Consider the following 106,644-nt stretch of genomic DNA (forward strand, 5'->3'; position numbering starts at 1 on the left):
TCTGCTGGGTCACCAAAACCTCCGTCCCTCGACTGAATCCAAGCATTATGTTTATCGGCAGTTTCCATAAATGCTTCACTCGGCTAAAGAATTACTCAAAATCAAATTCCGCGGTCATTCGGGATTTTCCCATCACCAGCCCGTTGCTGCACACAACCCGGAACGCATACGGGTGAATCGACACCCCTGTGTCCGAGGCTCGAAACGCAACCCCTCCAAAAAAGGTGTCACGATCTCGAATTTCCCGCGCTCGCGGACTCGTCGCACGCGCGTACACAATTCCGCGACTTTCGGCGGAGTCGACAATTTTTCCCTGCTTATCGCGCATAGTCTTATCAAACACATCAAGCGCGACGTACTTGGCGGCGCTGCTGCAGGAAGACATGGGCCAGCCTCCTCAAAGCGATGGACAGACCGAGTGGATCAATCCTATGCTCAACGTGGAGGTGCGTCAAGAGAAAGATCCGCATGTACGGACACCACGCCAACTATCGCGCGGTTGTCACCGGATTACCGGTGGACCACTATCGTGGCTTGAAACCAACGGCGCGCCGTGGTTTTTCCGGCGGAGTGATGAGTTGTCGAACGGTGGCGACAAGTGCGCGTATCGATTCGTCGTGTCCATCCAGCCGACGCTCGACCGCTTCAAGCCGTTTCGACAATTCCGCACTGGTCTGCAACGTACGGCGCATCGGAACAAACGCCCGAACCACGTAAACGCTCATCTCGACCGCCTTCGCCGAGTTGAGAACATTCGCAGCCATTATGGCGCCATGCTCGGTAAACGCCGTCGGAAAGTAGCGCCTTCCGCCTCGGTTTGAGATCGCAATTTGCGATCTCAAATTCGTAACCTATTGATATGTAAGGACAAGCGCAAAGTCTGCCGGGAACCGTTCGGCATTGCGCTTGACCTGTTCCTTGAGGCGACTCGTGACGCCATACAGTCTCGCAGGGTCAGAATCAAGTATAACCTTGTTGCCGCGAACTTCCTGGATCAATTCCTCGATTGGAATCCCACTTGATACTGCAGTGCCCTTCCCGGCCATTCGACACTCCGCTACATCTTCTGCATCATCGCCAGGAACTCGGAATTCGTCTTTGTCTTCTTCAACTTTTCGACCAGCAATTCCGTTGCCTCGGTGACGCTCAAGGGGCTCAGCACCTTCAGCAGCAGCCAGATGCGCTGCAACTCTTCGTCCGGCACCAGCAGCTCTTCCTTACGCGTGCGCGACTTGAGCACGTCGATCGCCGGGAACACACGCTTCTCCATGAGGCGGCGGTCCAGGTGGATTTCCATGTTGCCCGTGCCCTTGAACTCTTCGAAAATGACATCGTCCATCCGACTGCCCGTTTCGATGAGGGCCGTCGCAAGGATCGTGAGGCTCCCGCCTTCTTCGATGTTGCGCGCCGCGCCGAAGAAACGCTTCGGGCGTTGCAACGCGTTCGCGTCGACACCGCCGGAGAGCACCTTGCCGCTCGCGGGGACGATGACGTTGTACGCGCGCGCCAGCCGCGTGATCGAGTCGAGCAGAATGACCACGTCCTTCTTGTGCTCGACGAGGCGCCGCGCTTTTTCGAGGACCATGTCCGCCACCTGCACGTGGCGCTCGGGCGCTTCGTCGAAGGTGGACGCAATGACCTCGCCCTTGACCGAGCGGGCCATGTCCGTGACTTCTTCGGGGCGCTCGTCGATGAGCAACACGATGACGTGCGCTTCGGGATGATTGTTGGTGATGCTGTTCGCGATCTTTTGCAGCAGCACGGTCTTGCCCGTGAACGGAGCGGCGACAATGAGGCCGCGCTGACCCTTACCGATCGGCGAGATGAGATCCATGATCCGCATGGCCACTTCTTTTTGTTCGGTTTCGAGCTTGAGGCGCTCGTTCGGGTGCAGCGGCGTCAAGTTGTCGAAGAGGATGCGTTCGCGCGCGTGCTCGGGGCTTTCGTAGTTGACGGCTTCGACCTTGAGCAGCGCGAAGTAGCGCTCGCCTTCTTTCGGCGGGCGGACGTGCCCCTGGATCGTGTCGCCGGTGCGCAGGCCGAACTTGCGAATCTGCGACGGCGACACGTAGATGTCGTCGGGCCCGGGTAGGTACGAGTATTGGCCCGAGCGCAGGAAGCCGAAACCGTCCGGCAGGATTTCGAGCGTGCCTTCGCCGTAAACCGATCCCGCGTTGACGATGTTCGTCTGCAGAATCTTGAAGATCAGGTCCTGCTTCTTGAGACCGCCATAGTTCTCGATCTCGAGCTTGCGGGCCATGTCCATCAGTTCTTCCATCGGCATCTTCTTCATGTCGCCGATGGCGATTTCGGGACCTCCGGGGGCAGGGAGATCGCCGTTTTCGATTTCGTCGTTCGCTACATCGACGATGTTGGGATTGTGGCGCGGGCCGCGGTGGCGATCGCGGTCACCGTGCATGGGGCGCCGGTCGCGGCCGCCCCCGCCCATGCGTTTGCCGCCGCCCATTTTGCCCCGGTTGCGCCCTTTGTCGTTTTGATATTCTCTCACTGTGTTTCTTCCGTTGGTTTTTGGTTTCGTTTCTTCCGCTCGGTGTTATGAAAAGGACCTAAAGGGCCAAAGGGACCTAAAGGACTCGTTTGTTTTCGGCGTATCCTCGAAGGGTGGCCTAGCCCTCAGTGAATTTCCGCCCAGTGGTTGCCTATGGCCACGTCGACTTTGAGCGGGACCGTAAGCGTGAATGCTTCCTCCATGGTTTGTTGCATCAGTTCTGCAATGCGCCCGGCGTCTTTTTCCGGCGTTTCGACCACCAATTCGTCGTGGACCTGCAAGAGCAGGCGCGCGTCCGTTTTCTCCAATGCCTTATCGAGGCGAATCATCGCGACCTTGATGATGTCCGCCGCGCTGCCTTGCACCGGCGTATTGATCGCGACGCGCTCGGCCGCTTTCCTCACGGTTTGGTTCGGCGTATTCAGGTCGGCCACGTAGCGCCGCCGGTTCAGCAGCGTGGTGACGTAGCCGTCCTTCGCGGCCTGCGCGAGGGTCGCGTCGATCCACCGTCTTACGCCCGGATACTTTTGAAAGTACTGCTCGATGAAGCGCGCGGCCTCCTGCGTCGAGATGCCGAGATTGCGCGACAGCCCGAACGCGCTGATGCCGTACACGACCCCGAAGTTCACCGCTTTGGCCTGGCGCCTCATTTCGGGCGTGACCGTTCCGGGCATCACGTCGAACACGCGCGCGGCGGTCTCTTCGTGGATGTCGGCGTCATGCTCGAAAGCTTCGCGCAGGTGCTCGTCGTCCGAGAGGTGGGCGAGAATGCGTAATTCAATTTGCGAGTAATCGGCGGAAATCAGCTTGTGGCCAGCCTTGCCCGGCACGAACCCTTCCCGGATGCGCCTGCCGATTTCCGTGCGCACCGGAATGTTTTGCAGGTTTGGGTCGCTGCTCGATAATCTCCCCGTCGCGGCGACCGCCTGATTGAACGATGTATGTATCCGCCCCGTTTCCGGGTTGACCAGTCTTGGAAGCGCCTCGATGTACGTGCCGCGAAGCTTTTCCAGGACGCGGTATTCCAGGATCTTTTCGGGAAGCGGGTGCGCGTGGGCCAGTTCTTCGAGCACCTCGACGTCCGTCGAATACCCGGTCTTTGTTTTTCGGACGGGCTTCAGCCCCAGCTTGCCAAACAGAATCTCCTGAAGCTGCTTGGGCGAGTTGATCTGAAACGGTTCCCCGGCCGTCTCATATATGTCTGTTTCCAGTTCGCGGAGCCGCTTTTCGACTTCTCCGCGCAACCCCTCGAACACCGCGGTATCGATTGCGATTCCGGCCTGCTCCATGCGGGCCAGCACGCGAATCAGCGGAAGTTCCACTTCGTCATAGAGGGCTTGTAGGCCCCGTTCCCGGAGGAGCGGCTGGAAGACTGCTGCCAGCCGCCACGTTATGTCAGCGTCTTCGCTCGCGTAGGTGCAGGCGCTGTCGACGGGAACGCTGTCGAAGGTTACCGCTTTAGACCCCTTACCAATCAGATCGGAAATGGGGATCAGCTTGCGGCTGAGGTAGTGCAGACTAACTTCGTCGAGATTATGCCTCAACCGGCTCGCATCTGTCAAATACGAAGCCACCATCGTATCGAGGGTTATCCCCTCCAGCCGGACCCCCGACCGCTCCAGCACCAGCAGGTCATACTTGATGTTGTGCCCTACCTTGCCCACCTTGGGGTCTTCCAGCAAGGGCCGAAGCAGGTCGATCACCCTCTGCTTATCCAGCCGCTTCTCGGGCAGGTTTACCCCCAACACCGACATGGCCTCCGGCGCATGACCGACGGGAATGTAGTAGCCCGTGTTCGCATTACAGCTCATCGACACGCCGACGAGTTCGGCCCGCATGGGGTCGGTCGAGGTGGTTTCGGTGTCAACGGCCATCGCGCCGCTCGCGCGCATTTCGGCGATGGCCTTCTTCAACTCATCCTCCGTGAGGATGAGCCGGTAGTCGTTCTCTTCCACTTCCGACGCGTCCGGCGTGAACTCTTCGAGCAGCGATTGAAACTCGAGCTTGGCGAAGGTGTCCGCCATCTTCTTGCGATCGAATTCTCGGCGCCTGCAATCGTCCACGGTCACGGGCAATTCGAGATCGGTGCGAATAGTGACAAGTTCGCGGCTGAGAAACGCGAGGTCCTTGTCCTGTTCGAGCCGCTCGCGCTGTTTGCCTTTCGTATCGTCGATGTGTGCGTACAGATTTTCCAAGGTCGTGTATTTTTCGAGCAATGCCTTTGCGGTCTTCGGGCCGATGCCTTTCACTCCGGGGACGTTGTCCGCGGTGTCCCCCATGAGGCCGAGCGCATCGATCACGTTCTCAGGCCCGACGCCGAATCGTTCGCGCACGTCCGCTTCGGTGAGCCACTTGCCGTCGTCGCCCTTGCCGGGATCGAACACGCGCACACGATCGGAGACGAGTTGGAGCATGTCCTTGTCACCCGTCACCAGCACGGCCTCCATCCCGCGCATCGCCGCCTGCCGCGCGAGCGTGCCCATTACGTCGTCCGCCTCGACGCCGGGTTGCACGATCAATTTCACGTTAAACGCTTCGACGAGCTCGTGCATGAGCGGAAACTGCGACGCCAAATCGTCCGGCGTCGCTTCGCGCGTCGCCTTGTACTCCGCGTACATGTCGTCTCGAAAGGTCTTTCCGGGTGCGTCGAAGATGACGGCGATGTGCGACGGATCGTGTTCGCGCAATAGTTTCAGCAGCACGCGCGCGAACCCGAAGACCGCGTTGGTTGGCTGGCCTTTCGAATTGGTGAGACCGCGGATGGCAAAAAACGCGCGGTACGCGAAGGCGCTGCCATCGATCAGGAAGATGCGATCAGCCATGGGCTTCGGCCCTCATAACGGCGAGCACCTGCTCCGCCGCGCGTTTGCTGGCGCCGGGGCCGCCGATTTTGTCGCGCACCGCATGCAGGTCCGCGAGCATTTGATCGCGGCGCGGACCGTCGGCAATGAGTTCGAGCGCTTCGGGGAGAATACGATTCACGGTCGCCTCGCTCTGAATAAACTCGGGAACGATGCGTTTGCCGGCGAGGAGATTGACCATGCCGATGTGCGGGACCCTTACGAGCAATCGTGCAAGGAGATACGTGAGCGGCGATGTCTTGTACATGACGATCATGGGCACGTTGAACAGCGTCGTCTCGACGGTTGCAGTACCGGAAGCAACGAGACAGAAGCGTGCGGCATTGAGCAATTCGTACGTATTGCCGGTCGTGGTTTCGAGAGCGAAACCGCCCGCGAGTTCCTTCACCTGCGCTTCGCGCTCCTCGTCTACGCAGGGCGTGACGAACCGGGCGTCCGGATACTTCTCGCGGATGCCGCGCGCGACATCGATCATCGTCTGCATGTGCCGTGCGATCTCCTGGGCGCGGCTGCCGGGCATCAATACGATGACCATACTCCCCGCGAACATACCCCTAATCTCGGTAGATTCGATTTGGTCGAGGAGCGGGTGGCCGACGTAGGTGCAGTCCACTCCGAATCGTTTGTAGATGGGTTCTTCAAACGGCAGAATTACGAGCACCTTTCTCGCGTTGCGCGCAATGACAAAGATGCGGCCTTTCTTCCACGCCCAGACCTGCGGGCTGATATACCAGACCACGGGAATTCCGAGCAGGTTGGCGCGTTTCATAATCTGCATGTTGAAACCGGGATAGTCGATTACCACAAGACAATCCGGAGATTGGTACTCGAATTCCGTTACGGTGCGCCGATACAGTTCGCGAAAGTAACTCAAATGCTTCACGACTTCCGCGAACCCCATGATTGCCTGGCTTGCGAGGTCCTGGTGCAGCGTCATGCCCGCGGCGGCCATGCGCGGCCCGCCATAACCTATGCACTCGATGTTTGGATCGAGTTCGCGCAGCGCGCGGATCAGGTTCGCACCGTGCATGTCGCCGGACGATTCGCCCGCGGATAGGAAGATGCGAGGCACGCTCACATCCCCCTAAATCCCCCTTCAAAGGGGGACTTTAAGAATTGCACGTTCACGGGGGACTTAAAGAACTGCACGTCCACGGAGGACTTTAAGAATTGCACGTTCACGGGGGACTTTAAGAATTGCACGTTCACGGGGGACTTAAAGAACTGCACGTTCACGGGGGACTTAAAGAACTGCACGTCCACGGGGGACTTAAAGAACTGCACGTCCACAAACTTGGCCGGTATTGAGTCCCCCTTTGAAGGGGGATTTAGGGGGATGTTCGTCCCGCCCAGATTGTATGAATTCATGTTCACGAAGAGTTTCCGCCCCGAATCGCATCCGTCACCCGCTGCGCCAGGCGCAACGCGGACAGCGCGTCATCGCCCGAAACCAACGGGCGAGTGCGGTCGCGCACGCACGCGACAAAAGATTCCAGTTCACGCTTCAGCGGCTCTTCCTTATGCACATCCAAGGGCTCGATATCGATCATTTCCATCGGCGTGATGTCCGGCGTAAGCTCGCCCGGTTTCTTGCGGTAGACAATCACTTCCTGCGCGCTGTAGTCCGTCGATACGTACGCATCGCTCGCGAAGATTCGGATCTTCCGCATCTTCTCCATCGACACGCGGCTCGCGGTGATGTTCGCGACGCACCCGGAATCGAAACGGATTCGTGCGTTCGCGATGTCCTCGAACTTCGAGAACACGGGCACGCCGATCGCGTCCACCTGCGCGACGCCGCAGCCGGCGAGCGCCTGCACGATTTCGAGATCGTGGATCATGAGGTCGAGCACCACGCTCACATCGTCGCCCCGGTTTGGATACGGACTCAACCGGTGGCACTCGATGAAGCGCGGATCCCTCACCGCTTCCATTAGCGCAACGACCGCGCCGTTGAACCGTTCGATGTGGCCGACCTGCACGAGGCGTCCGTGCCGGCGCGCGGCCTCGACAATGGATTCGGCTTCTTGGATGGTCGCCGCGATCGGTTTCTCGACCAGCACGTCCGCGCCCGCTTCGAGACATTGTAGCGCCACGTCGCGGTGTGCGCTGGTGGGCACGACAACAGACACGGCGTCCACGCCCTCGGCCAACAGTTCCTCGACCGCAGTGAACATCGGCGCTCCGAATTCGGTCGATGCTTTGACTGCGCGACTAACGTCGCTGTCGACGACACCTGCAAGCTGTATCCCTTCGAGCGTGGAATACACGCGTGCGTGGTGAAAGCCGAGGTGGCCGACGCCTATGACGCCTACACGGGTTTTGTTCATTCGGGAGACTCTATTCAGTCAATCAATATTTGGAAGTGCAGCTTTGGAAGCGGACGTGTCAATTCCGGTGTTTGGGTCACCATCATCCTTGTCATTTTGGAAGGGCTGTCAGTTGCTCGAGCTTTTCGACGATTCTCTCATGCGCCCGCATTGCCCGCCACGCGCACGCCATCCAAAACACCGTTACCACGAACCCCCACGTAACGGAAATGAACATAAGCAGAGCGGGGCTTAAGCCGAAAGGACCGTTCATTGCAGATCCCCTTCTAACCGTGATGAAGCCTGCGCAGAACGCAACCCAGGTCTTGCTATCGAGTAATGCCTCTTGTGCTGGCCCGCACAAACTCGACAAATTTCTTTCGTTCCGGCGAGTCTTCGACTTCGTTTTCGATGCGTTCGAGCGCTTGCGACGTGTTCATGTGCGAGCGCCACATGATCTTGTACATGTTCTTGATGCGTTTGCGCGCGGCCTCGTCGTAGCCGTTGCGTTGCAGGCCGACCTTGTTCGGTCCGCCGCACTTGGCGGGGTTGCCGTCGGTAATCATGAACGGCGCGGCGTCGTTCCACACGCGCGTGGTGCCGCCGACCATGGCGAGTTCGCCGATCCGGCAGAACTGATGTACCGCGACGAGACCCCCGACTATCGCTCGGTCTTCGACGGTGACATGCCCCGCCAGGGCGACATAGTTTGCGAGGATGACGTGGCTGCCCACGCGCGAGTCATGGCCGACGTGGGCGCAGGTCATGATGAGGCAGCCGCTGCCAATGGTCGTGACGCGGTGCTCGTCGGCCTCGGTTGAATGCGTGCTCGCGCTGATGGACGCGTGCTCGCGCACAACGTTGTCGTCGCCCATGATCAGGCGGCCCACCAACCCCTTGGTGTGTTTGAGGTCCTGCGAAATGACCCCGATTTGCGCACCGGAGAAAAACTGGTTGCGCTCGCCGATAACCGTGCGCCCTTCGATGACGCAGTGCGGTCCGACGATCGTGCCCGCGCCGATCTTCACGTGCGGGCCGATGATGCTATAGGCCTGCACCTGGACCCCCGGCGCAAGATCGGCGTTCGGGTCGATGATTGCTGTTGGGTGAATACTCATGTGCGAACCGCGGGAATTGAAATCTCCGCGCGGCGTTCGGAATTCCTTACGCGTGTAGCGCGCGCTCCATGCGGCGCCTGTGCCAAAGCGAGACGTGCGGTTGGCGACCCCTTGCTTACCCGGAACCATCGGCCCATGCTGCCCGCGCGGGCGGCGAATTCGGGATGGAATGGCGGGACACTGCCCACACGGATACCACACTCTACCCGCCAAATCAAGACCTGAGCCCCGGGGAGTGGCCCTAGTCTAACCGATACGGCGTACCGTTTTACATTCCGCGGGCGTTGCGCGAACGGCTCCGCAATTTCTACACTATCGATTTCCACGACAGGTGCAGTTTGAGTGTAATTGTTTGGGACAGCCACCCGCCCCGGGCGGGTGACAGTCCCCGCGAGGGGGGCAGTTTCCGTGAGCGTGTTGGATCGATGCGAGAAGTTTCTGCAGGAGGTACAGGACCACCTGCGCGACGAGTTGCTGCCATTTTGGCTGACGCACGGCGTGGACAAGGAATACGGCGGGTTCCTGACCTACCTGGACCGCAACGGCAATCCGACCGGCGAAACGGTAAAGACGCACCTGTGCCAGACCCGGTGCATATATACGTATTCCTCCGTACATCGCGCGCACATCGGGCAGGGCGAGTTCTTGAGGATTGCGAAGCAGGGCGTCGATTTTGTGCTCGATAAGTTCTGGGACGATAAACACGGCGGCTGGTACTGGACGGCGCAGCAGGATGGCGCGCCGCTCAACGTAAGCAAGCTGACCTATGGGCATTCGTTCGCAATTTATGCGCTGAGCGAATACGGCATGGCCTCCGGCGATCCGCGCGGTGTCGAGTGGGCCGTGAAGACCTACGAGGTGTTGCAGACGCTTGCCGCGGACAACTGCCACGGCGGGTACTACGAATTCCTCGAACAGGACTGGTCGAAGAAAAAGCCGGGCAAATACGGCGGCGACCGCAAATCGTTCGACGTACACATGCACCTGATGGAGGCATTCACCAACCTGTACGAGGCGACCGGCGCGCGCATCTACCGCGAGAAGACAATCGAGATTATCGACCTTATCTTCAAACGCATCATGCACCCCGAGTACAGTCTCGGTATCGCGCAGTTCGCAATCGACTGGACGCCGCTGCGGCAGATTCTGTTCGCCGACGTCTGGGGCTCCGACCGCGACGTGGACGACGAAGCGAGGCCGATGAACAACACGAGCTACGGCCATAACGTCGAATTCGCGTGGCTGCTGCTCCACAGCATTCGCATCCTCGATCTCGATGTCGAGAAATACAAGCCTGCGCTCAAGAAGATATTCGACCATGGCGCGGCGTACGGTGTCGATTGGAAGAACGGCGGCGTCTACTGCGAAGGCCCCTTCGACGGGCCCGCCCGCGAACGGAACAAAGAGTTCTGGCAACAGGCCGAATGCCTCGTGGGCATGCTTGACGCCTACCTTGTATTCAGAGACGAGAAGTACCTCGACGCCTACGAAAACGTCCACCGCTTCGTGATGGACAAGGTGATCAACCACAAGGTCGGCGAGTGGTTCCCGTTGTTCGACGAGAACAACAACCTTCTGTGGGACTACATGGGCCACGCCTGGAAAATTAACTACCATACGGTTAGATCGATGATTCAGAGTGAAGCCCGGTTGCTGAGGATATTGACGTAATGTTACGCGGTGGCGCTCACATGATGAGAGACCTGCTGCGCCTTCAGCGCTCCAGCACAGGGATGAGGACAATACCTCCCGATGCGAAGGCCTGAAGGGCTCACACCGCCGCGTTCGAGGTTGGATTTCAAAAGAGCGTATCGTATCTGAGTAGTTAGGGTTGAGTACGGAGTGCACACTGGTGTTTTTTCTCGAGATCGTGTAGGCATCGTGAGGTCTTTGGTACATGCGTATCCGCAGTAGTGTGGCCGAATACAGGTGGATAGTTTGCAGCACGATCTTCGTGCTTATTTCGTTTGCGCTGTTGGCAGCAGTATATCGCTCGGATTTTCACGCGTTGTACGCAGCGGGCCGTGCCGAAGGTGAATCAGCATTGGCATGTATTTGGGCCTTTCTCGAAACGGATTTCGCCGCAGATTTTGATGAGAGAATATTCACAACTATAGCGGTGGGCGATGCCAAAGAGACGGTCATCAGCAAACTAGGTCAACCGCGCTACTCGATGCCCAATCCGGAATGGTGGCGTCGCAAAGGCGAATTGCTGGTCTACGCGAACACGCCATATGACAAAGAAGGAATTGCCTTCTTCATTCGATGTGTGGAGGTTGACCCATCGGGGAAGGTGGCGAATTTAAAATCCGAAGTGTACTGGGATTAGGGATATTCGAGAGAAACTGTGCCGACGAAAAAGCGATCGAATTGAGAACTGAGCGTCGGCGATACCAAACAAGGCCTAGGCCGCGCGGGTGAACAAAATGGCAGACATGCCCAATTCGGATCGGCGCCAATGGCGTGTAACGGTTCCCAGCTTGGGCTGTAAGGCCTGGGACATCTGGTAACGCGCCTAAATGTTGAGCGCTGAAAGCGCGGCACGTTCTGAGTGCGCACGTGCGCGGGATACGGTACCATTGGGGGAGTGACGGGTAATGGTTATGGCTCGGCGCGAGCGGAGAGAACGTCGCCAGCTTGACCATGATGCGGCGTTAGTAAGAATGAGGTGTTCGGCTGTGAAGAAGCACATCGGCTGGTTTGAATTCTGCAGCGTGACCGTCGCTGCGTTTGCGGCGGTTTTATTCGCCGTGAATGGCGCCTTCGCGCAGAAGGACGGCGCGGAGATTAAGGGTGCGCCGATCGACGCGCCGGCGGAGGCGCCGAAGGACGGCGCGGCCGCGCAGCAGGGCGGCGTTGCGCCGCAGGGGAAAACGCTGGGGACCGCGCTGCCGCAGGCGTCGCTCGACTTGCTCGAGAAGGCGGAAGGGGACGCAGCGAAGGACCCGCTGAAGTTCGAGAAGACAAAAGATGGCAAGTACCTGAAGGTGACGTTCAATGCGCTGGGCAGTTACCCCTACGAAGTTCCGGACCCGGATGCGATCCTCGCCAGCCCTACGCCGAACAAGCCGTTGAAGGAACAAATCCCCGCGAAGATAAAGGACTTGAATGCGCAGCCCGCTGTCGTGGTCGGCTTCATGGTTCCCGTCGAAGTGGACAACAAAGGCGGGGTGAAGTCGTTCGCGCTGACGCAGAACCAGATGTACTGCTGTTTCGGCGTGCCGCCGTCGATGAACGAGTGGGTGATGGTGACGATGGATGGCGGTCCCGCGAAATACTATTCGGACATGCCGATCGCCGCGTTCGGAAAACTCGAAGTCGGCGAGGAATTCGAAGACGGGTACGTCATGAGCGTGTACCGCATCAAGTGCGAGAAGGTCATCGATGTGCGCGAGTTGTTGGCGCAGACGAAGGGCTGACGTGCGGTGACGGCGGCAGGACGGCGGCGGGACGAATTTTGGATTTTGGATTTTGGATTTTGGATTGCCGCGCGGGACAGTAGCTCTCGGCAAACTCAAGGCATGTTCCCGCGGCCCTGTCACCGTGCTGCGCGTTCTCCCAATCGAGTTTCGCCGGTCACGCTGAATACCGGCCTGGACGCACGCGCTTTCCAGCGCACTGCCTCGCCCCCAGCGTGGTTGAGGCGCAGCCTTTCCGCCTGCCTTCAATCGAAAATCGAAAATCCAAAATCCAAAATCGTCTTTCCGCTACGTGGGCGTCCGCCGCATGGGCGTTGACATTGTCATCGTGAGCTTCAATACGCGCGATCTGTTGCGCGCGTGTCTCGCCAGCGTGATGACGGCGGCCGAAGAGGTGGCAGACGTTCGCGCGATCGTGGTGGACAATGCAAGCGGGGACGGCTCACCCGACATGGTGCTCGGTGAGTTTCCATCCGCGACGTTGATTGCGCTCGACGAGAACATCGGCTTCGGCCCCGCGAACAATCGCGGCGTGCGCGCGGGTAACGGCGCGTACTTGCTGTTCCTGAATTCCGATGCTGAGCTGGGAGCCGGCGCCTTGCGCGCGCTCGTCGCCTTCCTCGATGATCACCCGACGTGCGTTGCCGTAGGGCCGCGCCTCGAATATCCCGACGGCCGGTTCCAATTGTCGTGCCGGCGTTTCCCGAACCTGATCCGCGGGTTCTGGAACACCGCGGGCCTGCAACGTCGCTTCCCCCGGTTTCGCGCGATGCAGACTTGGCTGGCGGAAGACGAGCACACCCCCGGCGCGAAGGTGGACATGGTGTCCGGCGCGTGCTTCCTGATACGGCGTGACTACCTCGATGCAATCGGCGGGTTCGACGAACACCTGTTCCTCTACGAAGAGGAAATGGACGTGATGCTCCCTGCGCGGCGCCGCGGGCTGGACGTGTGCTTTTGCCCCGAGGCGCGGGTCATTCACCATCACGGGGCCAGCAGTGGCGAACGGCAGGCGAGCGACACCTCCTTATTTCACCTCTACCGGAGCAAGTACTACACCTTCCGAAAGCACTACGGCGGGGCTGTCGCGTGGTTGGCGTTCGCGTCCGACTACGCAGTCTTCGCATTGAGCGCGATGATCAACCGGCTTCGCGGTACCAGCGCCCCTGCTACGCGAAACGCAACATTTTGTGCGCGAGGGTACCGTGCGTCGCGGACCCGCGGCGGCCGGTAAATACTTGACGAAACGGCGGTCGCGAAGTAGAGTATATGTAGGTGAGGTTGCGTGGCATTCCGATTGCGGCGCATTTCAATTCTCCACAAGTGCGGTGGCCGTAAATGGTTTGGGAAGGTCTCTCCAGCGTCGGCGTATCAACCCAAATAGATGCCATTCTGACTATTTTTTAACATATATAGACTACTTTAACGCGTAATAGATTCTGCTCAAATAGTTGTCACGGCTGACAATGGGTTGCGTGTATCGTTTGCGAATACTAGGCTTCGGTCAATAATATATCAACGTATGTTATTTAGCCTTAAAGGCTTAGCTCGCTTAGGCGGGAGTGGCATGGCACTTGAAACTACGTGCGGACGTTTCATCATGGTCGGTCTCGTGGGGGTAGATGAGTAGTCCTGTTAAATACCGCTTGCTGTACTCGCGGGTAGCGTGGGGAGTCGCGTCTTTGGCGTGGGTTTTCGCCCAGTTTTGCGGCACGCCTGCGCCCGCGCACGAGGGCCCTTTCCCCGAAGGCTTTCAGAAGACCGTGCTCTACAGCGGGTTTTACCTCCCCACGGCAGTCCGCTTCTCGCCCGACGGCAGCAAAGTCTTCATTATCGAAAAGTATGGGAAGCTGTATGCGTTCGACGGCCTGAATGACACGACGGCGACCGTCGTGAAGGACTTCGAGTCGCAGCTTTGGTCGCATCATGACCACGGTCTGTTGGGTTTGGCGGTCGATCCCCAGTGGCCGACACGACCCTACGTGTACGTCTTCTACGCGATGCGCGGATCACCCGGGGGTAGGATTTCCCGGATCGAGATTGACCCGGCGACCAACCAGATGGTGGGAAACGAAGTCGTTCTCGTCGAGGGCTGGTGCCAGATTTACCCGAGTCATGGCGTGGGCGACCTTCAGTTCGGGCCGGACGGCGCGCTGTACGCGTCGGCGGGCGACGGGGCGAGCTTCAACAACGTGGACTGGGGCCAGGACGAGCCGTATAACGCCGACAACAGTCCCCTCGGCCCGTGCACGTGCAACGATCCGCCGCTGGAAGGCGGCGCGTTGCGCAGTCAAGACCTGAGGACGTCCGGCGATCCGGCCGGGTACAACGGCACGTTGATCCGAATCGATCCCGACACCGGCGAGGCGATGCCCGACAATCCGCTAATTGGGGGCGACCCCGGTGACGACCGAATCATCGCGTACGGGCTGCGAAATCCGTTCCGATTCACGATCGACCCGGCAAATGGCTCGATTTTCGTCTGCGACGTGGGTTGGAACACGTGGGAGGAGATCAACTACATCCCGGATCCGCTGGCGACGCCGATTCGGAATTTCGGTTGGCCGTGTTACGAAGGCCCCGAGATCATGCCGCAGTACTATTATTCCGACCTGCCGATCTGCAACAACCTCGTGAACGAGGGGACAGTGACCGCGCCGTTCTACGCATACCCGCACATTGGCGGCGCGTCGGCGACCGGCGCCGCGATTTACCAGGGCGGGAACTATCCGTCACAGTATGTCGGCGCGCTGTTTCTGGCCGATTACACCGACCACAAGATTCGCGTGATGTACCCGGACGCGCAGGGTGTGCCTGACCCATCAACCGTCGAGGACTTTTCGTTGCCGGAACTGAATCCGGTCGACTTGCAGGTGGGACCCGGCGGCGACCTTTTCTACATCGACATTTCGATTGGGTCGCTGCGTCGAATCGAGTACGTCGGCGGTGAGCCGCCCGTCGCCGTAGCGGAAGCGGACGTCGTTTCTGGACCCTCGCCGTTGACTGTGCAGTTCAGCGGCCTCAATTCCACGAACGAGGCCGGCGGCGTGCTGACGTACGAATGGGATTTCGATAACGACGGCGATTTCAGCGACTCGACCGATCCCCAGCCAATGTACACATTCCAGACCTCCGGGAATTATCCGGTCAACCTGAAAGTCACCAACGAAGACCTGCTTTCCAATATCGACACCATCATTATTTCGGTGGACAACGGGCCGCCCGTGGCGCAGATCACGTTGCCGGACCCCTCGTACGTGTGGCGCGTCGGCGACGAGGTCGATTTTGCGGGCAGCGGTGTCGATCCCGATACCGGCCCGATGGACCCGAGCGCGCTTACGTGGGAATTCATCCTGAACCACTGTGTGAGCATAAACCCGCCGGATTGCCACGAGCACCACATGGACACGGTGAGTGGGGTCGACAGCGGGTCCTTTGCCGCGATCGACCATGAGTACCCCTGCTACATCGCGGTGAAGTTAACCGCGACCGAGCCGGGCGCAAATGGTCTGTCGGATACCGTCACCGTCGATCTGCTGCCCGAGATCGTGACGCTGACGATGGAGACCCAGCCCACGGGTCTGAACGTGGGGATTTTTGCCACGCTCGCCCCATCTCCGTTTGTCAAGCAGGCCATCGTAAACGGCTCGACGACCATCACGGCGGCAACGCCGCAGATCGTTGGCGATACGAAATACAGGTTTGCGTCATGGTCGGATGGCGGGTCGGCCGCGCACAACATTTCTATTCCGGCGACAGACACGACGTACACGGCCACGTTCACCGCAAATGCACGACCGGTGCTTGGCGCGGTCGGCGATCAAACGGTCGACGAAGGCTCGCAACTTCAGTTCGGAGTGACGGCGGCCGATCCGGACTTGACGGTGCCGGTATTGACGGCGACGAACCTGCCGGCGGGCGCGTCGTTCGTGGACAACGGCGACGGCACCGGCACGTTTACGTGGACGCCGACCTATCTGCAGTCGGGCGCGTACCCAAACGTGAATTTTAAGGCGACGGACTCGGCGGACTCGCAGTGGTTTGACGTCGAAGCGATCACGATCACGGTGAACGATTACAACCCCGCACCGGTCTTGGACCCGATCGGCAACAAAACGGTGGACGAAAACGAACTGTTGCAGTTCAGCGTAAGCGCGTCGGACCCCGATGGCGCGACTCCTGCCCTGTCCGCGTCCAGTCTGCCGTCCGGCGCATCGTTTGTGGACAACGGCAACGGCACGGGCACGTTCACGTGGACGCCGAACTTCTTCCAGGCAGGGACGTATCAGGATGTGAAGTTCACCGCGACCGACAACGGCTCGCCCGCAAAGAGCGATAGCCGGTTCATAGACATCACCGTCAACAACGTGAACCGTCCGCCGGTGCTGGACCCGATCGGTAACAAGTCGGTCGATGAGAACGCGCCGCTGCAGTTTGTCGTTTCCGCGACGGATCCGGACGGAACGGCGCTCGCGATGGAAGCGTCAAACCTGCCGGCGGGCGCTTCGTTTGTAGACAACGGGAACGGTACGGGCACGTTTAGCTGGACGCCGGACTACAATGCGGCGGGCGTATACCCCAACGTTACATTCAGCGCGCGCGATTACAATAGTCCACCGTTGAATGATTCCGAATCGATCGCCATTACGGTGAACGACATAAACCGCGCGCCGCAGCTTGCTGTGATTGGCGATCAATCGGTGAACGAAGGACAAATCCTTCAGTTCACTGTTTCCGCGATGGACCCGGACGGGACCACCCCGACGCTGAGCGCGTCGAATGTGCCGCCGGGCGCGTCGTTTGTGGACAACGGGAATGGAACAGGAACGTTTGCGTGGGCTCCGGACTACAACGCGGCGGGCGTGTATCCGAACGTCGAATTCGGCGCCGTCGACACCGGCGATCCGCCGTTGCACGATTCCGAATCCATCGCGATCACCGTGAACGACGTGAACCGGGCGCCGCAGGTTGCCGTGATCGGCAATCAAACCGTCAACGAAGGGCAAATCCTTCAGGTCAACGCTTCCGCGACGGACCCGGACGGGACGACGCCATCGTTAGGCGCGACGAATATGCCGCAGGGCGCAACGTTTACGGACCACGGGAACGGGACGGGTACATTTGTCTGGTCGACGGACTTCTTTGACGCGGGCACGTATCCGGATATTGCGATCGTCGCGACGGACGCGGAAGACGCGAACGTCACGGGCCAGACGACGTTCATGGCGACCGTCATTGACATGAACCGAAAACCCGTGATGAATCCGGTGGCCAACGTGAACGCGAACGAAGGAGATACAATCAACTTCACCGTGTCGGGATCGGACCCGGACGTGACTATTCCCGCGTTGAGCGCGGCGGACCTGCCTCCGGGCGCGACATTCACCGACCACGGCGACGGCACCGGCACGTTCGAGTGGACCGTCGATTACTTCGCGTCAAACGGATCGCCGTACACGGTGCAATTCACCGCGTCGGACGGCGACAAGTCCGACTCGGAGTCGTGCACAATTGCAGTCGCGAACGTGAACCGGCCGGTGACCCTCGAACCGATCGGGGACAAATTCGTTGCCGAAGGCGAATCGCTGGTCTTTGGCGTGGCCGCATCGGACCCGGATGGCGATCCGAGCGTATTCGCGACTGGGCTGCCGCAGGGCGCGCAGTTCGCAGACAGCGGGACGGGTAGTTACACTTTCTTCTGGACGCCGGATTACCACGCTGCGGACGGGTCGCCGTACGCGGTGACGTTCACGGTGACCGATGGCGAGTTCCTCCAGTCGGAGACGATTGAAGTCGTGGTGACGGATGCAGCGGCACCCGGCACGATCGCCGTGACGCGGCCGATCGCGGGGTCGAGTTTCGCGCGAAACGGCACGAAGAAGACCAAGATAAAGTGGGAATCGTCGGGTGCTACCGGCAACAAGATCGCGATCGAACTGTGGCGCAACGGCCAGTTCGTTATGAAGATCAAGGGTTCGTCCAACAACGACGGCGTATACGGTTGGGACATTCCAAGCAAGCTTCCCGCGGGCGGGGGGTACGTGGTGCGCGTGTTGTCGAGGGACAACCCGTTGATCTACGGTGACAGCGGATCGTTTACAATTCTCAAGGGCAAGGATTCGCCGTAATCGATTGCGCCGCCCCCGGCGCTGTTGCGGCGCTCGAGGTGTCAACCATGGTGCTGGCTGGCGAAGGCATCGCCGATATTACTCCCGCGAACGGGACCGTGCTCGCCGGGTTCCATTATCCGCCGGACAAAGAGCGCACGGTCAGCGCGATCCGGCAGGCGCCAAAAGTGCGCGCGCTCGCGCTGCGCGTGAACGACACCTCCGCGATTATCCTTTCCATCGACGCCGCATCGCTCTCGCGCGACTTCTCCGCCGAGCTGCAGCGGCGCGTCGAGAAAGCCACCGGCGTTCCCGCGGCGCACGTGCGCGCATGCGCGACGCACACACACAGCATGCCCGCGTTGCGCCCGTTCCTTCAGTGGGGATCGGTGTCGGACGTGTTTCGCGATCTCGTGTACGCGCGCGCGGCCGAGGCCGCAGCGGCCGCGGTGAACGATTTGTCGGAAGCGGACTGTTATATCGGCGCGCAGCGAGTCGAAGGAGGCAATTTTAACCGCACGACCAAGACATGGAAGAACGACGATGCGTTCACCGCGCAAAGCACGGACGACGAGCGCTGGCTCGACACGCTGCTGCAGGCGCTTTACTTCCAGCGGGCCGAAAACAAGAAGCCGCTGTTGTGGTACCACTTCTGCGCGCATCCGGTATGCTACCAGGACACGCAGGCTGGGCCGGACTGGCCGGGCATTGTCGCGGAACACGTGATACCGGAGCCGGGCTTCTTGCAGGGGCACATCGGCGACGTGAACCCCGGGGATGGCACGAAATGGATTGGCGATCCGATGCAGACAGCGCAGGCGATTGGCCCCGCGCTGCACCACGCGATGGGACATGGCGACATCGTCGAGGTCGACGAACTACGAATTGTGAATGGCACGGTCGATCTGCCCTTCGACATGGAACGGTTCCGCGCGGACATCGAGACGTACAAAGCGCAACCGGAGAAGTGTGTCGACGGCGTGTGGGTTGACGCCGGGTTTGCGACGGCGTGGAGCGAACTCGCGGCGAAGTGGGACACGAACAAAACGTCGTACGAGGCCCCAGTCAGCGCGATGCGGTTGGGCAACGTCGCGTTTCTCTTTCATCCCGCCGAGTTGTACAGCTTCTATGGATTGCAGTTACGCGCCACCGCGCCGTTTCCGAACGTGCTTGCGGTAGGGTATTGCGACGATTTCGTGGGCTATCTCACCGATCTGAAGGCGTATGAAGCGAATGAATACGCGGCGGTAGTCGTGCCAAAAATCATGGGGTGGCCGCCGTTCACAACGGACTGCGCGCGGAGATTCACGGCGCGCTGCGCCGCGTTGCTGAAGGCGTTGGCTTAACGCGGTCGCCCCGTCGTATCAGGATCGTAAAAAGAGGGGTGCACGCTTGCGGCGGTGTTTGGGGGTACCTTTTGTGGGGACCCGCAAGCGTGCACGTGTCAGGGAATGGAGAGGGGCTAGCTTAGTCGAAACACGTTAACACCGTACATTCCCTCCCGCGATAGGGAAAACGATAAGGTCAGCCAGCGCCGTCCGCAGCGCGCTTCCGCTATAGAACCGCCGTGGCAACGGTGGATCGCAAGTTAACATGCCTTCATCCCAATCGCAGTTCCGGGTGCCGGGACTGAATTCAGGAACGCCGCAACGTCCAGCAGTTCCGCCGTCACATCCTCGGGCGCGTCTTCGCGACTGAGGTTAAACGCGACGATGCGCGCTTCGATCTGCGAGCACAAATCCGCGACCTGGTGCGAGCCCGCGCAGCGGCTTTGATCCCGGATTACGCGCAGGTGCCAGAGCGGCACCACCGGCGAGCATACTTTTCCGCGCCGCACGGCCCTGACGTACTCCTCGACCTGGGTCACGCGATCAATCAGTCCGATTTCGTTGGGATATACAGGGGCCGTGTTTGTTTGCATCGTCTGTTCTCCCATGCGTAACTCGCAACCACCGCACTGTGCACCTAGACACTACGAATACATATCGTTTGCCGCCACGCCTGCCGGCGCTGTATGCGAAACGCGACCTGCCCCTGCGCCTGAAACTGGGGTCATATGTAAAGTCTAACGCCGGTCCGGGCGCCGCGCTATCGGTCATCAAGCGAAAGTCAGGTCGGTCAACGACATATGCGCCGCGTAGGAATTTTCCTACACACGACGATTGTTTTGAGGGGTATAATTACCGCAAACCTGGTTTCAGCGGGCCGACTGATCGGCGGCCCAAGCATGGAGTCCGAGGAAGTTGTTCGCGTCGTCTTCAGCGGCGGCGCGGCCTGGTGCAAGGCTCGGGGCGGCGTGTATGAACCAGCATAAATCAGCCGCAGTCGCGCGGGGACGAGCGGCCAAACGGCCGATCTGGCAGTGGCGTATCGCGATCCTCGTCATTATGTCCGGCGCGTTCAGCCTCGAACTGATGGCGCGCTACATGAACACGAGCGGCCTCGTCAGCCACGCGACGCCGAAATTCATCAGTATGGGAGCGTTACTGCTGCTCTCGGTCGCGGCGTGGCGTCTTATCCTTATGCTCGAAGGCAAGACCGCGCTGAAGGCTGCGGTCGTGCTGGCTACCGGCGTTTTGGTGCTCGCGCAGACGCTGAGCATACTCCGCGAGTTTTCGTTTTGGCGGACGGGTCATGAGCTTATCGTCGCGTGGAGCATAAAGTCAGAATCGAACCTCTTTCTGGCGGGCACAGTGCTCCTGCTATCGACGTATTACTTTGCGCTTCTCGAGTCGATCTGGACGGAGGCGGAGTTTCGGCGCAGCCAGGGAAAGTTGGAGAGCGAGATTTCCGAACGACGGCGGGCCCAGGCCGAACTTCGTGAATCGCACGACGAGTTGCGGCGGCTCACCGCGCACGTCGAAACGCTTCGGGAGGACGAGCGCGCGCGCGTCGCCCGCGAGCTTCACGACCAATTGGGACAAGACCTGGTTTGCCTGCGGATGGACCTCTGCAATGTGCAGCGGTGCTTGCAGGACGGGCAGGACGGCGCAGCGTCGAGTCTGGAACTGATCCGTTCGATGCTGGAGCATACGGACCGGATGACGACTACGACGCGTCGGCTCATCTCGGAATTGCGTCCTACGGTACTTGACGATCTCGAGTTGCCGGCGGCCATCGCGTGGCTCGCGGCCGACTTCGAAACGCGAACACAAATACCGTGCGCCGTTGATGTCAGCCCGGGAAGCGCGCGGTTCAATCGGGACGTCACATCCGCGTTGTTTCGGATCGTGCAAGAGTGCCTGACGAACGTGATTCGCCATTCCGGAGCAAGCCAGGTGAATGTCCGGTTGAACGCGAACAACGGGCATACGCGGCTGGAAGTCGAGGACAACGGTTGTGGCTTCCCGGCAACGCAGGGACGCGCGGGACAGAAGTCGTTTGGGATATTGGGAATTCGCGAACGTGTCGCATTGCTCGGCGGTACGTTCCGGATACAGTCCCAATCCGGCGCCGGCACATGCGTGTCGGTAACGGTCCCGTGCAGTAGCGGGACGGGTGAGGCCATCGACGCGCGAGCGTAGACACGAGGTGCAGTCATGGAGATGCGGAAATTCCGAATACTTGTAGCCGACGATCACGAAATCGTTCGGAAAGGAATCGCCCTTATCCTGAACGAAACGCCCGACATGGAAGTATGCGGTGAGGCAGCCACCGGCATGGAAGTCGTCGAGTCGGTCCAGCATCAGGAGTGGGACGCGGTCGTCATGGACTTGCGCATGCCGGGCCTGCACGGGCTGGAATTGGTCAAGCAGGTGCACGCGCTGCGGCCGAGACTGCCTATTCTGATACTCACGATCGAGCCGGAGGGAATCTACGCGCGGCGCCTCTTGCACGCGGGCGCGGCGGGATACCTCACCAAGGACAGTCTTTGCACGGAGCTTGTGCAGGCAGTACGAAAAATCTGCACGGGAGGCCGATACGTTTCTTCAGGACTCGTCGAGCAGATCGCATTCAATCTGGATTCGGACGTCGATCGCCCGCTTCACGAGCAGCTATCGGACCGGGAACTCGAGGTCATGCGAATGCTCGCGGCGGGCATGATGCCGTCCGCGATCGCGGCGAGTCTTTGCATCAGCGTGAAGACCGTCAGCACATATCGGGCGCGCATTTTAAGCAAGATGAGTTTGAAAACGAACGCCGATCTCGTAAAGTACGGCATAAGAGAAGGGCTTGTCAGTTGATCCGGGTTGGCGGTATTCATACGGGCGCCCGCGGTTACCGCTCGGTGCCGGCGCGCGCAGCAACCACGAAAGGGATTGGAACGGCATGGTGGCAGTGACACCTATCCGGTTGCTGGTCGTGGATGACCATCGCGCCGTGCGGGAAAGCATTGCGCGGCTGATCGCGCAATGCGACGACATGGAGGTTTCGGGCGAACTGTTCGACGGTTCCGGGGTCTTGGAGAAGGTGCAGTCGGAAACTTTCGACGTAGTCCTGCTGGACATTTCGATGCCCCGGAAGAATGGATTTGAAGTGCTCCGGGAATTGAGGAGCGAATTGCCCGGCCTCCCCGTCATTGTATTGAGTATTCACTCGCCTTCGGAGTACGGGGCGCACGCCCTCGCGCTTGGCGCGAGCGGGTACGTCTGCAAGTCCCGCGCGGCGGACGAACTCATCGCGGAAGTGCGCCGCGTTGCGGGTCGACCTTAACCGCCGCACACGACAGTGCCGCGCCACGAGTGTGGGGCGCGGCACCGGTCTCGCTCCCGATTACGAGAAATAATAGAGGAGAATCCCGTAGATCAGCCAGACCACAAGCAGAGCCATATCCGCCTCCTTTCGTTAAACGCGCACGCCGGTTAGGGAGAGGGCGCGCAGTACGCCGTCGTCGCTTTCCAACCCAAGGTTACGTTGGCGGGTACAGAGACGGGTATAGGTGGAGTCTGAAGGCGCTGTAGGAAGACCGAAACGCGGCGCGTACGCGATCGAACTACAGGTCCGCCAATCGGCGCGGAGTGTACGAAGCGGAAGTCGCGCCGACTATTTCGCCACCGGTTCGGAGATTGAGGCGGCGGCGGGTTTGCGCGCAAACGTTTCGGACAGGTTGACGGCGTAGGTGTAGAGCGTCGGCACGACGACGAGCGTCAGTACCGTCGCGAACGTGAGGCCGAAGATGACCGCAACGGCCATCGAACCCCACCATTGCGCGGTTTCGCCGCCGCTCGTCCATTGGAGGCTTTTGAAATCGAAGCTGATGCCGAGCGCCATCGGCACGAGGCCGAGCGTGGTTGTGCCGGCGGTAAGCATCACGGGGCGGAAGCGGATGATGCCCGCGTGGACGACAGCGTCTTCGAGGGATTCGCCCCGCGATCGCAATTGGTTGATGAAGTCGAGCAGCACAATTGCGTTGTTTACCACGACGCCCGCCAGGCTGATGCAGCCGATGCCCGTCATCAGAATGCCGAAGGGCATATCGCAGATCCAAAGCCCGAGAAATACACCACCGAGCGACAGAACTACGGACGTCATGATGACCAGGGTCTGCAGGACCGAATTGAATTGCGCGACGATCACGAGCGCAATAAGCAGCAACGCAATCACAAACGCGCGGCCGAGGAATGACTGCGTCTCTTCCAGGTCGTCGTTCTCGCCGGTGTACGCCATCGTGTATCCGGCGGGAAGCGCGAAGTCTTCGAGCTTTGCGCGCACGTCTTTGAGCACTTCCGGTGGTTGGCGGTCGCCCTGCACTTCGGCGGAGACTGTCACCGTGCGTTTACGATCGATTCGCGTGATTCTACCCAGTCCGGCGCCGGGTTCGATGCGGGCCACCGCGGAGAAGGGTACGGTCTCGCCGGCGAGGTTGGTGAAGCGCATGTTCTCGATGTTCGAGATGTCCTCGCGAAACGATTTCGGGAAGCGCACCATGACGTCGTATTCGTCGTCGCCTTCGCGGTACTCGCCGGCCTTGCGCCCGTCAATCGCGGCTTGGACCGTGAGGCCGATGAACTGCGTATTCAGGCCCATTTTCCATGCCTTTTCGCGGTCGATGATGACCCGGATTTCGGGCTTGCCCTTGCGATAGTCGTCGCGAATATCGGTGAGTTCCGGCATGTCCTTGATCAATTGCTGTACTTCGCCTGCGAGCGCGGCGAGCGTTTCGTAATCGTCGCCGCTGATCTCGATGTTGATGGGTGGGCCTGTGGGCGGGCCCATCTGCATCTGATCCACGCGCACTTGCGCGCCGGTGATCCCCTTGACGGAACTGCGCACCTCCTCGATGATTCTGCTGGGCATTACTTTGGCCTGCGCGAGTTTCGGGAAGTCCAGCGTGACGCGGCTAAGGTGCGTGCTGTTTCCGCCGCCGCGCATTCCCGCGCCGCCGAGGTCGACGCCCTGCGATCCGACATTTGCGATGACGTTTTCGAGGTTCGGGAGGTTTGGCTCGAGGAGACGCTCGACGGATTTTACGTATTCGTCCGAGGTTGCGAGGTTGCTGCCTTCCGGGAGTTCGATGTCGATGTCGGCCTGCGGCGGTTCCGAATCCGGCATGAACTGGACCTGCGCGGTGGCGAAGAATTCGGCGGTGATGGCGATCAGCCCCGTGAATGCCAGCGTGAGCGTTACGCCGCGCCAGCGCAGCGCCAGGCGCAGGAAGCGTTCGTAGCGTTTGATGATGGGATGCCGTGCGGTGTCCTTGACCTCGAACGGCAGTGGCTTCACACGCATGAACTGACCGGCAAGCGCGGGGTTAACTACGAGTCCCACGAAAATCGAGCCCAACAGCGTCGCTATCACGGTGATCGGCAGATAGACCATGAAGTCGCCGAAGATGCCGGGCCAGAAGAACATGGGGACGAACGCGACGATGGTCGTGGCGGTCGAGCCGATAATCGGCCACGCGACTTCCGCCGTTGCGCGTTTGGAGGCGGTAATGGAATCCATGCCCTGCTGCATGTGGCGGTAGATGTTTTCGATGACGACAATGCCGTTGTCGACGAGCATGCCGAGGGCGAGCGTGAGGCTGAACAGGACGACCATGTTCAGCGTGATGCCGGAGAGGTAGAAGTACGTAAACGCGATGAACATCGAGAGGGGAATCGCGAGGCCGATAAAGAACGAATTCACGAGGCCAAGAAAAATCATGATGATGGCGATGACGAGGACCAGGCCACTCAGCATGCTGTTCTCGAGATCGTTGACCATATCGCGAATGAAGTCCGATTCATCCCACGTTACGGCGACGTCGATCCCCTTCGGAAGGCGCGCGCGCTCGTCATCGAGTACGACCTTGACGTCATCCACGATGCGGATAATGTTCTCGCCGGTGCGTTTCGACACGGCTAGCGTAATGGACGGATTGCCATTCACGCGGGAGATCGAGTCGACCTCCTTGAAGCCATCTTTCACAACGGCGACGTCGCGCAGATAGACGGTGCCGCCAGGCCCCTGCTTGACGACAAGTCCGGTCAATTCTTCCGGCGTGCGGAATTCGCCGGGCGTGCGCATGAGGAATTTCGCCTCGCCGAGGTCCATGGCGCCGCCCGGAGTGTTGACGTTCTCGAGCACCGTTACTTGGATGAGGTCCGCGGCGGATATGCCGTATTCGGCGACGCGTTCGGGGTCGACCTCGATCTGGATTTCGCGCTCGACGCCGCCTACCTTCTCGACATCAAGTACGCCCTTGATCGCTTCGATGCGGTCCTCGAAATCGTCGGCGAGTTCGTTGAGCACCGACAAGTCCGTGTTGCCCGTGAGCGAAATGACGAGAATCGGGAGCTCGCTCAAATTGATTTCGCTCACGACCGGGTCGTCGGCGTCCTCTGGAAGGTCCTCCTTGGACTGATCGACTTTGTCCTTGACCCGGCGTAGCGCATCGTCGATCTCCATGTCGGGCACGAACTCGATGACGACCGACGACACGCTTTCGAGGCTTTGTGACTTGATCTGTTTGACACCCTTGAGGCCGGCAAGCTTGCGCTCGATGGGAACTGTCACCAGCGCCTCGATATCCTCGGGCGAAACGCCTTCGTATCGCGTGGAGACGACGATGAAAGGGACGATGACCTCGGGGTTCGACTCGCGCGGCAGCGTGATGTAGGCGTACAGCCCCGTCACGGTCAATATGAGCACCATTACGTAGATAGAGACGCGGCGGTCTACCGCGAAATCGACGATTCTCACTGGAGGGTCTCGGTGACGTTGACCGGTTCGCCGGGGCGCGCGTCGCGTTGGCCGACGACGATGAGGCGGTCACCCGGTTTCAGACCGGACGTCACGTGCACATTGCTGCCCTGAATGACGCCGACTTCGACCTCGCGCAGTACCGCCTTGCCGTCTTCCTCGACAAACGCAAACCGCTTGTCGTCGATCAACGCCGTCGAGAAGATGGGAACCGCAATCGCGTCAGGATAGGCCTTGCGCACCAGGTGGGCGCGGGCGATCATACCTGGCTTCAGGCAATTGTCCGTATTGTCGATCGCGATCTCCGCCTCGAACGTGTGGGTCACGAGGTCGGCGGCAGGCGCGATCAGGTGAATCGTCCCGTCGAACATGCGATCCGGGATGGCGTCGAGTTGCACGTGTACAACGTCGCCGACCTTGAAATACGGGATGTCGCGCTCCGGGATGCCGATGCGCACCTTCACCTTGTGAAGTTGCACAATGTTCACCAGCGGCTTGCCCACGTCGGTGAATTCGTCCTGCTCGGAGAATACGTGCGCGACCACGCCGTCCATGGGCGACTTTGCCACGCTCTTGCGCAACTGAATTTCCATGGCGCGCAGGTCCGCCTCGGCCACGTCGCGATTGGCCACGGCGCTGTCCTGGTCGCGCGCGGCGCTCACGCCCTTGTTGGTAAGGTTCTTGACGCGGTCGAATTCCTGCGCCGCCAGGCGCGCCTGGGCCTTGGCTTGCTCGTAGCGCGTCTGCATGGCCTCGGTGTCGATGCGGAAAAGCTCCTGATCCTTCTTGACCGAATCGCCGGTATCGATGCCTTTCCACTCGACCTTGCCGGCGACCTCCGCGCTGATGGTGACGTTTTCCCAACCGTCCACGGTCCCGGTTACCGTGAACTTGTCCTCGAGCAGACCCGTGGCGATGACCTGGACCTTAACATTGGGAACGCGCTGATCGTGGTTGTTGTTGGCGCGGTTGGCCTCGCGCTCCGCATATTTTGCGGAGGCGCCATAAACGACGAGGCCGCCCAACAATACTATGACCCCGCACAGGGCGGCGGTAACGACGAACTTCTTCATACGGTCCCCTTACTGCGGTACCGAGAGCGCGCTTCCCCGCGTGCAGGGCGGTTTGGCGCGAATTGGGCCATTCGCGGTCTTGACGATGCAACTCGTAACCCGCCGCAAATTGCGGCGGCTAGGCACTCCTGACACTAGGATAGTAAAGTTGCGCGCCGATGCGCAACCGGCCCGAACACAACAAATCCAAGTTTGTGGCGACGAGACGCTCCGCACGCATGTGTCGGGCCTGCGACGTTGACGCCCGAATCCTCGCGGAGTATGCTCCTTCGTTATGCGTCCCGCGCCGAATCTGGTGGTTTGCCGTGTATCAACGGCCCGCCGGTGCGGGCCGGGGGTCTTTGGGTGATGGCGCGGCCGCGGGGCCGGCATGGGAGAACCACATAATGGACAACAAGAAGTTAACCCGGCGCTCGTTCCTTGCCGGGACAGCGGCGATGACGATTGCCGCCGGGTGTACAACGACGAAGGGCAAGGCGCCGGCGAAGGTCAGCGTGAAGTCGCCGAGCGAAATGGTGAACTTCGCGGGCATCGGATGCGGCGGCAAGGGCTCGAGCGACGTGCAGGGCGCGTTAGACGCGGGCTGCAACCTCGTGGCGATGTGCGACGTGGACGAGAAGAACGCGGCGAAATTCTACAGCACCAAGGCGGGCGTCCCGACCTACCGCGACTACCGCGTCATGCTCGACAAACACAAGGACATCGACGCGGTCAACGTGTCCACGCCGGACCACATGCACGCGATGATCGCAATTCACGCGATGAAGATGGGCAAGCACGTGTACGTGCAGAAGCCGCTTGCGCACTCGATCCACGAATGCCGCGAGATGCAGCGCGTCGCCAACGAGATGAAGGTTGCCACGCAAATGGGCAACCAGGGCCATTGCGGCGACGGTGTCCGCGAGGTGTGCGAACTCATCTGGGCGGGCGCGATCGGCGACGTGAAGAAAGTCGTCACGTGGACCAACCGGCCCATCTGGCCCCAATCCATCCCTGAACCGCTTCCAGAGGAACCTGTCCCCGAAACGCTCGATTGGGACCTGTGGCTCGGCGGCGCGCCGTTCCGCGAGTACAACCACGGTTACTGCCCCTTTAACTGGCGGGGCTGGTGGGACTTCGGCTGCGGCGCGTTGGGCGATATGGCCTGCCACATCATGGACCCCGCGAACTGGGCGCTCACGCTCGGCGTTCCAACGAGCGTCGAAGTCGCCATGCAGGAAGGCAACAACGCGCAGACCGGACCCGACAAGTCCATTCTCAAATACGAATTCCCCGAGCGCAAAGGCGAACACGGCAAGATGTTCCCGGCCGTGACCCTCGAATGGTGGGACGGCCGCGATGGCAACAACACGCCGCCGCATCCCCCCGAGATTCCGGCGGAAATCGGCATCGGCGACAAGGGCAGTGGCAAGAACGGCACGTTGTTCTACGGGAGCAAAGGGTTCCTCACTTGCGAGACGTATGGCGGAAGCCCGCGCCTGTTGCCGGAGGCCGACTTCGCCAGTTATAAGAAGCCGGAACCGTCGATTCCGCGCCTCGAGAAAGGCGACCCCTACATCGATTGGGTGAAGTCGATCAAGAGCGGCAAGCCCTCCGCCTCGAACTTCAACTACGCCGCGCCGTTCACCGAGATCATCCTGCTCGGAAACCTCGCGCTCCGCGCCAGTACCAACATCCAATGGGACATCCAAAACATGCGAGTCACCAACAGCGAAGAAGCCAACAAACTGGTGACCAAGCAGTACCGCGAGGGCTGGAGCCTGTAATCGTCGCCTACGATGCATCTTTGGAGCGCGCCCCGTCGAAAGGCGGGGCGCGCTCGCTTTTGTAGTAAGATCACGGAATGTCGCGGTCCGTGAAATCCCGCGTCGTCGAAGTCGTGCGCGGGTCCCGAAACGAAGTTGCGGTCTACCAATCCGTCATTGCTGACCCACGCTGTCCGCGCGCCGCGCGGTGGTTGCTCATTGCCGCTGTGGCCTACGCGTTGTCGCCCATCGATTTTATCCCCGACTTCGTCCCCGTGTTGGGCCATCTCGACGATATTCTGGTCTTGCCGCCGCTGATTTGGCTGTCGCTGCGGATGATCTCGGCCGAACTCGTCGCAGAACACCGCGCGAAGATAATGGGAAGAGATACAACGAGTGTGAATAGTACACGCGCCAATAGTGGGGCGCTTTAGTATGCAGGCTATTGGCGCGTTAATGCGCCTGCAACAAACATCCCCCCAGCTTTCGCAGGGGGAATTTATTTACTTGTGCCCAAAGAGGCGGCCTGCCTTCGACAACACCTGCTCGGTTTTGACGCGAACGTTTTCCTTTGTGCGCGCGCCGAGGTACTTCATGCGGGCGCGCGGGTCGTGGCACGCTTTATAGCTATCCACGAACTTCTTCACGGGCTGGCCGTTCTCGCAGGCGATGAAGTACGGCGGCCGAATGTGCGGATCGTAGTAGTCGCACGACATGTACTCGATCACCCACGCCCATCGTTCATTCTCGGAGTAGTTGCGCGTCGTATAGTGGAGCGTCAGCGACGAAAAAATCAGCACGTCGCCGGGCTGCGACTCGATAAACTCTTCCTTGCACGGCTTCACGTCGCAGGAGAGGTGGTTGTCCACCTTGCTGTGCGGCAACAGGCCGAACTTGTGGCTTCCAGGCTGGAGCCATACACCGCCGTTCTGCTTGTTCATTGGCGTGAGGCCAATCCAGAACTGGAAGTGCATGTCTTTGAGTTTGTTGTACGCGTTGTCCTGATGCCAGGGGAAATCGGACCCTCCCGGGTACTTGCCCACGGCTTGGTCCCAACGAATCCAGAATTCCGGTCCGGCAAGTTCCTTCATCACCTCGATGATGCGCGGCTGCGTGGCAAAGTCTTTGAGGTACTCGGTCTCTCTCGCGATGTTACCGAAGAAGACCATGTTGTCTTTGTTCAGGCAGTGTTCACGCCCCTGCTGCGCGCCTGCCTTCTTGATTTCGGCGAGCAGTTCGGTCATCTCGTGCGGATCGAAGAAGCTGCGGAGAATCACGAAACCACGTTCGTCGAATTCCTGCTTCAACCCTGTCTTCGGTTCGGCAAGCACGTGTAAAGCCATAGCAATACCTTTTTCCAGCGGAATTGCTCCGCGACCGTGAAGGGCAGCCCCCCTCCAGCCTCGAACGCCACGTTCGATAATAAACTATATCGCGGTCTGCTGACAATGCGCTTGTCGAACAGGCCGACAAGTGAATGAGCAAAGGTTATGCCACAACGGCAAACCCCGGCCAACTTGTCTGGCGGGAACGGTTTAACGGGGCCATGCTGAACGGCCGCAGACAAGAATTGCTCAAAACTGACAACTAATTAGTCTAGCTAGATAAATTTGTCGTCAGTCTTAACCACGCGACGCGATCATTAACTATACAGTGTGCCGTGCGCGAGCGTTACTTAGTGACAATTTCCGTCACGGCTTCTTCGATGCACCGGGTCAGGGCTGCATTCATTGCCTGTGGCAGGGATTCGATACCCGAGGTGGCGAGCGGCTCGGAGGCGGCGATAGTCTTCGCCCAGACCAGTGAGCGGCCAGCCCCCTCGCGCAGTTCGAGCCGCACCTCGCAGGCCGCCGTCCACGGGGCGGTGTCACGCACCAGGTCGAATTTCCTCAACTGGCCGGTCAGAATCCGATCCGGAATGCCGAGGTCGACCGCTCGGGCCACGTCTGTGAACCGGCCGCTTGCGATGAGCGCGTCGATGAGCGCGCGTGTGGCCGCGTCGCTTGGAAGCTCGGCCCACTCGACGAGGGTGTAGATGCCCAGTTCCGCGCCCTCGCGGTAGACGATGTTCTGCTTGTACGGGCGGGCGGGTTCGAGGGGGCGCACGGCCAGCGACCTGCCCGAGTTTTCCGCTGCCGCAATCTGCGGTTTCGGTTCGATCGCGTAGCGCAACGGCGGAGACGGCTTGTTCAGGCCAACGCATCCCGCGCACGCCAAGCCCATCGCAAGCACAGCGAGTAATCGTCGAGTCATTGCGCTATTCCTTTGGCGCGGCGGCCCCGCGCACGTAGGGGTTCTGGTTCAGGGTCTCCGCCAACTGCCGGAACGATTCCATCGTTTCGTTCAACTTCTGCGTCGTCTCGTACAGGGCGTGTTGGACGTTGTCCACGGTGTGCGGAATCGAAGACGTCATGTCATTGATCTTCTTTGTCGTCTGCTCCAACTGGTCCGCGAGCGCCAACAGTTTTGTCTGCATCTTCTCGATGTCGACAGGGTCGATCTTCGCGCGAAGATCAGCAAGGGTATCGTTCGCGGTAGTACTCAACTTAGACGCGTTGTCCGCGAGCTCGCTGAACTTTTTGATTCCCGGTTTCGCGTCTTCGACGACGCCGTGCAAGTCTTCCTGTACGGTCTTGAGCGTATCGCGCGCATCGGTAATGAACGCCCGGGCGTCATCGATGAATGGTTTGATCTGATCGATGACTTCCGTGATTTTGCCTTCCGGCATGTCCTTCAGGCCGTCGTCGATTTTCTTGGCGATTTCGTTGAACGTGTTCATGAGGTCGCCGGCCTGCCCGCTGAACGATTCGATGAGCGATTCGCCGGTGGGAATAATCGCGCCGGGCGGCAACAGTTCGCCGGATGGATCTTCGTTCTGCAACGCTACGCACATCGTGCCCGTGGCGAAACTGTAGTATTCGAGGCTTGCCTCGACTCCCTGGCGCAGCTTCACCTTGTCCGGCTCGATCAGAATATCGACATACGCCTTGCCGTCGTCGCCGACGTAGATGTTGTCGACAATGCCCACGGGCACGCCGAGGTACTGCACCATCCCGCCCTTGTAGAGGCCGAGGACCGACTTGTCGAACACGATCGAATAGTGGAGCTTGCTGCCCTGGCGGAACCCGGCCACGAGCATCAGCCCGCCGGCAATGATTGCGGCGCTCAACAGGAGGAAGACGCCGACCTTCGTTTTTTGTGCGCGTGTCGCCACTGGTCCCCTCTGCCTTCAGCCCGCCAAGGCCGTACGCTGCGCGATATAGTCGTCGGGACGCCGCTCGAAGAACTGCTTCACGCGCGCAACGTCCGAATGTTCCGCTTCGTCCAACGAACCCAGAAAGATCGCTTTGCCCTGGTCGAGCATGAGTATGCGGTGCGCGATTTTCCGGATCGATTCCAGTTCGTGCGTCACGATAATGAACGTAATCCCCAAGAGTGCGTTCAGTTTCGCAATCAGGTCGTCGAGGCCCGAAGCCATGATCGGATCGAGGCCCGCGGACGGTTCGTCGAAGTAAATAACGGGTGGATCGAGCGCGATCGCCCGAGCAAGCCCGGCGCGTTTGCGCATGCCGCCGGACAGCTCGCTCGGCATGAGTTCCTCGGCGTCGGCCAAGCCCACGAGGCTGAGCTTCAGTTTGACGATCGCGTTGATCAATTCAGCGTCTGCGTTTCCGTACTCGCGCAATGGCAGGGCCACATTGTCGCCCACGGTCATCGAGTTGAACAGGCCGCCCGACTGGAACGCGATGCCGATTCCGCGTTGGACCTTCGCAAGTTCGTCTTCGTCCATCCGGGCGATCTCGGTGCCGTCGTGCCTGACGGAACCGGAGGTCGGATGGAGCAGTCCGGTCATGTGTTTCAGCAAGGTCGTCTTTCCGCACCCGCTGCCGCCGATGATCACAAACACTTCGCCGCGGCGCACGGTAAACGACACGTCCGACAGCACAAGGGTCTCGCCGTAGTGCGTCACGAGATTGCGGACTTCGATGATATCGTCGTTTTTCTCAGGCATCAGTCCAGCACATAGTAGAACAGTGTGGCGAACAGCATGTCGATTACGATAATGGCAAAGATGTCCATGACGACGGCGCGCGTGGTCATGAGGCCCACGCCGCGGGAGCCGCCCTGCACGCGCAGGCCATTGTGACAACCAATCAATACAATCACAATCGCAAACGCAAGGCTCTTGAACATGCCCTGCGAAATGTCGTTCAGGGTCGCGGCGCCGAGCGTCTGGCTCAGCCACGCGTCCCAGCGAATTTCCAGCGCGATTGTGCCCCACACCATGCCGCCCGCGATGCCGGACAGCATGCCAATCGCCGTAAGGCAGGGCATTGCGATGAGCAGCGCGAGCAGTTTGGGCGCGACGAGAAACTGCGTCACGTTGAGGCCCATGCCGCGCAGGGCGTCGATTTCCTCCTGCACCTTCATCGTCGCGAGTTCCGCGGCAATGGCCGCGCCGGTCCGCGCAGAAATTACGACTGCGGTCATGACCGCGGCGAGCTCGCGCGCAAACCCGATCATGACGAGATTGGCGACGTAGATTTGCAGGCCGAACGTGCGCAACTGCGCCGCGGACATCATTGCGATTGTCAAACCCAGCAGAAAATTCATCAGGAAATTGATGCGCACCGCGCGGACGCCCATCTCGTACAACTCGTCCGCCCACAGGCCCCACCGGAACCCGCGCCCCTCGAAGGGGCCTATCGCCGTCCAGTACACGGCATCGACAATGAGGCCCAGGAACTCGCGCACTTCCGCCGCGACCTTGATTCCGGTTTCACCGGTCTGCTCGACAAACCCCGCCGGTGCGCGGCGCTTCTTGATCTCCGCGCGCAATCCGGGCTCGATGAGCGAAACGAAGTCTGCGACTTCGCCTTGCTGCCCTTCCCAACGAAACTCAGCGTGGTTCGCGCGCGCATGGTTCGCCAGCGCGACGATCCACGCGCCGCCGCGCGCGTCCATCGCGGTCGTCTTCGCGAAATCGAGCAGCAATTCTTCGCCGTGACCGATGCCTTGCTTCTTTGCCGCTTCGAACAGGCCACGCCCGGTCTCCTGGTCGATGATTTGCGGGCACTCCAGTCGTTTCGAGGTCATTGCGCGTCGCCCGCCAGTTGCTCGAATTCGTCTTCGGACAAGACCTTGACGCCGAGTTGCCGGGCCTTATTCAGTTTGGAACCGGCTTTTTCGCCTGCAACGAGATAGTCCGTGTTACCGCTGATGTTCGACGCGGCGCGACCCCCGAGCGCCTTGATGCGATCATGGATACCGTCACGCGTGTACTTTTGCAGCGTGCCGGTGACGACAAACGTCTTGCCGTCGAACGGACGAGGGCCGGCTGTTGCCGCGCGGGCCGTTTCGCGCATCGCAAGTCCGCATTCCTTAAGCCGCGCAATTAGATCGCGGTTCTCTTCCGTGTGGAAGAAATCGTGCACGCTAGCGGCGACCACGCTGCCGATCTCGTGGATGTCGCTCAGGCCGGCCACGGGAGCGTCCATCAGTTTATCGATCGAGCCATAGTGGGATGCCAGCACCTCGCCGGTGTGCTCGCCGACGTGGCGAATGCCAAGGCCGGTTAACAATCTGCTCAGGGGGCGCCGCTTACTCGCTTCGATCGCTTCGATCAGGTTTTGCGCCGATTTCTTGCCCATGCGTTCGAGGTTCTCAAGCTGCCCCTGCGTCAGCGAATACAGGTCCGCGGGCCCTCGCACGAGCCGCGCCTCCACCAACTGGTCGATCAACGCAGGCCCAAGCCCTTCGATGTCCATTGCGTCGCGCGACGCGAAGTAGCGCAGCTTCTCTTTGACCTGCGCGGGGCACGACAGGTTTAGACAGCGCAGGTATACGCCTTCCGGGTCCTTGTGCACTTCGCCGCCGCACTCCGGACATTTCGAAGGGACCGGATACGGCTTAGAACCTTTTGGCCGCAACTCCGGAATCGAGCGAAGCACCTGTGGAATGATCTCGCCGGCCTTCTGAATCTCGACCGAATCGCCGACGCGCACGTCTTTGCGCGCGAGTTCCTCGAAGTTGTGCAGGGTCGCTCGTTTCACCGTCGTGCCCGCGAGAACAACCGGCTCCATTTCCGCGACGGGCGTCAACGTGCCCGTCTTGCCGACTTGAACCGCAATGTTGAGCAGCTTTGTGCGCGCGACTTGCGCCGGGTATTTGTAGGCGATGACCCAGCGCGGCGATTTCGACGTCGCGCCGAGCCGCGTGCGGTGCGCGGCGGAATCGACTTTGATTACAAGCCCGTCGATCTCGAAATCGAGCTCGTGCCGCTTGTCCGCCCATTTGTCCACGACGCGCAATACAGCATCGATATCGCGGCAGCGTTCGCTGTATTTGCTTGTTGGAAGTCCAAACGAGCGCAACGCCTCGAGCGTTTTCCAATGCGAATCGAACGCGTCGCCGTCCCGCGAGGCGACGTCGTAGAACACAATCTCGAGCCGGCGTTGCGCGACGGCCTTTGGATCGAGCAATTTCAGCGTGCCCGCGGTGGTGTTGCGCGGGTTCGCCAGGGGCGGTTCGCCCGACTCCTCGCGCAGCGCGTTCAGCCGCTCGAGTTCCTGCCGCCGCATGTACACCTCGCCGCGCGCTTCCAATGCTGCCGGCGGTCTGCCTTCCAGGCGCAACGGTACGGCGCGAATCGTTTTCACGTTCGCCGTAACGTTGTCGCCGCGCTCGCCGTCGCCGCGTGTCGCCGCGCGGACCAATGTGCCCTTTTCGTAACGCACCGAGACGGCGACACCGTCTACCTTTAGCTCGGCGACATACGTTGGCGCGTCGCCGCCAAGTCCGCGCTGGACGCGCTCGTCAAATGCGCGCAATTCGTCCGCGTTGTAGGTGTTGTCAATCGAGAGCATCGGCACGTCGTGCTCGACCGTCTCGAACCCGTCGAGCGGCGCGCCGCCGACGCGTTGCGTCGGGCTGTCCGGCGTGATTAACTCGGGAAACTGCGCCTCGATCTCCTGCAATTCCTTCAGAAGATGGTCAAACGCTTGATCCGAGATTTCCGGGGCTGCGTCAACGAAGTACAACCGGTTGTGCCGCTCGATTTCCGAACGCAATTTGGCGCAGCGCTTGCCCGCGTCGTCGAACGTTTTTGCAGCTTTCCCACCCATTGTCGCGATTATACTTATCCCTATTTGGGGCCGCACGTTCCCAACGATATACCGCGAGGCGGCCATGGGGCAGGTTATCTGGTCAGAAGCGCCCGAACGACCGGGTCAGATCTGGAAATCAGTCGAGCGCGACGCCTCGACCGGGGCGGGACGCTGAAAGATGCGGCTAACGAGCGCGACCAGTTCCCGCGCGCGGTACGGCTTCTGTAGGAAGTCCTCGATCTGGTCCGAGTCAAACCGAAGCGCCGCGTCGGCGCGGCTGTATCCGCTTGAGACCACGACGCGCACGTCGTCACGGACTGCCTTCAATGCGCGAAACGTTTCTTCGCCGCTCATGCGCGGCATCGTCATATCGAGGATGACAAGGCCGACCTCATCGGCGTGGGCGCCGAAAAGATCGATGGCTTCTTTCCCGCTGGACGCCGTGAATACGGTGTACCCGGCACGTTCGAGTCCATGCTTGCTGACGTTGATTACGGCTTCTTCGTCGTCCACGACGAGCACGGCGCCGTCCGCCGATGGCGCCGATTTGCGCGGCGCTGTGGCGGCTTCGACGGCCTTTGAAACGGCTGCGGGCAGATAGACCCGGAACGTGCTGCCCTTGCCCACGGCCGAACTGACGGATATTGCGCCGCGGTGGCCGCGCACGATGCCTATTACGGCGGCAAGGCCCAGGCCTCGCCCGGTGAATTTGGTTGTGAAGAACGGATCGAAGATGCGCTCGATGAGCCGCTCGTCCATGCCGCAGCCGGAATCGGATACTTCGATCACGGCATGGGTCCCGTCGGTCAACGTGCCGACGATGTGGCGCGCGGCGAGCATATCGTGGTCAATGTGCTCGACGCGGAGCGAAACCGTTATTACGCCTTCGTTATCGCCGTAGGCTTCCGACGCGTTTGCAACAAGCCCGGACAGCACCTGGCGCAACTGCGATTCGTCCGCGTGGATCGATGCGTCGCCGTCCAGGCGGTACTCGATCCGGTGGTGTTTGCCGATGGACGCGGCGAGCGAGGGCGCCGCCTTTTGCACGAGGTGGCGTAAATCGAGCCGCTTAAAGGTAAACGTCGCGCGCCCGGAGTAGGCGAGCATCTGCTGCGACAGGTTCGCAGCGCGCTGCGCCGCCGACTCGATTTGTTCGAGGCAGCGCTTCACGCGCGAATCTTCGGGCACGTCAAGCATCGCGATGCTCGCGTTCCCGAGCACGCCCATCAGGAGGTTGTTGAAATCGTGCGCGATACCGCCGGCCATCACACCGAGGCTCTCGAGTTTCTCCGCCTGGAGCACGCGCGTGCGCAGCGTTTCCCGTTCGGTCTCCGCGCGTTTGCGATCCGTGATATCGCGCATGACCGCGAGGACCGCCGGCTGGCCGAGGAAGTCGATCATCGTGGTGTGGATATCGACGTGGATCGGCGTGCCGTCCTTCGCGAGATGTACGCCCTCGCAACGATACCGCTTCTTCGCGAGTTGCTCGCTCAACCGTTCCTGAAAGCCTGCCGCAAATTCCGGCGCGTCGAAATCGTGCGTGCGCATCCTCAGCAGTTCTTCGCGCGTATACCCCATGCGCGCGCACGCGGCGTTGTTGCACTCGAGTATCCGGCCGTCGAGGTCGTGAACGAACAGCGCGTCTTCCATGCTGTGCAGCAGCGTGCGCAGCCACGCCAACTCTGAGTGCGACTCGTCCATGCGCTAACGTGCAACTCCCGGCTGCCGCCCGAACTCCGCGGCGCCCCGATATCGAACCGCGCAAGGGAATGCTAGTTCCCTATTCACGGACAAACAGCAATCAGCCTACTTGCGCGTCGTGGCTTTGTCAACGCCAAACAACCCAAATTCCGGTTTTTCGCAGCTTCGCGACGCCGTTCCGCTTTTTGGACGCGCGACGCCCGGAGTCGTATTATCCATACCGTGACGCTTGGGTTGCGTTTCGCGGTGTTCCGAGCGTCCGCGTTTTTTGGGGGAACATGCTATGCGGTTGTTGTTGACGATGGTGTGCCTGACCGGATTGTCATTCACTGCCACGGGCCAGGACGAATCGGCGAAGTTCTACGTTGCATCGAACGGAAACGATTCGTGGTCGGGGCGTATTCCGGAGCCGAACGCCGACAAGACGGACGGGCCTTTCGCCACTGTTCAGGGCGCGAAAGCCGCGATGCGCGCCAATTTCGAGGACTGGAGCCGCAGGCTTGGCACTGTGCGGCCGGTAGAGATTCTGCTCCGCGAGGGGACGTATCGCATCGCCGAACCGCTGCATTTCACGTTCAAGGACTCCCAGTGGTTTGTCATGCCGCGGCAAAACGTTACCTACGCCGCGTATCCCGGCGAGCGCGCGGTGATTAGCGGCGGCGTGCCGATCACGAATTGGCAGCAGGAAGGCAAACTCTGGGTGGCGACGCTGCCGGAGGTTGCGGCAGGCACGTGGAACTTCACCGCGCTGTGGGTGAATGGCGAGTACCGCTGGCGCGCACGCACGCCGAACGAGGGCTACCTGCGCACGGCGGGCAAAGCGCCCGCGATCAAGGACGCAGAAGGGAAGGAGAAACCGTCGAACGTCGCGTTCAAGTTCGCGCCGGGCGACATTCAACATTGGAACAATATCGAGGACGCGATGATCGTCGCGATGCATTCGTGGGACACGTCGCACAACCACATTGCCGCGATCGACGACGCGAACCAGATTGTCACGCTCGTCGGTGGGAGCGGCGCGTGGCCATTCGAGAACTGGGGACCGAAGCAACGCTACTACGTCGAGGGATTTCGCGAGGCGCTCGATGCGCCGGGCGAGTGGTATCTTGACCGCAAGAAGGGCTTGCTCTACTACTGGCCGAAGGATGGCGAAGACCCTGCTAAGACCGAAGTCATCGCACCAAGGGCCGATCGGCTTGTCGTAATCGAAGGAGCGGAAAACCTCGTCTTTCGCGGTCTTTCGTTCCACCACACCAATCATGTGTTGCCGCCCGAGGGTTTGCCTTGCCAGCAGGCGGCCTGGTCGGTTTCGGGCGCGATCGACGCCAGCGGCGCGCGGAACTGCGTGATTGAAGATTGCGAGATTGCGCACATCGCGAACTACGGCATCTGGCTGCGCGAGGGCTGCACGGACAACGCCATCCGCAAGAACCACATTCACGACATGGGCGCGGGCGGCGTGCGCATCGGCGTGAGCAGCGATCCGAAGACAGAGGCGGACGCGACGTTGCGCAACGTTGTGGACAACAACTGGATTCACGACGGGGGCAAGAAGTATCCCGCGGGCGTCGGCGTGATCATTCAGCGCAGTTCGTACAACACCGTTTCGCACAACGATATCAGCGACATCTATTACACCGGTGTCTCCGTCGGATGGTCATGGGGCTATGCGCCAAGCAGCGCGAACCACAATGTTATCGAGTACAACCATATTCACAACATCGGCAAGTACGTACTGAGCGATATGGGGGGCATCTACTCGCTCGGCATCTCGCCCGGCACCGTCGAACGATACAACCACATTCACGACGTTTATTCCTACAGCTACGGCGGTTGGGGCCTCTACACCGACGAGGGCAGTTCGGAGATCGTGCTCGAGAACAACGTCGTGTACAACTGCAAGACAGGCGGGTTCCACCAGCATTACGGCAAGGAGAACCGCGTGCGGAACAACATCTTCGGCTTCGCCACCGAAGGCAACATCATCCGCTCGCGCGAGGAGGACCACATTTCGTTCTTCTTTGAGCGCAACATCGTCATCTTCGACAATGGCAGGCCGCTCGGCAGCACGTGGAAAAACGGGAACTACAAACTCGATTTCAACTGCTGGTGGGACACGGCAAACCCGGACTTCACATTCGCCATCGGCGGCGATCAGAAGAAGACTTTTGCCGAGTGGCAGGCGATGGGTAACGACACGCACTCGATCGTCGCCGACCCGCTCTTCGAGAACGCCGCGGCCCGCGACTTCCGCTTGAAACCCGAATCGCCCGCGATCACGAAACTTGGCTTCCAACCCATCGACATCTCGACGGCGGGCCTCTACGGCGACGCGGCATGGGTCGAAGGGCCGAAGAAGATCACGCGCGAGCCGGTGAGCCAGCCGAAGGACTGAGGGTCAATCCATCGACCGCAGTCTCGCTTCAAGGTTTGACACAGGCGAGAAGTACTGCGTGCGGCGCACCTTCTCCACGTTAAGCAGTCCACGTGACACCAAGTCGAGTAGATCGGTACGTCCCGTTTGACGAACAACATTAACACAAGAGCTAATTTTGTACAAATTAGCATTAAATTAGCATATCGCAACTCACTGTTTAACAATGACTTATGCGACATCGTTGGGAAATGGGAGAATCGCGATGCACAACTACGCTTGCCACGTTCCGGTATACACCTCGGTGGCGGGGCCTTCCTGGTAGACGTAGCCGTCGTCGGCCCATTCGATGGTGAGGGTGCCGTAGACGAGGTGGACGTTGACGCGGCGGTCGGTACGGTTGGTGATCATGCAGGCGAGGGCGGAGCCGCAGGAGCCGCTGCCACTGGCCATGGTGATGCCGCTGCCGCGTTCCCAGATGCGCATGACGACGTTGTTGCGGTCCTGGACAGTGACGAATTCGACGTTGGTGCGCTGCGGGAAGGCGGGATGGTGTTCGACCTTGGGGCCGATTTCCGCGAGGGGGACCTTTGTCGCGTCCTCCACGAAGAACACGGCATGCGGGTTGCCGATGTTCGCGCAGGTGACGTGCATGGTCGCGCCGCCGACGTCGATGGGTTCTTCGAGCACTTTTCCCGGCGCGCCGATCATGGGGATTTCCGCGCGATCGAACTTCGGTTTGCCCATGTTCGAGCGGACGCGGTTTACGACGCCGTGATCGACCGTCAACGTCACGCGGTTTGGACCGGCGAGGGTGTCGATGACGAAGTCCGTTTTCTGCGTCATGCCGCGCTCGTACACGTACTTCGCGAAACAGCGGATGCCGTTGCCGCAGGTCTCCGCCTCGCTGCCGTCGGCGTTGAAGATGCGCATCGAGAAGTCAGCGCCGTTCCGGCCGGGTTCGATGAGAATGATACCGTCCGCGCCCGCGCCGAGGTGGCGGTGGCTCATCACCCGCGACAATGCCGGCGGGTCCGCGACGGAGTACTTCGCCGTATCGATGAACAGGTAGTCGTTGCCGAGGCCGTGCAGTTTTGTAAACTCGATCGTCATCTGATACCTCAGGGATTCTCGCGACAAGAACACTTCTGCCACAATCTTCCTAATTATGCCTATCGAAAAGCTCAGTTGGCGAACAGGCGCTGCTCGACGAAACGGCGGGGCCGTACCCATCTTCACTGCACATGCGGAAGGCCGGGCCAGGAATGCGTGTTGCGCCGGGCCTCCCTGCCACGCACCAGTCGCCGAGAGGTTACCCCCTTCAGATTGAAGGTGTGCCGTCCGTGCGCAGGGCATGCTCCTATCTCTATGCCCACGGCGTTGCACTCCGGAGTTAGGGAGGCTTGACCACGGAACGTGCGAAGGGGATCTCGGGAAGACGAATTCGATTGGCCGCAACGGAACGCAGGGGGGAATTGGTGGGGAACGAGGGTAACACTCTTGACAGATAATGTTACGAGGTTGTTCGCCCTGCGAAACGACCCCTGTTTGTTTGACAAAATAACGGTGATTAATAATAAAATTGATTTTATTGTGCACCGAAAGATACGGAATGTGTGCGGGCAGGGGTTAAAGAGGGAGAGTCAGAAAGCGAGCAAGATGGGAAGCTAGACGACGACACCAGAGGTCCGCAAGTGGTCTCGGCGAGATGATGCACCCGGTTCCCTAAGATTCAACCGGTCTATTAAGATGGGGGCCGCGCAACCGGCGCGACGTCCTCCTGAGCACCGCCGCAGAACCAAACACCGCCCAGCGCCCACTCCTCCCTGACGGCCGGAAACCCGCTGGCGTGAGAGTAATCCCTTCAGAGTGGCGCGCGACCTGTACTTCACTGGGCGCTTATTACATTCTGGCCGCGATTAGGGCGTTAATGAAGCGTTCGCTTGCCGGGAACGGTCCGGGGTACAGGATTCGCTCGACATGGAAGTCGAGGAAGACAACCCACACGTAGCCGCCTTTGGGTTTCTGGATAACTACAGGAAAGCGTGAGGGCCCTGTGGACTCTGCAACGACGTTATCGCGCGCAAGCTCCGCGGGCAAATCGTTACGCAGGCGGTAGAAGTTTGAGGAACCTGCGGTGCCCTTCCCCGCTGCCGCCGCGATGTCTTGGCTGCGATCTGGTTCGTGCTCCAAGGTGTCGATGAGGGCGATTCCCTGGTCTTCCGAGTCCACGGCGTATCCGAGGTAGAAATAATCGTCAGGGGAGAGTACAGGTTCAAGCCTCCTTATACGCTCCTGGTTGAGGTTTCCGAGGACGTATCCCTTTAGCGAATCGTCGACCGGACCTTCCGCCTTGCCGCCGAGAGCAAAGCTTTCGGGTTGCGTATCCGGCGCGTATGCAAAAAGCTTCGTGGAATGCATTTCGGGCCAAGCCCCGCCGTGTCGCTGCGCGTACGCCCATCCGGACAGGGCGACGACCGATATGCGGCTGGCGTCCTTGGCGTCCGCTTCGAGGTGACGGCGTTGGTCGATTCCGAGTTGGAGAGCGGCAAGATAGGCCATGGTTGCCAGTCCAACAAGCGCGAGGGCACGGGCTGATATTCTGGTTTTCATGCGCGCACGATGATGCCGAGTTTATCGAGAAGCACAGCGACGCACGATAATGCTGTAAGAGGCAGAATCCCTACCAGCAAGAGCGCAGCGACGGGCCATCGAACGAGAAAGTCTTTGGGAACCCAATCCAAGTACATTTCAAGGAAGACGCTGCCGAGGACAAACATGACGAGCAGGTTCTTCCCCATGGCGCTTAACAATGGAAGCCTGAGCTTGCTCTGGCCTGCCGTAAAGGATGCCACGAGCATGAGGCCAGCCATACCAACGGCCAGCAACTGATGCGCGGCGGTGGCGTCGTGCGGTTCCGCAGGCTGGACCCAGTCCATAGAGTATGCGGCGACCAAGGCTGCAGCCGTGGCGGGGACGATGCGCTTTTGGAAGCCGACGGTCAGGTCTTCGGGATCCATGTGAAGCCACTGCCCGAAGCTGGTTCCCGCGATCGCCACTGCACACAACCCCAGCACGTTGAATGGGAAGAATGTTAGATGAAAGATGTTGTCGTCGCCGGTGTAGCGATCAAAATACGGACCCGCATAAAGAAGCGAGTGGATCATGGTGACGACGAGGGCAAAACGGATTCGCCGGTCCGCATTGGGCCAGATGACGATACTTGTGAACCCGGCCAACGAACCCAGAGCAAGCATTGTGAATGTACTGTCTATCAGGAAGTCGCGCCAGAGCGTTTCCCCGAACATCAAATGGTGCAACACGATACATTCGAAGAACGCCAACGCATAAAGAGCGCCTACGCGCCGTGCGGCATACAAGATGGCAGACCGGGCGCCATGCAATTGAAGTCGTTTCGTGAAGGCGTTATAGCCCACGAAGCCCATGAGGAACACGAATACTCCCTGTCCTGCGTCAATGGGCGTGATCAGGGGAGGCACCCCGCGAAAATACTGGTAGCCATGATTGAGCATGGTCGGACCGAGGGGGTGGTCTTCGCTCAAGACATCGCCCGAGTAGTAGTAGGTTGACATTGAGACAATCAACATGATTACGACTACGCCGCGGGCTTGGTCCAGCCAGTCGTAACGTTCACGCGCGGGACTCCCAGGAATAGAAGTGTGCATTGAGACCCTCTGTCCGTAAAGGGGAGGCGCGTGCAGAATGATACGTCTGTCGCTCTGAACCGTCAACAGCCACCCCTAGGTCAATGTCACCCTTGATCGTAGGGAATCATACGGTCTGAGGAGAGATGGCCCTTGTCCGGATGCATAATGAAGCTTTAGTGTCCTTCTTCCCTCCCCGCTTGCGATTGACGTAGCACATCGCCGCGATGGCGTGTCCATCGTCCACAACGCAGTACTGATATCGACGTGTGCTTCGCCGGACGAATGCGAAGTTCGCGTGGCAATCGGTCCTGACGAGATGGATCGGGAGAAAAAGTACCGTTGCGCCTCGACGAACGCGGGGATGCGGCACTCATCGAGACGCCGCGTTGCGTCGGCCACGCGCAAATTCGATTGGAATGAACAAGTAGAGCGGTTCACGTTTGCCTGCACACGCAAAGCACACACCGTCTTGAATTGCTCTGAAGACCAAGTGGACATTGAACGACGAGCGCAGGCGGAGCTTTTCAAACGGCGTTCGAAGACGGGCCGCCGTTGGAGTGCGTTACCAACTGGAAAGTTTGTAACGAGTAAACGTTGGTAACGAGTTAATGGGGGCGACGCGTAATCTTCGCGGCTTCGCGGTGAGTCAGGGTTTCACCACCGCCACTTCCGGCGTCCAGATTTTTCCTTCGCGGGCGAAGCGGACTTGTTCGAGATGGTGTTCGGTGTGGTAGACGAGGTAGTTCAGAATGCGCGTGACGGGGACTGTGCCGGCTTCGGAGTGATTCACGGTGTTTTCGAAGGACGATTCCGGTTGGGTTTCGACGTACCAGATGATTTGGTTGCGAATCCCCACAAACATATCGCGGCACACATCCAATGGCCGTTCGTTGTAGCGCAGGGCCGTTACCCAACCTTCGTGGTCGAACGCGTATACGGGACTGCCTGGTTCCGCCCACGCCCGGCTCAACCGCCACAGGTGCACCAGCTCCACGTCGGCCATGTGCACGAGAATTTGGCGGGTGGTCCATTTGCCGGGGGCGTAGGATTTGGCCCAATCGGATTGCGGACCGTTGAACTCGCCGATGGCTGCGTCGCGGGATTGGGCGAGCTTCTGCTGGATGGAGCCGTCCTTCATTTCACCATACCTCCAATGCGTTCGCGGAATATGTGCACGCTACAAGAGTTCCGGATGTGTTGTTGCGAGCCACCGGCTGACCGTCGTTTGCAGTTGCTCACCGAACCGGATCAATTCGTCTGCATCGGCATTCGAGGCGCACCCGACGCGGTCGTACTCGACCACATTGCGCTTCCGCCGGCACGTTTCCAAGTAATCGGCATCATCCGAGTGCATATCGCCGAGGATGAGCGGCATTGCAGCGAGTGTGCGGTAATGCGCGGACGATTGGACTGTTCTGCATCCTTCGGCGCGAAGCAGGATCGTGCACAATTCAGGCACGCATTGTAGGCGATGCCAAGACGCCAGTCAGCCGAGATACCGGTGTCGTGCGCATCGCGCAAATCGCGCTCGACGATTGCCTTAAGGTCGTCGATCTCCTGGCGGCTGGTTGCCTGCGCCTTGAGCCACCCGTTACGCTCCCAGTCGGGCAAGCTCATCTTCGGAACCCTTGATTATGATCTTCGGGCTGGCCAGCACGGCGCGCACGAAGTGCTCCTTCTGCGAAACGCGCTTACGAAATTCCACCTGCGTGAGTATATAGGGGTTTATTGTCCGTCCCACCTCGTCGGCCGTGCCTTTCAGCAGACGGGTGAGTTCGCGCATGCCCAATTTGCCAATGACCATCAGGTCGATGTCGCTGTCCGGCCGCGCCGTCCCGTTCGCAATCGAACCGAAAACGAACGCAAGCCGAATATCGTCCGACTGCAGCCGCTCCCGGAGCAAGTCGGTCAAGCCCGACAACTTCAGCGCAAGCCCCCGAATCTCCGGGTAGACGGGATGCGACGTAGACGCGCGGTAGTAACGGCGGTTGCCGTCGGTGCGCGACTCGACGAGCCCCAAGCGACTCAACTTGGCCAGCTCTTGCCGAACCGCGCGGTCATTGAACCCCGTCCGCCGCTGAATCTCACGGACATGCAGTTCCGGGCACCCCACCCCAAACAACAATCGGAAGATTTCCGCGCGCACGCGCGAACTCAGGATTTCGGCCAAGGCATTCATAATGCGTACTTATACCACGCAATTGCGTGGTTTTACCACTCAATCAGTACGGCTCATACCCACACCCTGGCCGAACCTCGCGGCGGCGACATCCATTACGCTATTCACCCACTGACTAGGTTCACACCCCCTGCGCATGGAACATATACTGCGAAAATCCGAAATGGCCCGGGCTCTGAATTGTCGAACAGACCCTTCTCAAGCGCGTGCTTTGCCTCCTCGAACGTGTTGAACAGACAATGCTTATTCACCGAGACTTCCTTCGCCAGACCGTTGCAGGAAAGAGGCGAACATTCCGGCATGGTCTTGACGCTGAACGTCACTACGTCAAATCCCTTGATTTTCTTCTCCCTTGGAACGACCACATTCGTTGAGAACGCTTCATCCGGCACCAATGGCGTCCACCGGCGGGAATGTTCGTCGAATTCCTCCTCGTACACGTCGTAGTAGAACAAAGTCATGGCGAAGAGATCGATATGATGTTCCTCGGCCAATTCCTCAATGATTCGGGGCGCATCGAAAAACCAATATCCGTTGTATCTGCAAAATTCGACGTAATCGGCGAAGTCTTCCGAAATGCATCCGCTGACCGAGTAGATTTCCTTCACTGCCGGGCCGTAGAAATCGAGGTTGCCAGTCGCGACGCGCTTGCGCATGTAACCTGCGGGGATCACATTTATGCCCTCGACTTGAAAAGCTCAGCGTTCAATGCAATTCGCGTTCCGGATTGCTGGCTCGATTTTCATTGCGTGAGATCAAAGCAGAGCTTTTCAAGAGTGCATTCCCAAATGGAAATTTGGGAACGAGTTGAATGCTACGCGTGGCGTGATGTCCAGCACAAGAAAAACAAGTGCGGACACGTGGAACACGTGCCCGCACTTATTCAAACTCTTGGTGTACTATTTCGCCGCTAACTCCACCGCGTCGTACCCGTGCGTGTACGCGCCGGGCAGGTCCGAATGCCCCATCAACGTAATGTCGATTGCGCGGGCGGCTTCGCGGCCTTCGTGGATGGCCCAGACGACGAGCGACTGACCGCGGCGGGCGTCGCCGGCGGCGAAGACGTTTTTCCGGCTGGTCGAGTACTTGCCGTACTCTGCCTTGATGTTGCCGCGGGCGTCGAGTTCAAGGCCGAGCTGCGTGGGTAGCGCGTGTTCGGGATGGACGAAGCCGAGCGCGAGAAGGACGAGGTCAGCATCGAGCGTGAACTCGGAGCCGGGGACTTCTTTCATCTGCATCTTGCCGGTGGCGTCGGTCTCCCATTCGAGGCGGACGCACTTGATGCCTTTCACCTTGCCGCTTTCGCCGATGAACTCCTTTGTGAGGATGCTCCAGTCGCGGTCGCCGCCTTCTTCGTGGCTCGACGACGTGCGCAGGATCACGGGCCATAGCGGCCACGGCGTGCGTTCGTTGAAGCTCTCGGGCGGTTTCGGCAGGAGTTCCATGGACCATACGTGCTTCGCGCCCTGGCGGATGCTGGTGCCGTGGCAGTCGGAGCCGGTGTCGCCGCCGCCGAGGATGACGACGTTCTTGCCCTTCGCTGTCAGTTCCTTGCCCTCGACGTTCTTGCCGGACACGCGCCGGTTCTGCTGCGTGAGGAAGTCCATGGCGAAATGAATGCCGTCGAGATCGCGTCCGGGAATCGGCAGGTCGCGCGGCTGCGTCGAGCCGGTCGTGATGAGCAGCGCGTCGTATTCGTTCGCGAGGTCGTTGGCATCGACCGTCTTGCCGACTTCGACGCCACACGTGAACGTGACGCCTTCCTGCTCCATCTGGCGCAGGCGGCGTCGCACGATTTCCTTGTTCAACTTAAAATCTGGAATGCCGTACAGCAGCAAGCCGCCCGGTTCGTCCGCGCGCTCGTACACGGTCACGTCGTGGCCCGCGCGGCACAACTGCTGCGCCGCGGCAAGACCCGCAGGGCCGGAACCGATCACGGCAACTTTCTTGCCCGTCTTTTTCTGCGGGGGCTGCGGCGCGATGCGGCCGTCGTCAAACCCATGGTCGGCGATGCTGCGTTCGATCAGCTTGATGGTGACCGGCGGCTCGTTGATGCCCAGCACGCAGGACGCTTCGCACGGCGCGGGGCACACGCGGCCGGTGAACTCCGGGAAGTTGTTCGTCGAGTGCAGGCGGTCGAGCGCCTCGCCCCACTTCTGGTCTTTCACCAGATCGTTGAAGTCGGGGATGATGTTTCCGAGCGGACACCCCGACTGACAGAACGGCACGCCGCAGTTCATGCAGCGGTAACCCTGCTCGGCCATCTTGCGATCGTCGAAATCGGTCAGGAACTCGTCCCAATGCTTGACGCGTTCGCGCTTGTCCTTGTACGAGGGCGTCTCGCGCTCGTAGACCATGAAGCCCTTTTCCTTGGGCGGGAAATGGTTCGATTTAGGCATGCTGCAACTCCCGGGACTCGCGCAACACACGCGCGTAATCCCGCGGCATGACACGCACAAACTTCGTGATTTCGTTTTCCCAATTGTCGAGGATGCGACGCGCGACGGTGCTGCCGGTGAATTCGACGTGGCGTTCGAGCATGCCGCGCAAGTCGGCGATGCCTTCCTCGTTCATTGGTTTTAGATCGCAGGTGCTCTTGTTGCAATGCGAATCGAAGGCGCCGTCGGCGTCGTACACATAGGCGATGCCGCCGCTCATGCCCGCAGCGAAATTGCGGCCGGTCTTACCGAGAATCGCCGCGCGCCCGCCGGTCATGTATTCGCAGCCGTGGTCGCCCACGCCCTCGACGACGGCCCACGCGCCGCTGTTGCGCACGCAGAAGCGTTCGCCCGCGATGCCGCGGAAGTACGCCTCGCCGCCGGTTGCGCCGTACAGCGCCACATTGCCGACGACGATGTTTTCCTCCGGCACGAAAGAAATGTTCTCCGGCGGGCGCACGATCAGCGTCGCGCCGGAAAGGCCCTTGCCGCAGTAGTCGTTCGCTTCGCCCGTCACGCGGAAGACCATGCCTTTGATTGTGAACGCGGCGAAGCTTTGTCCCGCCTGGCCCTTGCATTCGAGCCACACCGTATCGTCCGGCAGCGTGCCGGTTTCGAGGCCGACCTTGTGCATGCGCGTGAGTTCGCTGGCGAGCATTGTGCCGACGGTGCGGTTCGTGTTGTGGATGTCGATCTCGATCCGCGTCTTCGCGATGTCCGCGCGGTCTTTCTTGGGTTGCAGCGAGGCTTTCGCCATCTCGATGAGGCGGTTGTCGAGCGCTTTGTCGATGCCGTGGTCCTGCGTCTTGCTGTGGTAGAGCGTTTCGCCTTCCCACGGTTTCGCGACGGCGAGCACGCGCGACAGATCGAGTTTCTTCGCTTTCCAGTGCTCCGGCAGCGGATCGTATTCGAGCATGTCCGCGCGGCCGATCATTTCGTTCACGGTGCGGAAGCCGAGTTCCGCCATAATCTCGCGCACTTCCTCGGCAACGAAGAAGCACAGATTCACGACGTATTCCGGTTTGCCCGCGAACTTCTTGCGGAGTTCCGCGTCCTGTGTCGCGATACCGACGGGGCACGTGTTCAAATGGCACTTGCGCATCATGATGCAGCCGAGCGCGATGAGCGGGAGGGTGGCCATGCCCACTTCGTCCGCGCCGAGCAGGAACGCGATGGCGACGTCGCGGCCGGTCTTGATCTGGCCGTCGGTCTGCACGCGAATGCGGCTGCGCAGGTTGTTGTCAACGAGCACCTGGTGCGTTTCGGACAGGCCCAATTCCCACGGCAGGCCCGCGTATTTGATTGAGCTCAATGGCGACGCGCCCGTGCCGCCGGTATCGCCGCTGATGAGCACAAGGTCGGACTTGCCTTTCGCGACGCCCGCCGCGACCGTGCCCACGCCGACTTCCGACACGAGCTTCACGCTGACGTTCGCGTGCACGTTCCCGTTCTTCAGGTCGTGGATGAGCTGCGCCAAATCCTCGATCGAATAGATGTCGTGGTGCGGCGGCGGCGAAATGAGCTCGACGCCCGGCGTCGAGTAGCGGATGCGCGCGATCTCCTTGAACACCTTGTGTCCCGGCAATTCGCCGCCTTCGCCCGGCTTCGCGCCCTGCGCCATCTTGATCTGCAATTCGTCCGCGTTCACGAGGTACTCGTTCGTCACGCCGAAGCGGCCGGACGCCACCTGCTTAATCGCGCTGCGGCGCAGATCGCCGTTCGCGTCGCGCTCGAACCGTTTTGGGTCTTCGCCGCCTTCGCCTGTGTTGCTGCGTCCGCCGATGCGGTTCATCGCGATGGCGAGGGTCTCGTGCGCTTCGCGGCTGATCGATCCGTAGGACATAGCGCCGGTGCAGAACCGCTTCACGATTTCCTTCGCGGGCTCGACTTGATCGATTGGGATCGGATTGCCCTTCTTAAACTTCATCAGCCCGCGCAACGCCGAAAGGTTGCGGTTGCGATCGTTGATAAACGCGGCGAATTCCTTGTACTTCTGCACATCGTTCGTGCGCGTTGCGTGTTGAATGCGCGCAAGCGTGTCCGGATTGTATTGGTGGTGCTCGCCGCGCTTGCGCCAACGGTACGAACCGCCCGGATCGAGTTCGCGCGGGCGCGCGTGCGTCTTCGGATAGGCCACGGCGTGGCGCAGCAGCGATTCCTTCGCCACGTCCTCGACGTCGATGCCCTCGACGCGCGACGCCGTGCCGGTAAAGCAGCGCTCGATGAGTTTCGTGCTCAGGCCGACCGCTTCGAATATCTGCGCGTTGCGGTAGCTGTGCTGCGTCGAGATGCCGATCTTCGACATCGTCTTCAGCATCGCGTTTTCGATCGCCTTGAGGAAATTCTTCTGCGCCTGGCCGGGATATTCTTCGACAAGTTCTTCTTTCTCGATCAGGTCCTGCAGCGTCTCAAACGCGAGATACGGGTTCACCGCGCCCGCGCCGTACCCCGTCAACAGGCAGAAATGCATCACCTCGCGCGGCTCGCCCGTTTCGATGATGAGCCCGCATTCCGTGCGCTTCTGTTCCCGCACGAGGAACTGGTGCACCGCGCCGACGGCGAGGAGACTCGGGATGGGGCACATTGTTTCGTTGACGCCGCGGTCGGTCAGTACGAGGAGCGTGAACCCGTCCTCGATCGCCTTCATCGCCTCCGCGCAAATGCGGTCGAGTGCTTTGTCCAGCGCGCCCGGGCCGTCCGGTGCCTTGAACAGCGTTGAGATGGTTTTCGTTTTCAGGCCCGGTTTGTCGATGTGCTTGATGTATTCGAGCTGGTCGTCCGTCAGAATTGGCGACATCAGGTGCAGTTGCTCGCAGTGCTCCGGCGTTTCGCCAAGCAGGTTGCGCTCGCGCCCGATGTCCGTTTCCATCGACATCACGATCTCTTCGCGGATCGGATCGATGGGCGGGTTCGTGACCTGCGCGAACAGTTGTTTGAAGTAGTTGAAGAGCAACTGTGGGCGGTTCGACAGCACCGCCAGCGGCGCGTCGTTGCCCATCGAACCCAGCGGTTGCTTGCCGGTCTTCGACATCGGGATTAGCAGGATTTCGAGGTCTTCAAGTGTGTAGCCGAACACCTGCTGGCGTTCGAGCAGCGACACTTCCTGGGGCGCGGGCTTGCCGTTTGTGGGTTTGCAGTCCTTCGGCAGCACGTGGCGGTGCGTGTTGAGCCAATCGCGGTACGGTTGCCGCGAGCAGATCGAGTCCTTGATTTCCTCGTCGCCGATGATGCGGTGCTCTTCGGTATCGATCAAGAACATGCGGCCCGGTTCGAGGCGGCCTTTCCTGATAATGTTTTCCTGCGGCACGTCGAGCACGCCGACTTCCGACGCCATCACCACGAAGCCGTCCTTCGTCACCCAATAGCGCGAGGGGCGCAGTCCGTTGCGGTCGAGCACCGCGCCGATGCGGATGCCGTCGCAGAACGAAATCGACGCCGGGCCGTCCCACGGCTCCTGCATCGTGGCGTGGTATTCGTAGAACGCCTTCTTGTGGTCCGGCATGGACTCGTGGCCGCTCCACGGCTCGGGAATGAGCATCATCATCGCGTGCGCGGCGCTGCGCCCGCCGAGGTAGAGCAACTCGAATGTGTTGTCGAAAATCGCGGAGTCGCTTGCGCCCAGTGTGTGGATCGGCGCGAGTTTCTTCACGTCCGCGCCGAACGCAGGGGATTCCAGATGCGTTTCGCGCGACGCCATCATGTTGATGTTGCCGCGGAGCGTGTTGATTTCGCCGTTGTGCGCGAGGTAGCGGAACGGGTGTGCGAGCGGCCACGAAGGAAACGTGTTGGTGCTGTAGCGTTGGTGGACCATCGCCAGCGCACTCGATGTGTCTTTATCGGACAGGTCGAGGAAGTACTTGTCCATCTGCGGGGCGAGCATGAGGCCCTTATAGACGATTGTGCGGCACGACATGCTCGTCACGTAGAACTGTTTCTTGTTCTTCATGTCAGAGCCGAAGATTGCGCGCTCGATAACGCGGCGGATCGCGTAGAGCTTGCGTTCGAACTGGATTTCGTCCAGCCCCTTTGCGCGGCCGATGAACACCTGCATCATCACCGGTTCGCTCTCTCGCGCGATGAACCCGAGGCATGCCGAATTCCGCGGCACCTCGCGCCAGCCAAGAACAGCCTGACCGTCGTCCGCGATGGTCTTTTCGATAATGGCGACGCAGCGCCTGCGGTCCTCGGCGTCGGTGGGGAGGAACATCATGCCTGCGGCGTACTCGCCCTTTTTGGGCAGGCTGAACTTCAACGACTCGGCTTCGCGCGCGAACAATGCGTGGGGCAACTGCAAGAGCATGCCCGCGCCGTCGCCCGTCTCCGGGTCACAGCCGCAGGCGCCACGGTGTTCGAGGTTTTCGAGCACCTGAATACCTTGGCGGATGATCGTGTGCGTGGCGTCGCCGCTCAGGTTTGCGACGAAGCCGACGCCGCACGCGTCATGCTCGTAAAATGGCTCGTACAAACCATTTCGTGATGGTTGGCGTATGGACAATGCAACCGTCCCTTCCTCGACACGAATCGAGTTTGCGGCCCAACGGGGCCACATTCAGCATGGGAGGGCGACAGGCCCGCGCAGATACAGTTCTCCTGCGCCTCCCCAATCATTACTTGAACGAATAATTTACAAAAAGCGCGCGAGGCCTGTCAAACAATTTAGGCATTTTTCATGCTCCCGAACCGTCCAGGGGCCTGTGGCCCGCTTACCCGTCACTCGGGCTATGCTCACCGCGAACACCGGTTCGGCGCATGTCTGCCATTGCTCCCGCGGCATTGGTCTTCCAACGCTTTCGCATCCGCTGCCGGATTTACTAAGATGCACTGTCGATATCTGCAACCGAAGGGACCCCGAATGACCACCCAACGCATCGGCATCATCATGAACGGCGTCACGGGACGCATGGGCACCAACCAGCATCTGGTACGGTCGATCCTGGCGATTCGTGCGCAAGGCGGCGTCGCCGGGCCCGGCGGGGTGACCGTCATGCCCGAACCCGTCCTCGTTGGACGTAACGAAGCCAAACTGTCCGGACTCGCTGAGGCGCACGGCGGCTTGGCATACACGACGGACCTCGCCGAACTCTGGAAAGACGACCGGTACCCCGTCTATTTCGATGCGCAGACGACGCTCCGCCGTTACGAGGACGTCAAGACTGCGATTGCGCACGGCAAACACGTGTACTGCGAAAAGCCCGTCGCCACCACGTCCGCGGATGGTTTCGACCTGTACAGCCGCGCGGTCAAAGCGGGTGTCAAACACGGGGTCGTCCAGGACAAACTCTGGCTGCCCGGCCTGCGCAAGCTGCAATACCTTATAGACACGAATTTTTTTGGCGAGATACTTAACGTCCGCGGTGACTTCGGGTACTGGGTGTTCCCCGGCGAGCACCAACCGCTGCAGCGCCCGTCGTGGAACTACCGCGCCAAGGAAGGCGGTGGCATTATCCTCGACATGTTCTGCCACTGGCGCTATGTCATCGACAACCTTTTCGGCAACGTAACGGCCGTCTCCGCGCTCGGGGCGACGCACGTCAAACGGCGCTGGGACGAACAGGGCAAGCCTTACGATTGCGATACCGACGACGCCGCGTATGCGACCTTCACCACCGACCGCGGCGTCATCTGCCAGTTCAATTCGAGCTGGTGCACAAGGGTCCGCCGCGACGATCTCCTCACGATTCATGTGGACGGCACCCACGGTTCCGCTGTCGCGGGCCTGCGCCAATGCTGGGTCCAACACGACGCCACCACGCCGCGCCCCGTCTGGAACCCCGACATCGATTCGCCCATCGACTACCGGGCCGGGTGGGAATTGATGCCCACGGGCATTGCCTATGACAATGCCTTCAAGGCCCAGTGGGAGCTGTTCCTCAGACATATCGCGTTCGATACCCCCTTCCGCTGGGACCTTAAAGAAGGCGCCAAGGGTGTACAGTTGGCAGAGCTTGGGTTGCAGTCATGGAAAGAGCGGAAGTGGGTTGACGTGCCAGCGACGTAGATAGCCTGTCCATCGAAGCGTCAGGGAATAAGGATGGATACGGAGGCAGCGGACACATCGCTCATTTTTCGCAGTACGCCGCGCCGGGTGGCTTTCGGCGCGGTTGGCCGGGGTAAAACATTGACAACCCCTTGGGGCTGTGTTAGACTCCGAATAAGAGAAAGACGCAATTTGGGCTCGATTTTTCGACCAGGTGAGGGAGGGGTTCCTCGTGCGAAAGGCCAGCAAATCTTGGGTGAAAGTCCTGGCAGTGGCGGTGATCCTCGGCGTGCTTGCGCCGACGTATGTCGCGATTGCGGAAAGTTATGACCCCGACCAGATGATTGTGCCGCCAACGGGTTTCGAGAAGCGGCTGACCAAGCTGGGCCGTGGGTTGTCGAACGTGTTGTTGGGCTGGGCGGAAATTCCGGTCACGTTCGATAAGAAACTGAAGGAAGGCAAGCCGCTGGGTTACCTTGTCGGCGTGGTGCCGGTGCTGGGCACGACGCGCGCCGTCCTTCGTACGAGCACGGGCGTGTTCGAGATGTTCACGTTCCCTGTGACGGATCCCGAAGTGAATTTCGAGGCGGTCCTCGAACCCGCTTACATTTTCTAACAGCGATCGATTTCTGAAGTGCACCAAGCGTTCGCCGCTTGGTGCCTTCTTTTTTGGGGCGCGTCCGTATCCGCGAATAGACGCGCGCCGGCGGTTGGTGTACCATTTGCGCGGACGTGTAGTACTTGGGGGGAACGTATGGACTGGACGAAGCAGGGCGCTGCGGTCGTGTCGTCCGTAGAGTTTACGACGGGGCAGCGCGGAAAGGTCGTTATCGTAGGCCCGCGCGAGAATCCCAAGGGCGCGGTCATTGTAATTGCCGGCCCCGCGGGCGTGGAGACCCGCTCTGTCGGAGAATACCTGGACCGGTTGAATCCGGCGGCGGTTGCGGAAATCCTGTGCATGCAGGAACGGGCTTTTGGCGCGTCCGGTCTGCCCAAGGTGCAATTGCCGTGAGCGGCAACTATACGATCGAGAAGCTGCTGGACGAGGTCGTCACGTTGCCGAGTCTGCCGACGACGGTTTCGCGGGTGACGGAACTTATCAACGATCCCGCCTCTAATCTCTCCGACGTAGCCCATGTGATTCAGACGGATCCGGCCCTTGCGCTGAAGACGTTGCGGCTGGTGAATTCGGCGTACTACGGCGTCGGTCAGCGGGTGGACACGGTCGATCACGCGGTGACGATGCTCGGCATCAAGGTCATCCGCAACCTGGCGTACACGGCGGCAGTGTTCGAGACATTTCAGCGCGGTTCGAGCGAGCTGCTTCACCATAGTGTGACGACGGGCATCGCGATGCGGTCGCTGATTGAACACTCCGCGTGCCGGGGTATGATCGATCCGGACGAGGCGTTCGTATACGGGTTGTTGCACGACGTTGGGAAAATCCTCATCTTCGAGTTTCTGCCGAAGCAGGCGGAAAGCGCGACCCTGATGAGTCACGCGCGCAAGCTGCCGGTGTACGAGGCGGAGCGCGCGGTGATTGGCGTCGATCATGCGGAACTCGGGAGCAGGCTGATTGAGAAGTGGGGCCTTTCGCCGCAGCTTGCGGGGGCCATTGCCGGCCACCACGATTTGAGCCGGTGCGAGGAGCCCGCCCATCGCAAGCTGGCGGCCGCGTTGGGCGTGGCGGACTACATCTGCGGGGTGGCGGGTGTGCCCGCGGGGGCGCGCGCGGTGCTGCACATCGACGCGGATCACTGGGCCGCCGCGGGAATCAACAGCCGGACGGTGCCGATCATTCTGGATCGGTTCTTTGCGTCGCTCGGGTTCGTCGACGAACTGATGCGGTTGGCGTCGTAGCCCGGGCCTTTCACGCGAACAGCGAAAACGTGTACCATCCGTTGCGTCACATGAAGTTCCATAGCTTCCCGTCTATACTGGCCGTTCGCGTGAAAGGTCCTCTCGCCATGCGCTCAAGGTCTTACTCGTGAGCATTTCTCACCGCACCGAAGGATTTTGCATCCACTGCGGCGTCGTGGGGCGGTGAGAAATGCGGGGTAGGCGGCGCCCGGCCGCGCATCTACGCGAAGCATGCGCCTGATTGAACTTACCTGCGACCACTTCCGATGCCTGCATGGACTGCGCTTCGCGCCGGGGCCGGAAGTAAATGTCATTCGGGGAGACAACGCGCAGGGGAAGACGTCCATCCTTGAAGCGATGCTGTACGCGGCGACGAGCAAGAGTCACCGCACGAGCGCGGAGTCCGATCTGGTTCAGCGGGGCGAACCGGTGTTCCGGGTGGGGGCGCGGGTGCAGCGTGCGGCGCGCGAGGTGTCGACGGAGATTGCGTGGTCGCACGGGGCGAAGCGAATCAGGGTGAACGGCGTCAACCAGACGCGCGTGAGCGATCTGCTCGGCACGATAAACGTCGTAATCTTCTCGCCGGAGGACTCGGACCTTGTGCGCGGATCGGCGTCGAACCGGCGCACGTTTCTGGACATGGAGCTGTCGCAATTGCACGCGAGCTACCTGCACGCGCTGCAGCGCTACCGCCACGCGATGCGGCAGCGGAACGAACTCCTTCGGCTGCCGAATTCGGACCCGTCGTTGCTCGAGCCATGGGACGCGCAGTTGGCCGAGCACGGTTCCGTGATCGTACGCGAGCGGCGGCGGTTCATCGACCAGCTTGCGCCGCTGGCGAAGAGCGCGTACCGCGCACTAGCGGACGGCGAAGAAATGAGTGTGACATATCGTCCCGACGTGAAGGAAGACGTGCCGCTACTCGACGCGATCGTGGCGTCGCGAAAGTCCGATGTGCGGCAGGGGGTGACCACGCGCGGGCCGCACCGCGACGACCTCGAGTTTGTCGTGGACGAGAAGGCGGCGCGGCAGTTCGCGTCGCAGGGTCAACAGAAGACGGCGGGGCTTGCGGTGAAGCTCGCGGAACTCGAATTGATGCGCGAACGCACGGGCGAGTATCCGATCCTGCTGTTGGACGACGTGTTCGCCGAGTTGGACGCGAACCGGTCGCGTGAAGTGTTGTCGACTATCCCTGCTGAGGTCCAGTGCTTCATTACGACGACGGAGTTTGGGCTGGGCCGGGAACTCGAGTCGCGCCGGCCGCGGGTGTTCACCGTGGAGAAGGGTGAACTGCGGGACGGGTAGGGTGTTTCCCAGTTGTCGGTCGCGCGCGCTTGAGCTTGTGCTGGTCATCGCACTCGATTCTTTCGAGTATCGTGTGCGAGTGCGATGACGATGCACGAGCGCGAGACTGGCGGGGCATCCGATCTCAAAGCGCTGTAGGGCGCAGACTCAGAACAAGTAGCCAGTGTGCGTGAACATCCACCATGCCGCCGGAACTGTACACAACACGGCGACGACGGCATACGAGACGATGGTGCGCCGCCACCGGTGCGAGGCCCACGCGGCAGGCCGAATGCCGAGCGCCAACAGGGGCCATAGTAACAGCCCGGTCAGGCCGACCCACACGGGAATCATCGCCGGAGAGAGTTCGCCGCCGTCGTAGAACCACCCGTCGAAGCAGATCGCGAGATACAGGGGTATTGCGCGGACGGTCGTGTCAACGAACCAGAGCAGCGCAAGCCATTTCACGCCAAGCGACAGGATTGTCAAGAGTGGCAACGTGAGGAGTAAGAATAGGCCTAGCGAGGTCCAGCGGACCGTTCTTGGAGAGGTTGTCATAATACGGCCCTCCTTCCACCCAGTATAGCATGCGTTTTGCCGCCCCGAGATTATTCTATGGTATTCTCGGCGCGGGCATGCGAATGGGAGGGCACGGGGTATGGCGCGATACGGCGGCGAGTATTCCGAAACGTTTACCGTAGATGTCCCTATCGCGGAAGCGAAGGCGCACTTCAGTAATCTCGACAATATTGCGCAGTGTTACGGCGACGTGAAATCGGCGAAGAAGCTGGCCAAACCGGGTACGCTAAAGCTCACGCTGAATCCGAAGACGGAACTGGGGGTGACGTTCAACGGCGAGCACACGTGCCACTGGGAGTTCGACAACGAGTCCACGCTGAAATGGGTGTCAAACGGCAAGGGCAACATGGTCTCGAAGGGCAAGGCAATCTTTACGCCTTCGGGGAAGAAGAAGACCAAGATTGAGTATACCGAGCGAATGGAACTGGACATGGAGGTCGCGTTTTTATTGCGGGCGCTCATTGGTCCGATCGTGTCGAAACAGATACGCGACGGGGTGAGAGACTACCTTGAACGCATGCGGGAATTGCTGTCCGAAAAATGACCAAACCATTCGAGTTGCTTCGGGAAATCGTAATCGTACCCTTCGACGCATCTTGGGCGGACGAGTACCGCACTATCGCCTCGGCGCTTTCGGGCGTATTCGGCGATGAACTGTTTGCCACGCATCATGTCGGCAGCACCGCGATCGCAGGTATGCGCGCAAAGCCGATCATCGATGTCCTGATCGAAGTGCGCGACATTGAGCGCGTGGACGGGTTCGACGATCGCATGATCGCGCTTGGCTACGAGCCGCGGGGCGAATTCGGCATCGCGGGCCGTCGTTTTTTTGTGAAGTACGAAAACGGTGTTCGCAAGCAGCACGTCCACACGTTTCAGCGGGGACACGAAGCGGTCGGATCGCATTTGGATTTCCGGGACTACTTGATGGCGCACCCGGATGTCGCCGGCGCCTACGCACGCCTGAAGGATGCGCTGGCCGAAGAGTTCAGGGACGACATCGTTGGATACTCCGATGGAAAAGCCGGGTTCATCGCCGATGTAATCGAGCGCGCGAGAGAGGAACGTGCATCCGTGACGCGGTGGGAATCATGACGCCGTTTTCAGACGGCCCCATTTCACCACAGTTCCGGCCATTGCGATTGCGGGGAAACGCTGTACTACGTTCGCTCCAAACGCGTGGCATATCGGAAACAATGGCAAATGCCGTTCCGCATGCCCCGCGCGGCGCCTGCGTGTGCTGGGGCGTCCCCTTTCATGTGTCGCGGCCGATTCATGCGAGGGACAATCCGGTTCGCGTCGCGCTCGATCCGTTCAAGGCGCGTTGGCTTGTATTCATGCACACGAGCGACGTCGAGCCGCTCGACTGGAACGCGCACGGGTTCATCTCGCCGATGCGCGGGAATGGGCGGCTGGGCGAGCACGTTGCGACGTACGTGTTGCGCTACGCAGACGGGTCGGAGGCGCGGCACGCGATTCGGCGTCGGCGGCAAATCGGGATGGTGCAGCGCATGTCGTGGGGGGAAAATTGCACAGAGTGCGTCGTGCACCGCAAGCCGTGTTCGATTCCGTTGGTAAGCGAGCAAGCGTACGACGCGCCGCGCGGCGACCGCGGATCGTTCTACGGCGTCAGCACGACGCGTGTACAGCAGCCGGATTTTCCGCTGTGGGCGAACTATCTCTGGGCGTGGGAGAACCCGCACCCGGAGAAGGAGGTCGTGGGGCTGACGGTCGAACCGTGCGGATTCAACGTGATCCTGTCCGGGATTTCGGCTGGGGTGGTTTCATCGAATCCGCTGCGCTGGGAGGCGCGCAAGAAGTGTGTGCTTCGATTGCCCAAGGGCGTCACGTTTGACCCGAAGATGGACGCCCATGGACTGTATGGACAAGTACAGATCGACCTCGGACAGGTAATCTCCGCGCAACCACGGTTTATCTATCCGAACGATTCATGGGCGAAATCGTACGACAATCAAGTGCCCGCGATTTCGGAACGAGACGTTCTTGTCGAGTACACGGCGCATCCCGACGCGCATTTCCATGTGCTCGGCAAGACCGTGCCCGTGCAAGCGGCGGCCGCGGGAAGAGTGCCGACATTGTTGACGCCGATCGTGCCGGCGACGAAGCGCGTGACGTTGCGCGTTGTCGAGCGCGCCAGTAAGAGGCCGGTGCCGGTGAAGCTGCACGTGCACGGCGAGGCGGGGGAATATCTTGCGCCGATCGATCGCCATCGCAATCCGAATACGGGATGGATCGAAGACTACAGCGCGGACTTCGTGAACCAGAACCTGCACCGGTGCGCGTATATCTCGGGCGAGACGGCGATCGATCTGCCCTTGGGCCGGGTGTACGTCGAGGTGAGCAAGGGGTTCGAGATTGCGCCCGTACGCATGGTGTTCACGGTCGCTCCGTCAACAAACACCATCACACTCGCAATCGACAAAGTGCTCGACTGGCGCGAGCGCGGGTGGGTGACGGCGGACACGCACGTACACTTCCTCTCGCCGACAACGGCATTGCTCGAAGGCGAGGCGGAAGGTGTCAACGTCGTCAATCTACTTGCGAGCCAGTGGGGCGAGTTGATGACAAACGTCGGCGACTTCGACGGCAGGATGACGTGGGGATCAAGGGAAGCCGGCGGCGATGGCGAGTACCTCGTGCGCGTGGGCACGGAGAACCGGCAGCACGTGCTGGGGCACATTTCGCTGCTGGGATACACGGGCAACATGATCGTGCCGCTGTGCGTGGGCGGGCCGGACGAATCGGCGTTGGGCGATCCGGTGAGTGTGTTGATGTCGGAATGGGCGCGGCAGTGCAAGAAACAGGGCGGCCTTGTAATCATGCCGCACTTTCCGAACCCGCGTCTCGAGAACGCAGCGAACTTGATCAGTGGTGAGATCGACGCCGTCGAGATGACGTCGTGGGGCAACCTCTACGGCGGTATCGATCCCTATTCGTTGTCGGACTGGTATCGCTATCTGAATTGTGGATATTTCATCCCCGCGGTGGGCGGAACGGACAAGATGACCGCGCTGACGCCGGTCGGCGCAATCCGCACGTACGCGCGCATCCCGCGCAACCGTGGGTTCACGTACGCGAACTGGATGGAGGCAATACGCGCGGGTAACACGTTCGTGACGTACGGTCCGTTAATCGAGTTTAGCGTCGAGGGCAAACCCGCCGGCGCGCGAATCAAGATGAAGCGCAACGGCGGCGCCGTCGATGTCGAGTGGAATGCGGCGAGCGTGACGGCGCCGATGTCGCGCGTAGACCTCGTCGTGAACGGCGAGATTCGCGAGAGCAAGGCCGTTAATCCGCGGCAGGCGCGCGGCGCGTGGCGTGTGAAGGTCGATCGGTGCTCATGGATCGCGCTGCTCGTGCGCGGGCATTATCCCGACAAACCGGAGATCGTCGCCGCGCACACATCGCCGGTGATGGTCGAGGTCGCGGGTACGGAATTTTTCTCCGCGGTCGACGCCGAGACGATGCTCGATCAAATCGAGGGCGCGCTCGCGTATCTCGACACCATCGGCACGCGTGTGGAGACGGCCACGTACAAGCGCATGCGCATGATCCTCACCGCCGCGCACCGGAAACTCCACAACGAAATGCACCGGCGCGGCCATGGCCATCACCACACCCACGCGCACGATCACCACAACAAGTGAAACCGGTACGTTGTGGTAGGGTATGAATTGGTTGGCGGACAATTTTGGATTTTTGATTTTGGATTTCGGATTGAAAAGCGGAGACCCTGTAACGGGCGGCGAGACGAATAGCGCCGTTCGGCATAGCGCCTTGGCGCCTCCAAAGCGCATTCATCTGCTCGTTGGGATGCGCAGCGCCTGGCGCGAGAGGTGCGGTTGTATTCAATCCAGAGTCGTGGTTCCGGAATTCAAGATGCATTCCACGCCGTTCTGTCGCAAATGGGCCCAAAGTGTTGCCCTCGTTGCCGCTGTCCTGTTGCTTGTTGGGTGCGACAGCGCCGTCATTCAAGGCAAGGTATATGACTCGCGCGGCGAGGCGCTCCCGGGGGTTTCGGTGTTGACCGTGGACACGCCGTACGAGGCGTTGACGAACGGGCGCGGCGAGTATGCCGTGCGGTTCGTGCCGAAAAGGGAATTTCACATCAAGTTTTTCAAGACCGGTTACACGACCGGCGATCTACTGATACGCGATGTATTGGATGCACGCCCGGTCACGGCGACGCCGATCAGTCTCATTTCGTTGCCGGAAGGGCCGGGCGTATACCTCAGTGACGAGCGCTATACGAAGTACGAGCGCGCGGCGCCCGACAAACCGGTCGAGTTGCGCCGCGTGGCCGACGAGAGCACTGTGTTCGGCACGCACCGGCAACCGTACGAGACGCTCGACCGCAGTCCGTTCATCGTGGTGTATCGCGGATTCACGATTCCGCGGTACGGCATCAAGATGAACCGGCTCGAAGAGGCGGAGGTGAAGCGGCCTGACGGCATCTCCGGCAAGGAAGGGTTGAAAGCGTGGGTGCGGTCCGGCGAGGTGCCAATCGACGTTTCGGTCGTCGACGTTGGGCAGGCGCAACTGCTTCGCATCAGTTACGCCGGCGAGTTGGGGCTCGGCGCATACGCCGTGCAATGGGGCGCGCTGGACGGCGATCTAACCGCGGAAGAACCGCGCATTTTTTGTTTTCGCGTCGTTGAGACGTTGACACCGCCGCCGGACCTTGCAAAGCCAGCGACCGACGACGCTGCACCGGGCGACGCGCCGAAGACGAAGCCCGCACCGGACGATGTGCCGGAGATAAATGAGGCGCCATCCGGTCCCGCGGAGGATGCCGAACTGTAGCGGGCGAGTTCGCCGCGCGCGGCTTGCATACGTCGTCGCGCAGCCGATACCCTACGTCACATCATTCATGAACAACGGAACGCGTTATGACTGTCGGCGGCGCAGCCGATACGAATGACGTTCCAACCTCGGCGCGCCAACGTGTCTTAGCAAGGAAGTGCAATTTTGATCGGAATTATCGTATGAAGCGGCAGTATGTCGAGTCGTTGCAGGAAGGCGACACGGTTAACGACTATTTCATCGCAACCCGCAAGGACCTGCGTGAGCAGCAGAAGGGCGGCAAGTTCCTCGGGATGGTGTTCAAGGACCGGACGGGTGAGATCGGCGGCATCCTCTGGACGAACGCGGTCGCTGTTGCGCGAAACTTCGAGTTGGGCGACGTCGTCAACGTGCGCGGCACGGTCACGAGCTATCAGGACCGGTTGCAGGTGCGGGTGGATCAGGTGCTTCCGCTGCGGCAGGAGGAATACAACCTCGAGGACTTGGTCTACAAACCCGGCAACACCGAGGAATTGTCGACCAAATTCCGCGACATCATGGACACCATCGACAACGAATGGTTGCGGAAACTGGTGTTTTCGTTTTTGGACGACGCGGCGTTCATGGCGCGCTTTTCGTCGGCCGCCGCAGGGAAGAAATGGCACCACGCGTTTCCAGGCGGGTTGCTGCAGCACTGCTACGAACTCGCGCAACTTGCAGGCGCCGTGAGCGGCATCATCCCGCGCATCGATCGCGACGTGCTGTTGACCGGCGTGCTCGTACACGATGTCGGGAAGATCGACGAAATGACGCACGATCTCTACATCGACTACACGACGTCCGGAAAACTGCTCGGACATCTTGCAATCGGGGCGGACATGGTGCAGCGGCGTATCGACGCGCTGCCGGGGTTTCCGGAGATGCTGCGCCTTCAGGTGCTGCATTGCGTGTGGTCTCACCACGGGGAACTGGTGAACGGATCGCCCGTCGTACCGAAGACGCTCGAAGCGCTCGTGTTGTACCACATCGACAATCTCGACGCGCAGGCAGACGCGTTTATGCGGATTATGGATGAAACTCGGGACAAGGGTCAGATTTGGTCCGAGTACGTTCAGATGATCAATCGTCAGGTGTGGACGAAAGAACGTTTGTAGGCGAAAGACCTGGCGAAGTGTACGCGGCCGCGCGCCGGTACTTGCAGTCCACGGTATACGGCCGCGTTACGGGTCGTTCGTTTGGTCCGCCCCATCGATAGTTCGCCTCGACCGGACCGGCAATCCCGTTCGTGACGGTCTGCAATCGAGTGTGCCCACGGCAGGAATTCGATTACGATTGCGAAGACGATTACGATTACGAGTCAAATTTCGTGAACAGAGAATAGGCGATGTGGGATGCAAAATCCCGAACGCAGATACAGCATTGGCGAAGTGAGCGAGATGCTCGGGGTTACCGTCCGCACCCTGCGCGTTTGGGAGGGGCAGTTCAAGCAACTCAAGCCGAAGCGCGATCGGGTAAAGCGGCGCTACTATCTCCATGACGACATCGAGATCGCGCGGCGCATCAAGCAGTTGCTGAAGACGGAGAAGTTGTCGTCGGAAGGCGCGCGCATTCGGTTGACGCAGGAATTGCACATCGAGGGGCGGCCGCGTACGAAGAAGGAGTTGCTCGATCTCGTCGACGCGATCGAGAACGATATCCGCGATTTGATTGATCGCATGGACAAAACCGACGATCTGCTGCGCCGCGACGAAAAATAGTCTGGCCAACGTGGAAATGTCCAATGAGTAACCTATCGGGAAGTTGAGTTATGTTCAATCGTTCGCGCATTCGACCGGCCGCGGTCTTGTTTCTGGTGTTTTCGTTCGTCCCGCGCGCGGACGAGCGTCTGGACGCTGCAATGGACGCGATTGTGACGCGCCTGTACGCGGAGAAGTCGCTGGACCAATTACGCAGCCTGACACCGGAGCAGGTCGAGCCGTACCTTACGCCGGATATTCGCGATGCGCTTGCGACGGCGTATTGGCAGTTCGACGTAAACGTTCCGGCAGTCGTGTCGGTGATGCGCCACGTGAAGCAGCAGACCGCGCCGTCGTGGCTGGCGGAAGCGGGGTTCACGAAGACAGATTTGGTCGTGAGGAACGAGTCGTGCGACTACGAAGTGTGGCAGAAGAGGTTCGAGGCTGGGCGCGTCGCGCTAGGGATTAACGGATTCGATGGGCACCGCTTCTGCTATTTCGTGTGCGTCGGATCGCAAACTCCCGGGGCGGAGGTGAGGGTATCGAACGTTTTGCCCGCCGATCCGCCTATCGGCAGGATGGACGCGGGCGCGACGACATACACAGATTGGACGGAACTTGTGCTGACCGAGGTGCCGGATGCGCTGCGCGGTCACGTGCTGCTGACAACGTATCGCGGGCGAGCGCGCGAATGCCACCTGTTCGGAGGGTTTCGGGAGACGCCGTTTCCCTCGTCGGACAACCCGGATCAAATCACGTTGACATGGAGCGAGAACCCGAAGACGACGCAGGCGGTCTTGTGGCGGACCAATACGTCCGTGGCGAACGGCACAGTGCGGTATCGGGAAAAAGCCGCGCCGAACGTGCGGGCGATCGACGTACGGGCTTCGCTTGAACCGATCGACGACCGCATGCTGACGAACGATCGCACGTCGCACCGGCACACCGCGGTGATGCGGAATCTGAAGCCCGGCACGACGTACGCGTACAAGGTGGGAGAGTCCGAGCGGAACGTGTGGAGCGAGGAATACGAATTTACGACCGCGCCGGCAAGCGGGGACGCATTCTCATTTGTCCATTTGACGGACACGCACAACCGGGAAGTCGCGGGGAAACTGCTCGCGGCGGCGTACGCGCGCGAGTCACGGCCGTCGCTTGTCACTATTTCAGGCGACCTCGTCGATTACGGCCTTCACCGCGACTGCTGGGACAAACTGTTCGCGTATCTCGGCGAACCCATCGCGCGGATACCTGTTATTCCGTCAATTGGAAATCACGACGATCAGGACGGCCTCGGCCCCGGTACGTTTCTGAAGCAGTTTGCGTTGCCCTCGCCAAATTTCGAAGGGCTTCCGGCGGAACGCGCGTGCGCGATTCGCTACGCGAACGCTCTGTTTCTGGTGATTCCCATCGGGCTTTCGGTTGAAACGATTGGCGCGTGGCTCGAGCAAGAACTCGCCGCAACCGACGCGACGTGGAAGTTTGGCATCTACCATTTTCCAATGTACTCGACAGATCCGGAGTACGCAGGCTATTACGACAAGCAGGAATCGATCTGGGCGCGCGTGTTCGACAAGTATCATCTCGATTTCATGCTGACGGGGCACACGCACAATTACGAACGGCACAAGCCAATTTACGGAGGCAAGGAGGTCGATTCCCCAAACGATGGAACTGTCTACCTCGTCTCGGCGCCGGGGCATTACAGCACGTTCGATATTCGCGGAAGGGAGCTCGACTTTAAGACAATCGACGCGAAGGGAAATGTGACGGACACATTGACCATCAAGAAGTAATCGGCTCGCCTATCGCGACACCTACTTAAATTGCCTTGTCGATCATCCTCAGTATCAGCGCGTCGCGCCAGCGATCGGGCAGGTGGGTGAGGAGCATTTGGATGCGGGCGTCTTTGCCGACGAGGTAGCGGGTCTTGGGTTTCGTTGCGGTGAGGGCCTGGGCGACGACGTGAGCGACGTGTTGCGCGGGGACGGCGCCTTTGGCAGAGTTTTTCGCGCCCTCTTTCACTCGGTCGACAAGCGGGCCGTAGAGTTGCATCATGCGCGCCGGGAGGGAGGCTAATAAATCATTGGCGGCGCTCATCGATTTTTCCCAGATGGGCGTGTCAATGGCGCCGGGTTGGACGAGGGCGACCTCGATGCGCCAGGGGCGCAATTCCATGCGTAATGAGTCGGCGAGGGCTTCCATCGCGAATTTGGATGCGCAGTAGGGGCCGCCCATGGGTATGGAGAGCCTGCCGCTGGTAGACCCAATGATGACGATGCGTCCGCGCGCGGAGCGCAGCATGTCCATGAAGGCTTGCGTGACGGCGATCTGGCCGGTGACATTGACCTCAAACTGTTTGCGCAATAGATCGAGCGGCACAAACTCGAGCGGCGCGTTGACGCTGATTCCCGCGTTGTTTACGAGTCCGGCGAGGCCCGCATCGCCGACTGCTTCGGCGATGACGACTTTGGCGGTATCGATGGCAACGGCGTCCGTCACATCAAGGAGAACGGTCGAAAAGCGATCGGACGCCTTCGCCTTCAGCGCGTCGGCGTCGGCTTCCTTGCGGACTCCGGCAAAGACGCGGAAGCCGAGCGTGTCGAGATGGAGCGCGCAGGCCGCGCCAATGCCGGTGGATGCGCCGGTGACGAGTACGGCGCCACGATTTTCGAGAGGCATGATAGAGTCCTTTGCGGGTTTAGTTGGTGCATTGTAGCAGGTGGGCGAAAGGGTAGTCTGAAGATTGGGAGCAATGGAAGTCATGGGACCAATGGGACAAATGGGAACTGGATTTGCAGCGCGTTGCACGGAATGAGAGCAGCGAGATGATCGACAGGCAATCGGACTGCGCGGTACACAACGCAGCGCTGGCACAACGCATGCATGCGTTGAAGCCGCACCTGGATCGGCTGTACGGGACGTGGAACCGCGCGGAGTTTGTTTCGCCGGACCCGCTCGAGGCCGTGCGCGTGTTCGACGATCCGGGCGATTGCGAGGTAGCGGGACTGATCGCGTCGAGCCTTGCGTTTGGAAACGTGAAACAGATTTTGGCGAGCATCGATCTCGTGCTAACGACGATGAAGCGGCCTGCAGCGTGGCTCGATCGCGCGACGGAGCGCACCATACGGTCTGCGTTTGAAGGGTTCCGTCACCGTTACTCGACCGGCACGGAACTGAGCGACATGTTAGTCGGTGCGAAGCTCCTACGGGAGCGATTCGGTTCGCTGGGCGTCGCGTTCGCGGCGTGTATGCCGGTGGATGACGACGACATTTCGAACGGCCTCGAATCGTTTGTCGCACTCTTGAGGAGCGACGGGCGCGAGAACTATTTGCTGCCGAACCCCGCGCGCGGAAGCGCGTGTAAGCGGCTGCACTTGTATCTGCGCTGGATGGTCCGAAGTGACGCTGTCGATCTTGGATGTTGGGGCGGCGTCGCTGCGTCGAAGTTGTTGGTGCCGGTCGATACGCACATGCACCGGATCGCGATGCGGCTCGGGCTTACCGCGCGCAACGCGGCGGACCTGCGCACATCGCGCGAGATCACCGCGGCGTTTCGGGTCATCGCGCCGGAGGACCCGGTCCGGTATGACTTCGCCTTGACACGGCTGGGTATCCGGAAGGATACTAATGCAGAGCCTTTCTTGGCCGAATGCAGCGGGCATTTGCTTCGGTAAACGCCCTGCTGCATGGGGGTGGCATCCGGGGGGATGTGCCGAAGCGCGACCCTGTACCAAGCCTGAAAAGGGACCGGTGTGCCGCACCGGCGAGAATTCGAGTAAATGCGGGCGGCCGAATAGCGTTGGCCGAAGGTCCCGCAGGAAGGAGTGGAAGTATGTCGATGTTGGTAACGAAACCCGCGCCGGAGTTCAAGGCGCAGACTGTGTTGGCAGACAATACGATCGCGGAAAAGACGCTGTCGGAACTGCGTGGTAACAAGTACGCGGTGGTGTTTTTCTATCCGCTCGATTTTACGTTCGTGTGCCCGTCGGAGATCATCGCTTTCGATCGGAAGCTGGACGAGTTCAAGAGGCGGAATTGCGAGGTGATCGGTATTTCGGTGGATTCGCAGTTCACGCACCTCGCGTGGAAGAACACACCGCTCGATAAAGGCGGCATCGGGAACGTGCGGTTTCCGCTTGTTGCGGACCTGACGAAACAGATCGCGGAACAGTACGGCGTATTGTTCAATAATGCGGTCGCATTGCGCGGGTTGTTCCTGATCGACAAGGCGGGCGTGGTGCGGCACGCGGTAATCAACGACTTGCCGCTGGGCCGCAATATTGACGAGGCGCTGCGCATGCTTGACGCCCTGCAGTATCACGAAACGCACGGCGAGGTGTGCCCCGCGAATTGGAAAGAGGGACAGGCTGCGATGAAGCCGACGGCCGCGGGCGTCGCGGAGTATCTTGCGAAGCAGAATTAGCGGAATCGCGAATTCAAGGTCTGAAATTCCCGATATGGAATTCAATCTCTGAGATTACAGCGATTTTGAACATACCTCGCATGTCGCCGCGGCCACGCTTCTGGAGGAGGGGGCGTGGCCGTGTTCGATTCTCGCGGTGCGGCGCTGTGCGCCAAGCGTGTCCGGCAATCGTTACGTGTCTATTCCAATCGCGTCACGGACAACATAGAGCGGGCGGCGCTGGATTTCGATGTACGTGCGGCCGACATACTCGCCGAGGATGCCGATGAGGATGCACTGAAGGCCGCCGAGCAGCCAGAGTCCGGCGATGGCGAGTGCGCCAAGACTTACTCCGTTGCGCGCGCCCGAGAATCCAATCCATAAGCACGCGATCAGCGAGCAGACAGATACGAATGCGCCAAGTGGAAGCGCAATCCGCAATGGCGCGAGGGAAAAGCCGGTAATGCTGGTGACGGCCAGGCGCAGACTGCTGCGGTAGGTGTATTTCGTCTTGCCGGCGTGACGCGCGCCGTGTTCGTAATCCACGGTGGTTTGCCGAAAACCGGGCCACGACGTGAGCGTGCGGACGAGGCGGTGGCGTTGCGGGCACGCGCGAAACACGTCCGCAACGGCACGATCGATAATGCGGAATTCGCCGGTGTCCATGGGCAGGTCCCAGCCGACGAGCAAGCGCATCACGCGATACCAAAGGTACGCGAGCGCGCGTTTGAGGATAGGTTCGCCGCGGCGCGAGATGCGTCGTCCGCCGACTACGTCGTATCCTTCCTTCCACTTTGCGATCAACGCGGGCACGAGTTCCGGCGGGTCCTGGCCGTCGGCGTCCATCACGATGATCGCGTCTCCCTTTGCCGCGTCGATGCCCGCGGTAAGCGCGGCGGACTGGCCAAAGTTGCGCGAGAGAAAGATTGCCTTCACGCGCGGATCGTGCGCGTGGAGTTGTGACAAGACGAAGCGCGAGTTGTCGGAGCTGCCGTCATCCACGAAGATGAACTCAGCGGAATCGTCCGCAACGTCGAACACTTCGTGGAGCAGTTCGTAGATGTACCGGAGATTGGGCTCCTCGTTGTACGCGGGGACCACGACCGAAATGAGCTTCGGATCGGGTTTGGTCGCGCGTTTGCGCGTTCGTTTCTCGGCCCGCTTACGGGGCCGTTTCGCTTTTGCGCTTGCCAACGATGTGAAAACTCCAATAGCGGTCGCGGCCGTCGTTATAGTCGACGATGTCCATATCGCACGATTGCAGGAACGGAACGAGCACCTGCCACGTGGGGGACCATTTGTGCGCGCCGCCGACCCACGGCGCCCCGGGCCGCCACAGCGCGCAGGATTCGTGCGGCAGATACAGAAACAGTATACCGCCCGGCCTCAGTTTGCGAATCCAGAGCCGGAGCGCGTCCTGCCACTGTGCAAGGTGTTCGAGGCAGTGGGAACTGAACACGTAATCGAGGCTTGCGTCAGGAAACCGGTCGAGAGAATGGGCGTTCTCGGCGGCCGAATCGTCGATGGGTGTTGCGCCGGGGAACGGCCATTGGTTCGCGCCGATATCGATGCCGGCGCCGGCGCAATATTCTTGCGCAATGCCGAGAACATTCGCCGCCGCGTTACCGTGGGTGAGGTAGTCGGGATACAGCTCGCCGCCGTATTCGTGAAACACTTCGCCGTCGCGCTCGACGCGCTTCACGTGACGGCGTGTATAGAGACAAACGATTCCGGGAATAATCTCATCGGGATGACGGACGGCGCGGCGAATGATCTCGGCGATGCGCACGGCGCCTACGCGAAGATCGGCGGGCCGACAAAATCGATGCCGTGTTTCCCGCCGACGGCGATGAGCGCATCCAGCGACGGTTTACCCGCGCGGCAGAGGGAGTCGATGCCGCGGAAGAAGTGCTCGAACCCGCCGGGCGTTGTGATGACCAACAGCTTGCCGGGCGTCGTCCCGGCATTGCCGTACGTATGCGGGACGCCGCGTGGAATAAACGCAATTTGTCCCTGCTTCAATGCCAACTCCTCGCCACCGACGCGCGCGCGGTAGTCGCCTTCTATGACATAAAAAGTTTCATCTTCCTTGTGGTGCACGTGCAGCGGCGGACCCATGCGCGGCGGGTCGTTGGTGACGAAGATCGACATCGCGCCGCCTGACTCGTCGGAGGTCAGTTTCACGCGGACGGGAACGCCGAGGATATCGAGTAATTCGCCTTCGTCGTCCTGGCGAACAATGGGCCTTAGACCGTCCGGCTGATTGCACGGAAACGACGCGAGGTCGGCGTTCGGTGGAACAAACTCGATGCCGAATTCAGCGCCGCGAGCGAGAAGGGCTGGAATATCCGGCGGACCCGAAGGCAGGGGCGGTTCGTCGAGATGAGTGGCGCGTTCGCTGAATGGCGCCAAATACCGATCGAACCCCGCAGGCGTGACGATGACGAGAAACTGGCCCCACGGCTGTTGAACAGCGAAGCGGTGCGGAATACCGCTGGGCAGGAATGCGACGGCGCCGGGCCGGCCTGTGAAGCGGTCGGCGGAGGCCTGAAATTCAACGTCTGCATCCAGGAGCACGAAGACTTCGTGTTCGCGATGGTGCACATGCGGGGGAGGTTCGGTGCCTTTCCGTTTGCAGATGTCCACAATTGCGAGCGTGTCGTTCGTATGCTCCCCGCGCAGGGGATAGCTGTAACGTGAGCCCTGGTACCACGTCGCATTGGTGAGGTCGACTTCACGAACGTTCGATAATGGTGTCGCCATGCTCATCGCGTTTCTTCTTCTAACCTTTGTGGTCTGTTAATGCGTAGCAACTGGCCACGCAAATCTTCGACCAATGAAATAGCATCGTTGATGCGCGCGGCAAGCGACTCGAAATCGGTGTCCGATGAACACACGATAATTCCGAAATGCAGACCCGATTCCGCATGCAGCCGAATGAAATGCCTTCGATCGAGCGTTACGACCGCAGGCGCGTCCGTCGATGCGTGATTAAGAATCGCGCGGTCAGAACACCCTGCGATTGCGCTTACTGATTCGTGTGCAGTTCGAATATCGTGACCAAGCAGGCGAAGGGCGGTGACGACGAGAATCGGTAAGTTTTCGTCCGCGAACAGCCTCGCCAATCAGTCGTCCTCTTGCCCGCGAATTTGGCGATCGATGTCGGCAGCGTGCGTTGCGACATACGCCCACGCGTTGTGAAGGTCGTCGCTGCGGAGGGACGGGTACATCCCCAACAACTCCGCATCGCTCTTGCCAAGCCTACGCCATTTCTCGAGAAGCCAAACCGGGATTCGTGTGCGTACGACACAGGGGCTTCCCCCGCACACGTCGGGTATCGTCTCTATACCGGGCACACGATTGCCGGTCTCGCCGACCACAACGCGTAAGAGATGTGCCTTCTCCGCCTCGGACATCCTCGGCAACAATTCCCGTATCTTCTCAAGCGCATTCATTGGATTTCTGCCTTAACAGGCTTCCATGGTGTCACATTGCTTCTGCTGTACGCAATACCTTGACTTGCCCTTCATCCGTCCGTATCGTTTGGATTTTCCGGGGGGAAACGGGTCGAGGGAGCGATGGGTCGCGCGTGCCGCGCGCGGTCGCGTGGGAGAGTCGATGAGCACCTTGGGCAGCGCGGAACGGCCGCTGCGCGTGGCGATTGTGGGGAGTGGGCCTAGCGGGTTTTATTCCACGGAAGCGCTCTTTAAGTCGGACCTCTCGATACACGTCGACATGTTCGACCGACTGCCGACTCCTTTCGGACTGGTGCGCGGCGGCGTCGCGCCGGACCATCCAAAGATCAAGAGCGTCACGAAAATATACGACAAGATTGCAGCGCACGACGGCTTCACATTTTTTGGCAACGTGACTGTGGGACGGGACATCTCGGTCGAGGAACTGCGGCAGTTCTACGACGCGATTCTGTTTGCGTGCGGCGCGGAGACAGATAACCGTCTCGGCGTTCCCGGCGAGGACCTGCCGGGCAGTCACACGGCGACAGAGTTTGTGGGCTGGTACAACGGCCATCCGGATTACCGCGATCGCGAGTTCGATCTGTCGCGGGAGGTGGCCGTCGTAATTGGCCAGGGCAACGTCGCGATGGACGTGAGCCGAATTCTGGCGAAGACAGCGGACGAACTGCGCCACACCGACATTGCCGAGTATGCGCTCGACGCGCTCGCGGAGAGCAAGGTGCGCGAAATTCATCTCATCGGAAGGCGCGGCCCGGCACAGGCGAAATTCACGACGCCGGAGTTGCGCGAGATTGGCGAGTTGGCGGAGTGCGATGTGATCGTGCGCCATGAGGATCTAGCCGTCGACGCCGCGAGCCAGGCGGAATTGGACGACACCGAAAACCACACGGCGCGGAAAAACATGGCCGAACTTCGGGCAATCGCCGAGCGCACCACGGCGGGCAAGAAGCGGCGTTACGTGATGCACTTCTTGAAAAGTCCCGTCGAACTCGTTGGCGCGGCGCGGGTCGAATCGATTCGGCTCGAGCACAACCGGCTCGAAGGCAAGCCGTTCCAAACGCGCGCGGCGGGCACGGGTACGTTCGAGGAATTGGCATGCGGGCTGGTGTTTCGTAGCGTGGGCTATCGCGGCGTTCCGGTGCCGGGCGTTCCGTTCGACGCTGCGCGGGGACTGATTCCGAACGCGGCGGGCCGCGTACTCGACGGCGCGTCGGCCGTCTCCGGATTGTACGTTGCGGGATGGATTAAGCGCGGGCCCAGCGGCGTCATCGGCACGAATAAGCCCGACAGCCAGGAAACCGTCGCGTCATTGATCGCTGATTCCGCAACGCTTGCGCCGTGTGCGATTCCCGACACCGGGGCATTGCGAGGACTCCTCGGCCAACGCGGTATTCGCTCCGTTTCCTATGCCGACTGGAAACGAATCGACGCCGCCGAAATCGAACGCGGCCAGGCTAAGGGAAAGCCGCGGGAGAAGTTCGCGCGAATCGGCGAAATGTTGGAAGTTTTCTAGTGGTCTGCGTCATTTGAATTTGGCGGTCCCAGTCACGTGGAATACCGCCCGGCACGGAGACCGGGCGCTACAATCGTCAACAAAATCGATTGACGGGAACCACTAATGGTTCATACCATTTGTCTTTGACGGTGCATTCGGCGCTGCTTTTGGAACTGGAATCTCAAGTCTCAGATTTGAAATCTCAAACGGAAGAGGAGATCGGGAGTCAGGAGTCCAATGGAGTAGCGACATGTTTCCGCACGTAATGGACGCAAGGCATATCAGAGGTTATACCGTCTGGGTTCGATTCGATGACGGATCGGAAGGTGAAATTGACCTCTTGGACGCCCTTGACGGAACGGTGTTCGAGCCATTGCGTGACGTGCGCTTTTTCCGGCAGTTCTTAATCGATGGCAATACGCTTGCATGGCCAAACGGTGTGGACTTTGCGCCCGAGTTTCTGTATGAGCGGCTGAAAAACCGAGTGCATGAATGAATCGCACGCTGTCGAAGACACTACTAATAGCGTCTTGCACACCTGCCCTACACGCTTTTCCGAAGGAGCTTGGACGGGTCATGCTCCGGTCGAAGCTCGTCGGACGTTCAATCGCTATATCGCTCCTTCACACGATCCGTTCCATCCTCTCACCACGTCAGCCATTCGATTCCATTCGCCGATGCTTTGAACTTGCGTGCGCGGATGGAGGAACCTTCGCCTTCTTCGTAGTAGACGATGAGTATTGATCCGTCATTGAGCGTGACCATGCTGGGGTAGGCGCCGCCGACGGAATCGACGGACACGTTCTGGCTCCAGGTGGCGCAGTCGTCGAGCGAGTAGTGCAGGCTGGTGTTTGGGATGCGGTGTGCGATGAGCACGATGCCGTCCGGCGTTCGGTGCAAGTATGGGCAGTGGCCGGGGAATCCCATCGGTACGGACACGCTCCACGTCTTTCCGCCGTCGGTGGATTTTGAAAAGCGCATGCTCTCCTTTTCGGTTCGCTGCGCCGCGTAGAGAGCACCGTCTTTCAATTCGATGATGTCGGTTTCGGCGTCGAGCCGCAGTCCGCCGTTGGGAATGTCATAGGGGTGTGACCAGGTTTGGCCTTTGTCGGTGGAGATCGTCACAGCACCCCATGCGTCGCCGCTGTCTTCGAGGTAGAGTCCGAGAATCAGATTTCCATTCGAGAGCTCGCGGATCGGCGCGCTGCAATAGTAGGTGCTGACGAGACGCGGCGCGGACCACGTCTTGCCCGCGTCCGCGGATTCGACGATGTACGATCCGAGTCCGCGATATCCGCCGTCGGCCTTTTTGCGCAGCGAAAAGAAACTGCAGAGGATGCGTCCGTCGCTCAGTTGCACGACGGAGGGATCGCGGTCATCGTCCTCGGTATCGACGACGGTTTCCGCGGCGCTCCACGTGCGGCCTTCGTCGGACGAGTAGCATGCCGACGCGCGCCCTCCCTTCGGCAGGGCGTCGTTTGGCAACGACACGTGACCGTAGCCGGCGTAGAAGATCGCCATGAGGCGGCCGTCCTTGAGGCGGCACACGTCGGGAAACGCTTCGTACGCACCGGCCCCTGCGTCGCGGCAGACATAGACGAATTCCTTGTCCGCGACGAGTGGTGGAGTGTCTTGAGCAGCCGCCGACAAATTTGCCGCAAGCGCGACAACAATAGCCGCGGATACGGTATATGACAGGATATTCATTCGATAGCGCCCCCTATTGTTTACTCTGGTGCTGTGAGTACTTTTCAAATGTATGTTCGCGAGCCAGGAGCAAATTGAGAAGCTTCGTATGCTGGAACAGTTTGGTCCGCCCCTTCTTACGTTCCGCCAGTACACCCGCAGCAGCAAGTTTCCGCAGGTACGAAGAGGCGGTGTCGCGTGCCGCGATCCCGGAATCGATGAGGTTGCCGATTCGAATATACGGTTGGCTGAACATGAGTTCCAGTAATTCGTGCGTGTAGATGCCCGGGAGTATCGCTTTAAGATGTTCGCGGGTATGGTCCAGCAGTTCCTGAACCGCAAGGATACGGCGCGACGTCCACGTCGCGGTCACCTCGATAGCGTCCAACATATAAAGTATCCACGGTTCCCATGCACCGCGTTCGGTGACGGCACGAATGTGGCGGTAATAGGCTTGGCGGTTTTCCAGGATGTACCGGCTGAGATAGAGCACAGGAAGGGCGAGCAGGCCGTGTTGAACAAGGTAAAGGATGTTTAGAATTCGTCCCGTGCGGCCATTTCCATCGGTAAACGGATGAATCGCCTCGAACTGGTAGTGCATAACCGCCATCTTGATCAAGTGATCGGCGCCGCCCGGTTCATTCACGTATTGCTCCCAGTTTCGCAGCAACGCCTTTAGCCGTTCGGGATCGGAAGGGGGCGTGTATATTGCCTTCCGCGTTGATGGGTCGGCTATGATGGTGCCCGGCATCTTGCGGACCTGAATTTCCGCCCCGCGAAGTGTTTGACAGATCAGCGTGGCGGTTGCAACCGAGAGTGGGCGGGCGTTGAGCGCGGCAAATCCGCCCTTCAGGGCAACGCTGTAGCGATAGGCTTCCTTCGTCGCGGGAAGGGCGTCGGCGTGTTCGTCTGCTGCGAACTGGAAGAGGTCGTCCGATGTAGTGACGATGTTCTCAATTTCCGAACTGACCTTGGCTTCAAGCAGCGGAATCGACCCCACCAAGAGCAACGGGTTCGGAATGCTGGCGCTGACAGATTTAAGTTCGCTGAGGGCCCGCGCGGCAGCCGTCGTTTTTTTGAGAATGCTCTTTGTCTCAATATCCGCCGCAGGAGGCAGGAGAGGCAGGTTATCGAATGGTTTGTCCGGGTTGAATGTGGTCACGGTTTGCGCGTTACCAATGGCGATGTTTCGTTTCCCTTGTACACACAGTAACACGGTGTCCGAATATACACAATATTTTTGATATTTTAGGCATATCGCGTCGATATGCCCAAGAACTCGGTATATCTAACTGCGGTCTATAATTGATATATATTATTTTGTAGCAATATGTTACGCCTCCTTCATGAGAAAAAGACAAGACCGTGCGGATTCCTCCTGACTGCGGTACTGTGCACAGGTTGCCTAACCCCAGTTACATTGAAGCAAGTGCAGCCGGACGCGGTGTTCCGCAAGATGCAGAGCAATGCGATCACTGCGGACGCGATGAGTTCGCATACGGCGCAAGTGCTTCGCCTGTATAATCTTACCGAAGTGTTCAAGGCCAACCCGGACCAGACCATGCGTGATTTGCGGGAGCGGGCCTGTGAGGGGCCCGATCGATACCTGCTATTCAGCATGGCGGAATTAAGCTACCTGGTTGCGCGGGACCACGAGGCCAAGTCGCCCACCGAGGCGATTGGATACTTCATTTCCTCGGCGCGCTTCGCGTACGCGTTTCTGTTCGATTCCAATCTCGGGGAGCGTCCGAACATCTACGATCCCCGTTTTCGCCTGGGGTGCGAGTTGTACAACCACTCGCTCGCGCGCGCGCTCCGGCTGATGGAAGCGAACCCGCCTGCCGAAGAGGCTGACGGAGCGATCCTTGTTCAGACGTGGGACGGCGCATTACGGATGCGGGTGGCGATGCACGGGTTCCCGGAAGGCTACTCGGATTTCGCTGAGCTGATCCTCGCGGCGGATTACGAGGTTGAAGGCATCAACAACCAGTACCGCACCTACGGATTGGGCATTCCGCTGATTGCCGTTGCGCGTACGGATCCCGACGATCCGAACCAGCCGCCGCGCGCAAGTTATCCGGCGACGGCCGTACTGCGGTTCAACCGGCTCGCCTGCGTGGACTATGACCAAACCCTCGAAGCCTCGCTCGATCTGTTCGACCCGCTGCACATCGACGACGTCGAGATCGACGGGACACACGCGCGACTCGAATCCGATATGACGACGCCTCTGGGATACGTGCTTTCCGATCCCGACCTGCGGACCGATGCGTTTCTCGGGTTTCTGCGCGCGGAGCGTGCCGACGACCGCACCGGGTTGTACATGATCGATCCGTACGATTCCGACAAGATACCGGTGGTATTGGTGCATGGCTTGGTGTCGAGTCCGCTGACTTGGGCGGAGATGCTGAACGATCTGCGCGGCGACCCCGCGATCCGGGAAAAGTACCAGTTCTGGTTCTACCAGTATCCCACCGGGTACCCCTTCATCTACTCGGCGAGCCGGTTTCGCAAGGCGCTCGACGACGCGCGCGCGCAGTACGATCCGGCGGGGACCAGCGCGGCGTTCAACCAGATGGTGTTGATTGGTCACAGCATGGGCGGCCTGCTGTCGAAACTGATGGTGCAAGACAGCGGCGACGCCGTATGGAGCGCGTTCAGCAGGAAGCCGTTCGACGAACTCAGGATTTCCGAATCGGAGAAGTCGATGCTTGCCAACGTGTTCTTTTTCACGCCGCGGCCGTACGTGAAGCGCGTTGTGTTCATCGCGACGCCCCACGGCGGCAGCAACCTCAGCGACCTTGCGGTTGCATCGCTCATTTCGCGTCTTGTCGCGGTACCGAAATTCTTGATATCCACCACGTTCGACGTGATGACGCTCGATCTCGATACGCCGGGCGACAAAATTACCAAGCGCGACTTTACGAGCGTGAAGAACCTCTCGCCCCAAAACCGGTTCATCCGCGCGACACGGCAGATTTCGATCGATCCCGCGGTGTCGTACCATTCGATCATCGGCAACTTTCATGGCAAAGACATCGAGCACAGCAGCGACGGAGTTGTCCCATATTGGAGTTCGCACCTCGATGGCGCGGCCTCGGAGAAAGTGGTGGATTCGGGGCACTCGGCGCACTACCATCCGCTCGCCATATTGGAGGTGCGTCGGATACTCGAGGAGCACTTGGAGTCGACGCCGGTGTCCGAGTAACGGCCGGCCGGGATCATTGCTGACAACCGCGCGAAACGTGCGATCTCAACGCGGCATTTGCGGGCCATTCGTTGACACCATTCGGCGGGCTTGCTATCCTCGTCAACTAACATTTCAGCGGTGAATTGCGCGACCCCGCGCCCGACGAGGACCCCGATGTACGAAGCGTATTACGGACTGCGAGAGAAGCCGTTTAATCTCACGCCAGACCCGAAATACCTGTATCTGAGCGAGAAGCACAAGGAAGCGTTTGCGCACCTGCTTTTCGGAATCAAGAACCGCAGCGGGTTCGTCATGGTTACGGGCGAAATAGGGACGGGCAAGACGACGATCTGCCGCACGCTGCTCGGCCAACTTGACGAAAACACCGAAGTCGCGTTCATTTTCAATCCGTATCTTTCGCCGGAGGAGCTGCTGCGCAAGATTAACGAAGACTTCGGCATTGCCACGACGGCGAGCACCACGCGCGGATTGATCGACGAGTTGAACGAGTATCTGCTCGAGCGCAACGCGCGCGGGAAGAATTGCGTGCTGGTGATCGACGAGGCGCAAAACCTCGCGCCGCCCGTGCTCGAACAAATCCGCCTGCTCTCGAACCTCGAGACGGAAACGCAAAAACTGCTGCAAATCGTGCTGATTGGGCAGCCCGAGTTGATGCAGGTGCTCGGACTTCACGAGCTGCGGCAACTCAACCAGCGCATTACGGCGCGGTACCACCTGCACCCGCTCAGCGCGGACGAGACGAAACAGTACATCGCGTACAGGATGCGCGTGGCAGGCGCGCGTCGGCGGATCTATTTCACCGCTTCCGCCATCAAGCGAATCTTCAAGATATCGGGCGGCACGCCGCGCGTTATCAACGCGCTGTGCGACCGTTCGCTACTCATCGGTTACACGAAAGAAATCCGCGACATCGGCCCGGCCATCGCGCGGCAGGCGTGGAAGGAAGTCCGCGGCGAACAGCCCCGGCGCAGCATCTGGCCTCAGGTCCGCGCGTGGTTGCCGAACCCGGCCGTAATTACGGCGGGCATTGCGGTGCTGCTGTTGGCGGTCTTCCTGCGCGATCGCAGCGTGTTCGAGCCTGCACCGCCGCCGGCAGCGGCTGTACAGCCTACGGCCGCGGCGCAGACCAAGAATTCGAACATCGCGCGCGAGGTCGCGTTCGCGGCGCAGGTGCCTGTCGAGAAGGCCGTTCAGGCGGAGCCGCCTCCCGTGCCCCTGCCGACGGACACGACGTTCGCGGGGTTGGTCGATCGGCAGGACCCGACGGCAAGCCGTACCGCAGCGGTTCAAGCGATTCTGCGCGCGTGGAACCTAGCACTGTTGACGAACCTCCCCGCGAACGATTCGGTGGATGCGCTGACCGAATTTGCCGGCGCAAACCGGCTGACGACGGAAGTGATGAAACTTACGCTCGACCAGATCGAGGCGATTAACCTGCCGGCACTCATCAAGCTGCACGGGCGCAGCCGTTCGATCTGGGTCGCGGTGATCGGCGCGGAAGGGAACGATTTCAAGATCACGACGGCATCGAACGAGACCACGCTCGCGCCGCGAGACCTTATCAACGACTGCTACCTGAACGAAGCCATCATACTGTGGCGCGATCCGTATCCGGACACCGTCATTCTGAAAAACGGAATGAGTGGTGAAGACGTTCGCGTGCTGCAAGTGCAGTTGCGCACGCTGGGCCGGCTCGAACGCGCGCCGACCGGCACGTTCGACGAGGCGACCGCGGAAGCGATCCGGTCAATCCAGAAGGACGCGGGCCTGCGCGTCGACGGCGCGGCGGGGCGTCATACGCGCATGGTGCTGAGCAGTTGGCTGCCAGGGTTCAACACGCCGGGCTTGCGCGGGATGCCGTCGGTGCTTTTGCAGGACGCCGCGCGCGATGAGGCGCAGGCTGTTGCTCGGCCCGAGGCGGACACCGAGCAGAAGCCTGCCAAAGCGGAAAGCAAAAAGCCGGCGGAGAAAAAGCCTGAGGCGAAGGTTGCCAAGGTGCCTGGCACGTCGGGACCGTTGGACGCCGCGCCGAAACCCCAGGAATCGCCGGCCGGTCCGCCGGATGTGAAAGCGGAAGAGTTACCGAAGCCGTCGGAACAATCGCCGCCGCCACCTGCCGAAGCGCCAGTCGCGCCTCCGGCACCGGCCCAGCCGACGGCTGAACCCGCGCCCGCCGAAAGTGCGCCCGCGAATCAGCCGAGCGCGCCCCCGGTGTCGACGCCGCCGACGGATGGCCAACCACCGGCTAACAATGCGGCCCCGGCATGGCCGGGCGGATTACCCCTCGTGCCCGCCGAACCGGATGCGGCGTCGCCATGAGCTCGATACTCGATGCGCTGCGCAAGCTCGAGCAGGAGAAAGCGGTCCGGGAACAAGCCGCGCCGACTACGCCTCTGCAGGAGTTGACGCTCGAACCCGAACTTGAGTTGGGCCGGGAGCGCGCGGGTGCGTCGTCGATTGTCCGAATGGGATTCCTCGTCGTGGTTGGTGTGGCGGTATTGGGTGGAATCGGCGCAGGGTTGTTCGCCGGAGCGTCGATATTCCTGCGGCGCGAAGCGCCCGTCGGGCAGGTAGCGGCCAAGGCGCCGGTCGAGGCGGCGGCAGTGACCACGACGGTCAAACCGGTAGACGTCGCGCCGGTCGCAGACGACGCGGAGCCTGAGAAGCAGGTACCCGTGAAGGTCGCGAGCGCTGCCGTGCCGAAGCCCACGCCTACAAAGAAAGCGGATGTTGCCCCGAAGCCCGCCGCGCCCGCACCGGCGCCGGCCAAACCCGCGCCGCCGGTGCAACCGGCGCAAACGACCGTCGCCGCGACCGTGACGCCGTCCAACGCGGAAGGAACCGCTAAGGCCGACATCGAAACGGACGTCGAGAAGCTTCCGATTCTCTCGGAATCCGTGCGCGTGCGCCTCGGCCTGCCCGCGCTGAAGATCAACATAGTGGGGATTCCCAATAATCGCAATCCGCGCGCGTCTGCGCTGATCAACATGCAAAAGGTTTACGTCGGCGAGAACATTCCGGGGACTAGCGCGCGGCTAATGGACGTTAGCCTGCGTGGCGTGGCCTTGGATATCAACGGCCAGCGCTACTTTCTGTCGCGCCGGTAACCCTCCCCCACCAGCAAGGAGCCGGTTATGCCGATCTGGAACGCGAAGCATTCCCTGGCGCAGTTGAACGCGATGGCCGTGGACACGATTCACGAGCCGCTTGGCATTCAGTTCATCGAGATCGGCGATGACTACGTGCGCGCGACGATGCCCGTTGACAAGCGAACGTATCAGCCCGCGGGGTTGCTGCACGGTGGTGCGAGCGTCGTACTGGCGGAATCCTTGGGCAGTATGGCGTCGTACATGGTGGTCGACGCGACGAAGGTGCGCTGTGTGGGGATCGAGGTGAATGCGAACCACATTCGGTCCGCCACGAGCGGGACCGTGACCGGCACGGTGCGGCCGATCCATATCGGCAAATCCACGCACGTGTGGGAGATTCGCATTGCGGACGAGGCGGAAAAACTGGTGTGCGTGTGCCGGTTGACAACGGCGGTCTTGCCGGTTGCGGCAGGGTGAAGGATGAAAAAGACCCAAGCGACGTAAACGCGCTATGGCTTTGGCACAAACTTCTGCAGCCGCTTGCCGATGATGTCGCCGAGGTAAACGTTGCCCTTCGCGTCTACGGCGATGCAGTGGACCCAGTTCAACTCGCCCGGTTTCTCTTTGCCGTCCTCGGCCTTCGGAAACGAAAACAACTGCAACAGTTTTCCTTCGGTGTTGAACTTCATGATGAGCTGATCGCGAGGCGGACACCCCAATGGCGCGGTGGGATACTTTTTGTCGCGCTCTCTCCACGACATGGGCGACGAGCCGCAGACCCACAACTCGTCGTTCGGTGTAACCCAGAATCCCCACGGCACGACGATATTCTTCCACGAATCGACGAGTTCGCCGCTCGTATTGAAAACTTGCACGCGGACGTTGTTGCGATCGGCGACGTAGATGCGGTCTTTCGAGTCGATGGCGATCGCGTGCGGGATGCTGAACATCCCGTCTTCGCTGCCCATCGATCCCCACGCCTTGACGAACTTGCCGCCTTTCGTCAGATGCACGATGCGTTGGTTGCCGTAGCCGTCTGACACGAAGATGTCGCCATTCGACGCGAACGCCATATCAGTGGGCATGTAGAAGTGTTGGCCGTCTTCAGCGGCTTCGTTCGGCGTGCCGAGCGTCATGAGCAGCGCGCCGGCCGGTGTGTATTTGCGGATCGTGTGCTCCTTAATGTCGGAGGTCCACACATTGCCGTCGCGGTCGATTTTGATATGGTGCGCGCCCGTGTTGACGCCCCAACTGCGCAGTAGTTTTCCGTCCGGTGCATAGACCTGGACAGAAGGCGTGCTGCGCGTGTGGAGATAGACGTTGTCGTCCTTGTCCACTGCAACGCCAGGCACCGCCGCCCATGTGAAGTCCGCGGGCTTGTTCGGCCACGCGGCATCGACCTGATACCAGATCGAACTATCGACTTTGGGATATACAGGCGGAGGCGGCGCCTTCTTTTCCTGCGCGGATGCGCGCGGTGTCGAAACGAGCAGACACAGAAGAAACGCGATCGAGGGCAGTATCGTTTTCATGGGACAGGATGATAGCCGCGACTCGGGGCCGCTTCAATGAGTCGGCGCGGCGGCCGCGATGTTCTCACTTGCGATTCGCGAGCCATTCGCACACTGTATGTTCCGTGAACGCGAGAATCCAAACACCGCTCGATGCGCTGTTACGCGACGTGCGGGCATGCCGCCTGTGCGAAGCCGAATTGCCGCTGGGGCCAAAGCCCGTGCTGCGCGCCTCGGCCACAGCGCGTATTCTGATTGTGGGGCAAGCGCCGGGGACGCGCGTGCACGAGACGGGCATTCCGTGGAACGACCCGAGCGGCGACCGGTTGCGGATGTGGATGAACGTGGATCGCAATACGTTCTACGACGAAACGCGCATCGCGATAATCCCCATGGGGTACTGTTATCCGGGACGGAACACGCGCGGCGGAGATTTGCCGCCGCGGCCGGAGTGCGCGCGGCATTGGCTTCCGAGATTGCTCGCGCTATTGCCGAAGATTGAATTTACGATCCTTGCGGGACAGTACGCGCAGCGGCACTATCTTGGGGATCGAATCAAGAACTCGCTGAGGGAAACGGTATACAATTGGCGCGAATACCATCCGAGATACTTGCCAATACCGCATCCGTCGCCACGCAATACCAATTGGCTCAAGAACAATCCGTGGTTCGAAAAGGACGTCATTCCCGCGCTGCGAAAGCGGGTGAAAAAGTTGCTGTAACGCAAGTTAACGCAATGCGCATGTGGGTGGGGCCAGGCTACGTCCGGACGGACGTCCGGCTCGGACGGAGCCTCGCCCCACCCGCGCCCCACTCTCGCCCCGCCCGCGCCCCACTCTCGCCCCGCCCGCGTCCCACTCTCGCCCCACCTGCTTTCTGCTAGGCCTTCGGCGGTAGCTTAATCTCGATGCTGAGTTCTTTGAGTTGTTTGGGCGTGACGGTGTTTGGCGCGCCCATGAGCAGGTCCTGCGCCTTCTGATTGAGCGGAAATGCGATGACTTCGCGGATGTTGGGCTCGTCGGCGAGGAGCATGACGATGCGGTCGAACCCGGGCGCGATGCCGCCGTGCGGGGGCGCGCCGTAGTGGAAGGCGTTCCACAAGGCGGGGAACTTCGATTTCACGACGTCCTCGGTGTAGCCGGCGATTTCAAAGGCCTTGAGCATGATGTCGGGCCGGTGGTTGCGGATCGCGCCGGACGACAGCTCGATACCGTTGCACACAACGTCGTACTGAAACGCGAGCACGTCCAGCGGGTCCTTCGTCGTGAGCGCTTCCATGCCGCCCTGCGGCATCGAGAACGGGTTGTGCGAGAAATCGATCTTCTTGTCGTCCTCGTTCCACTCGAACATCGGGAAGTCCACGATCCAGCAGAATGCCGCGATGTTCTTGTCGATCATGCCGAGCGCATTGCCGAGGTAGACGCGGACCTTGCCCATGAGTGCATTCGTTTCGGCGCGGTTGCCCGCGCCGAAGAACAGGGCATCGCCCTCTTCCGCGCCGGTGCGCTTGACGAGTTCGGCGCGTTCGGTCTCGCTGAGGAACTTTACGATCGGGCCTTTCATCTCGCCGTCGCGCAGCGCGATCCAGGCGAGGCCTTTCGCGCCTTCTCCTTTCGCGAACGTTTCGGCATCGTCGAAAAACTTGCGCGGTTGTGTGGCGACGCCTTTCGCGCAAATGACTTTGATTGCGCCGCCGGACTTCATCGCGTTGCTGAACACCTTCAATTCGCATGCGCCGAAGATGTCGGTGCAATCGGCCATTTCGAGGCCAAAGCGGATGTCGGGTTTGTCCGTGCCGTACTTCTCGATCGATTCGCGGAACGGAATGCGCGGGAATCTTTCGGATGGAATGGTCTTGTTCGACAGTTCTTTGAATACGCGCACGAGCATCAACTCGACTTCGCGGAACACGTCATCCTGCGTGACGAAGGACATCTCCATATCGATCTGATAGAACTCGCCGGGGCTGCGGTCCGCGCGCGAATCCTCATCGCGGAAACACGGTGCAATTTGGAAGTAGCGGTCGAATCCGCTGATCATCAGCAACTGCTTGAACTGCTGCGGCGCCTGCGGCAGCGCGTAGAAGTGGCCGGGGTAGACGCGGCTGGGTACGAGGTAGTCGCGCGCGCCTTCCGGCGAGGAACTCGTGAGAATCGGCGTGTGGTATTCGGTGAACCCGCGCGAGGTCAGGTGCGCGCGCACGAGTTGCGCGGTCTTCGAGCGCAAAAGAATATTCGAGTGCAGACGTTCGCGGCGCAGATCGAGAAAGCGGTACGCGAGGCGCGTTTCTTCCGGGCAGTCGAGGTCTTGGTTGACGGGAAACGGAATTTGTTCCGAGGCCGATTCGACGGCGAACGCGTCGGCGACGACTTCGATTTGGCCCGTCGCGAGGTTCGCATTAACGGTTTCGGGGGTGCGTACCACGACGTTGCCGGAAATGACGACGACACTTTCCTGACGCACGTTTTCGGCGGCGGCGAAGAATTCCTTGTCCGGGTTGACGACGATCTGGGTGATGCCGTAGTGATCGCGGAGATCGATAAAGATTACGCCGCCATGATCGCGCTTGCGATGGACCCAGCCCGCCAGGCGAACGGTCTCGCCGGCGTGTTCGAGGCGGAGTTCACCGCAGGTGCGCGTACGAAAGGGATGCATAAACCAAATACTCCCGGCTAGTTAAACCGGCTAGCCTACCGTTCGATGGGCAAGTTGTCAAATGAGCGATCGGGATTTCCTGTCGGGACGTCGGCACGGTGCGAATCGGCGCACGGCGATTTCGGGAGGCGCAGGCGCGGGCGCTCAGTTCTCGAAAGCAATCTCCCCGAACTTATCCGGTTGGTGGAAATTGAGTTTCTCGCCAACGGGCGACCACGCGGCCCAGTGCGGGTGGGAATTGTTCTCGGCGCATTTATAGAAGTTGCCGCGCCAGGTTTGGCCGGCAACGTTGTCGAGGGGGCCGACGTAATTCTCGAAGATTGCGAACGGCACGTAGTACTCGATGCGCCATTCCTTTGCGTCGGCGATTTCGGGGTCGACTTTCTCCGGCATCGAATGATAAGTCTCGATGCGTGACGCGAGTTCCCACGGCACGCGCTCGGATTCCTTCTTGCCGTCCGGCTGCGTTTCTGCGTATCCGAGGAGAAACGTGCCGCCGCAGTTCATTTCGAGGTTGAAGTAGCCCTTGTCCGCGCGCGGCTGTACGAAAAACTCCGCGCACGCGTCTTCCCACACCTTGCCGTTGTATTCCGTCGCGATGCTGCGAATGTACCGGTCCTTCACGCGGAAAACGATGTGGAGGCCTTCCGCGCTGTACAGCGCGCGTGCATGCGTTTCCGGACGGTGATCGCTGCTCATCGGATGAAACCAGTCGATCGCCGCGGTATCCGCCTTGGACCAGATCGCGCTGTCCCAGTCTCCGTCGAGGTGCGGTCGGGCGGCGGTCGCACGAATGGTGTATCGCTTGGTCGGCATTGGTGAAGCTCCTGCGCGGTGGTTTGGGTAATGGTAAGCGCGCGGCGGGCGGGGTGCAACGTGGCGGGGAGGGAAGATTGGGACCAATGGGAGCTATGAGTGCAATGAGACTAATGGCGACAGGTGTATGGGGCGAGCAATCACGGAATCTCGGAATCGATCGATGGAACGCGGTTCACGATGCGGTGGGAAGCGGCGTTGTGATCGAAAGCGAGGCGAGCGCCTCCTGCGCGAACTCGCGCGTGCGGTACGGGCCGATCAAGCGGATGGGCCCGCGGAGATCGGGATCGATGAATATCCACCAAACGCCGAACTGCTCGTACACGTATCCTTCGTTCATATCTCTGTCCCGGGAAACTGCAGACTGCCGAAATCAACTCTATTTGAATATCCGCGTCGCGCGGACCGTCTAAATTGAAGAAAGGGCTTCCGCAGTTCGAGGTCGGAGCATGTAAGGATGTGGCGGATTGGACCACGGAAGCCCTGGGGATTGGCGTTGTTCAACTGTCCGAACGCACGAATCATAGGCGCAGACTATTCGTCCAATGTTAGCCGTTCATTTTTTTCGGGTTACGAAGGGCGTGTAACGCGCCGAACCGTTCGCGGTATTAGTATGCAGAAGGTCACCCAAGGGCGACCGGAAGTCAGCTAGTAAACTGACAGAGAGTTAAAGCCGCATTCCATCACGAGGGTCCCCCCCTCTATCTTCCCAGGGCCGCGTCCGAACCGCTGCGGGCGCGGCCAACCTCTTTTCAATTTCGGACTTTCGATTTCGGATTTTGGATTGGGGCGAAGCAGGGACAGTCCCGAATTTCGCGGTGCAGTTGCGTACGAGGTGCGCGTGCATTGGGGCGAAATTTGGGACAGTCCCTTTCGCGAGATTTGGACATGGGAGGGACAGCCCCCAATTTCGCGGTGCAGTGGCGTACGAGGCGCGAGTGTATCGAAGTGAAATTGGGGATAGTCCCGCTGGCGCAAAAACCGTAGCGGCGCCGGCCCACGTAAGGCCGGCGCCGCCATCGCGTCTTGACGGAGATAAGACCGTATTACTTTTCTTTTTTCGACGGCACGGGAAGTTGAGCGGTTTCCTTCGCGGGCTGAATGGCTTGCGCCTTGGCGAGGTCTTCGTCGCTCATGAGCTTTTTCAGATTCGGTTCGGCTTGCGCGGGGCCGTGGCCCATTACCCAGTGCACGGCGTCGACGACCGACTTCTGGAAGATTGGATTGTCCCACACGTCTTCGCGATGGCCCATGGCGTTGTAGTAAACGCGGCCCTTGCCGTATGCGCTGCACCAAACGATGGGATAGCTCGGAATGTTGTATTGTTCCTGGACCTGCCGCTCCGGGCCGGGATCGAGCAACGCCAACACGTGCATCGTTTCCGCGTTCAAGTTTCTGAACAGATACCACTCGTCGAGGATGTTCCAATCCGCGGGTACGTTCGCCATCGTGGGATGTGACGGGTCGACGATTTTAAGCGTGCCGGCAAACTGCTTGTGGTGCGCGCGGAACTCGCCGCCGAGCATCTTGACGTACGGCGTCACGTCGCCACCCTCGGGCTGGTGAAACGAATCCGACGCGCAGTGATAGCCGATGAATCCGCCGCCCGCGCCAATCCAGTCGAGCAGCTCGGCTTGTCCCGTCGGGCTCATGGCTGGCTGTTTGTCCCCGCCTTCGGTCGTGAGGTCGCCGGTTGTGTAGAAGATCACGACTTTGTATTTCTTGAGGTTTTCGGCGTTGATGAGGCTGCCGTCCTTGGTCAGCAAGATTTCGATGCCCATGTCTTTTTGGAGCCCGGTGAGCACATTGCCTACATGGTGCTGCTTGTTCTCGTCCCACTTGATGCAGCTATGCTCGAACCCCGCCGATTTGCTGAGAAAGACGCCGCAGTTTTCCGCCGCGTATGCCGATGCGCCAATTAGCATAGAGATTGCCATTAGAATGGTTGCGTACTTCATGATTATGTCCCTCGATCGTACCCCGTTTGCACCGGCGTTAGACTAGCCCCCCAAGCGGAAACAGTCAAACGCAGCTACGGCGTGCGCCATTTCCCCGCACACGTCTCAAACAGCTTGTCCGCTTCCGCCGGCCCCCAGGTGCCCGGGCGATACAGCGCCGGGGCCGGCGCGCCCTTCCATTGGTCCGCGATTCGTGTCGCGATCTGCCACGCGTAATCGATCTCGTCGGACCGCATGAACAATGTTGAATCGCCGCGGAGCGCATCGAGGATCAGGCGCTCGTACGCCTCCGGCAGCGCGTCCTTGAATGTCTCGCCGTAGGTGAAGTCCATATTCACGGGTGCGATATTCATTTCCATGCCGGGCGGCTTCGCGTTGAAGCGGAGCGAGATGGCTTCGTCCGGCTGAATGCGGAATGCGAGCGTATTCGCGTGCGGCATGGGAATGCCGATGTCGCGGAAGAAGTGCGTCGGCGGATCGTTGAACTGCACGGCGATCTCGGTGACGCGTTCCTTCAGGCACTTGCCCGTGCGCAACATGAACGGCACGCCGGCCCAGCGCCAGTTGTCGATGCGCAACCGCAGCGCGACGTAGGTCTCCGTGACGGAATCGGGCGCAACGCCCTCTTCCGATAGGTAGCCTTTTACGCCGGCGCCCTCCGTGTATTGTCCGCGCACGCACCAACGTTCGAGCGGTTCGTCTGCCGGTACGTCCACTGCCGCGAGCACCTTCACCTTTTCGTCGCGCGTCGCTTTAGCGCCGGAGATTGCGGGCGGCTCCATGGCGACGAGGCAGAGCAGTTGCAGGACGTGGTTCTGCAGCACGTCGCGCAGCGCGCCGGTGGAATCGTAAAACGCGCCGCGCCGTCCTTCCATGCCGACGGTCTCGGCCATCGTGATTTGCACGTGGTCGACATATTTCTGATTGAACAGCGGCTCGAAGATTGCGTTGCCGAAGCGGAACGCGAAGATGTTTTGGACGGTTTCCTTCCCGAGATAGTGGTCGATCCGGTAGACCTGATCTTCGGTGAGCACCTTGCCGATTCGGTTGTTCAACGCGCGCGCGGAGTCGAGGTCGTGCCCAAACGGTTTTTCGATGACGACGCGCGACCACGGCCCCCCGTTGATGTGGCGCGTCAGGCCGGCGTCGCCAAGTTGTTCGATGATCGGCGCGAAGAATTCCGGCGCGACCGCCATGTAGTGCAGTCTGTGTCCGGTCATGTTGTTCTTCTTCTCGATCCCTTCGAGTCGTTCGCGCAACCTCACGTAGTGGCCGGGTTCGTTGAATTCGACCTGTTGGTAGTAGAGGTTCGACACGAAGGGGTCGCAGGCGTCGCCCAAGCCGTCGACCGAACGCGAATATTTCTTCAACGCCTCGCACATCTCCGCGCGGAATTCGCCGTCGGATTTCGGCTTGCGCGCCACGCCTACGACGGCGATGCGCTTGGGAAGGAAACCGGAGTTCCACAAATTGTAGACGGCGGGGAACAGCTTGCGCCGCGCGAGGTCGCCCGTCGCGCCGAAGATTGTGATCGTCGCCATTTGCTGTTCGGAGAGACGGTAGCGGGACCCGTCGCCGGGGGAGACTTTCATGTCGAATGTGGTCGTAGGCTGTACAGGCATGCAGTGGTCCTTCCGTTGGCGAATGGTGTACACGATATCACAGGTGTGGAGGAAGAGAGGAAGCAAGCGGCCGAAATAGCGAATAGCGGGCTGGCGCAATCGGGGACTGCCGCCGCGCGGCGCGACACCGATTCAACGGAAGACTGTCCTTCATGCGCGGTGACTGTTTCCGGTAAACGTCGGCGAATCTCCGCCTCGTTCCTCGCTGCTTACTATTTCCCCTTCGGTGTGTAGTCGGGGCACTTGACCGCGTTGGGGCGTTGAGGACGTGAACAGGCGGAGGGATGGTCGTATTTGCAGTTGTCACAGAGGAATTCGGTGCGGCAGGAGATGCGCCACCACCACTGCAGCAGCTTCGGTATGGGCTTTGCGTTTTGCTGCCGGTCTTTCATTCCGACTATGGCTCGATGATCGTGTAATCGACGGTCTGGTGCGTGCCGTTATCGAACTTGCGCGCGAGCATGTAGAGGGTGTCGCTCATGCGATTGACAAAAACGAGAATCGTGCCGCACTCGAATGCCGGTTCGAGCTCCTTCACGCGTACGATTGCGCGCTCGAGGCGGCGGGCGATGGTGGTCATCAGGTCGACGTGCGCGGCGAGTTCGTTGGAGGCTGACACAATGAACCGCTTCGGAAGGCGCACTTCTTCTTCGATCTTCTGTTGAAACGCTTCGAGCGTTTTCACGTGCGACGCGTCGATGTCCACCTTGCGGAATTCGGGATGAGCGTTTCGCGGATCGCTGCATTGGCTTCCGATGGCGAAGCAACAATGCAACAGCCACAGCAGAAAGACGGCGGCTTCGGCGTCGTCCGGGCGTTGGGCGAGCGTCATGTGCCGCACGAGGGCGATGTATGCGCGCAGTTCGTCCACGCACCCGGTGCATTCGATGACGGGGTGCGATTTCGCGACGTCGTCGCCGCCAAGCGTGGTGGTCTCGCCCGTGTCGCCGCGCTTGCTCGTGACCTGTGATCGGCGTCGCATTACTTCACCGTGATCGAGACGGGGCAGTGGTCGCTGCCGTGGACGTCCGCGTGGATGGTGGCTTTCTTCACGCGGGGAATGAATTCCGCGTTGACGCAGTGGTAATCGATTCTCCAGCCCACGTTCTTTTCGCGGGCGTTGCTGCGGTATGACCACCACGTATAGTGGCCGGGGTCGGGCGTGAAGTGACGGAACGTGTCGATGTATCCCGCTTTGATGAACTTGTCCATGCTTGCGCACTCTTCCGGATAAAAGCCCGGACTGTCGCGATTGTCTTTGGGCCGCGCGAGATCGATCTCCTTGTGGGCGATGTTGTAATCGCCGCACACGACGACGTTTTTCCCCGCCTTGCGCAGCTTGTTGCACAGCTTCAGCATGGCGTCGCAGAAGCGGAGCTTGTACTCGATGCGCGCGCGCTCGGCCTGCGAGTTCGGATAGTAGGCGTTGATGAGCGTGAAGTCCTTGAATTCGACCAGTTGCACGCGCCCTTCGTTGTCGAATTCAAGAATGCCCATGGGCGACACCGAAAGCGGCGCGTGCCTGGTCTTGAAATAGGTTGCGACGCCGCTGTACCCCTTCTTCACGGCGGACTGCCAGACACTCGAATAGCCCTTCGGCTCGCGCAGCGCGGGTTCGACGTCGCCCATATGCGCTTTCGTCTCCTGCAGGCACACGATGTCCGGCTGCATCACATCGAGCCATTGCAGAAACCCGTTGCGCCCCGCCGCGCGCACGCCGTTTACGTTCCATGAAACTAAAGTCGTCATAACGCACCTTCTACGCAAGAAATCGTGAGGCAATCATACGGCGCGGTTTGCGCGTATGCAACGCGACGATTGTGTTAGCGTTAGACGACAATGGGAGCAAGATCGGTGCGAGAGAAACGGGCGAACGAATCGCCGGCGGTTCGGCTTCTGCCGCTGTACGCGCTCCTGCGACGCGAGCTGCTTATCACGCTCCGCACGTGGCGTATGGCGCTGCTAGTCGCGCTTGTCGCGGGCGTGTGCGTAATTCCGGTTCTTGCGAGTTGGCCCGCGCCGGGCTTGCAGCCGCCTGGCGTGTACCGCGGCGTGAGCGAATCGATCGTTTCGTTGGTTGTGACCATCGTGATGGGATTCGGAATTCTCGGCGTCACACTGATCGCTGCGGCGTCGTTTACCGCGGAACGCGACGATGATACGCTCGACATGTTGGCGATGACGGGCCTGCCGCCATCGCTACTCGTCGGCGCGAAGATACTCGGCCTTCTCGCCTTGTTTGGGCTGCTGCTCGTATCACTGCTGCCGGTCGTCGCGGCAGTGTACTTTCACGTGGGCGTGGACGTAGTTCGAGTATTCCAGGCTGCGGTGCTCCTTTGCGCATCGGCGGCCGCCTGCGCCTCGATTGGCGTGTACTGCTCGATCGCGTTTCGCAATTCGTACGCCCGCGTTGTCGCCGCATGCGCGGCAACGTTCGTTGTGAGCGGGTGGATTTTGGTGCCGATCATCTTTGCGGCAGTCTTCAATTTGTTGCCGTCGCGCACATTTGACCTGTTCGAATCCTCACGGTACATCTTGCCGCTGTCCGCGGCTTCGATCGCGCTTCAGCCCGGCACGGCGCATCACGGGATTGCCGTGCTCAGTTGCTCGGCGCTTCAACTCGGTTTGGCCGCAACGTTTTGGAGGGCGGCGTCCAGCCGCCTTCGGAAAGTGTGGACCGGTCGAGGCGGCGCCGCCGCGCGCGCTCACGCCCCTGGTTCTTGTCGTTCGAGGGCGCAACGCGAAATCCCCGACGGCGCGAACCCGATCGCATTCAAGGAACTCCGTTACGACCTTGTTCACCAGCGGAGGGAATTGATAGTCGCATCGGCAACAGGTTTCTTGTTGCTGATTGCGGTTTGGTTGTTCGTTTTGTCTGCGTACCTGTTAACGCTTAACCGCGCGGGCCTGATGGATGCGATGATTGCGTTCTTCGCAGTGCAGCAGGTGGTGATACCGGCAATGTTCGTGCCGTATTGCGTGCAGATTGTCGTGAAGGAATACCGTGAAGGCGCGCTTGACGCGATTCGCATGACCGCATTGAGCGGCGCGGCGGTGTTGTGGGGAAAGGTCCGCAGCGCGGCGACGGTCGGTGTTTTCATCGTCGTGCTGACCGCAGTCGCCGCGCTGCCCGTTTCCGTACCGGGGACTTGGCCGGAAAACCTGTACTGGCGCCAGTTGATCGTGCGGCAGGTGGCCATTGCCGTGATGGGAGTCGCTACAATCGGTGTATGCGGCCTGCTTGGAATCGCATGCGGATTCCTGGCCGCATCATGTGTTAAGGAGCGGCAATCATGTATCGCGCTGGCGTTTATTCTATATGTAAACGTCTTGGCAACCGGGTACGCAATTGCATCGGCGTTGCGGGGCAGCGGGTTTTTCTCGCCGCCGACCAGGCCGCACGAGGATGGATTCTGGGTGAACGCGTGTTCCCCGGTGCTGGCGTTTGTCGCATCGACGGATTATGTCAACGGGAACGAGTTTGTCTGGGAGTTTTGGGCACGGAGCATGTTGGGGTTTGTGGGAGTGGGTGTCGCGCTGACGGGATGCGGGTTCGCGCTGTTCGCGAGACGGTACAGGGCCGGGTTTCGTTGATCGTAAGATATTGAAGATGAATAACTTACGCGTATATAGCCGTCGCCGCTTTTCAGTCTAATCACGCTGCCGATTGCCGACGCATTAACGTAACTCATTGCCAATAAATGATTTGCGGTGACGCGCGTCCAAGCTGGAGTCGTAACGTTCTCGTTCACTGGTGCGCTCGCTGCCTTTCCGCTGTTCGGGAATATATTCCTATAAGAAATGCATTACGGCCAGTTGCGGGACGGTTTTCAGGGCCTGCGCAAGCTTTGGTCTTCCAAAGCGGGCCAATGACTTGACATTCACTTTTCGACATGGTATGTTTCTTGTTTGCGCTTCCTTCGGGAGAAGTATGTCTTTTGGCGAAATCAACGGCAGCGGGGTGAGGTGTCTCTGGCTGTGCCGGGCCGAATCCGTTTGAAATCCAGGCGCGCGTTAGGCGTGCCCATACTGCCTGTAGTTTGAGGTCAGGTGGGGCCGTTGTGGCGGGATTGCCGCCCGGTTCCCCTAGAGGATAGAGGGTCTGCGAATGGCTGTCGTTCCTAAGTTTGAACGTGTGTCCCTGGGCCGCATTTCGGATGAAATGGACCTGCCGGATCTGATCGAGATCCAGACGAAGTCCTACAACGATTTCCTTCAGTGGGAAGTGCCGCCAGACGAGCGGTCGCCGAAGGGCCTCCAGGAAGTGTTCCTGGACGTCTTCCCGATCGCGTCGCCGGACGGCATGACGCGCCTTGAGTTCGTTCACTACTCGTTTGCCCCGCCGAAGTATACGGTGCGCGAGTGCCAGGAGCGCGGCATGACCTACGCCGCTTCGCTCAAGGCGCTGCTACGCCTCGTCCGCTACGAAGAAGTGGGCGGCGAGAAACGCGAGAAGATCATGGTCGAGCAGGAGGTCTTTCTCGGCGAGTTGCCGATGATGACCCCGACCGGCACCTTCATTATTAATGGCGCGGAGCGCGTCATTGTCAGCCAGTTGCACAAGTCGCCGGGCGTGTCGTTCGAGACGAAAATTCACCAGAACGGGAAAGTGCTGCTGACGGCGCGCATCATCCCGTACCGCGGCGCGTGGCTCGAGTTCGAGTACGACGTCAACGACGTGTTGTGGCTCACCATCGACCGCCGGTCGAAGATCATCGCGACGGCGTTCCTGCGCGCGTTCGGGCACGAGGACAATGAAGAAATCCTCAAGCTCTTCTACCGGATGGAGACGGTCACGCTTGGCCGCCAGAAGGTGAAGATCGGTTCGAAGACGCACGACCCGAAAGACCTCGTTGGCCGCATCGTCGGTGCGGACGTGATCGATCCCGAGTCCGGCGAGATATTGGCGGATGCCGCGGACGAACTGACGCCGCAGGCGATCGACCGCCTGATGCATTCCCACGCAAAGGAAATGCTAATCATCAATGCCGAGGATTATGCGAAGGACTCGTCGGTGGCGACGACGCTGTCGCTCGATCCGACCCAGACGACGGACGACGCGTACCGCGAGGTGTATTCGCGCATCCGGCCGGGCGATCCCGCGACGGACGCGACGTGCCGCACGTTCTTCCAAAAGCTGTTTTTCGACGCGTCGCGCTACGATTTCGCGCCGGTGGGACGCTATAAGATCAACCGCAAACTGGGCCTCGATATCTCGCAGGACACGAAGACACTCACGAAGGAAGATGTCATCAAGACAGTGCAGTACCTCGTGAAGCTGCGCGGCGGCGAAGGTGTGTTGGACGACATCGACCACCTGGGCAACCGCCGCGTACGCGCGGTGGGCGAGCTGCTCGCAAACCAGGTGCGCATCGGCCTCGTGCGCATGGAACGCACCGTGCGCGAGCGCATGAACTTCCAGGAAGAGGACCAGCTCACGCCGCAGAGCCTCGTGAACCCCAAGCCGGTCAGCGCCGTGATCAAGGATTTCTTCGGCCGCAGCCAGTTGTCGCACTTCATGGACCAGATCAACCCGCTCGCGGAGTTGACGCACAAGCGCCGGTTGAGCGCGCTCGGCCCCGGCGGGTTGAGCCGCGACCGCGCCGGGTTCGAAGTGCGTGACGTACACCCGACGCACTACGGCCGCATCTGTCCGATTGAAACGCCGGAAGGTCCGAACATCGGACTGATGGCATCGCTCTCGACGTATGCGCGCATCAACGAATACGGGTTCCTCGAAACGCCGTACCGCAAGGTGGACAGCGGGCGTTTGACCGACGATACGGAAATGTTGTCGGCGTACGACGAGGACAATTACATCATCGCGCAGGCCAACGCGGAGATTGACAAGCGCCGCCGCCTGGCGGGCGAGTCCGTGTTGACGCGTCACCGCGGCGATTTCCCGCAGGTCGAGCCGTCGCACGTCGATTATATGGACGTGTCGCCGAAGCAATTGGTGTCCGTGGCCGCTGCGCTGATTCCGTTCCTCGAACACGACGACGCGAACCGCGCGTTGATGGGATCGAACATGCAGCGCCAGGCGGTGCCGCTGTTGAAGACGGAGTCGCCCGTCGTGGGCACGGGCCTTGAACACGTCACCGCGAAGAACGCGGGCACGGTCGTTCGCGCGGAGCGCGACGGCGTCGTCGAATACGTCGACAGCGAGATGATCCGCATTCGCCACACCAAGAAGGGCAAGGACACGGACGAGAACCCGTTCCGCGCGGAAGAAGACGTGTATCCGCTGAAGAAGTACATCCGGTCGAATCAGAACACGTGCATCAACCAGCGGCCGATCGTCGAGAAGGGCGACAAAATCCATTCGGGCGATATCATCGCGGACGGTCCGGCGACGGACTCCGGCGAACTCGCGCTGGGCAAGAACGTGCTGGTCGCGTTTATCCCGTGGGAAGGCTACAACTTCGAGGACGCGATCATCATCAGCGAAGACCTGGTGAAGGAAGACACGTTTACGTCGATCCACATCCAGGTGTTCGATCTCGAAGCGCGCGACACGAAACTCGGCCCCGAAGAAATCACGCGTGATATTCCGAACGTCGGCGACGAGGCGCTGAAGAACCTCGACGAGACCGGTATCGTTCGCATCGGCGCGAAGGTGAAGCACGGCGACATTCTCGTCGGCAAGGTCACGCCGAAGGGCGAGACCGAACTCGCACCGGAGGAAAAACTGCTGCGTGCGATCTTCGGTGAAAAGGCCGAGGACGTGCGCGACGCGTCGCTCACGGTGCCGCCCGGCGTCGAAGGCGTGATCGTTGACGTGAAGATTTGCAGCCGCCGCGAGAAGACCGCGGAGACCGGCAAAGGCGCGCTGACGCAGCAGGTCAACAAGATCAAGCGCGAATACCAGGAGCAGATCGACGCGATTCGCGAGACGTTTGTAAACCTCGTGAAGGACGACTTGATTGGATTGAAGATTCTCGAAGACGTCGTGGACCATAAAACCGACGAACTCGTCCTCGAGAAGAACAAGCGCGTCAAGGTGTCGCACCTCGAAAAGGCCGACTACTCCGTCTTGGCGCGGATGCGCATTGAAGAGAAGCGCATCCAGCAGAAGCTCACGCGACTTGTGAACATGGCGGCGATGGAAGAGGCGAAGCTGATCGCGTTCCGCGACAGCGCGCTCGACAACTTGCGCCGCGGCGACGAACTGCCCCCGGGTGTCATCAAGCTCGTGAAGGTGTTCGTTGCGACGAAGCGCCGCATGTCCGTCGGCGACAAGATGGCGGGGCGCCACGGCAACAAGGGCGTCGTGGCGAAGATTGTGCCGGTGGAAGACATGCCGTTCCTGCCGGACGGTACGCCGATCCAGATTATTCTGAACCCGCTTGGCGTGCCTTCGCGCATGAACGTCGGGCAGATTCTCGAGACGCACCTCGGCTGGGCCGCGCGCGCGCTCGGTATGAAGGTGGCCACACCGGTATTCAACGGCGCGTCGGAAGAAACGATACGCGAGCACCTTACCAAGGCGGGTCTGCCGTCAAGCGGCAAAATTCGCCTGCGCGACGGGCGCAGCGGCAAGCCCTTCGATCAAGAGACGACGGTGGGCCAGATTTATATGATGAAGCTGAACCACCTGGTTGACGACAAGATTCATGCGCGGGCCATCGGGCCGTACTCGCTCGTCACGCAGCAGCCGTTGGGCGGTAAGGCCCAGTTTGGCGGCCAGCGCTTCGGCGAAATGGAAGTGTGGGCGTTGCAGGCCTACGGTTCCGCGTACACGTTGCAGGAACTGTTGACCATCAAGTCCGACGATATTCAGGGCCGCACGCGCGCGTACGAGGCGATTGTCAAGGGCGACCGCGACGTCGATCCGGGCCGCCCGGAATCGTTCAACGTGCTGGTGCGCGAAATGCAGGCGCTCTGCCTCGATGTCATCAAACTCATGAAGGTCGAAGAGACCGGCGTGGACGTCGAGGAAGAAGAAACCGAAGAACCAATGGAGGGCTAACGCTTGTCCAAGTATATAGCGACAACCGGCGACCGTTTCGACGCGATCCAGATTCGCCTGGCCTCTTCGGAAGACATCCTGAAATGGTCGCGCGGCGAAGTGAAGAAGCCGGAGACGATCAATTACCGGACGTTCAAGCCGGAAAAAGACGGCTTGTTTTGCGAACGCATTTTCGGTCCGGTGAAGGACTGGGAGTGCGCGTGCGGCAAGTACAAGAAGGTGAAGCACCGCGGCATCGTGTGCGATCGCTGCGGCGTTGAGGTGACGGAATCGAAAGTGCGCCGCGAGCGCATGGGCTGCATCAAGCTGGCCGTGCCCGTCACGCACATCTGGTTTTTCAAGACCACGCCGTCGAGCATCGGCAACCTGCTTGATCTCTCGATCCGCGTGCTCGAACGGATCATCTATTTCGAGAACTACATCGTCGTCGATGCCGGCGACACCAGCCTCTCGAAGATGCAAACCCTCACCGAAGACGAGTTCCAGGACGCGCGCGAACAGTGGGGCGACCGGTTCGTCGCGAAGATGGGCGCGGAAGCGATCAAGATGCTGCTTGAGGAGATCGACATCGAGCAGTTGAGCGCGGAACTCCACGCGCTGTTGTCCACGACGACGAGCATGCAGGCGCGCGCGAAGGCGATTAAGCGTCTCAAGGTCGTCGAGGCGATCCGCAAGTCGGGTAACAGCGCGGCGTGGATGGTGCTCGACGTTGTGCCGGTGATCCCGCCGGATTTGCGCCCGCTGGTGCCTCTCGAAGGCGGACGTTACGCAACGAGCGATCTGAACGATCTGTACCGCCGCGTCATCAACCGGAACAACCGGTTGAAGCGGCTCATCGAGTTGCGCGCGCCGGAAGTCATTCTGCGAAACGAAAAGCGCATGTTGCAGGAAGCGGTCGACGCGCTCTTCGACAACGGGCGTCACGGCCGCACCGTGCTTGGCGCGGGCAACCGTCCGCTTAAGTCTCTCAGCGACATGCTTAAAGGCAAGCAGGGGCGTTTCCGTCAAAACCTGCTCGGCAAGCGCGTGGACTATTCGGGCCGTTCGGTGATCGTTGTCGGTCCCGAACTCAAGCTGCACCAGTGCGGTTTGCCGAAGAAGATGGCGCTCGAGCTGTTCGAGCCGTTCATCATCCGCGAACTCAAGGAGCGCGGTCACGCCACGACGATCAAGGCCGCGAAGAAGGTCATTGCGCAGGGCCGCGAAGAGGTGTGGGACATCCTCGAAGAAGTGATCAAGGATCACCCCGTACTCTTGAACCGCGCGCCCACGCTGCACCGTCTCGGCATTCAGGCGTTCGAGCCGGTGCTGATTGAAGGCAAGGCCATCCGCATTCATCCGCTCGTATGCGCGGCGTTCAACGCCGACTTCGACGGCGACCAGATGGCCGTTCACGTGCCGCTTATGCCGGGCGCGCAGCTCGAAGCGCGCCTGTTGATGCTGTCGGCGACGAACATTTTCTCGCCGTCGAACGGGCGCCCAATTGTCACGCCCAGCCAGGACATCGTTCTTGGCATCTCGTACATGACGAAGCTGCGCAAGGGCGCGAAAGGCGGCTGGCAAGCGGAGTGGACGAAGGACGGCAAGATTCTTCAGCCGGGCCGCGTATACCGCGACACGGCTTCGGTCGTGCTGGCGCACGAAATGGGCGAGGCCGATCTGCACGCGGGCGTCAAAGTGCACTACGAGGGCGAGATCATCGACACGACGGTCGGCCGCGTGCTGTTGAAGGAGGCGCTTCCACCGGAGATTTCGCTGAAGGACGTGAACCGCGAACTCGACAAGGGATCGATCGGTGACGTCATCGCGAACGCCTACGCGAAACTTGGCCACAGCAAGACCGTCGAGCTGCTCGATGCGCTCAAACGCGTCGGGTTTAAGCACGCAACACTCGCGGGCATCTCGATCGGCGTTGTGGACATGCTCGTGCCGGAGGAAAAGAAGACGCTCATCGACACCGCGAAGGCCGAAGTCGGCCGCATCGACGAGATGTATCAGAACGGTCTCATCACCGAAGGCGAACGCTACAACAAAGTCATCGACCAGTGGACGACGACGACCGAAGCGGTATCCGCCGCGATGATGAAATCGATGTCCGACAACGATCAGGGCTTCACGGGCATTTATCTGATGTTGACGTCCGGCGCGCGCGGAACGAAGCAGCAGATTCGCCAGCTTGCGGCGATGCGCGGGCTGATGGCGAAGCCGAGCGGCGACATCATCGAGTCGCCGATCACGTCGAACTTCCGCGAAGGCCTCACCGTGCTCGAATACTTTATCTCGTCGCACGGCGCCCGCAAGGGTCTCGCCGACACCGCGCTCAAGACCGCGGATGCGGGATATCTCACGCGCCGTCTTGTGGACGTGGCACAGGACGTCGTCATCGAGGAACAGGACTGCGGAACGCTGAACGGCATCTGGGTCGAATCGTTGATGGACGGCACTGAGTCGATTCAGCCACTCGAGGAACGCATCGTTGGCCGGCACGCACTGGACGACATCCTTGTCCCGGGCGAAACCGAACCGATCGTCCGCGCGAGCGAAGAGATTACGGAAGAGAAAGCCAACGCGATCGTCGGGAAGGGCTTGCCGGGCGTCAAGATTCGCTCGGTGCTCACGTGTCAGTCGAAGCGCGGCGTGTGCCAGTTCTGTTACGGCACGAACCTCGCGACGAACAAGCTCGTCGAGTTGGGCGAAGCGGTGGGCATCATTGCCGCGCAGTCCATCGGCGAACCGGGTACGCAGCTCACCATGCGCACGTTCCACATCGGCGGCGCGGCGAGCCGACAAGTTGAAGCGAGTGAAATCAAGGCGATCGATTCCGGCGCCTTGCAGTACCGCAACGTGCGCACGGCCGAGAACCGCGAAGGCAAACTCGTCGCGGTGAACCGCGGCGGCGAAATGGCTGTGCTCGACCCGGAAGAGAAAGAACTGCAGCGGTGGGGCGTGCCGCCCGGCGCGCACCTGCTCGTCGAAGACGGGCAGAAAGTGCGCAAGGGCCAGACCATCTTCACGTGGGACCCGTACAACGTCGCGATCGTCGCCGAGGCGAGCGGCGTGGTCCACCTCGAGGGCATGGTCGAAGGCGTCACCGTGCGCAAGGACATCAACCCCGACACGGGTATCGAAGAGCGTGTTGTCACCGAGCACAAACAGGACCTGCACCCGCAGATCATTATTCTCGGTAAGCAGGGCGAAGTGCTTGCGTACGCGACGGTGCCCGCGCAGACGCACGTGATGGTGGCGAACGGCGACAAGGTGCTCGCGGGCGACCTGCTTGCGAAGACGCCGCGCCAGTTCAGCAAGACGAAAGACATTACCGGCGGTCTGCCGCGCGTCGCAGAACTGTTCGAGGCGCGCATGCCGAAAGACCCGGCGGTTATCAGCCACATCGATGGCGTTGTCGAACTGGGCGGCGCGACGAAGGGCATGCGCAAGGTCAAGGTCGTTCCCCCGATCGGTAAGGAACGCGAGTACACGATTCCGCCCGGCAAGCACCTCAACGTTCAGGCGGGCGACCGCGTGTACGCGGGCCAGCGCCTGACGGACGGTCCGGTCATCCCGAACGACATTCTCGAAGTGCAGGGCGAAGACGCGTTGCGCAAGTATCTGCTGGACGAAATTCAGCAGGTGTACCGCCTGCAAGGCGTGCGCACGAACGACAAACACATCGAGGTGATCATCCGGCAGATGCTGCGCAAGGTCCGCATCAAGGACGATCCGGGCGACACACCGTTCCTCGCCGCCGAGGAAGTGGACAAGATTCGCTTCCAGGACACGAACGAACAGACGCGCCAAAAGGGCGGACGACCAGCCGAAGCCGAGCCTATCCTGCAGGGAATCACCAAGGCCGCGCTGAGCACGGAAAGTTTCATCGCCGCCGCGTCGTTCCAGCAGACCACGCGCGTCCTGACGGATGCGGCGTTGTCCGGCAAGCGCGACTTCCTGCGCGGGTTGAAGGAAAACGTCATCATCGGCCACCTGATCCCGGCGGGCACGGGCAGCCGCCACTACCAGAACACCCACGTGGAACTGGTGGAAGACCAGGTGCAGGACTTCGCCGAGGACCTCGAGGTGGGTCCCGCGACGGAGACGTTGGAAGACTTATTGTCGTAGTTATACAGTATTATTGCGTTCGGGAGCGGGCGGGAGAGGCCCGCCCGCGCCAGAGCGCTCCCCCTGGGCAGGGCTGAGTCCGGGCGGCCGGTTGACACGGGCATCTTCCTGTGATAAGCTACTGGGCCGTTGTGTGCGAGGGGAAATCCCTGCCTGAGGGTGGGTCTGAACGGTGCTAGGAGAGTTCTGTTGCCGACGATCAATCAGTTGATGCGCAGCGCCCGAAAGAAGCGGGTGAGCAAGACGAAGTCGCCTGCGCTGAAGGCGTGCCCCCAGGCATCGGGCACCTGCACCCGTGTATGGACGATGACCCCGAAGAAGCCGAACTCGGCCCTGCGTAAAGTGGCCCGTGTGCGGCTCAAGAACGGGATGGAAGTGACCGTATATATCCCCGGCGTGGGCCATAACTTGCAGGAACACTCGCAGGTCATGATCCGCGGCGGTCGTGTAAAGGACCTGCCGGGCGTCCGGTACCACCTCATCCGTGGGGTTTTGGACGCCACCGGTGACTGCGGTGGCTCCGCGGGCACCAAGGATGACGGCGGGAAGAAAGTCCATACGGGGCGTTGGGTAAGCCGCTCGAAGTATGGTGTGAAAAAGCCGAAAAGCTAGATTGGGAGCGTATTAGTCAATGCCACGGCGTCGTGAAGTTCCGAAGCGTCAACCGCTTCCGGACCCGAAATACAAGAGCGTTACGTTGACCAAGTTCGTGAACACGGTCATGGTCGACGGGAAGAAGAGCACCGCGGAATCGATCGTGTATGGTGCGCTCGAGGTGATTACGCGGCGTTTCCCAAAGGAAGACGCGATTCGGATTTTCGACACGGCGATTGACAATGCGAAGCCGATTTTACAGGTGAAGTCGCGGCGCGTCGGCGGCGCGACCTACCAGGTGCCGGTGGAAATTGCACCGGCGACCCGCACGGCGCTGGCGTTCCGATGGATTATCGACTACTCGCGCAAGCGGGGCGAGAAAACGATGTCGGACCGTTTGGCCGGGGAGTTGCTCGATTGCTACAACAAGACGGGCAACACCATTAAGAAGCGGGAAGATACCCATAAGATGGCCGAAGCCAACAAGGCGTTCGCCCACCTTCGGTATTAAGCTCGGCCCACTCCCTCAAGGGCCAGTTCCAAGAGCTAAGTAGGGAAATAGGAGCGCTCCCGCGCCATGCGCGCGGGAATGCGACTGGAGTCCGTGGACAACGGCGCCACCCGGCGCCGGCTATCGCGGGCCCGAAGAAAACGAGCAGCGTAGGACGCGCCGGCATTGGGCCGGAGTGTGCCAGGCAGGCGTGCGCCTTTGCCTTTTTGGGCGAAGTATGCGCCGGCGGGCACCGGCAACATAGGTAGTTATGCGAAAGTTTCCGTTAGAAAGAACGCGCAACGTCGGCATCATGGCCCACATCGATGCCGGTAAGACCACCGTGACCGAACGGATTTTGTTCTACTCGGGTCGTACGCACAAGATCGGCGAGGTGCACGAAGGCACGGCGACGATGGACTATATGGAGCAGGAGCGTGAACGCGGCATCACCATTACGTCCGCGGCCACGGCGTGCGAGTGGAAAGACCACCGCATCAACATCATCGACACGCCGGGCCACGTGGATTTCACGGCCGAGGTCGAGCGCAGCCTGCGCGTGCTGGACGGGGCGGTCGCCGTATTCTGCGCGGTCGCCGGCGTGCAACCGCAGTCCGAAACCGTGTGGCGCCAGGCTAACAAGTACGGCGTCCCCCGCATCGCGTTTATCAACAAGATGGACCGCGTCGGCGCGGACTTCAAGCGCGCGGTGCAAACGATGGTCGACCGCCTGGGCGCGCGCGCAGTGCCGATTCAACTTCCGATCGGCCAGGAAGACGCGTACCGCGGCATCGTCGACGTCGTCCGCATGAAGGCCATCCAGTTTGTCGGTGACGGCGGACAAACGAAAATGGAAGAGATTCCGATTCCCGCCGACATGATGGATGCCGCAAAGCAGGCCCACCACGACTGTATCGCCGCGGCCGCCGAGTGCGACGAAGCGCTGATGGAAAAGTACATCCTCGAAGAGGATTTCACCACGGAAGAGATTTTGCAGGGCCTTCGCAAGGGGGTCTTGTCGAGCCATCACTGCCTCGTGCTCTGCGGCACCGCGCTGCGCAACAAGGGTGTCCGCCTGCTGCTCGATGCGGCGATCGATTATTTGCCGTCGCCGCTTGACGTCGGAACGATCGTCGGCACGGACCCGGACAAGGCAGGCGAAGTAAAAGTCGAGCGCAAGCCGGGCGACGAAGAGCCCTTCTCGGGTCTCGCGTTCAAGATTCTCACCGATCCGCACGTGGGACGTTTGACCTTCGTGCGTGTGTACAGCGGCGTTGTGAAATCCGGCGACATGGTGCTCAACGTGCGCACGGGCCGCAAGGAGCGTTTGGGCCGTCTGCTCGAAATGCACGCGGACCAACGCATCGATCTGACCGAACTGCGCGCAGGCGATATCGGCGCGGTGATCGGCGCGAAGAATACGACCACGGGCGACACGCTCTGCGATCCCAAGCAGCCCGTCGCATTGATGTCCGTGACGTTCCCCAAGCCGGTCGTACACATCGCCATCGAACCGAAAACAAAGGCCGATCAGGACAAGATGTCCGAAGCGTTGGTGAAGTTGGCTGAAGAAGACCCCACGTTCCGCGTGCGCGCCGACGAAGAAACGGGCCAGACGATTATCTCCGGCATGGGTGAGTTGCACCTTGATATCATCGTCGACCGCATGCGCCGCGAATTTAATGTCCACGCAAATGTCGGCAAGCCGATGGTGGCGTACCGCGAGTCAATCCGCACGAAAGCGGAAGCCCGCGGCAAGTTCATCCGGCAGTCGGGCGGCCGCGGCCAGTACGGTGACGTCGTGATTACCGTCGAGCCATCGGAAGTCGGCAAGGGATTCGAATTCGAAAACGCAACAGTCGGCGGCGTGGTCCCGAAGGAATTCATCAACGCGATCGAAAAGGGCGCGAAAGAAGCGCTCGAGAGCGGCATCGTCGCCGGGTATCCGATGGAAGACGTTAAAGTGACGTTGATCGACGGCAGCTATCACGAGGTCGACTCGTCCGAAATGGCGTTCAACACGGCGTCGTCGATGGCGGTCAAGGCGGCGGTGCCGAAGGCGCGCCCGGTGTTGCTCGAACCCGTCATGAAAGTCGAAGTGGTGTGCCCCGACGAGTACACGGGCGAGGTGATCAGCGACTTCAACGGCCGCCGCGGGCGTATGGAGAGCATGGAACAGCAGGGCACGGCCCGAAAGATTTTCGCGTACGTGCCGCTCGGCGACATGTTCGGGTACGCGAACGACATCCGTTCGCGCACGCAGGGCCGTGCGTCGTACAGCATGGAATTCGCGCAGTACGAGCCTATGCCGCCAAACATCGCGAACGAAATCATGGAGAAATCCGGAAGCGCGTTCCGGTTCAGCTAACTTGTGGCCCGCGCCGTAGCGCGGTGGACTTAGGTCAAGGAGACAGACATGGCGAAGGAAAAATTTGAGCGCAAGAAGCCGCACGTGAACATCGGGACGATTGGTCACGTGGACCACGGCAAGACGACGCTCACGAGCGCGATCACGACGGTGTTGGCCGAGCAGGGGCGCGCCAAGCTGATGGCCTACGGCGAGATCGACAAGGCGCCGGAA

81 protein-coding genes and 1 pseudogene are annotated in these 106,644 nt (G+C 60.4%); 40 read left to right on the plus strand and 42 right to left on the minus strand.

Going from position 1 to position 106,644, the window contains the following annotated elements:
• Positions 1 to 524: 524 nt before the first annotated feature.
• From HUU46_17450 to lpxA, 6 genes and pseudogenes are all read right to left on the minus strand, one after another.
• Positions 525 to 1,046: pseudogene (locus tag HUU46_17450) on the minus strand (ORF6N domain-containing protein).
• A gap of 11 nt (positions 1,047 to 1,057) precedes the next feature.
• Positions 1,058 to 2,467: a transcription termination factor Rho gene (gene rho / locus HUU46_17455; protein NUM55437.1), complete on the minus strand. Its 1,410-nt coding sequence runs from the start codon at positions 2,465 to 2,467 to the stop codon at positions 1,058 to 1,060.
• Positions 2,468 to 2,634: 167 nt separating this feature from the next.
• The gene (gene polA, locus HUU46_17460) at positions 2,635 to 5,331 is read right to left on the minus strand and encodes a DNA polymerase I (GenBank protein ID NUM55438.1); all 2,697 of its coding nucleotides are present in this window, start codon (positions 5,329 to 5,331) and stop codon (positions 2,635 to 2,637) included.
• Positions 5,324 to 6,442 carry a lipid-A-disaccharide synthase gene (gene lpxB / locus HUU46_17465; GenBank protein NUM55439.1) on the minus strand — a complete coding sequence of 373 codons (1,119 nt, stop codon included), beginning with the start codon at positions 6,440 to 6,442 and terminating at the stop codon, positions 5,324 to 5,326. The genes polA and lpxB overlap by 8 nt, the downstream gene beginning before the upstream one ends.
• Before the next feature lie 298 nt (positions 6,443 to 6,740).
• Positions 6,741 to 7,700, minus strand: coding sequence for a Gfo/Idh/MocA family oxidoreductase (locus HUU46_17470; GenBank protein NUM55440.1), 960 nt, complete (start codon positions 7,698 to 7,700; stop codon positions 6,741 to 6,743).
• A 308-nt stretch (positions 7,701 to 8,008) separates the two neighbouring features.
• The gene (gene lpxA, locus HUU46_17475; GenBank protein ID NUM55441.1) at positions 8,009 to 8,797 is read right to left on the minus strand and encodes an acyl-ACP--UDP-N-acetylglucosamine O-acyltransferase; all 789 of its coding nucleotides are present in this window, start codon (positions 8,795 to 8,797) and stop codon (positions 8,009 to 8,011) included.
• A gap of 408 nt (positions 8,798 to 9,205) precedes the next feature.
• On the opposite strand from lpxA, the gene HUU46_17480 reads away from it, so the two are divergent.
• From HUU46_17480 to HUU46_17505, 6 genes are all read left to right on the plus strand, one after another.
• The gene (locus tag HUU46_17480) at positions 9,206 to 10,468 is read left to right on the plus strand and encodes an AGE family epimerase/isomerase (GenBank protein NUM55442.1); all 1,263 of its coding nucleotides are present in this window, start codon (positions 9,206 to 9,208) and stop codon (positions 10,466 to 10,468) included.
• A gap of 226 nt (positions 10,469 to 10,694) precedes the next feature.
• Positions 10,695 to 11,126 carry a hypothetical protein gene (locus tag HUU46_17485; GenBank protein NUM55443.1) on the plus strand — a complete coding sequence of 144 codons (432 nt, stop codon included), beginning with the start codon at positions 10,695 to 10,697 and terminating at the stop codon, positions 11,124 to 11,126.
• Positions 11,127 to 11,475: 349 nt separating this feature from the next.
• Positions 11,476 to 12,216 (plus strand): DUF3299 domain-containing protein, encoded by a 741-nt coding sequence (locus tag HUU46_17490; GenBank protein ID NUM55444.1) that lies wholly within the window; start codon positions 11,476 to 11,478, stop codon positions 12,214 to 12,216.
• 307 nt (positions 12,217 to 12,523) lie between these two features.
• Positions 12,524 to 13,450, plus strand: a complete 927-nt coding sequence (locus tag HUU46_17495) for a glycosyltransferase family 2 protein (protein ID NUM55445.1) — start codon at positions 12,524 to 12,526, stop codon at positions 13,448 to 13,450.
• Positions 13,451 to 13,838: 388 nt separating this feature from the next.
• Complete coding sequence (locus tag HUU46_17500; GenBank protein NUM55446.1) at positions 13,839 to 18,344, plus strand: PQQ-dependent sugar dehydrogenase; 4,506 nt, start codon at positions 13,839 to 13,841, stop codon at positions 18,342 to 18,344.
• A gap of 47 nt (positions 18,345 to 18,391) precedes the next feature.
• Positions 18,392 to 19,669, plus strand: a complete 1,278-nt coding sequence (locus HUU46_17505) for a neutral/alkaline non-lysosomal ceramidase N-terminal domain-containing protein (GenBank protein NUM55447.1) — start codon at positions 18,392 to 18,394, stop codon at positions 19,667 to 19,669.
• A gap of 242 nt (positions 19,670 to 19,911) precedes the next feature.
• Here the strand turns inward: HUU46_17505 and HUU46_17510 are convergent, their stop codons facing one another.
• Positions 19,912 to 20,244 carry a hypothetical protein gene (locus HUU46_17510; protein NUM55448.1) on the minus strand — a complete coding sequence of 111 codons (333 nt, stop codon included), beginning with the start codon at positions 20,242 to 20,244 and terminating at the stop codon, positions 19,912 to 19,914.
• A 379-nt stretch (positions 20,245 to 20,623) separates the two neighbouring features.
• Between HUU46_17510 and HUU46_17515 the strand changes: the two genes are divergently transcribed.
• The 3 genes from HUU46_17515 (at position 20,624) to HUU46_17525 (ending at position 22,976) form a co-directional block, all read left to right on the plus strand.
• Positions 20,624 to 21,847: a sensor histidine kinase gene (locus HUU46_17515; GenBank protein NUM55449.1), complete on the plus strand. Its 1,224-nt coding sequence runs from the start codon at positions 20,624 to 20,626 to the stop codon at positions 21,845 to 21,847.
• A gap of 21 nt (positions 21,848 to 21,868) precedes the next feature.
• Positions 21,869 to 22,507, plus strand: a complete 639-nt coding sequence (locus HUU46_17520) for a response regulator transcription factor (GenBank protein ID NUM55450.1) — start codon at positions 21,869 to 21,871, stop codon at positions 22,505 to 22,507.
• A gap of 85 nt (positions 22,508 to 22,592) precedes the next feature.
• Positions 22,593 to 22,976: a response regulator transcription factor gene (locus HUU46_17525; protein NUM55451.1), complete on the plus strand. Its 384-nt coding sequence runs from the start codon at positions 22,593 to 22,595 to the stop codon at positions 22,974 to 22,976.
• Between the two features lie 330 nt (positions 22,977 to 23,306).
• Here the strand turns inward: HUU46_17525 and HUU46_17530 are convergent, their stop codons facing one another.
• Positions 23,307 to 26,447 (minus strand): efflux RND transporter permease subunit, encoded by a 3,141-nt coding sequence (locus HUU46_17530; GenBank protein NUM55452.1) that lies wholly within the window; start codon positions 26,445 to 26,447, stop codon positions 23,307 to 23,309.
• A complete protein-coding gene (locus HUU46_17535; protein ID NUM55453.1) occupies positions 26,444 to 27,520 on the minus strand; it encodes an efflux RND transporter periplasmic adaptor subunit in 1,077 nt (358 codons plus the stop codon). Before HUU46_17535 ends, HUU46_17530 begins: the two co-directional genes overlap by 4 nt.
• Positions 27,521 to 27,906: 386 nt before the next feature.
• Here HUU46_17535 and HUU46_17540 point away from each other — a divergent pair, with 386 nt between their 5' ends.
• Together HUU46_17540 and HUU46_17545 are read left to right on the plus strand one after the other, a co-directional pair.
• Complete coding sequence (locus HUU46_17540) at positions 27,907 to 29,286, plus strand: Gfo/Idh/MocA family oxidoreductase (GenBank protein ID NUM55454.1); 1,380 nt, start codon at positions 27,907 to 27,909, stop codon at positions 29,284 to 29,286.
• Positions 29,287 to 29,363: 77 nt separating this feature from the next.
• A complete protein-coding gene (locus HUU46_17545) occupies positions 29,364 to 29,699 on the plus strand; it encodes a DUF1232 domain-containing protein (protein ID NUM55455.1) in 336 nt (111 codons plus the stop codon).
• Positions 29,700 to 29,768: 69 nt separating this feature from the next.
• Here the strand turns inward: HUU46_17545 and HUU46_17550 are convergent, their stop codons facing one another.
• The 7 genes from HUU46_17550 to HUU46_17580 all read right to left on the minus strand — a co-directional run bounded on the left by HUU46_17550 (position 29,769) and on the right by HUU46_17580 (position 38,072).
• Positions 29,769 to 30,608 (minus strand): phytanoyl-CoA dioxygenase family protein, encoded by an 840-nt coding sequence (locus HUU46_17550; protein NUM55456.1) that lies wholly within the window; start codon positions 30,606 to 30,608, stop codon positions 29,769 to 29,771.
• Between the two features lie 328 nt (positions 30,609 to 30,936).
• Positions 30,937 to 31,518, minus strand: coding sequence for a membrane integrity-associated transporter subunit PqiC (locus HUU46_17555; protein ID NUM55457.1), 582 nt, complete (start codon positions 31,516 to 31,518; stop codon positions 30,937 to 30,939).
• 4 nt (positions 31,519 to 31,522) lie between these two features.
• Positions 31,523 to 32,479 carry an MCE family protein gene (locus HUU46_17560; GenBank protein NUM55458.1) on the minus strand — a complete coding sequence of 319 codons (957 nt, stop codon included), beginning with the start codon at positions 32,477 to 32,479 and terminating at the stop codon, positions 31,523 to 31,525.
• Between the two features lie 15 nt (positions 32,480 to 32,494).
• The gene (locus HUU46_17565) at positions 32,495 to 33,277 is read right to left on the minus strand and encodes an ABC transporter ATP-binding protein (protein NUM55459.1); all 783 of its coding nucleotides are present in this window, start codon (positions 33,275 to 33,277) and stop codon (positions 32,495 to 32,497) included.
• Complete coding sequence (locus HUU46_17570; GenBank protein NUM55460.1) at positions 33,277 to 34,362, minus strand: ABC transporter permease; 1,086 nt, start codon at positions 34,360 to 34,362, stop codon at positions 33,277 to 33,279. Before HUU46_17570 ends, HUU46_17565 begins: the two co-directional genes overlap by 1 nt.
• Entirely contained in the window at positions 34,359 to 36,389 is a 2,031-nt protein-coding gene (gene ligA, locus HUU46_17575) for an NAD-dependent DNA ligase LigA (protein ID NUM55461.1), read from the minus strand. The genes HUU46_17570 and ligA overlap by 4 nt, the downstream gene beginning before the upstream one ends.
• A 105-nt stretch (positions 36,390 to 36,494) precedes the next feature.
• Entirely contained in the window at positions 36,495 to 38,072 is a 1,578-nt protein-coding gene (locus tag HUU46_17580) for a PAS domain S-box protein (protein ID NUM55462.1), read from the minus strand.
• A 283-nt stretch (positions 38,073 to 38,355) separates the two neighbouring features.
• Here HUU46_17580 and HUU46_17585 point away from each other — a divergent pair, with 283 nt between their 5' ends.
• Positions 38,356 to 40,467 (plus strand): right-handed parallel beta-helix repeat-containing protein, encoded by a 2,112-nt coding sequence (locus HUU46_17585; GenBank protein NUM55463.1) that lies wholly within the window; start codon positions 38,356 to 38,358, stop codon positions 40,465 to 40,467.
• A 252-nt stretch (positions 40,468 to 40,719) separates the two neighbouring features.
• Here HUU46_17585 and HUU46_17590 read toward each other — a convergent pair whose 3' ends face one another.
• The 9 genes from HUU46_17590 to gltB form a co-directional block, all read right to left on the minus strand.
• Complete coding sequence (locus tag HUU46_17590; GenBank protein NUM55464.1) at positions 40,720 to 41,553, minus strand: diaminopimelate epimerase; 834 nt, start codon at positions 41,551 to 41,553, stop codon at positions 40,720 to 40,722.
• Positions 41,554 to 42,348: 795 nt separating this feature from the next.
• Positions 42,349 to 43,008 carry a hypothetical protein gene (locus HUU46_17595; protein ID NUM55465.1) on the minus strand — a complete coding sequence of 220 codons (660 nt, stop codon included), beginning with the start codon at positions 43,006 to 43,008 and terminating at the stop codon, positions 42,349 to 42,351.
• Positions 43,009 to 43,055: 47 nt separating this feature from the next.
• The gene (locus HUU46_17600; protein NUM55466.1) at positions 43,056 to 44,039 is read right to left on the minus strand and encodes a hypothetical protein; all 984 of its coding nucleotides are present in this window, start codon (positions 44,037 to 44,039) and stop codon (positions 43,056 to 43,058) included.
• Between the two features lie 721 nt (positions 44,040 to 44,760).
• Positions 44,761 to 45,252 carry a DinB family protein gene (locus tag HUU46_17605; GenBank protein ID NUM55467.1) on the minus strand — a complete coding sequence of 164 codons (492 nt, stop codon included), beginning with the start codon at positions 45,250 to 45,252 and terminating at the stop codon, positions 44,761 to 44,763.
• A 39-nt stretch (positions 45,253 to 45,291) separates the two neighbouring features.
• Entirely contained in the window at positions 45,292 to 45,573 is a 282-nt protein-coding gene (locus tag HUU46_17610; protein NUM55468.1) for a hypothetical protein, read from the minus strand.
• 132 nt (positions 45,574 to 45,705) lie between these two features.
• On the minus strand, positions 45,706 to 46,293 hold the full coding sequence (locus HUU46_17615; protein ID NUM55469.1) for a nucleotidyltransferase domain-containing protein: 588 nt from the start codon (positions 46,291 to 46,293) through the stop codon (positions 45,706 to 45,708).
• A gap of 104 nt (positions 46,294 to 46,397) precedes the next feature.
• Entirely contained in the window at positions 46,398 to 46,967 is a 570-nt protein-coding gene (locus tag HUU46_17620) for a hypothetical protein (protein NUM55470.1), read from the minus strand.
• Between the two features lie 225 nt (positions 46,968 to 47,192).
• Positions 47,193 to 48,692, minus strand: a complete 1,500-nt coding sequence (locus HUU46_17625; GenBank protein ID NUM55471.1) for a glutamate synthase subunit beta — start codon at positions 48,690 to 48,692, stop codon at positions 47,193 to 47,195.
• The gene (gene gltB, locus HUU46_17630; GenBank protein NUM55472.1) at positions 48,685 to 53,280 is read right to left on the minus strand and encodes a glutamate synthase large subunit; all 4,596 of its coding nucleotides are present in this window, start codon (positions 53,278 to 53,280) and stop codon (positions 48,685 to 48,687) included. Before gltB ends, HUU46_17625 begins: the two co-directional genes overlap by 8 nt.
• A 303-nt stretch (positions 53,281 to 53,583) precedes the next feature.
• Here gltB and HUU46_17635 point away from each other — a divergent pair, with 303 nt between their 5' ends.
• The 5 genes from HUU46_17635 to recF all read left to right on the plus strand — a co-directional run bounded on the left by HUU46_17635 (position 53,584) and on the right by recF (position 57,873).
• Positions 53,584 to 54,729, plus strand: coding sequence for a Gfo/Idh/MocA family oxidoreductase (locus HUU46_17635; GenBank protein NUM55473.1), 1,146 nt, complete (start codon positions 53,584 to 53,586; stop codon positions 54,727 to 54,729).
• A 211-nt stretch (positions 54,730 to 54,940) separates the two neighbouring features.
• Positions 54,941 to 55,324 carry an exosortase system-associated protein, TIGR04073 family gene (locus HUU46_17640; GenBank protein NUM55474.1) on the plus strand — a complete coding sequence of 128 codons (384 nt, stop codon included), beginning with the start codon at positions 54,941 to 54,943 and terminating at the stop codon, positions 55,322 to 55,324.
• Between the two features lie 138 nt (positions 55,325 to 55,462).
• A complete protein-coding gene (locus HUU46_17645) occupies positions 55,463 to 55,720 on the plus strand; it encodes a hypothetical protein (GenBank protein ID NUM55475.1) in 258 nt (85 codons plus the stop codon).
• Positions 55,717 to 56,568: an HDOD domain-containing protein gene (locus tag HUU46_17650; protein ID NUM55476.1), complete on the plus strand. Its 852-nt coding sequence runs from the start codon at positions 55,717 to 55,719 to the stop codon at positions 56,566 to 56,568. The genes HUU46_17645 and HUU46_17650 overlap by 4 nt, the downstream gene beginning before the upstream one ends.
• Before the next feature lie 231 nt (positions 56,569 to 56,799).
• The gene (gene recF / locus HUU46_17655; protein ID NUM55477.1) at positions 56,800 to 57,873 is read left to right on the plus strand and encodes a DNA replication/repair protein RecF; all 1,074 of its coding nucleotides are present in this window, start codon (positions 56,800 to 56,802) and stop codon (positions 57,871 to 57,873) included.
• 147 nt (positions 57,874 to 58,020) lie between these two features.
• On the opposite strand, the gene HUU46_17660 is transcribed toward recF, so the two are convergent.
• Positions 58,021 to 58,410 (minus strand): hypothetical protein, encoded by a 390-nt coding sequence (locus HUU46_17660; protein ID NUM55478.1) that lies wholly within the window; start codon positions 58,408 to 58,410, stop codon positions 58,021 to 58,023.
• Between the two features lie 100 nt (positions 58,411 to 58,510).
• On the opposite strand from HUU46_17660, the gene HUU46_17665 reads away from it, so the two are divergent.
• From HUU46_17665 to HUU46_17695, 7 genes are all read left to right on the plus strand, one after another.
• Complete coding sequence (locus HUU46_17665) at positions 58,511 to 58,975, plus strand: SRPBCC family protein (protein NUM55479.1); 465 nt, start codon at positions 58,511 to 58,513, stop codon at positions 58,973 to 58,975.
• Positions 58,972 to 59,526 carry a GrpB family protein gene (locus tag HUU46_17670; protein NUM55480.1) on the plus strand — a complete coding sequence of 185 codons (555 nt, stop codon included), beginning with the start codon at positions 58,972 to 58,974 and terminating at the stop codon, positions 59,524 to 59,526. The genes HUU46_17665 and HUU46_17670 overlap by 4 nt, the downstream gene beginning before the upstream one ends.
• 101 nt (positions 59,527 to 59,627) lie before the next feature.
• Entirely contained in the window at positions 59,628 to 62,099 is a 2,472-nt protein-coding gene (locus HUU46_17675) for a CehA/McbA family metallohydrolase (GenBank protein ID NUM55481.1), read from the plus strand.
• Positions 62,100 to 62,331: 232 nt separating this feature from the next.
• Positions 62,332 to 63,255 (plus strand): carboxypeptidase-like regulatory domain-containing protein, encoded by a 924-nt coding sequence (locus HUU46_17680; protein NUM55482.1) that lies wholly within the window; start codon positions 62,332 to 62,334, stop codon positions 63,253 to 63,255.
• Positions 63,256 to 63,437: 182 nt separating this feature from the next.
• On the plus strand, positions 63,438 to 64,388 hold the full coding sequence (locus HUU46_17685; GenBank protein NUM55483.1) for an HD domain-containing protein: 951 nt from the start codon (positions 63,438 to 63,440) through the stop codon (positions 64,386 to 64,388).
• A gap of 237 nt (positions 64,389 to 64,625) precedes the next feature.
• Positions 64,626 to 64,991, plus strand: coding sequence for a MerR family transcriptional regulator (locus HUU46_17690; GenBank protein ID NUM55484.1), 366 nt, complete (start codon positions 64,626 to 64,628; stop codon positions 64,989 to 64,991).
• 50 nt (positions 64,992 to 65,041) lie between these two features.
• The gene (locus tag HUU46_17695; protein NUM55485.1) at positions 65,042 to 66,766 is read left to right on the plus strand and encodes a metallophosphoesterase family protein; all 1,725 of its coding nucleotides are present in this window, start codon (positions 65,042 to 65,044) and stop codon (positions 66,764 to 66,766) included.
• Positions 66,767 to 66,791: 25 nt separating this feature from the next.
• On the opposite strand, the gene HUU46_17700 is transcribed toward HUU46_17695, so the two are convergent.
• Positions 66,792 to 67,652: an SDR family oxidoreductase gene (locus tag HUU46_17700; GenBank protein NUM55486.1), complete on the minus strand. Its 861-nt coding sequence runs from the start codon at positions 67,650 to 67,652 to the stop codon at positions 66,792 to 66,794.
• 146 nt (positions 67,653 to 67,798) lie between these two features.
• Here HUU46_17700 and HUU46_17705 point away from each other — a divergent pair, with 146 nt between their 5' ends.
• Both HUU46_17705 and HUU46_17710 read left to right on the plus strand, forming a co-directional pair.
• Complete coding sequence (locus HUU46_17705) at positions 67,799 to 68,647, plus strand: TIGR02757 family protein (GenBank protein NUM55487.1); 849 nt, start codon at positions 67,799 to 67,801, stop codon at positions 68,645 to 68,647.
• A 158-nt stretch (positions 68,648 to 68,805) separates the two neighbouring features.
• Positions 68,806 to 69,396 carry a peroxiredoxin gene (locus HUU46_17710; GenBank protein ID NUM55488.1) on the plus strand — a complete coding sequence of 197 codons (591 nt, stop codon included), beginning with the start codon at positions 68,806 to 68,808 and terminating at the stop codon, positions 69,394 to 69,396.
• Positions 69,397 to 69,567: 171 nt separating this feature from the next.
• On the opposite strand, the gene HUU46_17715 is transcribed toward HUU46_17710, so the two are convergent.
• The 5 genes from HUU46_17715 to HUU46_17735 form a co-directional block, all read right to left on the minus strand.
• Positions 69,568 to 70,569 (minus strand): glycosyltransferase family 2 protein, encoded by a 1,002-nt coding sequence (locus HUU46_17715; GenBank protein NUM55489.1) that lies wholly within the window; start codon positions 70,567 to 70,569, stop codon positions 69,568 to 69,570.
• A complete protein-coding gene (locus tag HUU46_17720; protein ID NUM55490.1) occupies positions 70,538 to 71,050 on the minus strand; it encodes a methyltransferase domain-containing protein in 513 nt (170 codons plus the stop codon). Before HUU46_17720 ends, HUU46_17715 begins: the two co-directional genes overlap by 32 nt.
• Before the next feature lie 119 nt (positions 71,051 to 71,169).
• Positions 71,170 to 72,144: a cupin domain-containing protein gene (locus HUU46_17725; GenBank protein NUM55491.1), complete on the minus strand. Its 975-nt coding sequence runs from the start codon at positions 72,142 to 72,144 to the stop codon at positions 71,170 to 71,172.
• Positions 72,141 to 72,500 carry a DUF5615 family PIN-like protein gene (locus HUU46_17730; protein NUM55492.1) on the minus strand — a complete coding sequence of 120 codons (360 nt, stop codon included), beginning with the start codon at positions 72,498 to 72,500 and terminating at the stop codon, positions 72,141 to 72,143. The genes HUU46_17725 and HUU46_17730 overlap by 4 nt, the downstream gene beginning before the upstream one ends.
• Entirely contained in the window at positions 72,501 to 72,830 is a 330-nt protein-coding gene (locus HUU46_17735) for a DUF433 domain-containing protein (GenBank protein ID NUM55493.1), read from the minus strand.
• A 163-nt stretch (positions 72,831 to 72,993) separates the two neighbouring features.
• Between HUU46_17735 and HUU46_17740 the strand changes: the two genes are divergently transcribed.
• A complete protein-coding gene (locus HUU46_17740) occupies positions 72,994 to 74,364 on the plus strand; it encodes an FAD-dependent oxidoreductase (protein NUM55494.1) in 1,371 nt (456 codons plus the stop codon).
• 232 nt (positions 74,365 to 74,596) lie between these two features.
• The gene (locus HUU46_17745) at positions 74,597 to 74,842 is read left to right on the plus strand and encodes a DUF2442 domain-containing protein (GenBank protein ID NUM55495.1); all 246 of its coding nucleotides are present in this window, start codon (positions 74,597 to 74,599) and stop codon (positions 74,840 to 74,842) included.
• 149 nt (positions 74,843 to 74,991) lie between these two features.
• On the opposite strand, the gene HUU46_17750 is transcribed toward HUU46_17745, so the two are convergent.
• Together HUU46_17750 and HUU46_17755 are read right to left on the minus strand one after the other, a co-directional pair.
• Complete coding sequence (locus HUU46_17750) at positions 74,992 to 76,053, minus strand: exo-alpha-sialidase (protein ID NUM55496.1); 1,062 nt, start codon at positions 76,051 to 76,053, stop codon at positions 74,992 to 74,994.
• A 13-nt stretch (positions 76,054 to 76,066) separates the two neighbouring features.
• Positions 76,067 to 77,194 (minus strand): Fic family protein, encoded by a 1,128-nt coding sequence (locus HUU46_17755; protein ID NUM55497.1) that lies wholly within the window; start codon positions 77,192 to 77,194, stop codon positions 76,067 to 76,069.
• A 294-nt stretch (positions 77,195 to 77,488) separates the two neighbouring features.
• Between HUU46_17755 and HUU46_17760 the strand changes: the two genes are divergently transcribed.
• The 4 genes from HUU46_17760 to HUU46_17775 all read left to right on the plus strand — a co-directional run bounded on the left by HUU46_17760 (position 77,489) and on the right by HUU46_17775 (position 82,809).
• On the plus strand, positions 77,489 to 79,240 hold the full coding sequence (locus HUU46_17760) for an alpha/beta fold hydrolase (protein NUM55498.1): 1,752 nt from the start codon (positions 77,489 to 77,491) through the stop codon (positions 79,238 to 79,240).
• Between the two features lie 156 nt (positions 79,241 to 79,396).
• Positions 79,397 to 81,562, plus strand: a complete 2,166-nt coding sequence (locus HUU46_17765; GenBank protein NUM55499.1) for an AAA family ATPase — start codon at positions 79,397 to 79,399, stop codon at positions 81,560 to 81,562.
• The gene (locus HUU46_17770) at positions 81,559 to 82,350 is read left to right on the plus strand and encodes a hypothetical protein (protein ID NUM55500.1); all 792 of its coding nucleotides are present in this window, start codon (positions 81,559 to 81,561) and stop codon (positions 82,348 to 82,350) included. Before HUU46_17765 ends, HUU46_17770 begins: the two co-directional genes overlap by 4 nt.
• Before the next feature lie 27 nt (positions 82,351 to 82,377).
• Positions 82,378 to 82,809: a hotdog fold thioesterase gene (locus HUU46_17775; GenBank protein ID NUM55501.1), complete on the plus strand. Its 432-nt coding sequence runs from the start codon at positions 82,378 to 82,380 to the stop codon at positions 82,807 to 82,809.
• Positions 82,810 to 82,841: 32 nt separating this feature from the next.
• Here HUU46_17775 and HUU46_17780 read toward each other — a convergent pair whose 3' ends face one another.
• Positions 82,842 to 83,864, minus strand: a complete 1,023-nt coding sequence (locus HUU46_17780) for a hypothetical protein (GenBank protein ID NUM55502.1) — start codon at positions 83,862 to 83,864, stop codon at positions 82,842 to 82,844.
• 8 nt (positions 83,865 to 83,872) lie between these two features.
• Between HUU46_17780 and HUU46_17785 the strand changes: the two genes are divergently transcribed.
• Entirely contained in the window at positions 83,873 to 84,565 is a 693-nt protein-coding gene (locus tag HUU46_17785) for a uracil-DNA glycosylase family protein (protein NUM55503.1), read from the plus strand.
• A 157-nt stretch (positions 84,566 to 84,722) separates the two neighbouring features.
• Here the strand turns inward: HUU46_17785 and aspS are convergent, their stop codons facing one another.
• From aspS to xth, 7 genes are all read right to left on the minus strand, one after another.
• Complete coding sequence (aspS, locus tag HUU46_17790; GenBank protein ID NUM55504.1) at positions 84,723 to 86,498, minus strand: aspartate--tRNA ligase; 1,776 nt, start codon at positions 86,496 to 86,498, stop codon at positions 84,723 to 84,725.
• 144 nt (positions 86,499 to 86,642) lie between these two features.
• A complete protein-coding gene (locus HUU46_17795) occupies positions 86,643 to 87,314 on the minus strand; it encodes a carbohydrate-binding family 9-like protein (protein NUM55505.1) in 672 nt (223 codons plus the stop codon).
• Positions 87,315 to 87,489: 175 nt separating this feature from the next.
• A complete protein-coding gene (locus HUU46_17800) occupies positions 87,490 to 87,654 on the minus strand; it encodes a hypothetical protein (protein ID NUM55506.1) in 165 nt (54 codons plus the stop codon).
• A 706-nt stretch (positions 87,655 to 88,360) separates the two neighbouring features.
• Complete coding sequence (locus tag HUU46_17805; GenBank protein ID NUM55507.1) at positions 88,361 to 89,272, minus strand: ThuA domain-containing protein; 912 nt, start codon at positions 89,270 to 89,272, stop codon at positions 88,361 to 88,363.
• A gap of 74 nt (positions 89,273 to 89,346) precedes the next feature.
• Positions 89,347 to 90,813: a glucose-6-phosphate dehydrogenase gene (gene zwf / locus HUU46_17810; GenBank protein ID NUM55508.1), complete on the minus strand. Its 1,467-nt coding sequence runs from the start codon at positions 90,811 to 90,813 to the stop codon at positions 89,347 to 89,349.
• A gap of 478 nt (positions 90,814 to 91,291) precedes the next feature.
• A complete protein-coding gene (locus tag HUU46_17815; protein NUM55509.1) occupies positions 91,292 to 91,876 on the minus strand; it encodes an ATP:cob(I)alamin adenosyltransferase in 585 nt (194 codons plus the stop codon).
• Positions 91,876 to 92,643, minus strand: coding sequence for an exodeoxyribonuclease III (gene xth, locus HUU46_17820; GenBank protein ID NUM55510.1), 768 nt, complete (start codon positions 92,641 to 92,643; stop codon positions 91,876 to 91,878). Before xth ends, HUU46_17815 begins: the two co-directional genes overlap by 1 nt.
• Positions 92,644 to 92,748: 105 nt before the next feature.
• On the opposite strand from xth, the gene HUU46_17825 reads away from it, so the two are divergent.
• From HUU46_17825 to tuf, 7 genes are all read left to right on the plus strand, one after another.
• Positions 92,749 to 94,488 (plus strand): hypothetical protein, encoded by a 1,740-nt coding sequence (locus HUU46_17825; GenBank protein ID NUM55511.1) that lies wholly within the window; start codon positions 92,749 to 92,751, stop codon positions 94,486 to 94,488.
• Positions 94,489 to 95,002: 514 nt separating this feature from the next.
• Entirely contained in the window at positions 95,003 to 98,863 is a 3,861-nt protein-coding gene (gene rpoB, locus HUU46_17830; protein NUM55512.1) for a DNA-directed RNA polymerase subunit beta, read from the plus strand.
• A gap of 3 nt (positions 98,864 to 98,866) precedes the next feature.
• Positions 98,867 to 102,979 carry a DNA-directed RNA polymerase subunit beta' gene (gene rpoC / locus HUU46_17835; protein ID NUM55513.1) on the plus strand — a complete coding sequence of 1,371 codons (4,113 nt, stop codon included), beginning with the start codon at positions 98,867 to 98,869 and terminating at the stop codon, positions 102,977 to 102,979.
• 189 nt (positions 102,980 to 103,168) lie between these two features.
• Entirely contained in the window at positions 103,169 to 103,591 is a 423-nt protein-coding gene (locus HUU46_17840; GenBank protein NUM55514.1) for a 30S ribosomal protein S12, read from the plus strand.
• 19 nt (positions 103,592 to 103,610) lie between these two features.
• Complete coding sequence (gene rpsG / locus HUU46_17845; protein ID NUM55515.1) at positions 103,611 to 104,084, plus strand: 30S ribosomal protein S7; 474 nt, start codon at positions 103,611 to 103,613, stop codon at positions 104,082 to 104,084.
• Positions 104,085 to 104,334: 250 nt separating this feature from the next.
• The gene (gene fusA / locus HUU46_17850; protein ID NUM55516.1) at positions 104,335 to 106,431 is read left to right on the plus strand and encodes an elongation factor G; all 2,097 of its coding nucleotides are present in this window, start codon (positions 104,335 to 104,337) and stop codon (positions 106,429 to 106,431) included.
• Between the two features lie 48 nt (positions 106,432 to 106,479).
• Positions 106,480 to 106,644 (plus strand): elongation factor Tu (gene tuf / locus HUU46_17855; GenBank protein ID NUM55517.1); only part of this gene is annotated, 165 nt, incomplete at its 3' end.

The organism is Candidatus Hydrogenedentota bacterium, from assembly GCA_013359265.1.
Lineage (GTDB): Bacteria > Hydrogenedentota > Hydrogenedentia > Hydrogenedentales > SLHB01 > JABWCD01.

Coding starts and splice junctions, on each gene's coding strand:
- rho (NUM55437.1), bottom strand. CDS start 2,467: ATGGGCGGCGGCAAACGCATGGGCGGGGGCGGCCGCGACCGGCGCCCC.
- polA (NUM55438.1), bottom strand. CDS start 5,331: ATGGCTGATCGCATCTTCCTGATCGATGGCAGCGCCTTCGCGTACCGC.
- HUU46_17470 (NUM55440.1), bottom strand. CDS start 7,700: ATGAACAAAACCCGTGTAGGCGTCATAGGCGTCGGCCACCTCGGCTTT.
- lpxA (NUM55441.1), bottom strand. CDS start 8,797: ATGAGTATTCACCCAACAGCAATCATCGACCCGAACGCCGATCTTGCG.
- HUU46_17485 (NUM55443.1), top strand. CDS start 10,695: ATGCGTATCCGCAGTAGTGTGGCCGAATACAGGTGGATAGTTTGCAGC.
- HUU46_17495 (NUM55445.1), top strand. CDS start 12,524: ATGGGCGTTGACATTGTCATCGTGAGCTTCAATACGCGCGATCTGTTG.
- HUU46_17500 (NUM55446.1), top strand. CDS start 13,839: ATGAGTAGTCCTGTTAAATACCGCTTGCTGTACTCGCGGGTAGCGTGG.
- HUU46_17505 (NUM55447.1), top strand. CDS start 18,392: ATGGTGCTGGCTGGCGAAGGCATCGCCGATATTACTCCCGCGAACGGG.
- HUU46_17510 (NUM55448.1), bottom strand. CDS start 20,244: ATGCAAACAAACACGGCCCCTGTATATCCCAACGAAATCGGACTGATT.
- HUU46_17515 (NUM55449.1), top strand. CDS start 20,624: ATGAACCAGCATAAATCAGCCGCAGTCGCGCGGGGACGAGCGGCCAAA.
- HUU46_17520 (NUM55450.1), top strand. CDS start 21,869: ATGCGGAAATTCCGAATACTTGTAGCCGACGATCACGAAATCGTTCGG.
- HUU46_17525 (NUM55451.1), top strand. CDS start 22,593: ATGGTGGCAGTGACACCTATCCGGTTGCTGGTCGTGGATGACCATCGC.
- HUU46_17535 (NUM55453.1), bottom strand. CDS start 27,520: ATGAAGAAGTTCGTCGTTACCGCCGCCCTGTGCGGGGTCATAGTATTG.
- HUU46_17540 (NUM55454.1), top strand. CDS start 27,907: ATGGACAACAAGAAGTTAACCCGGCGCTCGTTCCTTGCCGGGACAGCG.
- HUU46_17545 (NUM55455.1), top strand. CDS start 29,364: ATGTCGCGGTCCGTGAAATCCCGCGTCGTCGAAGTCGTGCGCGGGTCC.
- HUU46_17550 (NUM55456.1), bottom strand. CDS start 30,608: ATGGCTTTACACGTGCTTGCCGAACCGAAGACAGGGTTGAAGCAGGAA.
- HUU46_17555 (NUM55457.1), bottom strand. CDS start 31,518: ATGACTCGACGATTACTCGCTGTGCTTGCGATGGGCTTGGCGTGCGCG.
- HUU46_17565 (NUM55459.1), bottom strand. CDS start 33,277: ATGCCTGAGAAAAACGACGATATCATCGAAGTCCGCAATCTCGTGACG.
- HUU46_17570 (NUM55460.1), bottom strand. CDS start 34,362: ATGACCTCGAAACGACTGGAGTGCCCGCAAATCATCGACCAGGAGACC.
- ligA (NUM55461.1), bottom strand. CDS start 36,389: ATGGGTGGGAAAGCTGCAAAAACGTTCGACGACGCGGGCAAGCGCTGC.
- HUU46_17580 (NUM55462.1), bottom strand. CDS start 38,072: ATGGACGAGTCGCACTCAGAGTTGGCGTGGCTGCGCACGCTGCTGCAC.
- HUU46_17585 (NUM55463.1), top strand. CDS start 38,356: ATGCGGTTGTTGTTGACGATGGTGTGCCTGACCGGATTGTCATTCACT.
- HUU46_17595 (NUM55465.1), bottom strand. CDS start 43,008: ATGGCCTATCTTGCCGCTCTCCAACTCGGAATCGACCAACGCCGTCAC.
- HUU46_17600 (NUM55466.1), bottom strand. CDS start 44,039: ATGTCAACCTACTACTACTCGGGCGATGTCTTGAGCGAAGACCACCCC.
- HUU46_17605 (NUM55467.1), bottom strand. CDS start 45,252: ATGAAGGACGGCTCCATCCAGCAGAAGCTCGCCCAATCCCGCGACGCA.
- HUU46_17615 (NUM55469.1), bottom strand. CDS start 46,293: ATGAATGCCTTGGCCGAAATCCTGAGTTCGCGCGTGCGCGCGGAAATC.
- HUU46_17625 (NUM55471.1), bottom strand. CDS start 48,692: ATGCCTAAATCGAACCATTTCCCGCCCAAGGAAAAGGGCTTCATGGTC.
- gltB (NUM55472.1), bottom strand. CDS start 53,280: ATGTGGCCCCGTTGGGCCGCAAACTCGATTCGTGTCGAGGAAGGGACG.
- HUU46_17635 (NUM55473.1), top strand. CDS start 53,584: ATGACCACCCAACGCATCGGCATCATCATGAACGGCGTCACGGGACGC.
- HUU46_17645 (NUM55475.1), top strand. CDS start 55,463: ATGGACTGGACGAAGCAGGGCGCTGCGGTCGTGTCGTCCGTAGAGTTT.
- recF (NUM55477.1), top strand. CDS start 56,800: ATGCGCCTGATTGAACTTACCTGCGACCACTTCCGATGCCTGCATGGA.
- HUU46_17660 (NUM55478.1), bottom strand. CDS start 58,410: ATGACAACCTCTCCAAGAACGGTCCGCTGGACCTCGCTAGGCCTATTC.
- HUU46_17665 (NUM55479.1), top strand. CDS start 58,511: ATGGCGCGATACGGCGGCGAGTATTCCGAAACGTTTACCGTAGATGTC.
- HUU46_17670 (NUM55480.1), top strand. CDS start 58,972: ATGACCAAACCATTCGAGTTGCTTCGGGAAATCGTAATCGTACCCTTC.
- HUU46_17675 (NUM55481.1), top strand. CDS start 59,628: ATGGCAAATGCCGTTCCGCATGCCCCGCGCGGCGCCTGCGTGTGCTGG.
- HUU46_17680 (NUM55482.1), top strand. CDS start 62,332: ATGCATTCCACGCCGTTCTGTCGCAAATGGGCCCAAAGTGTTGCCCTC.
- HUU46_17685 (NUM55483.1), top strand. CDS start 63,438: ATGAAGCGGCAGTATGTCGAGTCGTTGCAGGAAGGCGACACGGTTAAC.
- HUU46_17690 (NUM55484.1), top strand. CDS start 64,626: ATGCAAAATCCCGAACGCAGATACAGCATTGGCGAAGTGAGCGAGATG.
- HUU46_17695 (NUM55485.1), top strand. CDS start 65,042: ATGTTCAATCGTTCGCGCATTCGACCGGCCGCGGTCTTGTTTCTGGTG.
- HUU46_17700 (NUM55486.1), bottom strand. CDS start 67,652: ATGCCTCTCGAAAATCGTGGCGCCGTACTCGTCACCGGCGCATCCACC.
- HUU46_17705 (NUM55487.1), top strand. CDS start 67,799: ATGATCGACAGGCAATCGGACTGCGCGGTACACAACGCAGCGCTGGCA.
- HUU46_17710 (NUM55488.1), top strand. CDS start 68,806: ATGTCGATGTTGGTAACGAAACCCGCGCCGGAGTTCAAGGCGCAGACT.
- HUU46_17725 (NUM55491.1), bottom strand. CDS start 72,144: ATGAGCATGGCGACACCATTATCGAACGTTCGTGAAGTCGACCTCACC.
- HUU46_17735 (NUM55493.1), bottom strand. CDS start 72,830: ATGAATGCGCTTGAGAAGATACGGGAATTGTTGCCGAGGATGTCCGAG.
- HUU46_17740 (NUM55494.1), top strand. CDS start 72,994: ATGAGCACCTTGGGCAGCGCGGAACGGCCGCTGCGCGTGGCGATTGTG.
- HUU46_17745 (NUM55495.1), top strand. CDS start 74,597: ATGTTTCCGCACGTAATGGACGCAAGGCATATCAGAGGTTATACCGTC.
- HUU46_17750 (NUM55496.1), bottom strand. CDS start 76,053: ATGAATATCCTGTCATATACCGTATCCGCGGCTATTGTTGTCGCGCTT.
- HUU46_17760 (NUM55498.1), top strand. CDS start 77,489: ATGCAGAGCAATGCGATCACTGCGGACGCGATGAGTTCGCATACGGCG.
- HUU46_17765 (NUM55499.1), top strand. CDS start 79,397: ATGTACGAAGCGTATTACGGACTGCGAGAGAAGCCGTTTAATCTCACG.
- HUU46_17770 (NUM55500.1), top strand. CDS start 81,559: ATGAGCTCGATACTCGATGCGCTGCGCAAGCTCGAGCAGGAGAAAGCG.
- HUU46_17775 (NUM55501.1), top strand. CDS start 82,378: ATGCCGATCTGGAACGCGAAGCATTCCCTGGCGCAGTTGAACGCGATG.
- HUU46_17780 (NUM55502.1), bottom strand. CDS start 83,864: ATGAAAACGATACTGCCCTCGATCGCGTTTCTTCTGTGTCTGCTCGTT.
- HUU46_17785 (NUM55503.1), top strand. CDS start 83,873: ATGATAGCCGCGACTCGGGGCCGCTTCAATGAGTCGGCGCGGCGGCCG.
- aspS (NUM55504.1), bottom strand. CDS start 86,498: ATGCATCCCTTTCGTACGCGCACCTGCGGTGAACTCCGCCTCGAACAC.
- HUU46_17795 (NUM55505.1), bottom strand. CDS start 87,314: ATGCCGACCAAGCGATACACCATTCGTGCGACCGCCGCCCGACCGCAC.
- HUU46_17800 (NUM55506.1), bottom strand. CDS start 87,654: ATGAACGAAGGATACGTGTACGAGCAGTTCGGCGTTTGGTGGATATTC.
- HUU46_17805 (NUM55507.1), bottom strand. CDS start 89,272: ATGAAGTACGCAACCATTCTAATGGCAATCTCTATGCTAATTGGCGCA.
- zwf (NUM55508.1), bottom strand. CDS start 90,813: ATGGCGACGATCACAATCTTCGGCGCGACGGGCGACCTCGCGCGGCGC.
- HUU46_17815 (NUM55509.1), bottom strand. CDS start 91,876: ATGCGACGCCGATCACAGGTCACGAGCAAGCGCGGCGACACGGGCGAG.
- xth (NUM55510.1), bottom strand. CDS start 92,643: ATGACGACTTTAGTTTCATGGAACGTAAACGGCGTGCGCGCGGCGGGG.
- rpoB (NUM55512.1), top strand. CDS start 95,003: ATGGCTGTCGTTCCTAAGTTTGAACGTGTGTCCCTGGGCCGCATTTCG.
- rpsG (NUM55515.1), top strand. CDS start 103,611: ATGCCACGGCGTCGTGAAGTTCCGAAGCGTCAACCGCTTCCGGACCCG.
- fusA (NUM55516.1), top strand. CDS start 104,335: ATGCGAAAGTTTCCGTTAGAAAGAACGCGCAACGTCGGCATCATGGCC.